Here is an 84240-nt window from a genome sequence, read left to right on the forward strand (position 1 = left end):
CCGGCGATGGCGTCAGTTCAGTCACTGATAGGTCGCTTCAGAAAAAGCATCGCCGGCAAGCCGCCTCCCACCGTCCGTGGTCGCAGCAAGACACGGGTATAACGCCTGAGCACAAGCATGGGCATGATCGGCGTGCTTGAGATCACACTGATCGTTCCCACTCGGCGCTCGGCGTTATACACAAGTCCTCCTGGAGGAATACGATGATGATCGTTCCTACGCTCTGCGTGGGAATGCCGCTCAGGACGCTCCGCGTCCGCTCTCGAATGTGGCGCAGATGTGTGCCCAGGCTCCAGCGTTATCCACGTCATGCGCTCGGCTTACTGAATCCCCAGTCTGTGCCATTTGTGACGCGGAGCGTCACGGGAGGCATGCCCACGCGGAGCGATGGGCACGATCAGTGNACGGACGTGTGTATAACGATGAGCGCCCTGCGTGGTAACGATCCGCCAAGACCTTACAACCTCGCCAGCTCCGGCAAATCCCCCGACAACCCCAGCGCCTCGCGGACGAACAGTGCCTTGGCTTCCGGCAGCTTGTTGACCACTTTGAGCCCGGTGTTGCGCAGCCAGCGCAGCGGCAGCGGGTCAGCCTGAAACAGACGCTCAAAGCCTTCCATCGCGGCCATCAGCGCCAGGTTGTGCGGCATGCGGCGGCGCTCGTAGCGACCCAGCACGCGCACGTCCGACAGCAACTCGCCACGTGCTGCTGCATGAGTCAGCACTTCGGCCAGCACGGCGGCGTCGAGAAACCCGAGGTTCACGCCCTGCCCGGCCAGCGGGTGAATGGTGTGCGCTGCGTCGCCGATCAGGGCAAGGCCTTTGGCGACGTAGCGTTTGGCGTGGCGCTGACGCAGCGGGACGCACAAACGTGCATCGACTGCCAGCACCTGCCCCAAGCGCCCTTCAAATGCCTGTTCAAGCTCCTTGCAGAACACTTCATCGGTCACTGCCATCAGCCGCTCGGACTCGGCCGGCGTCACCGACCAGACAATCGAACTCCAATGCTCGCCTTCACGATCAAGCGGCAGAAACGCCAGCGGCCCTTCGTCGGTGAAACGTTGCCAGGCGGTCTTTCTGTTCGGTTCGGCCGTGCGCACGCTGGTCACGATTGCGTTGTGCAGGTAATCCCATTCGCGGGTCGGCGTGCCGGTCAAACGGCGCACGGCGGAGTTCGCGCCATCGGCAGCCACGACCAGCGGAGCGCGCAGCTTGTGGCCGTCAGACAGGGTCAGCAGCCAGTCATCGCCGGAATAGCGCATCTGCTCCAGCCGCGCGTTGGCCAACAGACCGATATCGCTGTCATGCAGGCGGTCGAGCAATGCGTCCTGAACCACACGGTTTTCGACGATGTGACCGAGCACATCGGCGTGCACGCTGGAGGCGGAGAAGTGGATCTGCCCGGTGCCGCTGCCGTCCCACACATGCATGTGGCTGTAGGGGCTGACGCGCCGTCCGGCGATGCCTTCCCACACGTCGAGGCGCTGCAGAATCCGCTGGCTGGCCGCCGACAGGGCACTGACCCGCGGCTCGAACGTGGAGTCCGCGTCAAACGGCTTGACGCTCAACGCACCGCCATCGACCACGATGACGTCCAGGCCACTGCCTTGCAGGGCCAGCGCAAGGGCGCTGCCGACCATGCCGGCACCGACGATCAGCACATCTGCACGCGTTTCCATGTTCACACCGTTCCCGCTTGCGGCCGCAGCCGTGTTGAAAGTGCCTGGCTCAGACATCGGTTCGTGTCCCCAGACCCATCGCCTGACGGGCAAACCAGCGCTTGGCGGTGGGCAGCAGATCCAGCCCCAGCAGACCAAGGTTGCGACCTGTGGTCACCGCCGACTGCGTGCTGCCGAACAGGCGCGTCACTTTGTCACTGAAACCCACGGTCAATTGCTGATCGGCACGTTGACGCTCACGATAGATCTGCAGCGTTGCCAGATCACCCAGCGCCGCGTCGCTGTCGAGAAGCGTCTCAGCGAGCGCATCGGCATCGCGCAACGACAGGTTGAAACCCTGCCCGGCAATCGGGTGCAGGCTGTGCGCAGCGTTGCCGAGAATCACCAGATGCGAGCGCACCTGCTCTTCGGCTTCCACCAGCGCGAGCGGATACACATGCCGCGCGCCGACCTGACGCAAGGTGCCGAGGCGGTAGCCGAACACGCCCTGCAGCTCTTCCAGAAAACTGCGGTCATCCAGCTCGGCAAGGCGCTGGGTGTCATTGCCACGACGCGTCCAGACCAATGCGCAACGATTGTCCGGCAATGGCAGCAGGGCCATCGGGCCGTCATCGGTAAAGCGTTCGAACGCCTGACCGCAGTGAGCTTCACTTGGCGTGATGTTGGCGATCAATGCGCTCTGATCGTAGGGCGTCTGCCTTACACCGATGCCCAACTGCTCGCGCAGACTGGAGCGGCCGCCGTCAGCCAGCACAGCAAGATCGCATTCCAGTTCGGTTTCGTCGGCCAGCGTCAGGCGATACCCATCCGCCAACGGCTGCATGCTGCGCACCTCGGCGGGCACGCGCCAGCTGACGACGTCACGGTCCAGTCCGGCCCACAGGCACTGCCCCAGCCAGGCGTTTTCAACCACGTAACCGAGTGCAGGCACGCCTTCCTCGATTGCCGACAGACGCGTCGCACCGAAGCGGCCACGGTCGGACACCTGAATCTGCAGAATCGGCTCGGCCCGGCGCGATATCTGCTGCCAGACGCCAAGACGCTCATAAATACGACGCGCCCCAAACGACAGCGCCGAGGAGCGGGCGTCATAGCTGGGCTGATACGTTTCGCCTGGCGCGAACGGTTCGATCAGAACGATTTTCCAGCCACGTGCCTTGGCGCCTGCCTGCAAGGCAAGCGCAAGGCTCGCGCCGACCAGTCCGCCACCGACGATGGCTATGTTGAAACGGCTCATGCTGCCTGAACCCGTGAGGCGGCCATCAGTGCTTCGATCTCGGCCACTGTCTTGGGTACGTCGCCGGAAAGCACTTCACAGCCTTTCTTGGTTACCACCACGTCGTCCTCGATACGCACGCCGATACCTCGCCATTTCTTTGCGACATTCAGATTGTCTGGAGACACGTAAATGCCGGGTTCCACGGTCAGCGCCATGCCGACTTCCAGCACGCGCCATTCTCCGCCGACCTTGTATTCGCCCACATCGTGCACGTCCATGCCCAGCCAGTGCCCGGCCCGGTGCATGTAGAACGCCTTGTAGGCTTCGTCTTCAATCAACTGGTTCACGTCGCCCTGCAACAGACCCAGCTCGACAAGCCCGGCGGTAATTACCTGGACCGTCGCTTCATGCGCCTGGTTCCAGTGCTTGCCCGGACCGATGGCCTCGAAGGCCGCGTATTGGGATTTGAGCACCAGTTCGTAGATGGCCTTCTGTTCTGGCGAGAACGTGCCACTGACAGGAAAAGTGCGCGTGATATCGCTGGCGTAACAGTCGATTTCGCAACCGGCGTCGATCAGCACCAGATCGCCGTCCTTGAGGGCCGCATCGTTCTGCTGGTAATGCAGGATGCAGGCATTGCGGCCCGAGGCGACAATGGAGCCGTAGGCTGGCATCTTCGCGCCGCCTTTGCGGAATTCATAATCCAGCTCGGCTTCAAGGCTGAACTCATGCAGCCCGGCCCGGCAGGCCTGCATGGCCCGCACGTGAGCACGCGCAGAAATCAGTGCGGCGCCACGCATCACCTTGATCTCGGCGGCCGACTTGTACAGGCGCATGTCATGCAGCAGATGATCCAGCGCGACAAATTCGTTGGGCGGCTGTGCGCCCAGGTGCGCCTTGGAACGGATCACGTTGATCCACTCCATCAGGTGGCGATCAAACTCAGGGTTGCTGCCCATCGCCGAGTACACCCGGTCTCGGCCTTCAATCAGGCCTGGCAGGATGTCGTCGATATCGCTGATCGGAAACGCATCGTCCGCGCCGAAATCACGAATCGCGCCTTCCTGCCCGGCACGCAGACCTTCCCACAGCTCGCGCTCGGCATTGCGTTCACGGCAGAACAGCACGTACTCGCCATACTCACGACCCGGAATCAGCACAACCACGGCTTCCGGTTCCGGAAAACCGCTCAGGTACTGAAAATCACTGTCCTGACGATAGACGTGCTCGACATCACGATTGCGAATCGCCACAGCCGCAGCCGGCAGAATCGCAATGCTGTTGGGCTCCATCTGGGCCATCAGGGCTTTGCGTCGGCGGGCGTATTCGGCCTTGGGTATATGGATCATCGGCAACGTATGTCCTGATGGCGCGCATCGGTCGAAGCCTTGGGCATCAACCGATACGCAATGATGGGCAATCAGTGCAGGGAAGGCTTGGGTTCCGGCGTGGCGGGCTTGTTGCACTCGGTGAACAGCAACAGCGGCGCAACGCGCAGGTATTCCATGACTTCCATGTAATCGGTTTCGCCGTCCTCGGACTCTTCCAGCGCGTCCTGAACCTGGGCAATGGCGGCCAGATCCTGCAGAACTTCGGTTGCCTCGATGCTCAGCACCTTGTCACCCGCTGCCAGACCGAAGCCCGACAGGAAACCCTGGCACCACTGACCCAGCGCAGCAGCGCGGTCGGCCAGCGGCTCGTCGTCGCCCGGCAGCAACAGGACCACGGTCATGTCGTCGCTGGTGAGTTCGCCCTTGACCATTTCCTGCAGGCCGATCAGCGCCTGGCGGACGTTGTCTTCCGGCTCGGTTTCGAGCAGCACAGAGGCGTCGGCAAACCAGCCTTCGTTGTCGAAGCCTGCGCCCGCGCAGCTGCGGCCCAGCAGCAGGCCATGAAGTTCAGCGGGAGAAACCGGATGGCCACTGCCGTTGAGCAGAGTGGCGAATGCTTTGTACGGAGAATTCTGAATGGGCATGGGTAGCTAGTCGCCAAACGGCGCAATGTCTAGAATGAAGGCCTTGTATCCTAGACTATCCGCGCGCCAAGATCATCAACGCGACGGTTTGGGCCTGAGCGTGAACACGACACCCCTGCCATTCATCAGAAAGTACTCAGTGGAAAACAATGGAAGACACCGACCTGCAAGCGCTGATGAAACGAGTGGAGCTGCTGCTCAGGCACGCCGAGCAACTTAAATCCCAAAACGCACTCCTATTAGCTCAGGAAAAGTCCTGGCGCGAGGAACGCGCCCACCTCATTGAAAAGAACGAAATCGCCCGGCAGAAGGTCGAGTCAATGATTTCGCGCCTCAAAGCTTTGGAGCAAGACTCATGAGTAATGGCAACAGCGTGACCGTTCAGATCCTCGACAAGGAATATTCCATCATCTGCCCTCAGGAAGAGCGCACCAATCTGGTCAGCGCCGCCCGCTACCTGGATGGAAAGATGCGAGAAATCCGTAGCAGCGGCAAAGTCATCGGTGCCGACCGCATCGCAGTAATGGCCGCTCTGAATATCACTCACGACCTGCTGCACAAGCAGGATCTGCCTGATGTACAGGCCAGCGGCTCAACCCGTGAACAGGTTCGCGATCTGCTCGACAAGGTCGATCTGGTGCTCGCCACCGACACGCCCGGCACACCGGATTCAACACGGGGCTGATTATTTCGGGGCATTTCTGTATACTTGCGCTGCTCCCTGGAGTGCTTGCCAGTCGGTCATGTCCCTGAGCCGATACGCACAACCACGGGGGTTGCACGTTGGGGTTGGTGTGCATGTCCGCTCGACGGAAAGCCTTAAAACCTCCTGCAATCTCCACCTTGAACTTTCGGGTTCAAGGGCTACACCGACAGCGGTTCGTCGGGGAGTCCTCATTCAATCCATTGCCAGCCAACTGTCTGGCAATGTCGATCCTGCCTTGATACGCACCTCAAGGATCAATCTTCCGGATCAGCCTGCATGACCTCTCGCTCATGACCAGCGCACCTTCACTCTCACGCCCGCAATTGCGCCGCCAACTGCGCAAGGCCCGTCGATCCCTGACCCGCAGCCAGCAACGTGAAGCCGCCCGTGGCCTCTATCGGCAACTGGCGCAGCATCCCTTGTTCCGACGCGCCCGACATGTCTCGCTGTACCTGCCCATGGACGGTGAGATCGACCCCCGTTTGTTACTGCGTGCGGCACAGCGTCGCGGCAAGGCGACTTATCTACCCGTTCTCAATGCCTGGCCAAGAACCCGCATGGTGTTTCAGCGCGTGCGCCCCGGCGAGAAATTCAAACCCAACCGCTTTCGCATCCCCGAGCCGCGTATCAATCGCGCAAAGCAGCGCAGGATTTGGGCACTCGATCTGGTGCTGATGCCGCTGGTGGGGTTCGATGACGAAGGCGGACGCCTGGGAATGGGAGGCGGCTTCTATGACCGCAGCCTGGCGTACCGGGCGCGCAGAAGCACATGGCGCAAGCCGGTGCTGCTCGGTCTGGCTCATGAGTGTCAGAAGGTGGAGCGATTGGCGCAGGCCAGCTGGGATGTCCCATTGCAGGGAACGGTATCGGACAAGCGCTGGTATCTGGCTCAGGCACTCTGACCGGTCAGGCTTCGTGGCGAAGGCGTGTAGTGGTCAGAGCGAGACGGGGCGTATCGAGGGGGATAATCAGTACCGACCGGGCACTTTCTGCTGTTGCTGGGTAATCTCGACAGGCATGTCTTCCTTGCTTGTCCACAGGCTTTGCGCATAACCGGTTGTCACGACACCCAAGCCAAACAATACGACCAGAATCCAGAGTAAATCAGGCTTGCGTTTCATTGACTGCCCTCCTTAGGCAAATCAATACGGTGTCAGCAGCGGTTTTCTACGAGCCGTGCAGCAGCGTGGTGCTTAAAGGGCGGCATTCTGCGATAACGTGAACCAGTACGCAAATGCTGGCGCCAACCGACTGTCGGTTTGTCATAAAACCCACATGAACTTATTACTTGAGGAGCAACCGCAATGGCCTATTGGCTGATGAAGTCCGAGCCCGACGAGCTCTCGATCAGCGATCTGAAGCGCTTGGGCAAGGCCCGCTGGGATGGCGTACGCAACTATCAGGCGCGCAACTTCATCAGGTCCATGGCGGTTGGTGATGAATTCTTTTTCTACCATTCCAGCTGCCCCGAGCCAGGCATCGCGGGGATCGCGAAGATCACTGAAGCCGCTTACCCCGACCCTACCGCGCTGGACCCTGACAGCCATTACCACGACGCCAAAGCCACACCTGAAAAGAATCCATGGAGCGCCGTTGACGTGGAGTTCGTGGAACACTTCGGCAAAGTCCTGGGCCTCGGCTACCTGAAACAGCAAAGTCAGCTGGAGCAACTGCCTCTGGTGCAAAAGGGTAGCCGACTTTCGGTCATGCCGGTCACCGCCGAACAATGGGCGGCGATTCTGGCGTTGCGCTGATCAGGCTTACTGGACGATGAAGTTGTTGAACAGCAGGTCTTCAACGACCGGCTTGCCCTCTTCATCGTTCATGACGCGCTGGACCTGCTTGAGCGCTTCCTGACGGATGTTCTCTTTCGCTTCAGCGCTGCTCATGGTGTCCACGGTCTGCTGCGTGAACAGCGACACCAACTGATTGCGAATCAACGCATCATTGCGCTTCACAGCCGCTTCAGCGTCGGCACCGGTGACACGCAGGGCGATGTCAGCCTTGTAGACGCGCAGCTTGGGGCCGCCATCCAGCGCGTAATTGCCCACGAACGGTGGTGTCAGGGAAACATACGCCGCCTTGGGCGGACCTTCTTCCTTGGCTTCTTCCTGCGCCATGACGGGCAACGACAAGGCCAGCAACATCAGAATCCACGCTTTCACAGTCCACTCCTTCATTCGGTTTGCCGCATAGCTTATACAGCCGATATAGCTTATGTGTACTTATCAGGCCGAGTCATGCTCATTGACCCGCACACCCGCTTAACTGACTTTATCGGCCATCTCTGGAAAAGGAATAGCCCCGATGAAAGCCCTCTTGTGCAAAGCCTTCGGCCCCGCCAGCACGCTGGTGCTCGAAGATATCCCTGCGCCTGACATCAAGAAGAACGAAATCCTGCTCGACGTCCACGCCGCCGGGGTCAACTTTCCAGACACCCTCATCATAGAAGGTAAATACCAGTTCAAGCCGCCCTTCCCCTTTTCACCAGGTGGCGAAGCAGCCGGCGTGATCTCGGCGGTCGGGGAAAACGTCACCCACCTCAAACCCGGCGACCGCGTCATGGCCCTCACCGGCTGGGGCAGCTTCGCCGAGCAGGTCGCCGTGCCGAACTACAACGTGCTGCCCATTCCCGAAAGCATGGACTTCACCATAGCCGCCGCCTTCAGCATGACCTATGGCACCTCGATGCACGCCCTCAAGCAACGCGCCAACCTTCAGCCCGGCGAAACCCTGCTGGTGCTCGGTGCCTCTGGTGGCGTCGGCCTGGCTGCGGTAGAAATCGGCAAGGCGCTGGGTGCACGCGTCATCGCCGCTGCAAGCTCGGCAGAGAAACTTGAAGTCGCCAAAAACGCAGGCGCCGACGAACTCATCAACTACACCGACACCAGCCTCAAGGATGAAATCAAACGCCTCACCAACGGCAACGGCGCCGACGTGATCTACGACCCGGTCGGCGGCGACCTCTTCGACCAGGCCATCCGCGCCATCGCCTGGAACGGACGCCTGCTGGTCGTGGGCTTCGCCAGCGGCCGCATTCCCGAACTGCCGGTCAACCTGGCCTTGCTCAAAGGCGCTTCGGTCGTGGGGGTGTTCTGGGGTTCCTTTGCACAGCGCCAGCCGCAGGATAACGCCGCGAACTTCAAGCAACTGTTTGCGTGGTTTGAGGAAGGGAAGCTGAAGCCGCTGGTATCGCAGGTCTATCCGCTGGAGCGAGCTGGTGAGGCGATTGATGCGTTGGGGGGAAGGCGGGCTGTGGGGAAGGTGGTGGTTTCGATTGGCTGAGATATCTGGAACCCAGGCTCGCGGGGTCGGGCATCGTTTTTATAGCGATATATCTCACAGAATCATCAGTTTCTTCTTATAGATACAGGCTTGAAAACTCGGTCTGCTGACGCCTGATAGCAGAGAGGCGAATGTCTAAGATCGCTGCCGTTGATTCGGTAGTTCCGACTTGATGGCGCTCGAAGAAAACACGCAGGTCGACAATTTGTGGCGATATCGACCGGCTTGGTTTTATCAGCTCGCTCAAATGATGATGTGCCGACAAACCGTTGTGATGGTCAGCGATTCTCGTCTCGGCCATTCGACTCACATGCACCCGCTTGAAGCGATAGAGCTATGAAGCAGGAGCGCAGGGATATGCATTATTCCGCACCACAATCGAAATCTCTGGTGAGCGATCTGCAAGCTCTGAAGCGTGAAAAAATCGCTTTGGCAGCAAAGGCATTCGCTAAAGCCAAGGCAGAAGGCACTATAAGAGTTGTGGATCCTCAACACCGTCATTTGCCCCCCACTGCATAAGAACCTCTAATCAGGCTGCGATTACCTAATCGTTTGCTTGCACATTAAAAATGCCCGTATCGAAAGGTACGGGCATTTTCGTTCAAAGCCCTCAATAAAGTTGTGGATACCGCTTCAGCTTGGCAACAATTCGTCAGCGGACTTAGCCTTCCGTACGTGAGTGACCGTACCCATATCCTACTGCCTAGCTGAACCGTTAAACCTCCAAAGCGTTCATAAAACAACACGCCCAAGCCCCGATTTACGGGGTTTTTCAGTCAAAAGGCACTGCTTTTTTCTGTAACGAAAATGTAATATTCGCTTTCGCAAAAAAATAAGAACCCGGAGAGTCTCTATGTTTGCGTTTTTCCGCCCTGCCAGGCACAAGGCACCCCTTCCCGAAGAAAAAGTCGACAGCACCTACCGCCGCCTGCGCTGGCAGATCTTCGCGGGTATTTTCATTGGTTATGCGGGTTACTACCTGCTGCGCAAGAACTTCTCGCTGGCGATGCCTTATTTGATCGATGAGGGTTACACGCGCGGTCAGTTGGGCGTGGCGATGTCGGCGATTGCGATTGCCTACGGTCTGTCGAAGTTCTTGATGGGGATCATCTCCGACCGGTCAAATCCACGTTATTTCCTGCCCTTCGGCCTGCTGGTGTCGGCCGGGATCATGTTCATCTTTGGTTTCGCGCCGTGGGCGACGTCCAGTGTCACGATCATGTTCGTGCTGCTGTTCATCAACGGCTGGGCGCAAGGCATGGGCTGGCCGCCGAGCGGGCGGACGATGGTGCACTGGTGGTCGCAGAAAGAACGTGGCGGTGTGGTGTCGGTGTGGAACGTGGCGCACAACGTCGGTGGCGGCCTGATCGGTCCACTGTTCCTGCTGGGCATGGGCTGGACCAATGACTGGCACGCGGCATTCTACGTCCCGGCGGCCGTTGCCTTGCTGGTTGCCGTGTTTGCGTTTGCGACGATGCGCGACACGCCACAGTCGGTGGGCCTTCCGCCTATCGAGCACTACAAGAACGATTATCCGGAAGGCTACGATGCCAGCCATGAAGAAGAATTCAGCGCCAAGGAAATCTTCGTCAAATACGTGCTGCGCAACAAATTCCTCTGGTACATCGCGATGGCCAACGTGTTCGTCTATCTGCTGCGCTACGGCGTGCTGGACTGGGCACCGACCTACCTCAAGGAAGCCAAGCACTTCACGGTCGACAAGACCTCGTGGGCCTATTTCCTGTACGAGTGGGCCGGTATTCCGGGCACGCTGCTGTGCGGCTGGATGTCGGACAAGATCTTCAAGGGCAACCGCGGCCTGACCGGCATGGTGTTCATGTTCCTGGTGACCATCGCCACGCTGGTGTACTGGCTGAATCCGGAAGGCAACCCGACGGTCGACATGATCGCGCTGGTGTCCATCGGTTTCCTGATCTACGGCCCGGTGATGCTGATCGGTCTGCAGGCGCTGGAACTGGCACCCAAGAAGGCGGCAGGGACGGCGGCAGGCTTTACCGGCCTGTTCGGTTATCTGGGCGGCTCGGTCGCAGCCAGCGCGGCGATGGGCTATACCGTGGACCACTTCGGCTGGGACGGCGGCTTCGTGCTGTTGATCGGCGCGTGCATTCTGGCCATGGTGTTCCTGGCGCCGACGCTGCGTCACAAACAGGTCGCCAGCACCTCGCGTGAAGCCAAGGTCTGATTCAGGCCGTCGCTGACTGGCACCGCTTGAGCCGCGCCTCCAGATGCAAATCCGGCATGGCGTGGCTGCGCAGGGCGATGGCGGTCTGCTCGACGTAATCGCGGGTGGTTCCATACCGCCCGCTTGCGCTTGCCAGCACCTGGCTCAGCACGCTGTCCGGCAGATTGCCGGCATAGCTCGGCAAATGCCGCTCCAGCACGAACCCCAACGCCTGAACCTGCCTGCCATCTTCAAGACGGCAGCTGAGCCAGTGTGGGCGATAGGAGGGATAAGGCATCTCGCGCTGCCAGAGCGCCAGCAATGAATCTTCCAGACACTCATCCGGCAGCCGATAGGCAAAGCCGGTGCAGGAGCCGCCACGGTCCAGACCAAACACCAGTCCCGGAACCTCCGGCGTGCCGCGGTGCTCGTGGGACCACAGGTACAAACCGCGATGGTATCCATGCACGCGCCCGCGCTGACGCTCGACGGCGGTGCATTCAGGTCGCCAGATCAGTGAGCCGTAGGCGAACAGCCAGACCGGCCCACCCTTGTGACGCTTCATGGTGGCGTCCATGGATGCGAGCAACTGCTCGCGTGTCAGTTGCGGGCCAAGATCGATGACAGGTGGATACGTCAGGCCCAGACCGTCGTGTACGGCCACGGCCAGTTCGTTGATTGGGTTCTCCATTTGCCTCCCTGACAGTCTGGCTGCCAGTCTTTGCCGAGCCCCGCTGAATCGCTCACGGGCGAGCGGCCTCAGGGTGTCGTGGTACGTTCTTCGCTGCAGGCCAATAGCCTTTTTGCCAAAAAGAATCTGGCGACGATTTGACATCGCCAGACGCTATAAGCGGATCCAAGCAATTTACAATCCAGCCGGACCACCGTCAGTCAGGTATCAGGGACGCGGCGCGTAGGCAAACACGTCCGCACGCATCTGATGGGCGTCCATGCCAGCGCTGACCAGCGCGTCGAGGGTGCCGTAGATCATCGCAGGTGAGCCGCTGCCGTAAACGTGCACCGCCGAAAGATCCTTGATGTCGTCGCAGACCGCCTCGTGCAGCATGCCGCAGCGCCCTTCCCAGCCGCACAGATCACTGACAACCTTGTGCAGAAACAGGTTGGGCAGCTTCGCCCATTCGTCCCAGTGGCTGATGTCGTAGAAGTCTTCGGGGCGTCGCACCCCCCAGTACAGGTGCACCGGGTGATTGAAACCTGTGACGCGGCAATGCTCGATCAGGCTGCTCATCTGCGCCATGCCGGTGCCTGCGGCGATAAGAACCAGCGGCCCGTCAGGCAGTTCGGCCAAGTGGGTGTCGCCAAATGGCAGTTCGACCCGAGCCATCGCGTTGCGCTGCAATTGCTCGATGAGGCTGCGCGCGCTGTCTTCGCGCACCAGAACATGCAGTTCCAGATCGCGTCCTCGATGAGGAGCCGAGGCAATGGAGAACGCTGATTTCTCGCCGTTCTCACGTTCGATCATCAGGTATTGCCCCGCATGGTAGCGCGGCGCCTTGCCTGCCGGAGCGCGCAGCCCCACACGCCAGACATCGCCGCCGACCTCGACGCATTCGCTCAGTTGGCAGGCAAAACTGCGCACCGGCAACTCGCCCTTGGCCAGCACGCCGTCCCACAGCACCACGCAGTCTTCCAGCGGCTCGGCCAGACAGGTGTAGATCTCGCCGTGATCGTGCTCCTGACCCGACTGCATGACCCGGCCTTCGACCAGCAGCGCCGAGCAGACGTGGCAGTTACCATTGCGACAGCTCTGCGGGCATTCGTAGCCCAGACGCTGTGCGGCATCGAGAATCCGTTCACCCGGCAAGGCTTCCAGCACGGCCCCGGAGGGCTGCAAGGTTACGCGCATCACTTGATTCCCAACTGATCCCAGATCTCGTCGACCCGGCGTGTGGTGGCTTCATCCTTGACGATCGCCCTGCCCCATTCGCGACTGGTTTCACCCGGCCACTTGTTGGTCGCATCCAGGCCCATCTTGGAGCCCAGACCGGACACCGGCGAGGCGAAGTCCAGATAATCGATAGGCGTGTTGTCGATCATCACGGTGTCGCGCTTGGGGTCCATACGCGTGGTGATCGCCCAGATCACGTCATTCCAGTCGCGGGCGTTGATGTCGTCGTCGGTGACGATCACGAACTTGGTGTACATGAACTGCCGCAGGAACGACCAGACGCCCAGCATCACGCGCTTGGCATGGCCGGGATACTGTTTCTTGATGGTCACGACGGCCATGCGGTACGAGCAGCCTTCAGGCGGCAGGTAAAAATCGACGATTTCCGGAAACTGCTTCTGCAGGATCGGCACGAACACTTCGTTCAGGGCAACGCCCAGAATCGCGGGTTCATCCGGTGGACGGCCGGTATAGGTGCTGTGGTAGATCGGCTTGATGCGATGCGTGATGCGCTCGACGGTCAGCACCGGGAAGCTGTCCACTTCGTTGTAATAGCCGGTGTGGTCGCCGTAAGGACCTTCATCGGCCATCTCGCCGGGATGGATCACGCCTTCAAGCACGATCTCGGCGCTGGCGGGCACTTGCAGGTTGCTGCCCCGGCACTTGATCAATTCAGTGCGAGAGCCTCGCAACAGGCCGGCGAAAGCGTATTCCGAAAGGCTGTCCGGCACGGGAGTGACTGCGCCCAGAATGGTCGCCGGGTCAGCACCCAGCGCCACGGCGACCGGATAGGGTTCGCCCGGATGCTTGGCGCACCAGTCACGGAAATCCAGCGCGCCGCCGCGATGGCTGAGCCAGCGCATGATAATCTTGTTGCGGCCGATGACCTGCTGGCGATAGATGCCCAGGTTCTGGCGCTCCTTGTTCGGGCCTTTGGTAACGGTCAGGCCCCAGGTGATCAGCGGCGCGACGTCGCCCGGCCAGCAGGTCTGGACCGGCAACATGCCGAGGTCGACGTCATCACCTTCGATGACCACTTCCTGGCAGGGCGCGTCTTTAACAACCTTGGGCGCCATCGCGATGACCTTGCGGAAGATCGGCAGCTTGGACCAGGCGTCTTTCAAACCCTTGGGCGGTTCGGGCTCCTTGAGGAAGGCCAGCAGTTTGCCGATCTCACGCAATTCGCTGACGGCCTCGGCGCCCATGCCCATGGCAACGCGCTCAGGCGTGCCGAACAGGTTGCCCAGCACCGGAATATCGAAGCCGACCGGCTTTTCGAACAACAGGGCCGGGCCCTTGGCGCGCAAGGTGCGATCACAGATCTCGGTCATTTCCAGCACGGGCGAAATCGGCATCTGAATGCGTTTCAGCTCTCCGCGCTGCTCAAGCTGCTGTACGAAATCCCTTAGATCTTTGAATTTCATTAACCCGGCCACTTATCCAAATAGACGCACATCGTACCTGCTCTGAGCTTTCAAGGCAGCTAATGAGCCAAACGGCGGCCAAAAAAAATGGCACCCCGAAGGATGCCATTTCTTGAACCGACCCGTCTGTTACTTGCGTTTCATCGACAGGAAGAATTCATCGTTGGTCTTGGTCTGCTTGAGCTTGTCGATCAGGAACTCGATCGCAGCGACCTCGTCCATCGGGTGCAGCAGCTTGCGCAGGATCCACATGCGCTGCAGCTCGTCATCAGCGGTCAACAGCTCTTCGCGGCGTGTGCCGGAACGGTTGATGTTGATGGCCGGGAACACGCGCTTCTCTGCGATCTTGCGATCCAGAGGCAGCTCCATGTTGCCTGTACCCTTGAACTCTTCGTAGATGACTTCATCCATCTTCGAACCGGTTTCAACCAGCGCGGTAGCGATGATTGTCAGCGAGCCGCCTTCTTCGATGTTACGTGCAGCACCGAAGAAACGCTTTGGCTTCTCCAGAGCGTGCGCATCGACACCACCGGTCAGTACCTTGCCGGAGCTCGGGATGACGGTGTTGTAGGCACGGGCCAGACGGGTGATGGAGTCCAGCAGGATGACGACGTCTTTCTTGTGCTCGACCAGGCGCTTGGCCTTTTCGATCACCATTTCGGCAACCTGTACGTGACGGGTTGGCGGTTCGTCGAAGGTCGAGGCAACCACTTCGCCGCGCACGGTGCGCTGCATTTCGGTCACTTCTTCCGGACGCTCGTCGATCAGCAGAACGATCAGGTGCACTTCCGGATTGTTGCGTGTGATGTTCGACGCGATGTTCTGCAGCATGATGGTCTTGCCCGCCTTTGGCGGAGCAACGATCAAACCACGCTGACCTTTACCGATCGGTGCACACAGGTCGATGACACGACCGGTGAGGTCTTCAGTGGAACCGTTACCGGCTTCCATCTTCATGCGCACGTTCGGGAACAGCGGCGTCAGGTTTTCGAACAGAATCTTGTTCTTGGCATTTTCCGGACGGTCGTAGTTGATCGTGTCGACCTTGAGCAGAGCGAAATAACGCTCACCTTCTTTCGGAGGACGGATCTTGCCAACGATGGTGTCGCCGGTGCGCAGGTTGAAGCGGCGAATCTGGCTCGGGGAAACATAGATGTCGTCCGGGCCGGCCAGATAGGAAGCGTCTGCAGAGCGCAGGAAGCCGAAGCCGTCCTGGAGGATCTCCAGCACGCCATCACCTGAAATTTCCTCGCCACTTTTAGCGTGCCTTTTGAGCAGGGAGAAAATCACATCCTGCTTGCGCGAACGGGCCATATTTTCTATGCCAGCCTGTTCGGCCATTTCGAGCAGATCGGTAATCGGCTTTTGCTTGAGTTCAGTCAGATTCATATGGGAATGACGTAATCGTGTATGGAGGGGGAAATTAAGCTTTTGGCTTAATGAGGCCGCGCCGCAGAGAAGGCGACAGGATCGCGTACTAAATCGAAAGGAGAGCGTCGGCGACGGCTAGCAGGGGGCAACGGAGAAGCCGTTGCGGGGCCGAATGTACCACTCGATTTTGAAGGAGTCTAGTACGGCAGATGAAAAAAGCCCCGCTATTCGCAGGGCCTTGGGGCACTTCAGATGTTGGCGTCGAGGAAGGCAGCGAGCTGCGACTTCGACAGAGCGCCTACTTTGGTAGCCTCGACGTTGCCATTCTTGAACAGCATCAGAGTCGGGATACCACGAACGCCGTGCTTGGCCGGGGTTTCCTGATTTTCGTCGATGTTCAGTTTGGCGACGGTCAGTTTGCCTTCGTAAGTGCTGGCAATTTCGTCCAGAACCGGGGCAATCATTTTGCAAGGGCCACACCACTCAGCCCAGTAGTCGACCAGTACAGGGCCTTGAGCCTTCAGTACATCAGCTTCGAAGCTGGCGTCGGTGACGTGTTTGATCTTGTCGCTACTCATGGATGTCTCCGAGTTCGTAGGCTAAAAAACGACGCTCATCATAGCGGGCCTTATGACATTCAGGAAGCGAAGGATCATTGAGTCTGGCTATGACGGTCTATGAGTCAGGTTATAGCTCATCACTAGCTCGAAGGCGAAACGAAAACAATGCCGGTGCGCAGGGCAGCCCCTCTGATGTGTTCCTGCATGGCCTTTTGCGCAGGCCCTGAAGCATGTCGGGCCAGCGCACGAAGGATCTTGCGGTGCTCCTGCCAGGTTTCCATCACCCTTGCAGCCCTTATGAATGGCATCTTCTGGCTTTCCAGGAAGATATCGGCACCTGCGGTCACGATCCCCAGCATGGCCTGATTGCCACTGGCCACTAGGATATGTCGGTGAAACTCGAAATCCAGACGTGCGGCCGCTTCGAAATCGCCAGCGCGCAGCTCCAGACGCATGGCCTCGACGTTATCTTCCAGCACGTCCCGTTCGTCGGCGGTCAGTGTCACAGCGGCCAGACCGGCGGCAAAGCCTTCCAACGCATAGCGCAACTGAAACGTATCTGCCGGAGAAACCTGAGCATCGAAAGGCCAGGAAAATCCGCCCGTGCGCCGTTCTGGTTCAGAAAACGACTGCACGAACACACCTTTGCCGGGCTGCACACTCACCACGCCCAGCGCACTGAGCGATGACAGCGCCTCGCGCAGCGAAGCACGGCTGACACCCAGCAATGCCGCCAGATCGCGCTGCGACGGCAGGCTGTCACCGGGCTTGTAGCCCTGTTCATCAATCAGCTTGCGGATGGCCCTGAGGGCTGATTCCGGTACGGCGAGCGAATTATGCGGCATCACTGTTCAGGCCAGTCAGTCCAGTAAAAAGCCCTTTTAGCCCCATCCCGATCATTCGGCAAGCGACGCCCAGCGCTGGGGCGACGTAGCTTTCAGGCGCTCCAAAGCAGGGCGAACCCGCTACCAACTGTTCAGACCAGTAAGACCAAAAACAGGCTGGACACCTTGAGTTACGGTTCGAAACGAGTGGGTGGCATGGGCTGTGCACTGGGTGAACGGCCTACATCTTTCGTTCCGCCCGGAGAGTTCTCATGACCAAGCGTTACAGCGCCCTGCTTACTGCCTTGTTTGCCAGCCTGATGCTGAGCCAGGCGCCAGCCCACGCCAATGGCCTGGACGACGTCGTAGCGCGCGGCACCCTGAAAGTTGCCGTCCCCCAGGACTTTCCGCCTTTCGGTTCGGTCGGTCCGGACATGAAGCCACGCGGCCTGGACATCGACACCGCGCAACTGCTGGCCGACAAGTTGAAGGTCAAGCTTGAGCTGACGCCCGTCAACAGCACCAACCGCATCCCGTTCCTGACCACCGGCAAGGTCGACCTGGTGATTTCGAGCCTTGGCAAAAACCCGGACCGCGAGAAAGTCATCGACTTCTCCCGCGCCTACGCGCCGTTCTACCTGGCCGTGTTCGGTCCGCCTGATTCGCCGGTCAAGGAAATTGCCGACCTGAATGGCAAGACCATCAGCGTCACTCGCGGCGCGATCGAAGACATCGAACTGTCGGCCGTCGCTCCACAGGGCGCGACCATCAAGCGCTTTGAAGACAACAACTCCACCATCGCCGCCTACCTGGCCGGTCAGACCGACCTGATCGCCAGCGGCAACGTGGTGATGGTCGCCATCAGCGAGCGCAACCCCAAGCGCATCCCGGCGCTGAAAGTGAAACTCAAGGACTCGCCTGTCTATGTCGGCGTGAACAAGGGTCAGCCGGAACTGCTGGGCAAGGTCAACGAGATTCTGAATGCCGCCAAGGCTGACGGCACGCTGGAAAAGGCTTCCACCACATGGCTCAAGCAGCCACTGCCAGCCGATCTCTGATCACCGTTTTCTGATTCACAGGGTTTGCCAATGGCTTATCACTTCGACTTTGCACCGGTTCTGCAGAACATTGATCTGCTGTTGCGCGGGGCATTATTCACGCTGGAATTGACGGCCATTGGCACCGTGCTCGGCGTCAGCCTGGGGATCGTCGGTGCCGTCGTAAGGGCCTGGAAGATCCAGCCCTTTGCGACGATCTTTGCGGTGTATGTGGAGCTGATCCGCAACACGCCTTTTCTGGTCCAGCTGTTCTTCATCTTTTTCGGCCTGCCCTCACTGGGCATGCAGATATCGGAATGGCAGGCCGCCGTGCTGGCGATGGTGATCAATCTGGGCGCCTATTCGACGGAGATCATCCGGGCGGGCATTCAGGCGATCCCCAAAGGACAGCTTGAAGCCTCGGCCGCCCTTGCGATGAGCCGCTACGAGACCTTTCGCTATGTGGTGCTGGTTCCGGCGCTGCGCAAGGTGTGGCCGGCGCTGAGCAGCCAGATCATCATCGTGATGCTGGGCTCGGCAGTCTGCTCGCAGATCGCGACGGAGGAGCTGAGCTTTTTCGCCAACTTCATCCAGTCCCGTAATTTCCGCTCGTTCGAGACCTACATCGTCACCACGCTGATCTACCTGTGCATGGCGCTGTTGATTCGTCAGTTGCTGGCCTGGATCGGGCGTCGCTACATCTCGAGGAGCAACTGATGGACTTTACCCTCTGGGATATCCTGCGCAATCTGCTGACCGGCCTGCAATGGACGGTGGCCCTGTCGCTGGTGGCCTTCATCGGCGGCGGGCTGATCGGCCTGCTGGTGATGGGCATGCGCACCTCGGAGAAGTCCGGGCCGCGCGTGGCAGCCAGCTTATATATAGAGCTGTTTCAAGGCACACCGCTTCTGATGCAGCTGTTTCTGGTGTTCTTCGGCGTTGCGCTGATGGGAATGGACATTTCTCCCTGGGCTGCAGCCGCTCTGGCGCTGACGTTGTTCACCAGCGCCTATCTGGCCGAAATCTGGCGCGGCTGCGTCGAATCGATTTCCAAGGGCCAATGGGAAGCTTCGGCGAGTCTGGCCCTGACTCCGTTCGAGCAGATGCGTTACGTGATCCTGCCGCAGGCGCTGCGTATTGCCATCGCCCCGACGGTCGGCTTCTCGGTGCAGGTGGTCAAAGGCACGGCCGTGACCTCGATCATCGGTTTCACCGAACTGACCAAGACCGGCAGCATGCTGGCCAACGCCACCTTCGAACCTTTCATGGTCTACGGCTTCGTCGCCCTGGGCTATTTCATCCTTTGCTATCCGTTGTCGCTCTGCGCGCGTCATCTGGAAAGGAGACTGCATGCCTCTGCTTAGAATTTCCGCCCTGCACAAATACTACGGCGACCATCACGTTCTCAAAGGCATCGACCTCTCCGTTGAAGAAGGCCAGGTGGTGGCGATCATCGGTCGCAGCGGCTCGGGCAAGAGCACGCTGCTGCGCACACTCAACGGGCTGGAGTCGATCAATGACGGCGTGATCGAAGTCGATGGCGAGTACCTGGACGCTGCCCGCGCCGATCTGCGCACGTTGCGGCAGAAGGTCGGCATGGTGTTTCAGCAGTTCAACCTGTTCCCGCACCTGAGCGTGGGCGAAAACGTGATGCTCGCGCCGCAGGTCGTACAGAAAGTACCCAAGGCCGAGGCTGCGAAGCTGGCCAGGCAGATGCTGGAGCGGGTCGGGTTGAGCGAGAAGTTCGATGCGTTCCCGGACCGCCTTTCGGGTGGGCAACAGCAACGCGTAGCCATTGCCCGCGCGCTGGCCATGTCACCCAAGGTGCTGCTGTGCGACGAGATCACCTCGGCGCTGGACCCGGAACTGGTCAACGAAGTGCTCAGCGTCGTGCGCCAACTGGCCGCCGATGGAATGACCCTGATCATGGTCACCCACGAAATGCGCTTCGCCCGGGAAGTGGGCGACAAACTGGTGTTCATGCACGAGGGCAAGGTGCATGAAGTGGGCGACCCGAAAGAACTGTTCGCCCACCCGAAGACGCCGGAACTGGCCAACTTCATAGGATCGGTCGAGCAGGCTTGAGTATTGGCCAAAGGGAATAACAGGAGGAAGCGAACCGTCGCTTCCTCCTGCTAATAACACCGTTTGAAAGACACGTAACTTACCTGACGAAGACGAACCCGGTAATGAGTGATCACGTGACTGACTGAAGTTCCAAGACTTCAAGGTCCGCGACAAGCTGCTCCATTTCATGCTCAGGCTTGTCTCTGTTGTAGACACCCCATTTGGGCTCATTGGCCCCATCCATTGTCCGCCCTGCATATCGGCTCTTACCATCGAGCAATTGATCGACACCATTGTAATTAAGCGAGAACCAGCCTTCTGAATCAATGTCCGACAGGTGAAGGGTCAGGCTATAACTGTTCCATACATTGTCCTGAGTCTTTGTTGTCCATACTGTTTTCCAGACCTCGCCCCTGTCTACGAACCTCAAAATGACCTCATCTCTTACCGCCGTCATGAGCAAGGGATAGTTCTGGAGCCCACCCGGGTAAGACTTCCACTGAAAAATCACAAAATCTCCGTAGGCACTGTCGATTTTAGGAAGTTTACTTTTCCAGTTGAGCGTGTAGGTCCTGCCTTTTTGCCACTTATAAGCCTGAGCGCCGACCCGGATATTCCGACTTTCGCAGCGATAGCTTACCGAGTCGGACGGCTTAAAATAACGCCAGACATTCCTGTTTAAATCGCGATCATAGACATAGGTTATTGACCCATTAGGTTCGACTTCCAGGCTACCAAATACGCTGGGTTGTCCAACCCATAAACGCGTTGCTGAGGTGGGGAGTTCATTAGACATGATAGAATCCTTTCTACTTAAAGCATGCATGACTTACACAGTACTGATCTTTTCGAACATTTCCGGAAGGGCGTCCAGCCACCACCAACACCTGCATGCTGTTCCATGATTATCTGCGCGGCCCTCTTATTATAGGCCCGGACGAACGTTGCTGGATCGTGACGATAGAAGGTCCACCGCCGCCTGCGTCCCCCGATCATGTACACGGAGAATGATCTAGCTGCCGCCTCCCGCCCGGAGACAGCGAGGGATCGTGTCACGACGTCGGGATAACCTGATCGCCTTCCAGCGCAAACAGTCGCACGCATAGCGTCCTGAGAGGCGTCACCATGCTCCGCGCTCAGCGTTATATGCAAATCTTGCCGTAGCCCACGAACTGTGGGAGGCATTCAGTCAGACACGTCACATCGAGGCGCGCATGCGAAGTGGGTGAGTGACCACTGAGCGAAGTAATACCGGGTATTTCCGCCGCCCGGACAGCTTCGCGTTGGCGGCAGAGGTGGATCGTGGCACGATGGCGCGGTTATCGAGAGGGATTGCCAGACCATGCCGCACTCTAAACCCAAGAATCTTTCACTGATCGCCGCTATCGACCTGGGCTCCAACAGCTTCCATATGGTTGTGGCAAAAGCCAATCAGGGCGAAATTCGCATTCTTGAGCGCCTGGGCGAGAAGGTGCAGTTGGCAGCCGGAATTACCGAAGAGCGCCAGCTCACTGAAGAATCGATGCAGCGGGGCCTCGACTGCCTCAAGCGCTTCGCCCAACTGATCAACGGCCTGCCGCTCGGCGCCGTGCGCATCGTGGGCACCAACGCCCTGCGCGAAGCCCGTAACCGCAACGACTTCATCCACCGCGCCGAAGAAATCCTCGGCCACCCGGTGGAAGTCATCTCCGGCCGCGAAGAAGCACGCCTCATTTATCTGGGCGTCTCCCACACACTGGCGGACACCCCCGGCAAACGCCTCGTGGCCGATATCGGCGGCGGCAGTACCGAGTTCATCATCGGTCAACGTTTCGAGCCGCTGCTGCGCGAAAGCCTGCAGATGGGCTGCGTGAGTTTCACTCAGCGCTACTTCCGCGACGGCAAGGTGACACCGGCCCGCTACGCGCAGGCCTACACCGCCGCCCGCCTGGAAATCATGAGCATCGAGCACGCGCTGCATCGCCTGAAGTGGGATGAAGCCATCGGTTCGTCCGGCACCATTCGCGCGATCGGCGTGGCGCTCAAGGCCAATGGCTATGGCGCAGGCGAGGTCAACGCCGAAGGCCTGGCCTGGCTCAAGCGCAAACTGTTCAAACTGGGCGACGTCGAGAAGATCGACTTCGACGGCATCAAACCCGACCGCCGCGCGATTTTCCCGGCGGGTCTGGCGATTCTGGAAGCGATTTTCGACGCCCTCGAACTCAAGCGCATGGACCACTGCGAAGGTGCGCTGCGTGAAGGTGTGCTGTATGACCTGATGGGTCGCCATCATCACGAAGACGTGCGCGAACGTACGCTGACGTCGCTGATGGAGCGCTACCACGTCGATATGGAACAGGCCGCTCGCGTCGAAGCCAAGGCATTGCATGCCCTGGAACAGGTCGCCGACAGCTGGGACCTGCAACACGAGAGTTATGCCGAGCTGTTGAGCTGGGCCGCCAAGGTGCATGAAGTGGGGCTGGACATCGCCCACTATCATTACCACAAGCACGGCGCCTACCTGATCGAGCACTCCGACCTGGCCGGTTTCTCACGCGAAGACCAGCAAATGCTCGCGCTGCTGGTGCGCGGTCATCGCCGTAACATTCCCAAGGACAAGTTCGCCGAGTTCGGCGATGAAGGCATCAAGCTGATTCGCCTGTGCGTGCTGTTGCGCTTCGCGATTCTGTTCCACCACATCCGTGGCACCCAGGAGATGCCACGTGTGGTGCTACGCGCCGACGGTCCGAACCTGTATGCAGAGTTCCCGGACGGCTGGCTGGAAAACAACCAGCTGACTCAGGCCGACTTCGCGCTGGAAGCGGAGTGGCTGACCCGAGTCGGCATCGTCTTCAGCGTACGCTGAGAACCGGGTTGCTCAGGCGCTCCAGCAGGGTCGCCTGGGCGCTTCGAGCGTTCTGGTTGCCGGTCGGTGTGCTGCGCACGTAACGGCCGTCAGACTGCAACAGCCAGCTGTGGGTGTTGTCGGTCAGGTAGCTTTCCAGCTCCTTCTTCACCCGCAGGATCAATTTCTTGCCTTCCACCGGGAAGCAGGTCTCGACGCGCTTGTCGAGGTTGCGCTCCATCCAGTCGGCACTCGACAGGAACATCTGCTCGTCGCCGCCGTTGAGGAAGTAGAAGACCCGCGTGTGCTCCAGGAAGCGACCGATGATCGAGCGCACATGGATGTTGTGCGAGACCCCGGCGATGCCCGGACGCAGGCAGCACATGCCGCGCACCACCAGATCGATACGCACCCCCGACTGACTGGCCTTGTACAGCGCGCGGATGATCTTCGGATCGGTCAGCGAGTTGAACTTGGCGATGATGTGCGCAGGCTTGCCGTCGACCGCGAACTGAGTCTCGCGGGCAATCATGTCGAGCATGCCTTTCTTCAGCGTGAACGGCGCGTGCAGCAGCTTTTTCATGCGCAGCGTCTTGCCCATGCCGATCAGTTGGCTGAACAGCTTGCCGACGTCTTCGCACAGCGCATCATCGGACGTCAGCAGGCTGTAGTCGGTGTACAGGCGGGCGTTGCCAGCGTGATAGTTGCCGGTACCCAAATGCGCGTAACGCACGATCTCGCCCGCTTCGCGACGCAGGATCAGCATCATCTTGGCATGGGTCTTGAAGCCGACCACACCGTAGATCACCACCGCACCGGCGGCCTGCAGACGGCTGGCCAGTTGCAGGTTGGATTCTTCGTCGAAACGGGCACGCAATTCGATCACCGCAGTGACTTCCTTGCCGTTACGCGCCGCATCGACCAGCGCATCGACGATTTCCGAATTTGCGCCGCTGCGATACAGCGTCTGACGCACGGCGAGCACATGCGGGTCTTTCGCGGCCTGACGCAGAAGGTCGACCACCGGCGTGAAGGACTCGAAAGGGTGCAACAAGAGGATGTCCTGCTTGCTGATCACGCTGAAAATGTTTTCGCTGTTCTGCAGCAGCTTGGGAATCGCTGGCGTAAACGGCAGGTATTGCAGCTCCGGATGGCTGTCCAGACCGGTGATGCTGAACAGCCGCGTCAGGTTGACCGGGCCATTGACCTGATACAGCTCGGACTCGTTCAGGTTGAACTGCTTGAGCAGGTAGTCCGACAGATGCTTGGAACAGGTGTCCGCCACTTCCAGACGCACCGCGTCGCCATAACGGCGCGAGAACAGCTCGCCACGCAAGGCGCGCGCAAGGTCTTCCACGTCTTCCGAGTCCAGCGCCAGGTCGGCGTTACGGGTCAGGCGGAACTGATAGCAGCCCTTGACCTTCATGCCCTGGAACAGGTCATCAGCGTGAGCGTGGATCATTGACGACAGGAACACGAAATTGTCGCCCGGCCCGCATACGTCTTCGGGCACCTTGATGATGCGCGGTAGCAGACGCGGCGCCGGGATGATCGCAAGGCCCGAGTCGCGGCCGAAGGCATCGATACCTTCGAGCTCGACGATGAAGTTCAGGCTCTTGTTGACCAGCAACGGAAACGGGTGCGTCGGGTCGAGACCGATCGGGGTGATGATCGGTGCGATTTCGTCGCGGAAATAACGACGGACCCAAGCCTTGAGCTTGGCGGTCCAGTGACGGCGACGAATGAAGCGGACCTGGTGTTTCTCCAGCTCCGGCAGAAGAATATCGTTGAGGATCGCGTACTGGCGGTCGACATGACCGTGAACCAGTTCGCTGATGCGGGCCAGCGCCTGGTGCGGCTGCAAGCCGTCGGCACCGGCCTGTTCACGAGCAAAGGTAATCTGCTTCTTGAGGCCTGCGACACGAATCTCGAAGAACTCATCGAGGTTGCTGGAGAAGATCAGCAGAAACTTCAGCCGCTCCAACAATGGGTAGGACTCGTCGAGCGCCTGTTCCAGAACCCGTATGTTGAACTGCAACTGGGACAGTTCGCGATGGATGTACAGGCTGCTGTCGTCCAGGTTCGGCGCGACAACGGCAGGCACAGTGGCAGCGGGTGGCTCGATGGCCGGTACTACCTCGATGTCAGGGTCAACCATGGGTGCAGTCTCCTGAATATCGACTTCAACAGCGGCTTCGATGAGTCCTTCGGTATTCATGAATGTTCCTGTGAGGCTATTGCCCTTTCAGCAGTTGAGCAGCGCGTACGGCAAAATACGTGAGAATGCCGTCAGCTCCTGCGCGTTTGAAGGCGGTGAGGGATTCCAGAATCACCCCTTCACTCAGCCAGCCGTTCTGGATTGCAGCCATGTGCATGGCGTATTCGCCACTGACCTGATACACAAAGGTCGGCACCTTGAACTCATCCTTGACCCGATGAAGGATGTCCAGGTACGGCATACCCGGCTTGACCATCACCATGTCCGCGCCTTCAGACAGATCGGCAGCCACTTCATGCAGCGCTTCATTGCTGTTGGCCGGGTCCATCTGATAGGACGCCTTGTTGGCCTTGCCCAGATTCAGTGAAGAACCTACCGCATCGCGGAACGGACCGTAATAGGCGCTGGCGTATTTCGCCGAGTAGGCCATGATCCGCACGTTGACGTGTCCGGCCAGTTCCAGCGCTTCACGAATCGCCTGAATACGACCGTCCATCATGTCGGACGGGGCAACCACCTGCGCGCCGGCATCGGCATGGGACAGGGCCTGTTTGACCAGCGCGTCGACCGTAATGTCGTTCTGCACGTAGCCTTCTTCGTCGAGAATGCCGTCCTGCCCGTGCGTGGTGAACGGGTCCAGCGCCACGTCAGTGATGACGCCCAGCTCGGGGAAGCGGTCACGCAGGGCACGTGTCGCACGCTGCGCGATGCCTTCCGGATTCCAGGCTTCGGCGCCATCGAGGGATTTCTTTTCAGGTGGAGTGACCGGAAACAGCGCCAGCGCAGGAATGCCCAGCGCGACCCAGCTTTCGGCTTCCTTGAGCAACAGATCGACACTCAGGCGCTCGACGCCCGGCATCGAGGCCACGGTTTCACGACGGTTTTCACCATCGAGTACGAATACAGGAAGAATCAGGTCGTCGACGGTGACAACGTTTTCGCGGACCAGCCGACGGGAAAAGTCGTCGCGGCGATTACGGCGCAGACGAGTGAGAGGAAACAGGCGGTTAGCGGGGGTAAAGCTCACGGCGAGACTCCTGAGCCCGCATACGCGGGCAAGCGCGACAGTTATAAGCCGCCATTATGACCAATGTGTGACAGCCATGGTTCGACCTGCGACTGCAGGCCGCAGCGGCGCAACTGGAGAGAAAGGACCATTGTCACTGCAAGAATCTTTAACGTCGAGACACATATGGACACTTTCATCCTTGCGTTGGGCGCGTTAGGCTGCGCGTTCATTTCGCCAGCATCCAGACAATGCTCCAGAATTTCTTGAATGAGTTTGGCTACTTCGCCCTCTTCCTCGGCACCTTCTTTGAAGGCGAGACCATTCTGGTTCTTGCCGGATTTCTGGCTTTCCGTGGATACATGGACCTCAACATCGTCATACTCGTGGCCTTCTGCGGAAGCTACGCGGGCGATCAGCTGTGGTATTTCATGGGGCGCAAGCATGGCCGCAAACTGCTTGCCCGAAAACCTCGCTGGCAGCTGATGGGCGACAAGGCGTTGAGGCTTGTGCGCAAACACCCTGACATCTGGGTGCTGAGCTTCCGCTTCGTCTACGGATTGCGAACGGTCATGCCCGTGGCCATCGGTCTATCCGGGTATCCGCCAGCGCGCTACCTGCTGCTCAATGGCATCGGCGCGGCAGTCTGGGCCGCAGCGCTGGGTTCGGCGGCGTATCATTTCGGCGCCGTGCTGGAAGGCTTGCTGGGTAACGTCAAGAAATACGAACTCTGGGTGCTCGGCGCCCTGATTCTTCTGGGCCTGGGTCTGTGGCTGCGTCGCCGCATCAAGAATGCCCGCATCGCCCGCGAAGCTCGCGCAGAGAGACAATTCTGCGCATCTTCAGCAGCCTCGGATCTGGACATGCCGGTCGAAGCCCCTCTCGATCTGAAGAAAAAGTCCGACGACTGAATTCCCTTCTGACTTCTCCGGGCACAGGTCAAAACACCTCGCCCGGATACTGCGCCCTTCCCCGCCTGATCCCGCCCCGACAAGACCCGACAAGACCCGACACTTAACAGATGACGCTCAATGTGTTCCATTGGTAGATGCGTCATGACCAAGGAGTCGAAATCATGCAAAAGAAAGTGGCTGTGATCCTGTCCGGCTGCGGCGTCTATGACGGTGCCGAAATCCACGAAAGCGTCCTGACCCTGCTGCGCCTCGATCAGCGTGGCGCGCAGGTGCAGTGTTTCGCGCCGAACATCGCGCAGCACCATGTCGTCAATCACCTGACCGGCGAAGAAATGCCTGAGACCCGCAACGTGCTGGTCGAGTCGGCACGTATCGCACGCGGGGAAGTGAAAGACCTGCGTGAGGCCGACGTCAACGATTTCGACGCGCTGATCGTTCCGGGCGGCTTTGGCTCGGCGAAGAATCTGTCGGACTTTGCACAACAGGGCCAAGCCTGCCAGGTGAACGCAGAATTACTGGCCCTGGCCGAGGCCTTTGCGCTGGCAGGCAAGCCGGTCGGACTGATCTGTATCACCCCGGCCCTCGCTGCCAAGATTTATGGCCCGGGCGTGATTTGCACCATCGGCAATGACCCGGAGACGGCAGCCGCCATCACCAAAATGGGCGGTGCGCATCAAGACTGTGACGTATCAGAGATTGTGGAAGACGAAGCCCGAAAACTGGTCAGCACCCCGGCTTACATGGTCGCCAAAAGCATCAGCGAAGCGGCGTCAGGCATCAACAAACTGGTTGATCGCGTGCTGGAACTGACTCAGGAACAGGATGCTTGAGAATGCGAGGCTGAGGGCCGTGCTCTCCGCGCCCCAAGCAAGTCTGCCTCAACACTGATCGTGCCCATCGCTGCGTGGGCATGCAGCCCCGTGACGCTCTGCGTTATATCCAAGTCTTGCTGCAAACACGGACTGTGGGAGGCGGCTTGCCGGCGATGCTTTTTTCTGAAGCGACCCATCAGCAACTGAACTGACGCCATCGCCGGCAAGCCGCCTCCCACGAGTACGTGTTTTACCCTGCGGTCTCAAGCCTACGTTTCTCCGCAAGACGACTGCGGCCATACAGCACTGCAATGGCTGTCAGTGCAATGGCCTGTGCACCGAGCGAATACGCATCGGCGTGAATGCCCAGCCAGTCGAATTCGAAGAATGGCACCGGCCGGGTACCGAACACACCGGCTTCCTGCAAGGCCTTGACGCCATGACCGGCAAACACCACCGAGAGCGCGCACAACAGGGCTGCGTTGATGCCGAAGAACAGCGTCAATGGCAGTTTTGCCGAGCCGCGCAGGATGATCCACGCCAGACCAACCAGCAGCACCAGCGCTGTCGCGCCACCCGCCAGCACTGCGTTATGCCCTGCTGGCCCTGCCTGGAGCCACAGGGTCTCGTAGAACAGGATGACCTCGAACAGTTCGCGGTACACCGAGAAGAACGCCAGTACGGCAAAGCCGAAACGCCCACCGCCGCCAACCAGACTGCTCTTCACGTAATCCTGCCAGGCTGCAGCGTGACGTCGGTCGTGCATCCACACCCCGAGCCACAGCACCATCACGCTGGCGAACAAGGCGGTCGCACCTTCCAGCAGCTCACGCTGCGCGCCACTCACGTCGATCACATAGGCGGCCAGCGCCCAGGTCGCCAGGCCTGCCAGCAGCGCCAGGCCCCAGCCGACGTTGACGCTGCGCACCGCCGATTGCTGTCCGGTGTTGCGCAGAAACGCCAGAATCGCCGCCAGCACCAGAATCGCTTCCAACCCTTCGCGCAACAGAATCAGCAGGCCCGAGATGTAGCTCAAAGACAGGCTCAGACCGTCGCTGCCCAGCAAGTCAGCCGACTGTTTCAGCTTGGCCTTGGCTGCTTCCAGCTTCTGCGCCGCCTGCGGAACCGGCAGGCCGTCCTGCAAGGACTGACGATAAGCCATCAGGCTCTTTTCAGTGTCCTTGCGAACGTCGGCATCGACGTTGTCCAGCGAGCTCTCGACCAGCTCGAAACCTTCCAGGTAGGCCGCAACCGACAGGTCATACGCCTGCTCCCGATCACCTGATCGGTAGGCGGCCAGACTCTTGTCCAGGGTCGCGCTGGTGTAATCGAGCAACTGCGCAGGCCCGCGTTGGACCTGCGGGGGCTGTGAGCGCTGAGCGCGGAATGTGGCGGCCGCTTCAGGGCCTTCGGCAGCCTGAATCTCCGCAGGCGTCTGGCGCGCCAGGTCCGCAAGGTTGAATGTCTTGGTCGGAGTCGCGACAGGTTGCGCACTGAAACTGGCAATGTAGGTGGCGATGTCCCAGCGCTGGCGATCATCCAGCTGGTCGGCAAACGCCGGCATGTCAGTGCCCGCAATGCCCAGACCCGTAGCGCTGTAAAGGCTGTAGAGACTCAGGCGGTCCAGCCGTGCGGCGTCGCGCAGGTCGCCCGGCGCAGGCTCCAGGCCAATACCGGCAGGACCATCACCTGCTCCGGTGTCGCCATGGCAGACCGAACAGTGCTGCGCGTACAGCGGCGCACCGCGAGCAGGATCCGGGGTGATGGCCGGTGCCTGACTGACTTCATAGGCCAGCGCCAGCCTTGCACCCAGCTGCCTGGCCTGACGCGCCACGAGCGTACCGTCCTGTCGTTTGTCCACGACGCCCTTGAGGTCTGCTGCGCCCTTCTCCAGCTCGGCACGTTCAGTCCGCTGCGGCAGCGCAACGATCAGGCTTTGAAGCGCGTTCAACGCGTCGATCTGCTTCTGGTAACCGGCACTGTCGGTGACCTTGCCATCCGCAACCGTCGCCGGATAGTCCGCACTGAGGTAATCCAGCACATGCAGCGCCTGAGCTGCGCCCTCGATGGGATCGGCCAGCGCACCGAAGCTGCACAGCAGCATCATGGAGGCCAGAAGCCGGACGAGTGAACGAGAGTGCAGGTGCATTGGTGAATCTCAATAAGAATGCGATGCGTTGCATTGTTCACGTCAATCAGACGCTACTCAATACTCCGGACGCTTTTTTGTTACAGAGTTTTACGACAGCGCGCAGTTACTTCTTTAAAACGGCAGTCCCCCCTTGAAGTCTGCGCTGCTCAGACCCCGCTCAAGCGGTAGGAAATGTCTGTAATCCCTGTGAGATATCAAAAAGCCATTGCTCTACGCATTCGGAAGCTTATAATCCCGCGCCCGCACCGCTGGATCCAATCAGGCGAAGCGGTCTTAAGCTTCGAACAGCTCCTGTTCGGTCATCTGGATTTCGATAGCCCCACGGCTGTCACCTAAGGGAATAGAACGTCATGCCTTCTCGTGCCTTGACTGCGCTCGCGCTGATTTCCGCTGTTCAACTGGCAGGCTGCTCTGCCTTTCGCAACTACGACACCGAGCTGCAACAAACCAATCAGCAGCTGGTCAGCGGCAATGTGGACGCAGCGATCGGCACGCTGGAAAAGAACAACACCGGTGAAGACAAGGACCTTCTCTACTACTTCGAGAAGGGCGAGTTGTTGCGCGCCAAGGGTGACTTCGCTGGCAGCCAGACGGCCTGGCGTGCTGCCGATCTGGTGGTGTTCAGGTGGGAAGAATCGGTCAAGCTCGACACCGACAAATACCTCGCGCAGTTCGGCAGCTTCCTGATCAACGACAAGGTGCGCCGCTACGAAGGCTATGACTATGAAAAGGTCATGCTCACCACCCAGATGGCGCTCAACCAGCTGGCGCGCAACGATTTTGACGGTGCCCGCACCGAGATCAAGAAGACGCACGAGCGCGAAGCGGTCATCGCCGAGCTGCGCGACAAGGAATACCTCAAGAGCGAGCAGGAAGCCGAGAACCGGGGCGTGAAGACCGAATTCAAGGACCTGCGCGGCTACCCTGTCGCCTCGCTGGACGCCCCTGAAGTCGTCAGCCTGAAGAACAGCTACCAGAGCGCGTTCAGCCATTACCTGTCCGGTTTTGTCTATGAAGCGCTCGGCGAGAAAGGCCTGGCAGCACCGGGTTACCGCAAGGCCGCCGAACTGCGCCCCAACACGCCGTTGCTGGAACAGGCCCTCAAGGACCTTGATGCGGCAGCCAGCAAGGACGGCAACAGTGAAGTGCTGATTGTCGTGCAGAGCGGCTTTGCCCCGGCACGCGACTCGGTCAGTATTCCGTTGCCACTGCCCATCAGCGGCAATCTGGTCATCACACCGCTGTCGTTCCCGGTCATCAAACCGGACACCACGACTCCCGCGTTCAACCAGATCACGCTGGACGGCCAGCCGCTGAACCTGACGCTGCTCAACAGCACCACCGACATGTCTCGCCGGGCACTGCGTGACGACATGCCGGGCATTATCCTGCGCACCACCGTGCGCGCCATCACCCGCGGCGTGGCTCAAAAACAGATCAACGAGACCAACCCGCTGGCCGGTCTGGCCGTCGGTATCGCCTCGGCCATCACCGAAGGCGCCGACACCCGCACCTGGCGCACGTTGCCGGACAACACACTGGTGGCGCGCCTGCGCCTGACTCAGGGTGAGCATCAGATCATCCTGCCCAACGCACTGGGCGGCTCGCATGTCCGCGTCAAGGTCGACCAGCGCTATCAGGTGATCCCGCTGCGTGCGCTGGGCAGTCAGGTCTATGCGGGCAGTCTGGCCGCTCAGGTCATGCCGTCGAACGTTCCGCAAGCCATTGCCACCGCCAAACAACCCTGATCGGAGATTTTCCATGCGCATGAAGATTCTTGGCGCGCTGACCGTCGCACTGCTTGCGGGCTGCGCGACACCACCACCGCCCGCGCCGGGCAGCGCTGCAAGCAAAGTGGTGTCCATGGGCGATACCCAATACATCGAAGTCGGCGCCATGCGCGTCGCGCGCGAAAACGGCTTTCTGACCGTCAAGGCGCAACTGACCAACACCAGCAGCCGCAACAGGATGATGTATTACCGCTTTGCCTGGCTGGGCAATGACGGCTTCCCGGTTGCCGATGAGGAAAGCTGGAAAAGCATGACGCTGTATGGCTCGCAAAGCACTGTGCTGCCTGCCATCGCGCCGGTCCCCCGCGCGACCGATTTCCGCATCGAAATCAACACGCCTTGATCCGCACACCTATTCGCCCAGTTCTGGAGAACGTCTCAATGTTCACACGCTTCTGCTCCATCGCCGCCGTCGCCCTGCTGGTTACCGGGTGTGCCAACAACTCGCCCGGTCTGGGCAGCAAGAACATCAGCTACGGCGACACCAAGGCCGTCGAAACCGTGACCAACGAGTTCGGCTCTACCGATCTGCAGATGATCGCCGAAAGCATGACCCGCTCCCTGGCTCAGTCCGGCACCCTGCAGGGTCGCCCGGTGGTTCAGGTCTACGACGTGAAGAACAAGACCAGCGAGTACATCGATACCCGCGAGATCACCACGTCGATCAAGACCCAGTTGATGAAAAGCGGCACCGCACGCTTTGCCAGCGACGACAACCAGATGCAGAACCAGGTTGATCAGCTCAAGCTGCAGAACCAGAGCGGCCTGTACAAGAAGACCACTGTCGCCAAGACCGGCAACATGGTCGCTGCCAAATACCGTCTGGAAGGCTCGATCAGCTCCATCGTCAAGCGCAGCAGCGACTACAAGGATGTCTTCTACAAATTCAGCCTGCAGTTGATCGACGTTGAAAGCGGTCTGGCCGAATGGATGGACGAGAAAGAAATTCGTAAAACCACGGAGCGTTAATCGATGCGCGCATGGATCGGCATTATCGGCATGGCTTGCGCTTTCGCAGCGCAGGCCGCGCCAAAGATCGCGGTCACGGACCTGGCCTATCAGGAACGCGTGGAGCAGTACATCCACACTGTGTCGGCACGCAGCAACATGCAGGCCAACTATTACAGCGCCAGCGGCTCGTCCAGTTACGACGAATACGAGTCGCGCACCAGCTACATCGAGCAGACCGAACTGCGCAAATTCAGCGGCGACATCAAGGGCGAGATCATCAAGTCCGGGATGTTCCAGCTGGTGCAGGCCACGCCGTACACCGCCGGGTCCAAGGAAGACGTTTACGACGTCATCAAGCGCATCAAGAACGGCAGCTTCAAGGGCGCGGACTACGTGCTGTTCGGCACCGTCTCGGACATCGATTTCCAGCAGGATATCGGTGAGATCGCCAATACCAACTCGCATTCGGCCATTCTGGGCCTGACGCTGGTGGCGGATTTCAGCCTGATCAATACGCGCACCTATGAAGTCACCTCAGCCTTCACCGCAATGGGCGAAGGCCAGGACACCAAGCTGGTGAATGGCCGGGACATCAAGGTCTCGCTCAACCGCCCTCGGGTGGTTCGCGATGTCTCGAAATCGATAGGCGAAGACGTGGCCCGCCAGCTGCGAGAGCAACTGCGCGGCGAGGTGGAATACACCGGGCAACAGCCGCAGCACAACAACCTGCCGAGAGACGAGGCGCCTAAAATTCTGCGCTGAGGCGAGGATTAAAGGTCCTTTAAAACCGTCGCGAGCCGCTCGAGCCAAACGAGCGCGCTCGCGATGCTTCTATCACGCCGTACCGCGATGCAATGTCGCGAGGAAAGCCGCGGCCCCCACGAACAGACTGGCAAAGCTACGATTCAGACGACGCTGCTGACGCGGGGTTTTCAGTGCGCGCAGGACTTTCGAGGCAAGCCCGGTGTAGCCCGCCATCACGATCAGATCCACGACCACCATGGTGGCCGCGATGATCACGTACTGGATCAGCATCGGTGCGGCCGGATCAACGAACTGCGGCAGGATCGCCAGCATGAACACCAGTGCCTTGGGGTTACTGATGTTGACCAGAAAGCCACGCAGCACCAGCCTCCAGATACTGCCGACGGGACGAGCCGTTGGCCCGTCGGAGAGGTCCATGGGCAGCGCTCGCCATTGCTTGATGCCCAGGTAGACCAGATACGCCACGCCGAACCACTTGATCAACGTGAACGCCAGCTCCGACGCAGCAAGCACAGCGCCAAGGCCCGCCGCGACGATCGCAATCTGTGCCACCAGCGCAATCTGTAGGCCGAGTGCATTCCAGTAACCGCGCAGAAAGCCGTATTGCAGGCCGCACGACATCGAGGCGATAGCGCCTGCACCGGGAGAAAGACTGATAATCCAGCAGGCCGCAAAGAAGCCCAGCCACGTTTCAAGCGCCATCACGCACCTCAAGCAGAATCGAATGTCCGCTAAATTAGTGCGTAATGGTCTGCGTGACCAATGATTTCTAGTCCTGCTCGTCCTGCGGGGTCGGATTGGCTGACTGAGGATACAGTTCACTCCCGCGCCAGCGGCGGACCGACTTCTGGAAGAACTGGCTGTTGGGCACCTGGACAAGCGCACCGCCCGCTTCGGGTGTTTCGATCAGGGTCGTGAACATCAGGTTGATTGCAACCACACGGCCCTTCACGCCCGGCTTGTCCAGCGTGTCGACCAGCTCGACCAGATCGCCAATGCGAAACGGCCCGATGGTGAAGATCAGGATCGCGCACAGCAGGTTGGACAGCACACTCCACATGGCGAAAAACGCCACCGCAGCAACCGCCACAAACCCGGACAAGGCCGTCCACAGCACCGTGGCTGAAACGCCGAGACGCCCCAGCACAAAGACGAAGGCACTGCCCATGATCAGCCAGCGCAGGCCGCCACGTACCGGCACCAGAAGCTCGGGCGGCAACGGGTAGCGCTCGCCCAAACCGGTCAGAAAACGTCCAACGACCCGCTGCAGCACATAACCTGCCAACAGAATCAGCAGGATCTGCAAACCCAGCAGTATCGGCTCTACCCAGTAAGCGGAGACTGGCAAACCCAACATCTCCATCACGACAAGGCTTCCAGCTCGGCCTGCATCGACTCCAGCAACTCCAGCGCCTGCATCCAGGCATCCTCCAGCTCGGACTCGCGTACTTTCAGCTTGGCCTGTTCGGCCAGCAGATCGCGCAGCTTGTCCTTGTTGGCGGCATCGTAGTTGGCGCTGTCGGCCAGTGCCTCTTCAACCTTGGCGAGCTTTTCATGCAGCGTGCCCAGATCGCGCTCCAGCTTGTCGGCCTCACGCTTGTGCGGGGCCAATTGCTGACGCAAGGCAGCGGCCTGCTGACGCTGGGCCTTCTTGTCAGTCTTGTCGGCGTTCACCGGTGTATTGCTGACCGGCGCATTGCGCAATCGATAGTCAGCCAGCCAGCGTGTGTAGTCGTCCAGATCGCCATCGAACTCCTGAACGCGACCGTCAGCCACGAGCAGGAAGTCGTCGGTGGTGCTTTTGAGCAAGTGCCGATCGTGGGAGACCACCAGTACCGCGCCGCCAAACTCCTGCAGCGCCATGGTCAGCGCGAGGCGCATTTCCAGATCCAGGTGGTTGGTGGGTTCGTCGAGCAGCAACAGGTTGGGCTTTTCCCAAGCGATCAGAGCCAGCGCCAGACGCGCCTTTTCGCCACCGGAGAAATTCAGCACCGGCTCGTCCAGACGCGCGCCGCGGAAGTCGAAACCGCCGAGGAAGTCGCGCAGGGTCTGCTCGCGCTCGGTCGGGGCCAAGCGCTGCAAGTGCAGCAACGGCGTGGCCTTGGCGTCCAGCGAATCGAGTTGATGCTGGGCAAAGTAGCCCACGGTCAGGTTCTCGCCGCGCACCAGTCGGCCGCTCTGAGGGGAGAGTTCGCCTGCCAGGTTTTTGATCAGCGTCGACTTGCCCGCGCCATTCGGCCCGAGCAGACCGATACGCGCGCCCGGCGTCAGTTGCAGCTTGACCTTCTCCAGGACGGTCTTGTCGCCGTAGCCCAGACGCGCTTCGGACAGGTCCAGCAGCGGGCTGGAGATCTTGTCGGACTCACGGAAAACAAAGTTGAAGGGTGAATCCACGTGCGCAGCGGACAGCTCTTCCATGCGTTCCAGTGCCTTGATCCGGCTCTGGGCCTGACGGGCCTTGGTGGCCTGGGCCTTGAAGCGCGCGATGTATTTTTCCATGTGCGCACGCTGCACCTGCTGCTTCTCGTAGGCCTGTTGCTGCTGGGCCAGACGTTCCGCACGGGCGCGCTCGAACGCGCTGTAGCCACCACGGTAGAGCGTGATCTTGCGCTGTTCGACATGTGCGATGTGATCGACCACGGCATCGAGAAAATCCCGGTCGTGGGAAATCAGCAGCAAAGTGCCCGGATAGCTTTTCAGCCAGTCTTCGAGCCACAAAATCGCGTCGAGGTCCAAGTGGTTGGTCGGTTCATCGAGCAGCAGCAGGTCCGATGGACACATCAGGGCCTGCGCCAGGTTCAGACGCATGCGCCAGCCACCCGAGAAGCTGCCGACCTCACGTTCCATCTGCTCGTTGGTGAACCCGAGGCCCGCCAGCAGCTTGCGAGCGCGAGCGTCGGCGGTATAACCGTCGGCGCTGTCGAGTTCCGAGTGCAGACGCGCCTGAGCGGCACCGTCCTGCGCCGCTTCGGCTTCAGCCAGCAAGCGCTGAACCTCGCGCAGACGCACGTCGCCGTCGAGCACGTAATCGACGCCAAGGCGTTCGAGCGTGTCGACCTCCTGACGCATATGAGCGATGCGCCAGTCAGCGGGCAACAGACAGTCACCGGCATCGGGCGTAAGCTCGCCGCGCAGCAAGGCGAACAGGCTGGATTTACCGGCGCCGTTGGCACCGATCAGACCGGCTTTATGGCCGGCGTGCAGGGTCAGCTCGGCGTCTTCTAGCAGACGTTGCGGACCACGCTGTAAGGTAAGGCTTTGAAGTCGAATCATAATGGCGGCGGAGTCTACCAGCTTCGTCCCGGACAGGGAGATCACTATGCCTACAGACCTCTGGAGTTTCACCCTGGATTTTTACGCCCGACCGGGTGTGGAACAGGCCTGTCTGACACTGCAAAGCAGCGGGGCCAACGTGTGTGCGGTGTTATGTGGCGTGTGGCTGGGGCTGCGCGGAGTGGAATGCAACACGCAACGATTGTCCGAAATCGGACAGTTGGCGACGCCGTGGCACGATGACGTCGTGCGGCCGCTGCGGGAAATGCGCACCCAGTGGCGGGCTGCAGCTCAGGATGACGCCGTTCTGGGCGAGCTGCGAAACAGGGTCAAGGCATTGGAACTGGAGGCCGAACACACGCTGCTGACCCGACTTGAGGCATTGACCCGCGACTGGCCAGATGCGAACAAAACGGATGTCGCCGGGTGGCTTGCGGGAATTGTCGAAAGCACGGCACAAAAAAGCCGCGATGCGCTGCAAGTGCTGCGCATCGCGGCTGATGTCACCGACGCTTAGGAAGCGCTGGTAGGCGTTGCGCCATTGGCCGCTGCCGGAGCAGGCGCGGCGGCTGGAGCTGCAGAAGCTGGCACTGCTGCCGGCTTGACCGCAGGCGTGGTGGACGCTGCAGGCTTGGCGGCTGCTGGTTTTGCAGCAGGCTTGGCAGCGGCTGGCTTGGCGGCGGCTTTCACCGGAGCCTTGGCAGGTGCTTTTGCCGGCGCCTTGACGGCGGCTGGCTTGGCAGCAGCGGGTGCCTTGGCAGTTGGAGCCTTGGATGCTGCTGGTTTCGCAGCTGCAGGCTTGGCCGGTGCCTTGGCGGCAGCGGGTTTGGCCGCTGTTTTCGCAGAAGCCGGTTTGGCCGCTGCTGTTTTTGCAGCAACCGGCTTGGCAGCAGCGGCGGGTTTCGCAGCAGCCTTGACCGGAGCTTTGGCAGCGACGGGCTTGGCGGCGGTTTTGGCCGCAGGCTTGGCAGCAGCTTTGGCAGGTGCCTTGGCAACAGGTGCTTTCGCTGCAGCAGCCTTGGCGGCAGGCGCTTTGGCTACCGGTGCCTTGGCAACGGTCTTGGCGGCAGGCTTGGCAGCAGCCGCTTTGGCCGGTACAGCAGGCTTGGCTTCGCGGGTGGTGAGGATCTTGCCGACGGCTTCCTTGACGCGACCAATGCCCTGGGCAAGCTTCAGGCTTTCCTGAGCATCACGCTTGAGGTGCAGAATGTAGGTACGGGTTTCAGTCTGACGGTCCTTGAGTGCATCCAGCAATTCTTCCAGTTCAGACACGGCGCTCTTGGCCTTGGTCTGCGCCTTGGCCTTACCGACCGTGGCGGCATCCTGCAACTTGGTGCGCGACTTGTGCAGTTTTTCCTGCGCTTTGCCACGTTGTTTTTCGAGCTTGGCGAGCAGTTTCTCGGCATCAGCCAAAGCTTGTGAGCAGGCGTCTTCCAGATGCTCGAGCAAGCTGCCCGATAGTTGTTGGAGCAAATGCAACGGAGTATTTACTGGCTTCTTTTTGGCCGACATGACTTACCTCCTGGCTGACGAAATTGCGGCTCATACTAGACTTCTGCTCGCACCGCCGCTAGGGCATCTTGACACCATGAACGACGCCCTGTTGCATGGTGAAAAAAATGATTGTCGGGCCTGTTTGCAGGTCTTTGCGAAATTCACCTTGCAAGACACGTCACCACAGGCGCTTGCACTGGCATAATCGCTGACTTCCCAGGCCGGAGAGCATCCATGTCGCGCTACCTGTTAACGTCGTTGTTTCTCTTGCTACCGCTGGCTCAGGCCACCGAAACCCCTCCGACCACAGATTCTCACGACCTTGCCTACAGCCTGGGCGCAAGCCTGGGTGAACGCTTGCATCAGGAGGTCCCGGACCTTGATCTGAAAGCGCTGGTCGATGGCTTGAAGCAGGCCTATCAGGGCAAGCCACTGGCACTCAAGCAGGAGCGTATCGACCAGATTCTGCGTGAGCACGATGCTGCCATGGCCCAGGCCGAGACCACGGGAACAGACGCGCCGACCGAAGCCGCGCTGGGTGCCGAAAAGCGTTTCATGGAGAGCGAGAAGGCCAAGCCGGGCGTCAAGGTGCTGGCTGACGGTATCCTGATGACGGAACTCACACCCGGCACAGGGCCGAAGCCGGACGTGAATGGCAGGGTGGAAGTGCGCTATGTGGGTCGCCTGCCGGACGGCACGATCTTCGACCAGAGCACACAGCCGCAGTGGTTCAGGCTCGACAGTGTAATCAGCGGCTGGACCAGCGCACTGCAAGGCATGCCGACCGGAGCAAAATGGCGGCTGGTGATTCCATCGGATCAGGCGTACGGCGCAGAAGGCGCAGGCGACCTGATCGACCCGTTCACGCCACTGGTGTTCGAGATCGAGCTGATCGCCGTTTCACAGTAATCCGCACCCGCAGAAACGCGAAAGGGTGCAAAAGCACCCTTGGCAACCCCATGGACATCAGGAAACGATCAGGCCTGAACGGCGGCCTCTTCCTTGTGTGAGGTGTGCAACACTTCGATCAGGCAGTCTTCAAGCTCGAAGCGCTCATGCAACAGACCGCCCAGCTTGTTGAATTCCTTTGCCACGACCGAGCAGTCCGAGCAGTCACCCTTGTCACAGCGGTCATTGAACGCCAGCGCCAGCTCAGTAATGACATTCAGACGCGGGTAGAGGGTATCCGCCAGCTCAAGCCCGCGCTCGTCATTGAAAGCCTTGGCTTCATTGCCCAGCTGTTCGTAGACCTCGAAATGACCGGCCGAAACGTAGTCGACCAGAATTCCGCAAAAGTTCTGCAATGCCGCGCGATCAGCTGCGAGCGCTTCGGGCGTATCGCCCAACGCATCGTAGGCATTGATCAGTTCACGGCGGCACTCCAACCAGCGGTCAATCAACAGATTGACACCACCCCAGCGTTCCTGAGCATTCTGACAACTTTCCAGCATGATGTTCTCTCTTCCCTTCAGGGGCATGCGGTCCTGTGCCGGCCTTAGTCATTTAAGGGCCTGGCCTGATGAAAGCGTCAGGACAGCATACTTCCAATGACGCGTGCGGCTCAGATTATGCCCGCTCGACGAGGCCATCAAGGTACGCAGGAGATAAAGTTCATACAAGCGTTTAATAGTCGGTCCGACTTCCGGCAGATATCCAGCGGCTCAATTCGCTGAAAAGCGGATACAACGGCAGCAGCGCCAGACCGACAAATGCCAGCAGACTCCATTCGGGAAGACTCAGGCCGAACAGCGACCAGGTGATTTGCGCGCAAACCGCAGCATTGACGTGGAAGCTGTCGTTCCACCGGCCCGGGGAGAGGCTGTCGAGCGCGGCGAACACCGGTATCAGCTCATCTGCCGATGCCGTTTGCAGCCAGACCTGAAAACCCGCCATGGCCGCACCGACCAGTGCGACCACCAGCAACGTCACACAGTAGCGGTGCCAGCCGGTCGCGCCGGGTGAATGACAGGCTGCTACCAGCGTGAGCACACCGCAACTGACCATCGCCGCCCGCTGCGAGAGGCAGAGCAGACAAGGTTCAAGGCCGAAGGCGTGTTGCAGGTAAAGCACGGCGGCAATGATCAGCGCACAGGTCAGAAATGCCAGAAAGAACAACGAACGCGTGCGAGCCAGGTGCATGGCGAATCCGTAACAAAAGACGAGGCGTTAACGGTAGAGGAAAGGGCCCGGCGCTTTCAAGGCGACGTCGTACAGATACGTCGCCGCAAAATGTGGAAACAACACACGTGAAGATAGGGCTTCTTAACGAGTTGGCGTAGGAATGTTCGTACTTTGCACGGACGGGTTTTGAACGTTGGCATTGGCATGCATGAGCCCTGCTTTCTGCCAGGGCTCATGCATGTGAAACATCAGACGCCGCTGAGCGCGGGTAACGGCCTTGTCAGAAGTCGCTCGTCGAGCAGGCCCAGCCCTTCCTGAAAGAGCTGGTTGCTGCGATCCGTTTCACCCAGTTGAGCAAGCAACCGCGCCAGCTCGGCGCAGGTTTCCGGGTTACGCTCCAGACGCAGGCTGCTTTCCAGATAGTCGCGAGCCTTGCCCCAAAGCCGGCTTTGCAGGCAGATACGACCCAGGCTCAACAGCAGGCTCGGATCGCTCGGATGGTGCTTGAGCCAACCTTCTGCTGTCTGCAGCTGCTTAGCCGGATCACCGCCACGTACTAGCCCGTACAACCGGGCCAGATGGCTGCTGTAGTCGCGCTTGAGAGCAGAGCGCAGCACTTCTTCAGCCTGCGCCTCGGCGCCGAGACGACGCAACTGATCGGCATACGCCAGTATCAGTTGCGGCTCCTGACGTTGTGCGGAGGACAGCCCTTGCCAGGCTTTTTCAAGCGAAGGCAGACCGGTCAACGCGCCTTCACCTTCTTCACGGTAGGCCGCCAGCGTAAGGTTTTCACCCCAGGCACGACGTTCCAGTTCAGCGAGCTCACGAGGCGGCAATACCTTGTCCTTGCGAAGCTCCGGCATCAGACGAATCAACGCCGACCAGTCACCGCGCTGCTGGTACAGCCGCTGCAACTGGCGTAGCACCTGAGGATTATGCGGGTGACGCTCGTGCATGGCCTGCAGCGTGGTCAATGCACCATCGGTGTCCCCACGATCCTGTTGCAACTGCGCGTGGTTCAGGGCAATCGCCAGTTCCGCCTGCGGCTGGCGAGTCAGTGCGCGCTCAAGCAGATTGTCACAATCTTCATAACGACCCTGCTCGTTGGCCGCTCGCGCAGCGCCGATGTAGTACAACAGTGGATGAGCGTCGGCCTCGGCGGCACGGTGCAGATGACGTTGTGCACTGGACCAGCGACCCTCGGCAAGGTCCATCTGGCCCTGCTCGATTGCGATCTGGACACGGCGGCGGCGATTGCGACGCGACCATGGGTTGACCAGACCGCCCGATGTGGTCAGCAGGTTGATGACCAGACGGATGAGCAGGATCACCAGCAGGAAGGCGACCAGCAGCGCCAGCGTCGCCCACAGGCTCGATTCATAACGGAAGTTCTGGTACGCGATCAGGACGTACCCGGAATGCTCGGCGATGGCGACACCGATCAGCGCCGCAGCAGCGATGGCGATGAACAGCAGTACATAGAATCGCTTCATGGGCTGGTCCCTCGCATCGCCTCGGCAGGCTGGCCTGACGCGTGACGACGCTCGAGGTACGCCTGAACGGCACTCAGGCTCTGCGCCAGATCAGGCGTCTTCACAGCTACAGGCTGCGCAGCGACGGCATCCAGACGCGCGCCCAGCAGTTTGCCTTGCGGGTCGTCCTGATTGAAGTTGGATTGCAGCACGCTCTTGGCCTCGGCCAGCGCACGGGAATACACCTCGGGCTCGCCATTGAGCGCCGCCCACTGCGCCTGCTCGAGAGCCAGACTCAGGGCCAGACGGACTTGGGCAAGGCTCTGCCCCGCCAGAACCGGGCGAATGTCCTTGTCAGCGTTGAAATCGATACGGAAGTAATGGGAAAGCTGCGCCCACCAGCGCGACCATGTGCTGTCTTCACTGGCATCGGTCAGGCCCGGCAGGGTATCGCCCTTGTCTTCATATTCCGGCGCCAGCTTGTTGAGCTGTACCGCCTGATCACGCAGTGCGGCCAGTTGCAGGAACAGCCCGGTACGGTCCGGCTGATCGAGACTGCGTAGGGCACCCAGGCTTTTGGCGAGTTGTTCGCGTGCGGCAAACGAGCCCGGATCGTCCTGCTCGCGCAGGATTTCGTCGGCACCCTGCACCAGGGCCTCGGCGCTGTTGATGTCCTGCAAAGCGGAAAGACGCAGGCTGGCCAGACGCAGCAAGTGCTCGGCCTCGGCCAGACGCCAGTCCTTGCGGCTGGCACCAAGGACTGTTTCCAGACGCTGGCTCAGACGCTGCTGGTCGCCCTGCAACTGCGCCACCAGACGGCGGCTGTCTTCAAGCTGATCGGCCGGCGGAAACTGCGCAAGACGAGCTGTCAGCTGCTGGTCACTCTGGGCCAGCGCCAGCGTCTGCTCGGCAATGTCCTGGACCTCGCCGCGCTGCTGCTGATGCCCGGCCTGCAACATGCGCAGTTGCCAAACGCCCCAGCCTGCAACGGCCACGCCTGCAATACCCAGCAAGAGGGCCAGGATCACCAGGCCGCTGCTGCGATTGCCCGAACGCTCGGGGCGCACAGGTTCAGGGGTGGAGGCCGGTGTTTTGACTACCGATTCATCGTCTTTAGGCAAGGCAGTTTCGCTCACGTATCCCATCCTTTGCATGTTGGCGTAATAGCGTAAACGACAAAGAGTCGATCAATACGCCTCGACGGCAGGCTGAGGTCGATCCCGCAACGCTGCCAGCAGTGCCCCGGCGCTCGCGCCATGGCAATCAATCACATTCAGAGCCCCGGCAGCACGAGCCATCTCGGCCACTCGGGGACTGGGTACAAACAACGGCAGACCTGCCAGATCCGGCCAGCGCTCACCTGCCAGCGCGAGCAGATGCTCAAAACCCTGCCCACTGCTGACCACCAGCCCGTTCAAGCGTTCCAACTCGACACGTTGCGGCAGTGCCGAGGCAGGGTACTGTGGCAGATAACGACGGTACAGCGGCAGGTAATCGACTGTCACACCCTGTTCGCGCAAACGCTCGGCCAACAGCTCGCGTCCCTCGTCACCCCGCATGATCAGCACACGACTGCCCGGAACGGCAATCGCCGCCTGCAATCGCGGCAGATCCAGCAGGGCTTCGCTGTCATCGCCCAGCTCGGGCCAACTGACATCCAGACCATAGTCGATCAGTATCTGCCCGGTCGCGGCGCCGACACTGAACCAGGGCTGAATCGGCGGCTGGGGCCAGACTTCGTCGATCAGTTCGATGGCCAGACGGGCAGCCGGCTTGCTGACCACAATGACGGCACAGTAATTGAGCAGCTCGAAAATGATCGAGTGCTGGGCAGGCGTCAACGGCAGCGGTTCGGTTTCAAGCAGAGGCAGGCTGCTGCTGAAGATACCGGCGTCGGCCAACGTACTGGCCAGCGCCGCCGATTCCTCGGCAGGGCGGGTCAGCAGCAGACGCCAGTTGCTCATTCGTCTGCAGCCTCGCCGTAGACGGCCTTGAGGATTTTTGCCGCCCCCTGGGCCAGAAGCGCTTCGGCAACCTCCACACCCAACGCCTGCGCCGCAGTCTGTGGGGCACGGGCTTCTGCGCGCAGCAGCAACCTACCGGAAGGATCTCCGACCATGCCACGCAACCAGACCTGATCGTCTTCAAGCACGGCGTAGCAGGCAATCGGCACCTGGCAGCCACCATTGAGGTGCTTGTTCAGCGCACGCTCGGCAATCACGCGCACGGCAGTGTCTTCGTGATGCAAGGGCGCAAGCAGCGCATGAATCTGCGCATCGACACTGCGGCATTCGATGCCTACCGCGCCCTGGCCGCCGGCAGGAAGACTGTCTTCAACGCTGATCGCCGAGGTGATGCGGTCCTCGAACCCGAGGCGGATCAGACCGGCCGCGGCCAGAATGATCGCGTCGTATTCGCCCGAGTCCAGCTTGGCCAGACGCGTATTGACGTTGCCGCGCAGGAAGTGAATCGTCAGGTCGGGACGACGCGCCAGCAACTGGGACTGGCGACGCAGACTGGACGTCCCGACGATGCTGCCGGCAGGCAGATCTTCCAGGCTGGCAAAGGTGTTGGACACGAATGCATCGCGGGCGTCTTCGCGCTCGCAGATGCAGAACAGCCCGAGGCCGTCCGGGAAGTCCATCGGCACGTCTTTCATCGAGTGCACGGCGATGTCCGCCTCATTTTCGAGAAGCGCCGTTTCGAGCTCCTTGACGAACAGCCCCTTGCCGCCGATTTTCGACAACGGCGAGTCCAGCAGCTTGTCGCCGCGACTGACCATTGGTACCAGCGTCACGACCAGGCCGGGATGGGCTTTCTCCAGACGTGCTTTGACATATTCGGCCTGCCAGAGGGCCAACGCGCTCTTGCGGGTAGCGATGCGGATTTCGCGAGAAGACATTGAACGATCCGTACTGGGTAGATGCGACGGATAATAACAGCTCAGCCGGACAGCTTCAGCGTTGACCGAAAACGATTGCCAGCCCGCCTGCAGGTATCAGAACCACAGACTGGGCTCAATGAAAATGGGAGGTGGATTGTTCGCGGAGAACCGGAAAACCCAGGGTCTGGAATCCAACGCCAGGACCATGGCTCGGTTTTCGCGAGCAAACCCGTGCAACGGAGTTTCTACAGCGTTTGCATCATTTTGCGTACACCCGCCACATGACGACGGCTGACGATCAGGGCATCACCACCCAGCCCTCTGAGGAACAGCTGAAAGTGCCCCAGCGGCGTGCGTTGCAGGCGTTCGATCCGCTCCCGCGCCACCAGTGCATTGCGATGGATACGCACGAACCGATCACCGAATTCGTCTTCCAGCGCCTTGAGTGGCTCGTCCAGAAGAACTTCGCCGCCCTCGTGACGCAGGGTCACGTATTTATGGTCAGCGATGAAATAGATCACCTGGTCCAACGGGATCAGTTCGATACCTTTGCGGGTACGCGCACTGATATGAGTCCGCGGGCCATTTCCGCTTTCGGCTGCGGGTCGGGTCATGGCGGCCAGTTGCACGCGATTGGGCCGCTCGGCCTTCCTCAACGCCTCGATAAGATGCTCGGGACGCACAGGCTTTACCAGGTAACCGACAGCGCTGACCTGGAAAGCATCCAGCGCGAACTCGTCGTGTGCGGTGCAGAAAACCACGGCGGGAGGTGCTTCGCGCTCGCACAGCCTGGCGGCGACCTGCAAGCCGTCCATACCCGGCATACGGATGTCCAGCAGCACGACATCCGGCTTGAGATTATCGATCAGCGCCAATGCTTCATCACCATTTGTGGCGCTGGGTTCTAGTACCCGGTAACCCTCGAGTTCGCCGACCAATCGGCTCAGTCGCTCGCGGGCCAGGGGTTCGTCATCAACGATCAGGACATTCATATAGCTCTGGCTTCCTGCGTGAGTCTCGCACAAGGATAGCGTAGACAGGTGTAGTGACGACCGTCACGGCGCTCCACGCTCAGACTGGCGTACGGGCCAAAAAGTGCCGTAATGCGCGCACCGATATTCGTCAGGGCCTGTTGAGTACCGTTGGAAGTCTGCCGAGTGGCAACTTCTTCATAGGGATTGCTGACACGCAATATGAACTCTCCCTCTCTATAGTCTGCTTCGACTGTTACTACACCCCCTTCGACTCGCGGGGCAATGCCATAGATCAAAGCGTTTTCAAGTAATGGCTGCAAGGTTAGCTGGGGAATCGGCAAGTCATCAGGAATTGCGCTCACCCTCCAGTCCAACTGTAGACGCTCGCCGAGACGATATTGCTCAATCGATAAATATCGTTTTGCCAAAGCCAGCTCCTCGCTCCACGTAACAAGGCTGCCGGGCTTGGCCAGACTGGCGCGAAAAAGGTCGGAAAGATCCAGCACCGCCTGCTCGGCCTTGACTGGATTGCTGGCCACCAGGCTCGCGATGCTGTTGAGCGTATTGAACAGAAAGTGCGGCCGGATACGCGCCTGCAACGACTCGATCCTGGCCTGGAGCTCGCCCTGCTGCTGCTTGCGCCACTGACTCTGCAGATAAAAGTAGCGCAACATCAGGGCCGACATGATCAGCGCAATCATCGAATAGCGAATGTACCGATCCACCATGCCGCCCACCGTGATACTGCCGGTGAGCTGACACACGTCGGTGACCGCCGTGCACAGCAGCGTCAGACCGACCACCAACAGACACCCGAGCAGACCCGCAAGTCCCGGCGAAAGACGGGCCAGCCAGGGCCGCAGGCCGCACAGCAAGGCGGCGGACAGCAGCACGATCCATTGCACGAACAGCGACATCAGTGCCAGCCGCACCCAATCGAACCCCGTGCGCATCGGCTCGACCAGCACCAGAACCAGTACCAACAGTTCGGCCAGCACCACGAGCACGAGCAGCGCCTGCGGCAGGCACAGTTCGGGGAGGAAGAATTCTTTGCCGGGAGCACGCCCGGTGTCACGCTTTACAGGATGATCTCGCATCGACTCAGTCTCAGCTCTGGCAGGGCCAGCGGCAAGCCATCCGGAAATAAAAAAGTGTCAACCCTGTTATCATCGCAACCGCCTTTGTGCCACGTATCGGGCACGCCACTTTCCGTAGAGCAACGAGCGAATCCATGAGCACCGACAAGACCAATCAGTCCTGGGGCGGCCGCTTCAGTGAACCCGTCGACGCGTTCGTCGCGCGCTTCACTGCCTCCGTCACCTTCGACCAGCGCCTGTATCGCCACGACATCATGGGCTCTATCGCCCACGCCACGATGCTGGCCAAGGTAGGCGTTCTGACTGACGCCGAGCGCGACACGATCATCGATGGCCTGAAGACCATTCAGACCGAGATCGAGGCAGGGACTTTCGACTGGCGCGTCGACCTGGAAGACGTGCACATGAACATCGAAGCGCGCCTGACCGACCGCATCGGCATCACCGGCAAGAAACTGCACACCGGTCGCAGCCGCAACGATCAGGTGGCTACGGACATTCGCCTGTGGCTGCGTGACGAAATCGACCTGATCCTGATCGAGATCACTCGCCTGCAGCAGGGCCTGCTGGGTCAGGCCGAGCGTGAAGCCGACACCATCATGCCGGGCTTTACCCATTTGCAGACCGCACAGCCGGTCACGTTCGGTCACCATATGCTGGCCTGGTTCGAAATGCTCAGCCGTGACTACGAACGTCTGGTTGATTGCCGCAAGCGTCTGAACCGCATGCCGCTGGGCAGCGCTGCGCTGGCAGGCACCACCTACCCGATCGACCGCGAGCTGACCTGCAAGCTGCTGGGTTTCGATGCTGTGGGCGGCAACTCGCTGGACGGCGTGTCGGATCGCGACTTCGCTATCGAATTCTGTGCAGCAGCCTCCGTGGCGATGATGCACCTGTCGCGTTTCTCCGAAGAACTGGTGCTGTGGACCAGCGCGCAATTCCAGTTCATCGACTTGCCGGATCGTTTCTGCACCGGCAGCTCGATCATGCCGCAGAAGAAGAATCCGGATGTTCCAGAACTGGTACGCGGCAAGAGCGGCCGCGTATTTGGCGCCCTGATGGGCCTGCTGACCCTGATGAAAGGCCAGCCGCTGGCTTACAACAAGGACAATCAGGAAGACAAGGAGCCGCTGTTCGACGCAGCCGATACCTTGCGCGACTCACTGCGTGCGTTCGCCGACATGATCCCCGCCATCAAGCCGAAACACGCCATCATGCGCGAAGCGGCTCTGCGCGGCTTCTCGACCGCAACCGACCTGGCCGACTACCTGGTGCGCCGTGGCCTGCCGTTCCGTGATTGCCACGAGATCGTTGGCCACGCCGTGAAGTATGGCGTCGAAACCGGCAAGGACCTGGCTGAGATGAGCCTGGACGAGCTGCGTCAGTTCAGCGATCAGATCGAACAGGACGTGTTCGCCGTACTGACCCTGGAAGGCTCGGTGAATGCACGCGACCACATCGGCGGCACCGCTCCCGGACAGGTCCGCGCGGCGGTGGTTCGCGGACAGGAGCTGCTGGCGGGTCGTTGATAGCTGATCAAGGCCATGTTCTGCGCTCATCGTTATACACAAGTCCGCAGACGCGCAAAACGGGGGCAAAAACGAAAGTGACTGACTGAATGCATACCCCGTGGGAGGCGGCTTGCCGGCGATGGCGTCAGTTCAGTCANATAACGCTGAGCGCAAGCATGGGCATGATCGGCGTGCTTGAGGTCACGCTGATCGTTCCTACGCTCCGCGTGGGAATGCCGCTCAGGACGCTCCGCGTCCGCACCTGAATGTGGCGCAGATGCGTGGCCAAGCTCCAGCGTTACCCACGTCATGCGCTCGGCTCACTGAGTCCGCAATCTGTGCCATTTGTGACGCGGAGCGTCACGGGAGGCATGCCCACGCGGAGCGATGGGCACGATCAGNATGTATAACGCTGAGCGCAGGAGCATGGGAACGATAAGGTTCTTACCCTGCCTACAGCCCCGCTGGCCTCACCCGCGCCATGAACGTTGGCCAGTCCGCTTCTTTGTCTGCCGCCACTCTCTGCACATTCGGATTCAATGCCAGGCGCTCCAGCAAGGCTTGCGCTTTCGGCATGTCGCCCAGAAAGTCCAGATCGAACAATCGCTCGCCTACCTGCTGGGCCAGGTCGATGCTGTACAGAAAATACACATCCGCAACGCTGAACTGCTCGCCCGCTACGTAAGGCGCAAAGCGCGCACGCTGGGCCAGTGCGGCAATGCCCTTGATCAGGTCACGACGCGCCTTGGCCTTCAGATCCGGCGGTGTGGGCCTGCCACCGAAGATCACTTCGGCGTAGCAGACCCGCGCAGGCAACTCGATGTAGAGCTCGATTTCCTTGGCGATGGTCCAGACCTGGGCCCGCGCGAAGGGGTCGGCAGGCAGTAACGGTCGGTCCGGACAGGTCTCTTCGATGTAACGCAGGATGACGTCCGTCTCGCTGATGAAGCCATCCGGCGCTCCCAGCACCGGGACCTTGCCGCGCGCACTGACGGCGAGCACATCGGGGTTCTGGCAGCCAAACAGCGGCACTTCCTGAAACGGCAACTGCTTCTCCAGCAGCGCCAGCTTGACCATATTAAAATAATTGCTTGAGGCAAATCCGTAAAGTTTCAGCATCTCCGGTCTCCTTGACCTGACTGTCGACTGCCCATTGCAGATGCGTGAAACCCTATAGATTTACCTTTATGAATCAATGATTTATATCAAATACGGATAGTTACAAGACGCTTCCTACGCCTATCTTCCTCTGGTCTTACGAATGCCCCCTCGGAAGAATCCGGTTAGACTGCGCGCCTTACCCGAGGAATGACCATGACCGACGCCATCGACAATGATGAAGAAGAATTCGCTGCTTCGACCTTGATCGAAGCCATCGAAAACCAGATCGAGGCCGACAATCCGCCTGCGGCCAAAGCCACGCTCAACAAGCTGACGCTGGTGGGCTATGAACGCGACGACATTCTCGAAATGATGGCCCACGTACTGGCCATCGAGATCGACGCCTTGCTGGAGCAGGACCGCCCGTTCGATACCGAATGGTACGAAGCCGCCCTGCGTGCGCTGCCGGAATTGCCGCCAGAAAAATAACCGGCCGACCGGATAAAAACCCCTCAGATATATGCTGCAAAGTTTCCAGACGCTGGACTACACTGCAAAAGCCCCGCTGCCGCTAAATCCTCCGGGGCTCTCACGCCAAGCCGGCTTTAGCGGTCATCCAGAACCGACAGCGCAGCACGGACATGTCGATTCCAGAGCACACCCGCAGCCTGCGAGGTCGTACTACTACAAAAAGTCTGGAGCACCTATGTCGTATACCCCTGAGTTGGTTGCCGAACTGGAAATCCTTGCACTGTTCAACCTGGGCAATACCCAGGAAGGCCTCAAAGTCCACCACGTGGCGGCCCCGACAGCCATTGCAGCTGCTAAAAGACTCTTTGAAAAAGGACTGACGACCCAGGTCGATGGCGGCTATCTCACGAGCCTGGGCCTTGAAGCTGCCGAGCACGCCCAATCGTTGCTGACCATTCTGAACGTATCCCGAGAAGCGGCCTGAGTGCCCTGAGGGCTTGCGCGCAAAAACTGCGCGACAAGCCCTTTATTTATTGCGGTCACGGTCGATATAGAAAATTGGCGCCAGAATAACAACCCGACCGAACCTGCATTCTTTCGGCTGCAAACCTTCTTCGCCATCTTGCTCAGTTAATCCACGCCTGCCACAGGCCAGATGCCTTGAGTTGCGATGACGCGTAATCTTGAAATCCGCCCCGACCTGGATGAGGGGATCGACCGCAAGGTCCTCAGCCAGCTGCGTAACCGCTTCCTGACTCTCAATGACGGGCGGTATGCCCGTGCCATGGAAGGAATGTCGACCCGCCAGCAGACCGTGCTGACCCTGCTGCCGCTGTTCTTTCATGTGAACCATCCGTTGTTGCCGGGATACGTCTCCAGCAGCACGCCTGCCGGTGTGTCTCATTACGAGCCCGATGCACTGGCGCTGGCCGAAGCGCAGCGGCTCACACGTTCGTTCTCTTACAAAGTCCGTCACGGCAATCCGCCGCAGCCCATTCACGGCCTGTTTCTGATGGGCAGTCTCGGCACGCTGGCTCAGGCCGAACAGAGCGACATGGATGTGTGGGTCTGTCATGACAGCGCGCTTGAAGAAGAAGCCATCGCCGAGCTGCGCAAGAAATGTCAGGCACTCGAAGCCTGGGCCGCGACCATGGGCGCGGAAGCCCACTTCTTTTTGATTGATCCGCAGCGTTTCAAGGTTGGGGATCGCGACACGCAACTCAGCTCCGACGATTGCGGCACGACCCAGCACTACCTGTTGCTGGACGAGTTCTATCGCACCGCCATCTGGCTCGCCGGGCGCACACCGATGTGGTGGCTGGTGCCTGTCTATGAAGAGCAGGGTTACGAGGACTACACCCACACGCTGCTGTCCAAGCGCTTCATCCGCGCAGACGAGGTCATCGACCTTGGCCCGATGGCGCAGATCCCGCCTGCGGAGTTCGTCGGTGCGGGCCTGTGGCAGTTGTTCAAAGGCATCGAATCACCCTACAAGTCAGTGCTCAAGCTGCTGCTGATCGAGGTGTACTCCAGCGAGCATCCTGCCGTTCAGTGCCTGAGCCTGCGTTTCAAGCAGGCGGTGTTTGCCAATCAACTGGACCTGGACGAACTTGACCCCTACATGGTCGTGTATCGCCGCATTGAAGAGCACCTGCTGGCCCGCAAGGAAACCGAGCGCCTGGAGCTGGTCCGGCGCAGTCTGTACCTGAAGGTCAACAAGAAACTGACAGGTCCCGCCCGCCAGCGCAGCAACAGCTGGCAGCGTCAATTGATGGAGCGCCTGACCCGCGAATGGGGCTGGGATGACCGTCAACTGGCGCTGCTCGACAGCCGCAGCCAGTGGAAGGTACGTCAGGTGGCGCATGAACGCCGCGCGCTGGTCAACGAGCTGAATTACAGCTACCGCTTCCAGACTCAGTTCGCCCGCCTGCAAAGCACCGCAGAGGCCCTCGATGCACGTGACCTGACGATTCTGGGCCGCCGCCTGTACGCCGCTTTCGAGCGCAAGGCCGGCAAGGTCGAGTTCATCAATCCGGGGATTGCGCCGGACCTGGCCGAGGACACGCTGACGCTGGTGCACTCGCCCGACAAACGCGAACCTGGCAAACATCAATGGGCGCTGTACAACGGCAATCTCGGCATCCATGAACTGGCCAACTTCTCGCCGATCAAGCGCAGCCGCGAGCTGCTTGAGCTGCTGGCGTGGTGTCACCGCAATAACGTGATCGACACCTCCACCCGCCTGGCGCTGCACCCCGGCACCAGTGATCTGAGCGAATTCGAGCTGTTCAACCTGCTCGGCGCCCTGCAGCAGACCATCGAGCTGCCACTGTCCGACGTCAGCGACGAAGCGCTTCTTCAGCCCAGCGAACCCAGAGAAATACTGCTGCTGGTCAATGTTGGTGTCGATCCGCTCAGGCATCACCGCGACCTGAACATTCTCATGACGACCGAGCGCACTGACTCGCTCAGTTACGCAGGCGTACGTGAAAACCTGGTACTGACCCTGGATCAGATCACGCTCAATACCTGGAATGAAACGCTGGTCAGCCGTTACGACGGTCCGCACGCGTTGCTCGATTGTCTGAGCGAGTTGCTGGGCAGCCTGCCCCAAGGCGCGAGTCAGCCGAAGATTCATGTGCGCTGCTTCTGCCACAACCGCGCCCCGGCCATTGCGCAGCGCGTCGAGGAACTGGTCAGCACTGCGCGCCTGCTGCTCGCCCGGCAGCTCAATCACCGCTACCTGATTCAGGTGCAGCAGCAGTATCACGTACTGGAAATGGTGCCGGGCCGGGTTGGCCATGTGGTGGTCAACAGTCTGCCAGGACTGTTCAAGTACCTGGGCGAAGAACTGCCGCGTTACAGCCCGCTGCATCTGGACCCGCACGCGCTGGACGAGCACGATCTGGCGCTGATTCTGCCGTTCGGGCAGCCGGAATGCATTCAGGTGTTCTACCGTGTCAACGAGGCAGAAGCGGACCTGTATGTGCTGGACGAGCACAATTCACTCTGGCACCAGCGCCTGCCTTATCACGATGAACAAAGCCTGCTGATGCCGCTGCAGCGTTTCTTCCACTCGCTGGTTTACCGCCGGGGCGCGTCGTTGCCACTGGACGATCCCAGCGAGCCGGTCATGCTCGAAACGCTCTATTACCAAGTCATGCCGTCCGGCAACTCCCGTGCCCGCCGCATTGAACCGCGTCCAGCCCCGACTGCGGCGGACAAGCCGTTTTACGACGTGCAGGCGATCATCGAAGAAACCTCGCCGGGGCAGATCAACGTCACGCTGTATTGCGACAACCGCGAGTTTTCCGAACTGGAATATGGCGATCAGCTGTACGAGGCGGTGGCCATGCAGATTCTGGGCAAGCGCCTGGAACCCAAGCGCTACCGCTGCTACATCACGGACCTGGACCTGTCGGGCCTGCTGGATGACGGGCACGGCCAGAGTATCCTGTTCCTGCGCCACAAGGCTGAACTGGAAAAGCTGCTCAATGAGGCGATGGATGAAGCGTGACGGAGCGGTTTCGCGCCTCACGCTCTGCGTAAACTGACCCAATGGGACGCAGAGCGTCCCGGGCTGCATGCCAACGCAGAGCATTGGCACGATCAGATAACAGACTGTGGGAGGTGGCTTACTGATACTCGCCTGCCGCTTCCGGCTGGTACTCGACCGCGAGCAGGGTAAGTTTCAGGGTCTTGCCGCCCGGCGCGGGCCAGTCGATGTGCTGGCCGACCTGGAGGCCGAGCAATGCAGAACCCATCGGGGCCAGCACTGAAACCGTGCCTTCGACGCCTGCATCCTTCGGATAGACCAGCGTGAGGTGATAGTCCTTGCCGCTGCTCTCTTCGCGGCAGTGCACGCGGGAATTCATGGTCACCACGCCTTCCGGCACTTCATCGTGACCGACCACCTGCTCGGCTCGGTCCAGCTCGGCCTGTAGCGCCTGGATACCTGGCGTGGAGTCGTCCTGACTGTCGATCAGGTTTTCAAGACGCTGTACGTCGAGCCGGGTGAGGATGAGTGAAGGGGCAGTGTTCATGATCTGGGCAGACTCCTTTTTCCACGCGTTATAAAAGCAAAACCCCGCCGGGCTGGGCGGGGTTTTGGTGGGCCTCTCTTCAAGAGAAGCAGGTTCTGACACTAACACAGCCTAATAAATACACAACCCGACGAGGCGTCAGCCCGCACTCTGGCCTGACTCGGCGTGTGCCCGACGCTGATCGGCCTGATGACGGATCTGGCGGCGGCGATCGTCATCGGCCGAGCGCCATTCGCGGATGTCTTCGACATGGCGAAAGCATCCCAGACAGACCTTCTGCTCATCCAGCCGACAGGTACTGATGCAGGGCGATGGCACGGCCGGGCTGACATTGCTGAACAATGGCTTGGGCGGCCTGACGGCGGCAGGCTGAGGATTCTGGCTCACGATCAGATCTCGTCGAAGTCCAGCTCGGTGCCGGCCTGTTCAAGCGTCATACGAGCCAGCATCTCGCTCAGCAGCTCATCGCTGGTGTCGCAGACCCAGCGACTTTCGACTTCGTCGTAATCGAAGTGGAAACCGCCGGAGCGAGCCGCCAGCCACAGCTGACGCAGCGGCTCCTGGCGACTGAAGATCAGCTGGGAGCCGTTTTCGAACTTGACGGTCAACACGCCGGCCGAGTTTTCAAGGTCCACGTCCAGGCCACTCTCATCGAACACATCTTCCAGATTTTGCTGGGTGGCATCGACCAGATCATGGAAGCGGGCTTCGGTCAAACTCATTGCGGGAACCTCGGAAAATGTCTACTGAAAGCGCAGTGAAGGCACGATACGGACGCCACCTGCCAAATGCAAAGCATACCCGTCATTGACACCGGGCTGACGCAATAATCCGGCGTAACCGGCCATTGCCCGCACAATCGCGTCCAAACCCCGCCGGACGGGAGGCGCATCACATAGGCAAGCCGCCGGGTGGTGGGTATACTCGGGCGCAATTAATGCTTTTACAAAGGATTTCGCCATGAAGCGCCTGATCTCTTCGCTTGCTGCGCTCGTCGCGGTGGCTTGTCTTGTTACGGCCTGCGGTCAAAAAGGCCCGCTGTACCTGCCGGACGACACCAAGTCTCCCGATGAACAAGCCAAATCGCACTCGTCGCACAAGCATCTTTAAGGGAATCCCATGGACGCCTTCAACTACCGCGACGGTGAGCTGTTCGCGGAAGGTGTAGCTTTGTCTGCCATTGCCGAACGCTTCGGCACGCCGACCTATGTCTACTCCCGCGCTCACATCGAAGCGCAGTATCGCGCCTATACCGACGCTCTGGACGGCATGCCGCATCTGGTCTGCTTTGCGGTCAAGGCCAACTCCAACCTGGGCGTGCTCAATGTGCTGGCCCGTCTCGGCGCAGGCTTCGACATCGTCTCGCGTGGCGAACTGGAGCGTGTTCTGGCGGCAGGCGGCAAGGCCGAGAAGATCGTGTTTTCGGGCGTCGGCAAGACCCGTGAAGACATGCGTCGCGCGCTGGAAGTCGGTGTCCACTGTTTCAACGTCGAGTCCACCGACGAGCTGGAGCGTCTGCAGAGCGTTGCGGCCGAGCTCAATGTCCGTGCGCCGATTTCCCTGCGCGTGAACCCGGATGTCGATGCGGGCACTCACCCGTACATTTCCACCGGCCTCAAGGAAAACAAGTTCGGCATCGCCATTGCAGACGCTGAAGACGTTTACGTGCGCGCCTCGCAGTTGCCGAACCTTGAAGTGATCGGCGTCGATTGCCACATCGGCTCACAGCTGACCACGCTCGAGCCTTTCATCGACGCACTGGATCGCCTGCTGGATCTGGTTGATCGCCTGGGCGACTGCGGCATTCATTTGCACCACATCGACCTGGGTGGCGGCCTGGGTGTTCGCTATCGCGATGAAGAGCCACCGCTGGTGGCGGATTACATCAAGGCCGTGCGCGAACGTCTGGCCGGTCGTGATCTGGGCCTGATGTTCGAGCCGGGGCGCTTCATTGTTGCCAACGCAGGCGTGCTGCTGACCCGCGTCGAATACCTCAAGCACACCGAGCAAAAGGACTTCGCCATCGTCGATGCAGCCATGAACGACCTGATTCGTCCGGCGCTGTATCAGGCCTGGATGGACGTCACGGCTGTGCGCCCGCGCGACGGCGTTGCACGCCCGTATGACATCGTCGGACCGATCTGCGAAACCGGTGATTTTCTGGCCAAGGGCCGCGAGCTGGTGCTGGCCGAAGCTGATCTGCTGGCCGTACATTCGGCAGGCGCGTATGGTTTCGTCATGAGTTCGAACTACAACACGCGCGGTCGTGCTGCCGAAGTACTGGTGGACGATACGCAGGCCTTTGAAGTGCGTCGTCGCGAAACTGTGGCTGAGCTGTTCGCTGGCGAAAGCCTGCTGCCGGAGTAACCCCATGCTGCTGCGTTTTACCAAAATGCACGGGCTGGGTAACGACTTTATGGTCCTGGACCTTGTGAGTCAGCACGCGCATATTCTGCCCAAGCACGCCAAACAGTGGGGCGACAGGCACACCGGTGTCGGTTTCGATCAGTTGCTGCTGGTCGAAGCGCCGAATAACCCGGATGTGGACTTTCGCTACCGCATTTTCAATTCCGACGGGTCGGAAGTCGAGCAGTGCGGCAACGGTGCGCGCTGCTTCGCCCGTTTCGTGCTCGACAAGCGTCTGACGGCCAAAAAGCAGATCCGTGTCGAGACGAAAAGCGGCATCATCGAACTGGATATCCGCAGCGACGGCCAGATCAGCGTCAACATGGGTCCGCCACGCCTGATCCCGGATGAAATTCCGTTTCAGGCGCCAGCCCAGGCCACGAGCTATACCCTCGATGTAGATGGACAGAGCGTTGAGCTCGCCGCCGTTTCGATGGGCAATCCGCATGCGGTACTGCGGGTGGATGACATCAACAACGCCCCGGTTCACGAACTGGGCCCGAAGATCGAGCATCACCCGCGCTTTCCGGCACGGGTCAATGTCGGGTTCCTGCACATTGTGGATCGTCAGCGCGCGCAGTTGCGTGTCTGGGAGCGCGGTGCCGGGGAAACACAGGCGTGCGGTACCGGCGCTTGCGCAGCGGCAGTGGCCGCCATCACCCAGGGCTGGATGATGTCGCCATTGCTGATCGACTTGCCCGGCGGGCGGCTGTCCATTGAATGGGCAGGCCCGGGGCATCCTGTGATGATGACTGGCCCGGCCGTCAGGGTTTACGAAGGCCAGGTTCGTCTTTGAGTGAGCATATGTGATGACCGATAAGCCTCCGGCTTCAACCGGCACCCCCAGCGAATCGCCTGCCGATAGCGCAGCGCCAAACCTTGAAGCAGAGGCGGTCATCGCCTTTCTGCTGCAGCATCCGGACTTCTTCGCCGAGCACGACGAGCTATTGGTGTCGATGCGCATTCCGCACCAGCGTGGCGACACGGTTTCGCTGGTCGAGCGCCAACTCAAGCTGCTGCGCGAGCGCAACATCGAGATGCGCCATCGCCTTTCGCAACTGATGGATGTGGCCCGGGACAACGACCGGCTGTTCGAGAAAACCCGTCGCCTGAATCTGGCGTTGATGGATGCCACCAGCCTGGATGAGATCGTCATCGCCGTGGAAGACAGCCTGCGTCAGGACTTTCAGGTCCCCTACGTCAGCCTGATCCTGTTCAGCGACACCCCCATGCAGGTCGGACGCTGGGTCAGCAGCGCAGAAGCGCAGAAGACCATCGGTGGACTGATCGGCGAAAAGGTCGTGTGTGGTGCTCTGCGTGAGCATGAGCTGGCGTTTCTGTTCGGAGCAGAGCAAGGCAAGGAAGTCGGTTCGACCGCCATTGCCAGCCTGAATCACCTCGGCCTGCATGGCGTGCTGGCCATCGGCAGCCGCGACCCGCAGCATTACAAAAGCTCGGTCGGCACCCTGTTCCTCAGCTACATCGCCGACGTGCTGAGCCGCCTGCTGCCACGCTTCGCACACTCGCTGCGTTCGGTCCGCTAGCCATGGAACAGCATCTGGACGCCTACTGCATGCACCTGCGCAGTGAGCGGCAGGTGTCGCCCCACACGCTGGAAGCCTATCGACGCGATCTGGACAAGGTGCTGGCGTTCTGCAAGAAAAACCAGCTGCCCAGCTGGACCGCACTGGACATTCAGCACCTGCGCAGCTTCACGGCCCGCCAGCACCAGCAGGGGCAGTCCTCGCGCAGCCTCGCACGCATGCTTTCCGCCGTGCGTGGTTTCTACAAGTACTTGAACCGCGAAGGCGTGTGCCAGCACGATCCGGCAAACGGCCTGTCGCCACCCAAGGGCGAGCGCCGCCTGCCCAAGACGCTGGACACCGACCGAACCTCGCAGCTGCTGGACGGCGCGGTCGAAGATGACTTTCTGGCCCGTCGCGATCAGGCCATTCTGGAACTGCTGTATTCCTCGGGCCTGCGCCTGTCGGAACTGACGGGACTGAATCTGGATCAGCTGGACCTTCGCGACGGTCTGGTGCAGGTGCTGGGCAAGGGCAGCAAGACTCGCGTGCTGCCTGTAGGCAGCAAGGCCCGTCAGGCGCTGGAAGCCTGGCTTCCGTTGCGTGCACTGGCCAATCCGCAGGACGACGCCGTGTTCATCAGCCACAGAGGCACGCGTCTGGGGCCTCGTGCCGTGCAAAGCCGGGTCAAGGCCTTCGGCGAACGTGAGCTGGGACAGAACCTGCATCCGCACATGCTGCGCCACTCCTTCGCCAGCCACCTGCTTGAGTCTTCACAGGACCTGCGTGCCGTGCAAGAGCTGCTGGGCCACGCAGACATCAAGACCACGCAGATATATACCCACCTGGACTTCCAGCACTTGGCTACTGTTTATGACAGCGCTCACCCTCGCGCCAAACGCAAAGGATCTGTAGATGATTAAGCTGGTGACGTTCGACCTCGACGACACACTCTGGGACTGCGCGCCTGCCATTGCTGGCGCCGAAGTGTTATTGCGCGACTGGCTGGCCGAACACGCGCCCAGGCTTGGCTCTGTGCCGGTGGAGCATCTGTGGGAAATCCGCTCGCGACTCGTCGAGGCCGATCCGTCGTTCAAGCACAGGATCAGCGCCCTGCGTCGCCGGGTGCTTTTCCATGCACTGGAAGACGCCGGTTATGAAGAGGACGAGGCACAGGATCTGGCCGACCAGAGCTTCGAGGTTTTCCTGAAAGGGCGTCATCAGGTACAGATCTTCCCGGACGTGCAGCCGACCCTGGAAATCCTCGCCAAAACCTTCACCCTCGGCGTGATCACCAACGGCAATGCCGATGTGCGCCGACTGGGCCTGGCCGATTACTTTTCCTTTGCGCTGTGCGCAGAAGACCTGGGCATCGGCAAACCGGATCCGGCGCCATTCCTGGAGGCTCTGAGGCGTGGCAATGTGGACGCCAGTGCCGCCGTGCATGTCGGCGATCATCCGAGTGACGACATCGCAGGTGCTCAGCGCGCAGGCATGCGGGCGATCTGGTACAACCCGCAAGGCAAGGTCTGGGATGCCGATCGGCTGCCGGACGCGGAAATTCACAACCTGTCGCAATTGCCCGAAGTGCTGGCCCGCTGGGCATGAAGTCAGGCGCCTCTCAAAACGCAGCCAAGAAAAAGCCCGCAGCGACGGCGGGCTTGTTCTCATACGACGTCTGCTGCCTTAGATAGGGCGGCTGCCGTATTTATTGTCAGGCTTCTTGGGCGGATCGGCGACCACGTTGGCCTCCACTTCCTGCACCTTGCCACCACGCGCCAGGAATTCTTCCATGGCACGGGCAAGAGCATCACGCTCCTTGTTCTTGGCTTCTACGCTGGGCAGCTCGTCGACCGAAACTGCAGCCTTGGCCTTGCCTTTGGCAGCCGGTGCCGAAGGCTCGGCATCATCCACCTCGGCAACGTCGTCTTCGGGAGCAGCGGCAAGCTCCTCGCCGTCGTCCTCGCCTTCCAGGTCGTCTACCAGATCGTCGTTGTCGTTGTCGTCGTCGCTCATGTTGTACCTCATGACTTGCGAAAGCAGATTAGTTATAGCCCAGCAGCCCCAAGAGTCTAAGGCTGTCGGAAAAAATTCAATAACCACTGACCCCAGCGGTTATATCCATTCACCCTGAAGAGTGGCCAGGACGTTACGAGAACCACCAGCATCTCGATGTTCGCCCAGGTAAACGCCTTGCCAGGTGCCCAGCGCCAGTCGCCCCGCCGTAACCGGCAACAGCAACTGGCAGCCCAGCAGACTGGACTTGAAGTGCGCGGGCAAGTCATCAGGCCCTTCATCGTTATGTTCATGTCCGGCCACGCCCTGGGGCACCAGCCGGTTGAAAAAACGTTGGAAGTCACGACGTACTGCCGGATCGGCATTCTCGTTGACGGTCAACGAGGCCGAGGTATGTTGCAGCCACAAGTGCAGCAGACCGACTCGACAATCCCGCAGCTGAGGCAAGCCTGCCAGTATCTCGTCGGTGACCAGATGGAACCCGCGAGGCCTGGCCCGCAAGGTAATTCCGGATTGATGCCACATACCGTTCTCCGCACCTTCGGCGCGCATTCTAACTCGCCTGAGAAAAAAGCAAAGCGCGCAATAAACCGGCTTCCCTGCAAGTTAACGAAGACTGTCGTGACAACGTTACAAGCGCTGCGTCATGTTGCCGAAATCATTGACGCGGGCACATCAGTGACAGCAGAAATCCGCGGTTTATCCGCAAACGTCAGACAAAAAAATGCCCGGCAAAACCGGGCATTCCTTTTTCAGCGCAGCGGCTTTTACAAGTTGTAGCCACGCTCGTTGTGTTGCGCAAGGTCCAGACCGACGGACTCTTCTTCTTCGGTGACACGCAGGCCCATGACCGCGTCCAGCACCTTGAGGATGATGAAGGTCACGATGGCTGTGTAAACGACCGTGAACGCGACGCCTTTGAACTGAATCCAGACCTGAGCGCCGATGTCGGTCACCGTGCCGAAGCCGCCCAGCGCAGGCGCTGCGAAGACGCCGGTCAGGATCGCGCCGACGATACCGCCGATACCGTGCACGCCGAATGCGTCCAGGGAGTCGTCGTAGCCCAGCTTGCGTTTCAGGCTGGTGGCGCAGAAGAAGCAGATCACGCCTGCCGCCAGACCGATGATCAATGCGCCCATCGGGCCGACGGTACCGGCTGCTGGCGTAATAGCCACCAGACCTGCAACCACACCCGAGGCGATGCCCAGAGCGCTTGGCTTGCCGTGGGTCAGCCACTCGGCGAACATCCAGCCCAGTGCAGCAGCGGCGGTCGCGATCTGAGTGACCAGCATGGCCATGCCAGCAGTGCCGTTGGCGGCTGCAGCAGAACCTGCGTTGAAGCCGAACCAGCCTACCCACAGCATCGCGGCACCGATCAGGGTGTAACCCAGGTTGTGCGGAGCCATCGGGGTGGTCGGGAAGCCTTTACGCTTGCCCAGTACCAGACAGGCGACCAGACCGGCTACACCGGCGTTGATGTGCACGACGGTGCCGCCAGCGAAGTCCAGAACGCCCCAGTCCCACATCAGGCCACCGACGCCGCCCCAGACCATGTGGGCGATTGGCGCGTAGACCAGCGTGAACCAGATACCCATGAAGATCAGCATCGCGGAGAACTTCATGCGTTCTGCGAAGGCGCCGACGATCAGGGCAGGCGTGATGATTGCAAAGGTCATCTGGAAGGTGACGAACACCGCCTCAGGGAACAATGCCGCAGCGCCGGTAATGCTCGATGGCGTGATACCCGCCAGGAACGCTTTACCCATGCCGCCGAAGAAGGAATTGAAGTTGACGACGCCAGCTTCCATACCAGTGGTGTCAAACGCGATGCTGTAGCCGTAAACGACCCACAGGATGCTGATCAGGCCGGTGATGGCAAAACACTGCATCATCACGGACAGGATGTTTTTCGAGCGAACCATGCCGCCGTAGAACAGGGCGAGGCCGGGAATGGTCATGAACAGGACCAGAGCGGTGGCCGTCAACATCCAGGCTGTGTCGCCGGAATTGAGCACGGGCTCGGCCACTGGATCAGCCGCCAGGGCCAGGCCAGGTACTGCAAGGGACAACAGGGCTCCTAGCCCTGCGAATTGACGCAGAGTCATATTGTTTTCTCCTGGGGCGTTGGGGTTTGGCGGCTTAAATTGCGTCGGTATCGGTTTCGCCGGTACGGATGCGAATGGCCTGTTCCAGATTGACCACGAAAATCTTGCCGTCACCGATCTTGCCGGTGTTGGCGGCCTTGGTTATGGCCTCAATGACGCGATCCAGATCCTTGTCATCGATGGCAACATCGATCTTCACTTTTGGAAGGAAGTCGACAACGTATTCAGCACCGCGGTACAGCTCAGTGTGACCCTTCTGACGCCCGAAGCCTTTGACTTCAGTGACGGTGATGCCCTGCACGCCGATTTCCGACAACGACTCGCGGACGTCATCCAGTTTGAACGGCTTGATGATGGCAGTGACTAGCTTCATGAAAACTTTCTCCCGAATTGGTGGACTTGCCCCAGGAAAACAAACCCGACTCAAGTCTAAGCGCAGTGTCTGGCTTTGTAACGCGTCGGTCGCCTGATCGGGCCAGACCAACGCCAGAAAACCGCTTCTGACGAAACACTTCCCCGCTCCGCCTGCCGCACTGCATTCGTCACAGCGACTGCATCAGTGCATGGGTCACAAGCCACTAAGCAGAAAGCTTGCCATCTCGTGAATATTCATCAAATACAGGTCGTTGGGCCGCATTAAGGCCGCCAAGGCCCGGCACAGCCAATAAGAACGCACAACCGTGGTGCATACGTGCACGCGCGTCTGCTCCATAAGCGCGCACTCCCACCCTTGGGAAATGACTATAGACACTGCGTGCTACACTGCCGTGCATCTGATTCAGGAAAACCATCATGCTCGCGCCCAAAGCTTTCCTCGACGCCCTCAGCGGCCACGCCTCGCGCCTTTTCAACGGCGAAACCCCCGTGCCCCGCAGCGAATTCGAAACCCAGTTCAAGACCCTGCTGCAAAGCGGCTTCAGCAAACTGGATCTGGTCAGCCGCGAAGAGTTCGACAGCCAGATGGCCGTCCTCGCCCGCACCCGCGCCCGCCTGGAAGCGCTGGAGGCCAAGATGGCCGAGCTTGAAGAGAAGATGGGGCCGGTTGAGAAGGCTGAGTGACTCATCAGCCTCAGACAGGTGCTGGCTGATCGCCAAACTGCCGCGCCTGCCTTATATCGCGTGAGGGCGGCGCCCCGAAACGCCGGGCGTACTCGCGACTGAACTGCGAAACACTTTCATAGCCGACCCGCAATCCTGCCGTATTCGCGTCCAGCCGCTCGGTGAGCATCAGACTGCGGGCGGCATGCAGGCGCAGCGTCTTCTGATACTGCAACGGGCTGGTACCGGTGAGTTGCCGAAAATTGTGGTGCAGGGTCGAACTGGCCATACCTGCCATCCCGGCAAGCTCGGCAATTCGCAAAGGCTCGGCGTAGTTTCGCTTGAGCCAGTCGATGGCTCGCACAATACCTCGCGAGCGATACCCTTCCCTGACGATCCAACGAAGCCAGTAGCCCGCATCGCTGAGCAGCAGCCGAAGACAGACTTCTCGCTTGACCAGATCCGCCATGAGCGCAATTTCCTGCGGCCTATCCAGCAAGGCGACAAGGCGGCCGAACACATCGATCAGCTCGTCCGTTGCTTCTCCCGCAGCGTAACAACGGGTCGGAATAGTGCTGTCGACTTCCGGAACGCTTTGAACGATGTCGTGGAGCAACGCCATGTCGAGCTTCAAGACGATCGATAGATAGGGACGCTCGACGCTGGCGCGTATCACCTTGGCCGTGGTGGGAATATCAATGGATGTCACGAAAAAGCTGCCCGGCTCGGACACCACTTCCTCGGTCCCGAAAACCGTGTGCTTGGTGCCCTGAACGATCAACGCCACACAGGGTTCGTAGACGCAATAATCCGGCAGCCCCGGCGCGTCCATTCGGTAAAAAGTCAGTCCCTTGATCACGCTGGGACAGACTTCTTTACCCCTGGTTATCGCAGTCAGCCGCTCAGTGAGTCGCCTCAGCCCCTCGCCTTTCCGATCGAGACCGGATGCAGAAAACGTCAAGGATGGATTCATGAAGACGACTCTGCGAAGAGGAAAGTCGCAGTGTGCGCAGAACACGCCATCCGCTCAAGTGCCCCGGCAGGATTGTGCAAAAAGACAGTCGGATTGTGATCACGCCGCCCAAAAGCTCTCGTCTATCTTGAGGGTCCTGGTTGTTCCCAAAGACCCTCAAGCAAGGAGCCTGCAATGGATCGACGCGACTTTCTCAGGCTTTCGGCGAGCAGTGCGCTGGCAGCGACAATCCTGCCGATGACTGCCAATGCTCAGACATTGAGCAGTGCACCACCATCCGGCGAACGCGGCAGCGTAATGCCGACCAAGGGGAAAGTGACGCGTTCTACCCTTCCAATAAACCCGTCTCAGCATAACCTTCGCTACATGACACCTTACCGCCTCGGCATGGGCGGCACGCAGATCGGCAATATCTTCGCCCCCATCAGCGATGAACAGGCCGCAGCCGTTTTGCAGTCCGCCTGGGATTCGGGAGTGCGCCTGTTTGATACATCACCTTTCTACGGCTTCGGTCTTAGCGAATATCGCCTTGGACGTTTCCTGCACAACCGAAACCCCGACGATTACGTGATCTCCACCAAAGTCGGGCGGGTGCTCAAGGCAGCAGGGAAGCCGGTTGGCGATAGTTCGATCTGGACCTCTCCGGCGCCTTTTGAGTACCGCTATGACTACACCGCCGAAGGCGCAAGACGCTCGGTAGAGGACAGCCTGCAACGGCTCGGACTCGCACGGCTGGATGTGGTTTACATTCATGACCTGTCGCCAGACAACACCGAACTGCAAGGCGGCTGGGAAGCGGCCTACGAGATTGCTCGCACCGGAGCCATGCGCGAACTGGAGAAGATGCGCGACGAGGGCCTGATCAAAGCGTGGGGCTTTGGCATCAACCGCCCCGATGCCGTCGTCCGCGCTGTGGAAAGCGACGATCCGACGCCGGACATCGTCCTGCTGGCGTGCCAGTACTCAATCATCGATCACGATCAGGCGCTCGAACGAACGCTGCCCGCCCTGGCAAAAAAAAGCACCAGCGTAGTGGTTGGCACACCGCTCAATGACGGTTTCCTCGGCGGCGGCAAGCGCTTCAACTTCTCACCTGATTTGCCACGCTTTGCCGTCGAACGCCGCGCCAAACTCGCAGCCATCGCTGCACGTCATGGTATCGACATGCGCACCGCCGCCCTGCAGTTTGCTGCCGCCCACCCACTGGTTTCAGCCATTATTCCCGGCTCCCGCGTACCGGGACAAATCGCCAGCAATGCCCAGTCCATGAAAGTGGCTATCCCAGGCGACTTTTGGGCAGAGGCCAAGCGTGAACGGCTGATCGCTGAACACGCCCCGGTTCCGGCCTGACGGGCTGGAACTGTCGGGACACATCAGAAAAGAGCACCCGGGCATCAACTGCCGAGGTGCGCTTTTTCATCAATCTCACGAGAAAACCGTTTCGGTGCTCAGAAAATTCGCATCGTGACTTGGGATGAGCTGTTTCATCTGCCATACGAGGGATTACACTCGCCTGTCTTTCAAGGGCTGGTCTCGGGCTTTGGACTGTTTAACAAGTCTCGACACCCAGGACGCCTTTGAAGTCGAGATTCGATGAGCCTCCAAATCCATCGAAGGAACGGAATCCCCCTCACTGGCACCGGAAGTAAATATGACACCTCGACTTTTCACCTGCCGATGGCTGATCGCGGGAGCGCTCTCGCTCTGCATTGGCACACCCGCTCTCGCCGAAGGCCTGACGCTGCGCTCCGGCAAGTACGAGCAACTGTTGCTCGCTGTCACGCCCGAAGGACAGATCGAGGGGTTTTATGCCGAAGAACGCGGTACAGGCACTACGTTCAGTTGCGCGTTCTACCTGCAAGGCAAGGTCGAGTCAGGGAAAACCAGCCCGGTATCTTCCTGGCTCGATGGGGTTTATCCGGGAACCGTAGAGCCGTCCATCGATGGGGTGGTTCTGACCGTCGAACAAGGCCAGCAACATCCTGGCTGCATGAACGTGCTGATGCCGGACATTTCGACAGGACTGGACCTGAGCCGAACCGCGAGCAAAAAATGGATCGGACTGGTGACCGTTACGGCCGACAAGGCCTGGCTGCAGAAAACCCCGGACGCCAGGTCCACTCGTGGCGCTTACATCGTGAAGGGTGATGTGGTTGGGGTGCTGGCGTTCAAGGATGGCGCGGCGAAGGTTGAGTTTGTCGATGGCGACAACCGTTCGTTTATGGGGTGGATTGGTCCGGATCAGTATGCTCGGGTGAAGATGCCTGGAGGTTGAAATGCTCTGGCTACGTACGTCCGCCCTAAGTGTTCTTTCAGTGCTTTGGCGCTGCATAACACAGCGGTAAGTGACATCTCATGAACTCGGCATACCTTAAAGACTTTACCTACGGCCTTGCCGGACTCCTCCTTAAAGAGGCCGTATTCGATCCTGACAGCACTTTACCAACCAAGCATTTAACCTCTCCACCAGCTGAACATTCAGCCAGCGGATTTGGCGATCCGGTCATGGACCTATAGCATTGCTCCTTCAAGCCTCGGCAGACCAAGCCGAGGCTTTATGGTAGCTGTGTGCGGGAGACCTTCGGGTCTGCCGGGTATCCATACCGGTTCGCCAACCTGCACACAGCCGCCACCTATTCGTTTGGCGACGGAAAGGTTGCGGAATCGATTTTCATAATGGATTTCTGCCTCATGGATAAAAACCTCAGCCCGCCCCATATCCCCACCCTCTTCACCCGCCACAAGGCCCACCTGCACGCCATACGCCTGCAAGATCAGACCTGGTTCTGCGCTCGCGATCTGGGCATTCTCATGGGGATGTTTCTCGACGAATTCCGGGCACGCAAGCTCGCTCCTGATCAGCGCAAGACCTTGTGGCTGGAACGCTACGGCGAAGCGCAGGAGACGTTGATGGTGAGCGAGTCGGGGGCTTATGCACTGCTGGTCTACCATCACGCGCCGCACAACGGCCCGTTGCGCGAGTGGCTGGAGCATCACGTTGTGTCGACCTTGCGCGACATGCAGCAGCCACCTGAATCGCAGCGTCCTACGCTGGGCTTGCTGCAGTGGCCGGGTGTGTCGTTGAGCTTGCTGAACTGGCAGGACGAGTCGTGGATTCGCGTGCGGGACATGCCGGAGACTCTGTTGGAGCAATCGCGTCAGGGCGGCGGAAAGACGGCTTCTTGGTGGCGACGGTTACGCGCTCTCTGAGTTGAAAAGCATGAAGTGATCGCGGTGCTGGGCTCGACGAAAACCACGCATGTTGAGCTCAGCGGATAGATTGCAGTTGAAGCCTTTCAGTCATTCTCGTTCACACCCTGTATCCATTCCCCACCTGCCCTCGCTCCTCGAATGACGCACGATAACGCCCCGTCGCTCATATCAAGGAATGATCCATGTCGCTGGCCATTGTTCATAGTCGTGCCCAGGTCGGGGTTGAAGCCCCGGCGGTTACTGTCGAAGCGCATCTGGCCAACGGCCTGCCGACCCTGACACTGGTCGGGTTGCCCGAAGGGGCGGTCAAGGAGAGTAAAGACCGGGTGCGCAGTGCCATTCTCAATTCCGGGCTGGATTTTCCGGCGCGGCGTATCACCCTTAATCTTGCGCCTGCTGATCTGCCCAAGGATGGCGGCCGGTTTGATCTGGCCATTGCGTTGGGTCTGCTGGCGGCCAGCGGGCAGGTGCCGTTGACGGCGTTGCAGGATGTCGAGTGCCTGGGGGAGCTGGCGCTGTCAGGTGGCATTCGGCCGATCCAGGGTGTGCTGCCCGCAGCGTTGGCAGCGCGTGCGGCGGAGCGAACGTTGATCGTGCCAGCGGTGAATGCCGAAGAGGCGTGTCTGGCGTCGGGTTTGCGGGTCATTGCAGCGAATCATCTGCTGGAGCTGGTGGCGCACTTCAACGGGCGCACACCGATTGCGCCGTATCAGTCCAGCGGGTTGCTGCATCAATCCAAGCCTTACCCCGACCTCAGCGAAGTGCAGGGGCAGACGGCTGCCAAGCGTGCATTGGTGGTGGCTGCGGCCGGCGCGCATAACCTGCTGTTCAGTGGCCCGCCCGGTACAGGGAAGACGCTGCTTGCAAGCCGATTGCCCGGTTTGTTGCCGCCGCTGGATGAGTACGAAGCGCTGGAAGTGGCGGCGATTCAATCGGTCGCCAGTCAGGTTCCGCTGACCAGTTGGCCGCAACGTCCTTTTCGACAACCGCATCACTCCGCGTCGGGGCCGGCGCTGGTGGGCGGTGGCAGTCGTCCACAGCCGGGAGAGATCACGCTGGCTCACCACGGCGTTTTGTTTCTGGATGAGTTGCCGGAGTTCGACCGGCGCGTGCTGGAGGTTTTGCGCGAGCCTCTGGAGTCCGGCCATATCGTGATTTCCCGAGCGCGGGATCGGGTGCGGTTTCCAGCGCGCTTTCAGTTGGTCGCAGCGATGAACCCTTGCCCGTGTGGCTATCTGGGTGAGCCGACAGGCCGCTGCCGCTGCTCAACCGAACAGGTACAACGCTACCGCAACAAACTGTCCGGCCCGCTGCTGGATCGCATTGATCTGCACCTGACGGTTGCGCGCGAAACCACCTCGCTCAATCCCGGCCCGCAGACTGGCGATACTACTGCCAGTGCAGCCGCCATCGTTGCACAGGCTCGCGACCGACAGAATCGGCGTCAGGGCTGCGCCAATGCATTCCTCGACCTTCCGGCTCTGCGCAAGCATTGCGCGCTGTCGAGTGTCGATGAGACATGGCTGGAAACCGCCTGCGAGCGTTTGACCCTGTCACTGCGCTCGGCGCATCGGCTGCTGAAAGTGGCACGGACCCTGGCGGACCTGGAGCACGTAGAAGCAATCAATCGCGGTCATCTGGCGGAGGCGCTGCAGTATCGGCCTGTGAATAACTAGTACAGACAAAATTGAAAGCAGGCCAGTCTCCTGCGCTTGTCAGTATGTGAGGAATCGGCCGACAGCCAAAACGGATATCTCGGCGATTACGACGCACCGTCGGCCGACAGCCTTCATTTCGATGACAAGCTATGCTTTACCTGATACTGCTTGATACCGTTTACAGCCGCTTTATGCCAGTGAAAAATCTGCAAGCTGCTCTGATACTGGAATGAGACGACGGCCCGTCTCGTAATGACTGATGGCACCCTGGCTACCGTGCCTATAGAATATGGGCGCAATTCTTCATCTTGAGGCACAGGCCTTGTGATGAATCCAATCGTACAGTGCTGCATGTGAACTCAAAAAATCGTCTATGAAGGATCATACGATGCCGTTGAATAATTTTTTAAGGGCGCTATTCCCCTCCCTTGTCACAATCCCCACCAAAACGTCAAAGGCTGCCGCTACGAAAGTGGCCCACGATCTTGTTCGCTCCTACGCGTGCGGTAATGTAAATCTTCAACGCGGTCGTTATATGACCTCGGAACAACTTGAAGCCCGCAAGCGCAGGCTTGCTCAACACTCGTTCTGAGACCGCCATTCCGTGACCCATCTATCCTTTCCTGATAAGCAGGGACTGGAGAAGCACTCGCGTACCGACGAATTGGTCCGCTTGTTCCAGTTGGCTGAAGAAAAAATCAAGCTCGTTGAAAATCTCAATCAGGAGCTGTCAATTCCTGCCATCAACGAGCTGCGCTATGCCGGCTATCATATGACCCAGTACCTTTCTGGTCAGGTGGAGGCGGACGCTCAGTTGAGCAAGGCTGAAAACCATTGCAAGCGAGCCATCTACGATGCGGTTGAAGCAGGCATTACCCACCAACTTGAACTCATCAAGCTTTTCCAGCATGACTTTCGCAATCTGATCATCACAGAAACGATCAGCCGTTATGCGGAAATCAAAAAGGAGGTTAAGGCCGCTCGAGATCTTATCCTCACGCCGAGAGATAACTCTAAAGACCGCTCGGAGTACTACGCAGAATGCTCCTCCCACCTCGAGAACCTGCGCAGAGCGCATGATGAACTCGAGTTCTATCGTGACGATCTACTCAAAAGGCTTCAAAAGACAAATCGGGACGTCTGGATGTATCGAGCAACCCTTGCCATGCTGCTGATCTGTTCAGGAGCGTTCATTTACAGCGCCCTGCAATATCACCATCCACAAACCCCGACGGTGGCGTCCGCCATTTCACCTACTGTGCAACTCGAGTCTGCAGATTAGATCCTGCGTTCAGCGGTCGAACGAGTACCTAAAAAGAACATGCCAGTGCAGAGCACTGGCAAGATCACTTCTGACTAACGCCCACCCACCTCACCGAAACCGATCAACCTCTTTACGCAACTCACCCGCCAGCGAATTCAGCTCTTCAGCGGTAATGGCCAGATTGGAGACCACTTCGCGTTGTTCACTGTTGGCCATGGCGATGCTTTGCAGGTTGCTGCTGAGCATGGTGGCGGTGCTGCTTTGCTCTTGAGTGGCTGTGGTGATCGCGGCGAACTGATGACCGGCGGAGCGGCTCTGTTCGTCGATCTGCGCCAGGGCCGAGGCGACTTTGGCGTTGAGCGACAGGCCTTCCTGCATCAGCACGTTGCCTTGTTGCATGGTGCTGATGGCGTTTCCGGTTTCCTGCTGGATGCTGGCGATCATGCCGGAGATTTCGTCGGTGGCCTTGCGGGTGCGCGAGGCCAGGCTGCGGACTTCGTCGGCAACTACGGCGAAACCGCGACCCTGTTCACCGGCGCGTGCAGCCTCGATGGCGGCGTTGAGGGCCAGCAGGTTGGTCTGGTCGGCAATCGAGGTGATCACGCCGACGATGCTGCCGATTTCCTGCGAGCGCTGGCCCAGGGTGTCGATCACGGTCGCGGTGCTGCTCAGCGACGTGGCGATCTGTTGCAGCGACGAGGAGGCTTCATCCATCGAGGTACGACCGATGCGGGTCTGTTGCGCGTTTTCCTGCGCCAGTCGCTCGGTGTTGCCCATGTTGTCGGCAATGTTCATCGACGTTGCGCTGAACTCTTCAACCGCGCCCGCCATGCTGGTGATCTCGCCGGACTGCTGCTCCATGCCTTCGTAAGCACCACCGGACATACCGGACAGTGCGTGGGCACGGGTGCTGACTTCCTGCGCGGCGGTGCGGATGTGCGACACCATCGAGGAAAGCGCTTCGCTCATCTTGTTGAAGCTGCCCGACAACTGACCGATTTCGTCGTTGCTGGTGATGTTCAGGCGCACGCTCAAATTACCGGCGCCCAGCTCATCGGCCTGACGGACCAGTTCGGAAAGCGGACGCAGTTTGCTGCGCAGCAGCCAGATGGCGCTGATGACGGCAATGAGCATGGCCAGCAGACTGCCGATGGCCAGTTGCGTGCCGACGTCCCAGGTCACGGCGCTGATTTCGCTGCGGGGCATGCTGGCAATGACGGTCCAGGGGCCGCCTGCGAATGGCTGGCCGACGCTGTAGAAATCTTGAGTGCCGTCATTCCAGAATTGGGCCTTGCCCGGCTTGCTGGCCAGATCGGCAACCGCTTTGGCAGCGCTTTCAGGCGACTGGATGCCGGCAGGCGGGACGAGCCAGGTGCCTTTGTCGTCCAGCAGGGCCAACGAACCCGTGGTACCGATGCGGAAGTTTTTCAGGTCATCGAACTGGGTTTTCTGAGCGTCGGTGTAATCGAAACCTACGAACAGCGCGGCGATGATCTTGCCGCTGCTGTCACGAACCGGGCTGTACTGGGTCATGTAATAGCGATCAAACAACACCGCCTTGCCCACGTAGCCCTGGCCGGACATCAGACGCTCGTAGGCAGGTGCCTTGCGATCCAGCAGCGTGCCGATGGCGCGCGTGCCGTCCTGTTTGCTCAGCGAGGTGCTGATACGAATGAAGTCATCGCCGCTGCGCACGAAGATTGTTGCCACACCGGCCGTCAGCCGACGGAACTCGTCCACTTCGGTGAAGTCATTATTCAGCGCCGTGTCGCGCAGGAACAGGCCGGGCGTTTGAGTGCCTGCCACGGTGACCGGTTTGTCGGCCTGCAGGGTCAGGCCGACTGCGAAGCGTTTTTCAAACAAGCCGCTTAGACGCTGGGTACTGTCACGCAGGGTGCTGTGGAAGGTGTTGAGCTGATCGGCGAGCAGTCTTGCTTCACTGGACATGTGCTCTTCACGGATGACCAGATTGGAGGCATCCAGGGATCTCAACGCAAAAAGCGTGCTACCACTGATGACAACTGCCAGGATCACTGCCAGGGCGATACCGAGTTGCGTGGCAATCCGGGTGCGGGGCTTGGACATAAAGGCTCCAGACCGAATGATTATCGCCAGATCCTTGGCTCATCGTTCAGCAAACGTTAGTTAGGTGTTGTACCGTTTTGAACAAACGGTTCTTAGGCAATGCTTCGGCCAACAAGATCGATACTTGAGTCTCTTGCGCGGGCATTAGTAAAGATGGCATTTTCGCACTATGCGAGGCGCATTAGTGCAAAATTTCAACTAAGGGCAGTTTCATCGCCTGAACTTCGGCCTGCAGAAAGTCGCTCAACCGCCGCAACCGCTCTACGCCGGGCCTCGTACGCGGCCAGACCAGATAGTAATTTTCGCCACTCGCCACCGCCGTGCGCCACGGCAGACTCAATCTGGCCTGCGCAACGTCTTCCGCGACCATCAACAGATCGCCCATTGACACCCCGTAGCCGCGTGCCGCTGCAATCATCCCCAGCTCAAGCGTGTCGAACACCTGACCGCCCTTGAGCGAAACCTTGTCTGCCAGCCCCATTCGGTTAAGCCAGGTGCGCCAGTCACGCCGATCCGGCGTCGGGTGCAGCAACTCGGCGTTGGCCAGTCGCTCGACGTTCCACGGCGGGTCCTGCAACAAGGTCGGCGCGCCGACCGGGATCAGCCATTCCGGGAATAGTAGGGTGGCCTCCCAGTCCGCCGGAAAGTGACCATGGCTGAGCAGGATCGCGCAGTCGAACGGCTCCTGCGCAAAGTCCACGGCATCGATGTCCATCCAGGCGCTGGTCAACTGCACCTCATTGCCAGCCTGCAGATGACGAAAGCGACTGAGCCGCGCCAACAGCCAACGCATGGTCAGGGTCGACGGCGCCTTCATGCGCAGAATGCCCTCTTCCGTCTGCAGGGTGCTGCATGCCCGTTCCAGAGCCAGAAAGCCGTCCCGCACGCCCGGCAACAGCGCCCTCGCCGACTCGGTCAGTTGCAGGTTGCGCCCGTTGCGCTGAAACAATCGGCAGGCAAAGTGCTCTTCCAGCGTGCGGATGTGCCGGCTGACGGCACTCTGGGTAATGGACAATTCTTCCGCAGCACGGGTGAACGAGGTGTGCCGGGCCGCAGCTTCGAATGCACGCAGCGCATAAAGAGGAGGGAGACGACGAGACATGCAGGCTTTCCTTATCGACCAGGCAGCCACTGTACTGTAAATACGCTCGCATGAGTTTTAGTCATGCTGAGCATCGGATTTATCGCTTTGTGCTTTTGACCTCGAATGCCGACAATAAGCGGGTCATCAGTCCTTCCGCCGTAGAGCATCGTTACCATGCAACAGCCCGCCCTCAAAGAACTCTGGATCATCCTGCGCCTGGCCGGGCCGCTGATCGCCTCGCAGATGGCGCACATGCTGATGGTGTTCACCGACACGGTGATGATGGGCAAGATCGGTCCTGAAGCCTTGGCTGGCGGCGGTCTCGGCGCGGCCACTTATAACTTCATCTCGTTTTTCTGTGTGGGTGTGATGGCGGCTGTCGGCACGCTGGTTTCCATTCGCCACGGCGCAGGTGACAGCGAAGGCGCGGCCCGATTGACGCAGGCCGGACTTTGGCTGGCCTGGGGCATGGCGTTGGTAGCGGCGCTGATTCTGTGGAATCTGGAACCCATCCTGCTGCAATTCGGCCAGGCTGAAGCCAACGTGCACATGGCCGCTCAATTCTTGATCACCCTGCCGCTGGCCCTGCCCGGACTGCTCAGCTTCATGGCCCTGCGCGGCTTCACCAGCGCGCTCGGTCGGGTGCGGCCGGTGATGACCATCAGCCTGATCGGGGCCGTCGCCAATTACCTGCTCAACTACGTGCTGATCCATCAATGGTTCGGCCTGCCCAATCTGGGCCTGATGGGCATCGGACTGGTCACGGCCATCGTGACCAACTGCATGGCGCTTGCGCTGGCGTTGCACATCGGTCGGCATCCGGCCTACGCGGCGTATCCGATTCGCAAAGGGCTATCGAAGCTCTCACGCAGCCATCTGGCCGAGTTGTGGCGTCTGGGCCTGCCGATTGGCGGCACCTACGCCGTTGAAGTCGGGCTGTTCACCTTTGCTGCGTTCTGCATGGGCGCGATGGGCAGCACCCAGATGGCGGCGCACCAGATCGCGCTGCAGACGGTGTCCATGGCCTTCATGGTGCCGGTCGGCATTTCCTACGCTGTGACCATGCGCATCGGCCAGCATTACGGCGCGGGCAACATGCTCATGGCCCGAACCGCAGGGCGTCTCGGGATCGGTTTCGGCGGCACGGTGATGCTCTTGTTCGGCCTGCTGTTCTGGCTGGCACCGCATCAGATCATCGGGCTGTTTCTGGACATCGACGACCCGGCGTTCGCTGACATTGTGGTCATGGCCGTGCATTTGCTCGCCATCGCGGCCTGGTTCGAATTCTTTGACGGTACCCAGACCATTGCGATGGGCGCGATTCGCGGGCTCAAGGATGCACGCACGACCTTCCTGGTCGGCCTGCTCTGCTATTGGCTGATTGCGGCGCCTGCCGCGTGGCTCTTGGGTTTTTCCGCCAACGGCGGGGCTCCGGGCGTGTGGTGGGGGCTGGCGCTGGGCCTGCTCTGCTCGGCCGTGGCACTCACCGGCGCGTTCGAATGGAAAACCGCAAGACTGCTGCGCAAGCACCCGGTCGGCGAGACCGTGATGGGCTGACGCTCAGGAAGACGCCGGGCTGCGGGACGCTTCACGGCGACTCGCGTCCGATCTCAGCCATTCGACCAGTTGCGGCATCGGCAGCGGTCTGCTGATCAGATAGCCCTGCAACTGATCGCAGGCAAAACCGCGCAACAGCGCCAGTTGCCCAGGCGTTTCGACCCCTTCGGCAACCACTTCCAGACTCAGGTTGTGCGCCAGATTGATCATCGCATGCACCAGCTTGCGGTTTTCCTCACGGGTTTCCATTTCGCCGACAAAGCTCTTATCGATCTTGAGCAGCGTGATCGGCAGGCTGTTGAGGTGCATGAAGGACGAGTAGCCCGTACCAAAGTCATCCAGCGAAAAACGCACGCCCAGACGTCCGAGCGCGTCCATGGTCTGTCTGACCTGATCGCTGCGGCGCATGACGGCGGTTTCGGTCAGTTCGAATTCCAGCCAGTGCGCGTCAATGTTGTGCTGAGCGATAAGGCGGCTCAGGGTTGCCAGCAGCTGGCTGTCCTGAAACTGCCGGAACGAGAGGTTGATGGCCATGTGCAATGACGCGAAACCCTGTTCGCGGAGCGCTTGCATGTCGCTCAACGCGCGGAAGATAACCCAGTAACCCAGCGGCACGATCAGCCCGCTTTGCTCGGCCAACGGCACGAACTCGTCGGGCGACAGCAGCCCCCGCTCGGGGTGCCGCCAGCGCACCAGCGCTTCCAGGCCGACAATCCGGCCAGTGCCCAGACACAGCCGCGGCTGGTAATGCAGCTCCAGCTCGTCGCGGCGCAGCCCACGGCGCAATTCGCCTTCAAGGTCCGACAGGCTGCGGGCGTTGCGATTGATGCTTTCGTCGAACAGGTGAAACGTGCAGCCATTGAGACTCTTGGCCTGGCGCATGGCGATGTGCGCGTGCCACATCAGCGAGTCCGCGCATGCCTCGGCCTGTGAATGAGCGATGCCCAGACTGCAGCCCAGCAACAGGCTTTCGCCGCCGATCCAGTAGGGCTCGGCCAAGGCATCGGTGATGCGCTCGGCCACTTGCGTCGCCCGTTTGGCGTCTTGACGGGTGTCGATCAGCAGAGCGAATTCGTCGCCTCCCAGCCGGGCGATTTGGTCACCGGCCTGAAGCTGGTTCTTCACCCGCGCCACGACCTGCAGAATCAGCCGGTCACCGGCCTGATAACCCAGGGCGTCGTTGGCGCGGCGAAAGTCGTCCAGGTCCAGATGCCCGAGCGCCAATTGGCCGCCACCGGCAAGTCGCGCAGCCAGCATGACCTGAAACCCCTGCCGATTGGCGATCCCGGTCAGCACGTCCTGCCCGGCCAGTCGTTGCAGATTCTCTTCAAGACGGCTGCGCTCACGAACATGCCGCAGGCAGCGACGAAGGGTGTCATCCGTCAGCGCATCGCGCACCAGCCAGTCATTGACGCCGGTCGGCCCCACCAGCGGCTCTTCGTCGAGCAGCACTACCATCGGCAAGGTGCAACTGCCGGTAGGCGGCTGCAGGCCGGGGGTGGTGAACAACACCGTGTTGCGCTCGTTGCCGTAACGGGTAGAGAACGTCTGCCAGTCGGCAGCGTGCAACAGCGTGACCGCATGGCCCGGATCGGTCAGACAACCGCTCAACAGCGTCTGCCAGGATGGCTCTTGTGTCAGCAAAAGCAACCGCAGGGGTTCGACAGGCGTAGGCAATCTAACTTCCTAAGTTCAAAGGAAAAAACGATGGTCGCGCTCTCTCGGGAACGCGACGAATACACTTCTCTTCGCGCCGCGGCGCAAATGTAACAAAAAAGCAGAAATTAGATAGCCGTTACCACCTTTCTGCGATGAGCGCCGCATGAAACCTGCGGGCCTGCTAAAATGCCCGACCTTTTCGCAAGCGACTTTTCAGACCGTCATGTCCCGACTCAATCCCCGGCAACAGGAAGCGGTGAACTACGTCGGCGGCCCTCTTTTGGTGCTCGCCGGTGCAGGCTCCGGCAAAACCAGCGTGATCACGCGCAAGATCGCGCACCTGATCCAGAACTGCGGCATCAAGGCCCAGTACATCGTCGCCATGACCTTTACCAACAAGGCTGCGCGCGAGATGAAGGAGCGGGTCGGCACGCTGCTCAGGGCGGGTGAAGGACGCGGCCTGACGGTGTCGACGTTCCACAACCTGGGCCTCAACGTCATCCGCAAGGAGCACACGCGGCTGGGTTACAAGCCGGGCTTCTCGATCTTTGACGAGACCGACGTCAAGGCATTGATGACCGACATCATGCAGAAAGAGTATTCGGGCGACGACGGCGTCGACGAAATCAAAAACATGATCGGCGCCTGGAAAAACGACCTGATCCTGCCTGCCGAAGCGCTGGAAAACTCGCGCAACCCCAAGGAACAGACCGCCGCCATCGTCTACACCCACTATCAGCGCACGCTCAAGGCTTACAACGCGGTGGACTTCGACGACCTGATCCTGCTGCCGGTGAAGCTGTTCCAGGAACACGCCGACATTCTGGAAAAATGGCAGAACAAGGTCCGCTACCTGCTGGTGGACGAATACCAGGACACCAACGCCAGCCAATACCTGCTGGTCAAATTGCTGATCGGCACCCGCCACCAGTTCACCGTGGTAGGCGACGACGACCAGTCGATCTATGCCTGGCGCGGCGCACGGCCGGAAAACCTGATGCTGCTCAAGGACGACTACCCGTCGTTGAAAGTGGTGATGCTGGAGCAGAACTACCGCTCCACCAGCCGCATCCTGCGCTGCGCCAACGTGCTGATTTCCAACAACCCGCACGAATTCGAGAAACAGCTCTGGTCCGAAATGGGCCACGGCGACGAGATCCGCGTCATCCGCTGCCGCAACGAAGACGCCGAAGCCGAGCGCGTCGCCGTGGAAATTCTCACCCTGCACCTGCGCACCGACCGGCCTTACAGCGACTTTGCGATCCTGTACCGCGGTAACTATCAGGCCAAGCTGATCGAACTGAAACTTCAGCACCATCAGATTCCGTATCGGCTTTCGGGCGGCAACAGTTTCTTCGGCCGTCAGGAAGTGAAAGACCTGATGGCCTATTTCCGCCTGCTCGTGAACCCGGACGACGACAACGCCTTTCTGCGGGTCATCAACGTACCGCGTCGGGAAATCGGCTCGACCACGCTGGAGAAACTCGGCAACTACGCCACCGAGCGCAAGATTTCGATGTACGCCGCCACCGACGAAATCGGTCTGGGCGAGCATCTGGACAGCCGTTTCACCGACCGCCTGCAACGCTTCAAGCGCTGGATGGATGGGGTGCGCCAGCAATGCGCGCAGAACGACCCCATCGCCGCGCTGCGCAGCATGGTCATGGATATCGACTACGAGAACTGGCTGCGCCAGAACAGCTCCAGCGAGAAAGCCGCCGACTACCGCATGAGCAACGTCTGGTTTCTGATCGAAGCGTTGAAGAACACGCTGGAGAAGGACGAAGAAGGCGGCATGACCATCGAGGAAGCCATCGGCAAGCTGGTCCTGCGCGACATGCTCGAACGTCAGCAGGAAGAGGAAGACGGCGCCGAAGGCGTGCAGATGATGACCCTGCATGCGTCCAAGGGTCTGGAGTTTCCCTACGTGTTCATCATGGGCATGGAAGAGGAAATCCTTCCTCACCGTTCCAGCATCGAAGCCGACACCATCGAAGAAGAGCGTCGTCTGGCCTACGTGGGCATCACCCGTGCGCGCCAGACCCTGGCCTTTACCTTCGCCGCCAAGCGCAAGCAGTACGGCGAGATCATCGACTGCGCGCCCAGCCGTTTTCTGGACGAGCTGCCGCCCGACGATCTGGCCTGGGAAGGCAACGACGACACCCCGACTGAGGTCAAGGCGGTACGCGGCAACACGGCCCTGGCGGATATCCGCGCCATGCTGAAACGCTGACCGGCAAAGAATCGATCATTTATTGCGCAATGGCGCACCCAAGGAACCGAAGTGGAAGCACTGCACAAGAAGATTCGCGAAGAAGGCATCGTACTGTCCGACCAGGTCCTGAAGGTCGACGCGTTCCTCAATCATCAGATCGACCCGGCCCTGATGAAAGCCATTGGCGACGAGTTCGCCCGGCTGTTCGCCGACTCGGGCGTCACCAAGATCGTCACTATCGAAGCCTCGGGCATCGCGCCAGCAGTCATGGCAGGCCTCAACATGGGCGTGCCGGTGATCTTCGCGCGCAAGCATCAGTCGCTGACCCTGACCGAAAACCTGCTGTCGGCCACGGTGTACTCGTTCACCAAACAGGTCGAAAGCACTGTCGCGATCTCGCCGCGCCACCTGAGCAGCGACGACCATGTGTTGATCATCGATGACTTCCTGGCCAACGGCAAAGCCTCGCAGGCGCTGATTTCGATCATCAAGCAGGCGGGCGCCACCGTTGCCGGACTGGGTATCGTGATCGAGAAGTCGTTCCAGGGCGGCCGCGCCGAGCTGGACGCGCAGGGCTATCGCGTCGAGTCACTGGCCCGGGTCGAATCGCTGGCTGACGGCGTGGTCACCTTCAAATAACAGCGTTCAGTTCAGCACGCCGAGCGCGCGCAGCCGTCGATACAGGGTGCGCTCGCTCAACCCCAGCTCTTTTGCCAGCTCGCTGCGTGAGCCCTGAAATACGCTGAGCGCGTGGGCGAGCTTCTCCAGTCCGTCGTCCTGACGGCGATGCAGCACACGTCCCGCCTCGTTATGCCCACGGACCTCGTCGGGCAGATCCTGCACACGAATCACCCCGTCGTCGGTGAACAACCGGGCACGGTCGAGAATATTGCGCAGCTCACGGATATTGCCGGGGTAGCTGTACAGCCGCAGCAGCTTCATGGCTTCGGTATCGATACGCGGTACCGCCCCCGGCGAGCTGCGCTGCAACAGACTGTCGATCAGCAGCGCCAGGTCATCAGTGCGCTCGCGCAACGCGGGCAGGCGGATCGGGAAAGCACTGATGCGATAGAACAGGTCCTGCCGGAAACTGCCCTCGGCCACCATGTCCTTGAGCGGCTTGTGGGTTGCGGTCACCAGCCGGAAGTCAGAATGCACCGTTCTCAGACTGCCCACGGGCCGGAAGCTGCCCGACTCGATCAGCCGCAGCAGTTTGACCTGCATGGCCAACGGCACCTCACCGATCTCGTCGAGAAACAGCGTGCCACCATGGGCCGCTTCGGCCAGGCCGGTCTTGCGTTGCAGGGCTCCAGTGAATGCGCCCTTCTCATAGCCGAACAGCTCGCTCTCCAGCAGTGTTTCGGTCAGCCCGGTGCAGTCCACGACCACCAGTGGTCCGGCGGAACGCGAGCTGCTAGCGTGCAGAGCGCGAGCGAACAGCTCCTTGCCGGTGCCGGATTCCCCCTGCAGCAGTACCGGAATCTGCGCGGGCGCGGCGCGTTGCAGCGCAGCCAAGACCTCCTTGAACGCGGCCGACCGACCGACCAGCCCATGCCGCTGAGGCTGAACCGAGGCCACGGCCACCGAACTCAGGCGCTCGACGTAGGCAATCACTTCGCCCCGATCGCCCAGGATCGGACGCAGTTCGACATCCACATGCTCCGGACCACGCGGGGTGTGGTGAATATGCAGAAGGCGCTCCGGCAGCTTCGTTTCGTGCGCCTTGCGCATGGGGCAGTGCTCGCCGGCCTGATCGCAGGGCACCGCGTATTGATGCGACACCCGATAACACTTCTCGCCCACATGCGGCACGCCCTCGACCCCGAACTGACGCTGGTAGGCAGTGTTCGCAGCAATGATGTTGTAGTCGGTGTCGAGCACGATGGTAGGACGCGCATCGTGTTCAAGGTAGGACACCAGTGATTGCATGCGGCTGCCAGACGAGTCGGTGGCGATGAGAGTCATGAAGGTTCCTGTTCCGGGCGCAGGGTAAGCGTGGTGAAGCTTAACCGATCGAGCTGCCAGATACTGCCAATGACTGCCACTTTACTGCCAGAAAGTGGCAGTAAGGTCGAAAACCAGACACGCACAGCGCTCTGCATCAACCCGATGAAAGCACTTCAAACAAGGGATCCAAGGCTGCTCTCGCTCCGGTTGGCATGCTACTTGTAATACCTGATGAAACTGCCAACCGCCTTGCCTGCCACTGCGGGTATGAGCGATTTACAGTCAGGGAGATTCGAAGATGATCATCGGTGAAACGCTATACGTCGAAGCGCTGTTCGACAGCCACACCTGGACCGTCAGTTATCTGGTGATGGACCTGCCCAGCAAACAGTGCGCAATCATCGACAGCGTGCTCGATTACGACCCCAAATCCGGACGTACCCACACCGAGTCGGCTGACCGGATGATCGGCCGCGTGCGGGCCTTGCAGGCCTCGGTGCAGTGGATTCTGGAAACCCACGTGCACGCCGATCACCTGTCCGCTGCGGCCTATCTGAAAGAACACCTTACCGGGCAGATCGCAATCGGCCGGCACATTACCCAGGTTCAGGAAACCTTCGGCGCGCTGTTCAATGCACCGGGCGACTTTGCCCGCGATGGCAGCCAGTTCGATGTGCTGCTGGACGACGGCGCGACATTCTCCATTGGTTCGCTGCAAGCCCGCGCGCTGCACACACCGGGGCATACGCCTGCGTGCATGAGCTACCTGGTCGAGATCGGCGTTCAGACCGTGGCGTTCGTCGGCGATACGCTGTTCATGCCCGACTACGGCACTGCGCGCTGCGACTTCCCCGGCGCCAGCGCACGCACGCTGTACCGATCGATCCGCAGGCTTCTGGACCTGCCGCCGCAGACCCTGCTGTTCATGTGCCACGACTACCTGCCCAACGGTCGGGCGCTCAAGTACATGACCACCGTGGCCGAACAGCGCGCCAGCAATATTCATGTGCGGGACGGCATCGACGAAAACGCCTTCGTCAGCATGCGCGAAGCCCGCGATGCGACGCTGGAAATGCCGGTGCTTATGCTGCCCTCAGTGCAGATCAACATGCGCTGCGGGCACCTTCCCGAGCCTGAAGACAACGGCGTGCGCTACCTGAAAATCCCGCTCAATTCCCTCTGAATCCAGCCAGCTTCCGGACTTCTGCAATGACTGCCTCAAACACTTCCTGCCAGATCCTGATCGTCGGGGCCGGCGCTGCCGGTATCTCGACCGCCGCAAGCCTGCTCGCCCGCGACAAGACACTGAACATCACACTCATCGACCCGGCCGACACGCACTATTACCAGCCGGGCTGGACCATGGTCGGCGCGGGCATCTTCTCGCCCGAAGCCACCGCACGCAGCATGGCGTCGCTGATTCCCGAAGGCGTGCAATGGATCAAAGCCGCCGTGGCGAGTTTTGAACCGCAACTCAACAGCCTGACGCTGCAGGACGGCCGCACGGTCGGTTATCAGCAACTGGTGGTCTGCCCTGGGATCAAGCTGGACTGGGCCGCCATCGACGGGCTGGTCGAAACGCTGGGCAGCAACGGCGTGACCTCCAACTACCGATACGATCTGGCGCCCTACACCTGGAAGCTGGTTCAAAACCTGAAGCAAGGGCGGGCGCTGTTCACCCAGCCGCCGATGCCGATCAAGTGCGCGGGTGCGCCGCAAAAAGCCATGTACCTGTCCTGCGATCACTGGCGCAAGGCGGGTCGGCAGGACCAGATCAAGACGCAATTCTTCAATGCCGGAGCCGTGCTGTTCGGCGTGGCGGATTATGTTCCGGCCCTCATGGAGTATGTCGATCGCTATGCCATCGACCTGCAATTCAGCCACAAACTGGTGGCGGTCGATGGGCCAGGCAAACTCGCGACCTTTGTCCGCACCGGGCCTGATGGCGTCAGTGAAACCGTCGAGCAGGGCTTCGAGATGCTGCATGTCGTGCCGCCTCAGACCGCGCCGGACTTCATTCGTAACAGCCCGCTTGCTGACGCCGCAGGTTGGGTGGACGTGGATCCGGCCACGCTCCGTCATAAGCAGTTTGCCAATGTGCATGGCCTGGGTGATGCCACCAATACCAGCAACGCCAAGACTGCGGCCGCCGCCCGAAAGCAGGCGCCCGTGGTTGCCCACAACGTGCTGTTGGCGATGGGGCGTCTGTCTGATCCGGTTGCCTACGATGGCTATGGCTCGTGCCCGCTGACGGTCGAAAAAGGCAGGATTGTGCTCGCCGAATTTCTGTATGGCGGGAAAGTCGCGCCGAGTTTTCCACAATGGCTGCTCAACGGACGCCAGCCAACGCGTCTGGCCTGGTGGCTGAAAGAACGGGTGCTGCCGCCGCTCTACTGGCACGGCATGCTCAAGGGCCGCGAGTGGTTGGCCAAACCGAAAAAGGCCGCTGCCAGACATGGATGAACATCAACTGCTGGGAGCGGGTCTGGGCGCGATCATTGGCGCGGTGCTGGCGCTGACTGGCGCGGGCGGCGGCATTCTCGCCGTGCCGTTGCTGGTGTTCGGGCTCGGGTTGTCGATTGTCGAGGCGGCACCCGTCGGTTTGCTGGCCGTGGGTATGGCTGCTGGCGTGGGCGCGGTATTGGGTTTGCGGCAAGGCATTGTGCGTTATCGCGCTGCGGCTTATATCGCCGGGATCGGCATCGTGATGGCGCCGATAGGGCTATGGCTGGCCCACCGTCTACCCAATGAACCGCTGGCACTGATCTTCTCCGCCGTGTTGCTGTATGCATGCGTGCGGATGCTGCTCAGGGCGCAGCGTGAATTGCGCGACGGCAAACCCGCTCAGCGTGCCGACGTGCTGCCCTGTGTACTCAATCCGCTGCAGGGCCGATTGCGCTGGACCATGCCATGCCTGCGCGCGCTGACGATGACCGGCATCGGCTCGGGACTGCTGTCCGGCCTGCTCGGCGTCGGCGGCGGCTTCGTGATCGTGCCTGCGCTGACGCGCTACACCGATCTGGACATGAAAAGCGTCATGGCGACATCGTTGGCGGTGATTGCGCTCGTGTCGACCGGTAGTGTTGTCAGCGCTTCCTTGAGCGGCGTCATGCACTGGACCATAGGCCTGCCGTTTGCACTGGGTGCGATGCTCGGCCTGTTGGCGGGCAGGCAGATCTCGCGCTATCTGGCCGGGCCTCGGTTGCAGCAGTTGTTTGCCGGATGCGGGATTGTTGCGGCAGGCATGCTGGCCGTCTCAGCGCTGTCGACCTGATGATCCTGCCCATGCTCTGCGCTCATCGTTGTACACAAGTCAGCAAGACGCGCAAAACGGGGGCCTAAACGAAAGTGACTGACTGAATGCATACCCCGTGGGAGGCGGCTTGC

General features: G+C 60.1%; 83 protein-coding genes and 1 other RNA gene. 43 read left to right on the plus strand and 41 right to left on the minus strand.

Annotated features, from left to right (window positions below):
• Positions 1-457 precede the first annotated feature (457 nt).
• From AO065_RS08040 to AO065_RS08055, 4 genes are all read right to left on the minus strand, one after another.
• Positions 458-1678, minus strand: a complete 1221-nt coding sequence (locus AO065_RS08040; protein ID WP_004886775.1) for a 2-octaprenyl-3-methyl-6-methoxy-1,4-benzoquinol hydroxylase — start codon at positions 1676-1678, stop codon at positions 458-460.
• Between the two features lie 49 nt (positions 1679-1727).
• Positions 1728-2915: a 2-octaprenyl-6-methoxyphenyl hydroxylase gene (ubiH, locus tag AO065_RS08045; RefSeq protein WP_004886778.1), complete on the minus strand. Its 1188-nt coding sequence runs from the start codon at positions 2913-2915 to the stop codon at positions 1728-1730.
• On the minus strand, positions 2912-4246 hold the full coding sequence (gene pepP / locus AO065_RS08050) for a Xaa-Pro aminopeptidase (protein WP_004886780.1): 1335 nt from the start codon (positions 4244-4246) through the stop codon (positions 2912-2914). The genes ubiH and pepP overlap by 4 nt, the downstream gene beginning before the upstream one ends.
• 71 nt (positions 4247-4317) lie before the next feature.
• Positions 4318-4872 carry a YecA/YgfB family protein gene (locus AO065_RS08055; RefSeq protein ID WP_004886783.1) on the minus strand — a complete coding sequence of 185 codons (555 nt, stop codon included), beginning with the start codon at positions 4870-4872 and terminating at the stop codon, positions 4318-4320.
• 149 nt (positions 4873-5021) lie between these two features.
• Here AO065_RS08055 and AO065_RS08060 point away from each other — a divergent pair, with 149 nt between their 5' ends.
• The 4 genes from AO065_RS08060 to AO065_RS08075 all read left to right on the plus strand — a co-directional run bounded on the left by AO065_RS08060 (position 5022) and on the right by AO065_RS08075 (position 6480).
• Positions 5022-5231, plus strand: a complete 210-nt coding sequence (locus AO065_RS08060) for a TIGR02449 family protein (RefSeq protein WP_004886787.1) — start codon at positions 5022-5024, stop codon at positions 5229-5231.
• Entirely contained in the window at positions 5228-5557 is a 330-nt protein-coding gene (locus AO065_RS08065) for a cell division protein ZapA (protein WP_004886792.1), read from the plus strand. The genes AO065_RS08060 and AO065_RS08065 overlap by 4 nt, the downstream gene beginning before the upstream one ends.
• Positions 5558-5587: 30 nt before the next feature.
• A non-coding RNA gene (gene ssrS, locus AO065_RS08070) (6S RNA) lies at positions 5588-5766 on the plus strand.
• Between the two features lie 102 nt (positions 5767-5868).
• Positions 5869-6480: a 5-formyltetrahydrofolate cyclo-ligase gene (locus AO065_RS08075; RefSeq protein ID WP_004886795.1), complete on the plus strand. Its 612-nt coding sequence runs from the start codon at positions 5869-5871 to the stop codon at positions 6478-6480.
• Between the two features lie 66 nt (positions 6481-6546).
• Here AO065_RS08075 and AO065_RS27265 read toward each other — a convergent pair whose 3' ends face one another.
• Complete coding sequence (locus tag AO065_RS27265) at positions 6547-6699, minus strand: hypothetical protein (RefSeq protein ID WP_004886798.1); 153 nt, start codon at positions 6697-6699, stop codon at positions 6547-6549.
• Between the two features lie 183 nt (positions 6700-6882).
• Between AO065_RS27265 and AO065_RS08085 the strand changes: the two genes are divergently transcribed.
• Entirely contained in the window at positions 6883-7332 is a 450-nt protein-coding gene (locus AO065_RS08085) for an EVE domain-containing protein (RefSeq protein ID WP_004886800.1), read from the plus strand.
• Positions 7333-7338: 6 nt separating this feature from the next.
• On the opposite strand, the gene AO065_RS08090 is transcribed toward AO065_RS08085, so the two are convergent.
• Positions 7339-7743 (minus strand): flagellar basal body-associated protein FliL, encoded by a 405-nt coding sequence (locus tag AO065_RS08090; RefSeq protein ID WP_004886802.1) that lies wholly within the window; start codon positions 7741-7743, stop codon positions 7339-7341.
• A 142-nt stretch (positions 7744-7885) separates the two neighbouring features.
• On the opposite strand from AO065_RS08090, the gene AO065_RS08095 reads away from it, so the two are divergent.
• From AO065_RS08095 to glpT, 3 genes are all read left to right on the plus strand, one after another.
• Positions 7886-8863, plus strand: a complete 978-nt coding sequence (locus AO065_RS08095) for an NADPH:quinone oxidoreductase family protein (RefSeq protein ID WP_004886805.1) — start codon at positions 7886-7888, stop codon at positions 8861-8863.
• 357 nt (positions 8864-9220) lie between these two features.
• On the plus strand, positions 9221-9382 hold the full coding sequence (locus AO065_RS27025; RefSeq protein WP_155500407.1) for a hypothetical protein: 162 nt from the start codon (positions 9221-9223) through the stop codon (positions 9380-9382).
• 334 nt (positions 9383-9716) lie between these two features.
• The gene (glpT, locus tag AO065_RS08100; RefSeq protein ID WP_004886809.1) at positions 9717-11066 is read left to right on the plus strand and encodes a glycerol-3-phosphate transporter; all 1350 of its coding nucleotides are present in this window, start codon (positions 9717-9719) and stop codon (positions 11064-11066) included.
• Between the two features lies 1 nt (position 11067).
• On the opposite strand, the gene AO065_RS08105 is transcribed toward glpT, so the two are convergent.
• The 6 genes from AO065_RS08105 to AO065_RS08130 form a co-directional block, all read right to left on the minus strand.
• A complete protein-coding gene (locus tag AO065_RS08105) occupies positions 11068-11736 on the minus strand; it encodes a gamma-glutamylcyclotransferase (protein ID WP_004886814.1) in 669 nt (222 codons plus the stop codon).
• 207 nt (positions 11737-11943) lie between these two features.
• Positions 11944-12912 carry a CDP-6-deoxy-delta-3,4-glucoseen reductase gene (locus AO065_RS08110; protein WP_004886816.1) on the minus strand — a complete coding sequence of 323 codons (969 nt, stop codon included), beginning with the start codon at positions 12910-12912 and terminating at the stop codon, positions 11944-11946.
• Entirely contained in the window at positions 12912-14378 is a 1467-nt protein-coding gene (gene ubiD, locus AO065_RS08115) for a 4-hydroxy-3-polyprenylbenzoate decarboxylase (RefSeq protein WP_004886819.1), read from the minus strand. Before ubiD ends, AO065_RS08110 begins: the two co-directional genes overlap by 1 nt.
• 129 nt (positions 14379-14507) lie before the next feature.
• Complete coding sequence (gene rho / locus AO065_RS08120) at positions 14508-15767, minus strand: transcription termination factor Rho (protein WP_004886821.1); 1260 nt, start codon at positions 15765-15767, stop codon at positions 14508-14510.
• A 230-nt stretch (positions 15768-15997) separates the two neighbouring features.
• The gene (gene trxA, locus AO065_RS08125) at positions 15998-16327 is read right to left on the minus strand and encodes a thioredoxin TrxA (RefSeq protein ID WP_004886824.1); all 330 of its coding nucleotides are present in this window, start codon (positions 16325-16327) and stop codon (positions 15998-16000) included.
• A gap of 122 nt (positions 16328-16449) precedes the next feature.
• Positions 16450-17154: a FadR/GntR family transcriptional regulator gene (locus tag AO065_RS08130; RefSeq protein WP_004886827.1), complete on the minus strand. Its 705-nt coding sequence runs from the start codon at positions 17152-17154 to the stop codon at positions 16450-16452.
• Positions 17155-17405: 251 nt separating this feature from the next.
• On the opposite strand from AO065_RS08130, the gene AO065_RS08135 reads away from it, so the two are divergent.
• The 4 genes from AO065_RS08135 to AO065_RS08150 are packed head-to-tail and all read left to right on the plus strand — an operon-like array spanning position 17406 to position 20255.
• Complete coding sequence (locus tag AO065_RS08135; protein ID WP_004886829.1) at positions 17406-18191, plus strand: transporter substrate-binding domain-containing protein; 786 nt, start codon at positions 17406-17408, stop codon at positions 18189-18191.
• A 30-nt stretch (positions 18192-18221) separates the two neighbouring features.
• On the plus strand, positions 18222-18887 hold the full coding sequence (locus AO065_RS08140; protein ID WP_004886832.1) for an amino acid ABC transporter permease: 666 nt from the start codon (positions 18222-18224) through the stop codon (positions 18885-18887).
• The gene (locus tag AO065_RS08145) at positions 18884-19534 is read left to right on the plus strand and encodes an amino acid ABC transporter permease (RefSeq protein WP_032633167.1); all 651 of its coding nucleotides are present in this window, start codon (positions 18884-18886) and stop codon (positions 19532-19534) included. Before AO065_RS08140 ends, AO065_RS08145 begins: the two co-directional genes overlap by 4 nt.
• Positions 19521-20255, plus strand: coding sequence for an amino acid ABC transporter ATP-binding protein (locus AO065_RS08150; RefSeq protein WP_004886837.1), 735 nt, complete (start codon positions 19521-19523; stop codon positions 20253-20255). The genes AO065_RS08145 and AO065_RS08150 overlap by 14 nt, the downstream gene beginning before the upstream one ends.
• Positions 20256-20367: 112 nt before the next feature.
• Here the strand turns inward: AO065_RS08150 and AO065_RS08155 are convergent, their stop codons facing one another.
• Positions 20368-21033, minus strand: coding sequence for a hypothetical protein (locus tag AO065_RS08155; protein ID WP_004886840.1), 666 nt, complete (start codon positions 21031-21033; stop codon positions 20368-20370).
• 546 nt (positions 21034-21579) lie between these two features.
• On the opposite strand from AO065_RS08155, the gene ppx reads away from it, so the two are divergent.
• Positions 21580-23082: an exopolyphosphatase gene (gene ppx, locus AO065_RS08160; RefSeq protein ID WP_004886845.1), complete on the plus strand. Its 1503-nt coding sequence runs from the start codon at positions 21580-21582 to the stop codon at positions 23080-23082.
• On the opposite strand, the gene ppk1 is transcribed toward ppx, so the two are convergent.
• Entirely contained in the window at positions 23069-25219 is a 2151-nt protein-coding gene (gene ppk1 / locus AO065_RS08165) for a polyphosphate kinase 1 (protein WP_235811614.1), read from the minus strand. The genes ppx and ppk1 overlap by 14 nt on opposite strands.
• A 76-nt stretch (positions 25220-25295) precedes the next feature.
• Positions 25296-26306, minus strand: coding sequence for a porphobilinogen synthase (gene hemB, locus AO065_RS08170; RefSeq protein ID WP_004886850.1), 1011 nt, complete (start codon positions 26304-26306; stop codon positions 25296-25298).
• Between the two features lie 230 nt (positions 26307-26536).
• Here hemB and AO065_RS08175 point away from each other — a divergent pair, with 230 nt between their 5' ends.
• Positions 26537-27196: a DedA family protein gene (locus AO065_RS08175; protein WP_004886851.1), complete on the plus strand. Its 660-nt coding sequence runs from the start codon at positions 26537-26539 to the stop codon at positions 27194-27196.
• A gap of 164 nt (positions 27197-27360) precedes the next feature.
• Positions 27361-28029, plus strand: coding sequence for an isoprenoid biosynthesis glyoxalase ElbB (elbB, locus tag AO065_RS08180; RefSeq protein ID WP_004886853.1), 669 nt, complete (start codon positions 27361-27363; stop codon positions 28027-28029).
• Between the two features lie 232 nt (positions 28030-28261).
• On the opposite strand, the gene AO065_RS08185 is transcribed toward elbB, so the two are convergent.
• Positions 28262-30160 carry a cytochrome c/FTR1 family iron permease gene (locus tag AO065_RS08185; protein WP_004886856.1) on the minus strand — a complete coding sequence of 633 codons (1899 nt, stop codon included), beginning with the start codon at positions 30158-30160 and terminating at the stop codon, positions 28262-28264.
• 353 nt (positions 30161-30513) lie between these two features.
• Here AO065_RS08185 and AO065_RS08190 point away from each other — a divergent pair, with 353 nt between their 5' ends.
• From AO065_RS08190 to AO065_RS08205, 4 genes are read left to right on the plus strand one after another with little or no spacing between them, the layout of a single operon-like run.
• Entirely contained in the window at positions 30514-31911 is a 1398-nt protein-coding gene (locus AO065_RS08190; protein ID WP_004886859.1) for a COG3014 family protein, read from the plus strand.
• Between the two features lie 13 nt (positions 31912-31924).
• Entirely contained in the window at positions 31925-32296 is a 372-nt protein-coding gene (locus tag AO065_RS08195) for a YcfL family putative periplasmic lipoprotein (RefSeq protein ID WP_004886863.1), read from the plus strand.
• Positions 32297-32334: 38 nt separating this feature from the next.
• A complete protein-coding gene (gene lpoB, locus AO065_RS08200) occupies positions 32335-32922 on the plus strand; it encodes a penicillin-binding protein activator LpoB (RefSeq protein ID WP_004886866.1) in 588 nt (195 codons plus the stop codon).
• A 3-nt stretch (positions 32923-32925) separates the two neighbouring features.
• Entirely contained in the window at positions 32926-33666 is a 741-nt protein-coding gene (locus AO065_RS08205; protein ID WP_004886867.1) for a hypothetical protein, read from the plus strand.
• A 72-nt stretch (positions 33667-33738) separates the two neighbouring features.
• Here AO065_RS08205 and AO065_RS08210 read toward each other — a convergent pair whose 3' ends face one another.
• The 3 genes from AO065_RS08210 to AO065_RS08220 form a co-directional block, all read right to left on the minus strand.
• Positions 33739-34371: a LysE family transporter gene (locus AO065_RS08210; RefSeq protein WP_004886868.1), complete on the minus strand. Its 633-nt coding sequence runs from the start codon at positions 34369-34371 to the stop codon at positions 33739-33741.
• 67 nt (positions 34372-34438) lie between these two features.
• Entirely contained in the window at positions 34439-35032 is a 594-nt protein-coding gene (locus AO065_RS08215) for a mechanosensitive ion channel family protein (protein ID WP_004886871.1), read from the minus strand.
• On the minus strand, positions 35032-36942 hold the full coding sequence (locus AO065_RS08220) for an ATP-binding cassette domain-containing protein (protein ID WP_004886874.1): 1911 nt from the start codon (positions 36940-36942) through the stop codon (positions 35032-35034). Before AO065_RS08220 ends, AO065_RS08215 begins: the two co-directional genes overlap by 1 nt.
• Before the next feature lie 46 nt (positions 36943-36988).
• Here AO065_RS08220 and AO065_RS08225 point away from each other — a divergent pair, with 46 nt between their 5' ends.
• Positions 36989-37459 carry a TIGR02444 family protein gene (locus tag AO065_RS08225; RefSeq protein WP_004886876.1) on the plus strand — a complete coding sequence of 157 codons (471 nt, stop codon included), beginning with the start codon at positions 36989-36991 and terminating at the stop codon, positions 37457-37459.
• Here AO065_RS08225 and AO065_RS08230 read toward each other — a convergent pair.
• Positions 37456-38454, minus strand: a complete 999-nt coding sequence (locus AO065_RS08230; protein ID WP_004886878.1) for an AlgP family protein — start codon at positions 38452-38454, stop codon at positions 37456-37458. The genes AO065_RS08225 and AO065_RS08230 overlap by 4 nt on opposite strands.
• Before the next feature lie 216 nt (positions 38455-38670).
• Between AO065_RS08230 and AO065_RS08240 the strand changes: the two genes are divergently transcribed.
• A complete protein-coding gene (locus tag AO065_RS08240) occupies positions 38671-39345 on the plus strand; it encodes an FKBP-type peptidyl-prolyl cis-trans isomerase (protein WP_004886880.1) in 675 nt (224 codons plus the stop codon).
• Between the two features lie 68 nt (positions 39346-39413).
• Here the strand turns inward: AO065_RS08240 and AO065_RS08245 are convergent, their stop codons facing one another.
• From AO065_RS08245 to AO065_RS08280, 8 genes are all read right to left on the minus strand, one after another.
• Positions 39414-39887 (minus strand): Rsd/AlgQ family anti-sigma factor, encoded by a 474-nt coding sequence (locus AO065_RS08245; RefSeq protein WP_004886882.1) that lies wholly within the window; start codon positions 39885-39887, stop codon positions 39414-39416.
• A 172-nt stretch (positions 39888-40059) separates the two neighbouring features.
• The gene (locus AO065_RS08250) at positions 40060-40575 is read right to left on the minus strand and encodes a disulfide bond formation protein B (RefSeq protein ID WP_004886884.1); all 516 of its coding nucleotides are present in this window, start codon (positions 40573-40575) and stop codon (positions 40060-40062) included.
• Between the two features lie 230 nt (positions 40576-40805).
• On the minus strand, positions 40806-42050 hold the full coding sequence (locus AO065_RS08255) for a heme biosynthesis protein HemY (protein ID WP_004886886.1): 1245 nt from the start codon (positions 42048-42050) through the stop codon (positions 40806-40808).
• Positions 42047-43165, minus strand: coding sequence for a uroporphyrinogen-III C-methyltransferase (locus AO065_RS27270; protein ID WP_004886887.1), 1119 nt, complete (start codon positions 43163-43165; stop codon positions 42047-42049). The genes AO065_RS08255 and AO065_RS27270 overlap by 4 nt, the downstream gene beginning before the upstream one ends.
• Before the next feature lie 51 nt (positions 43166-43216).
• A complete protein-coding gene (locus AO065_RS27275) occupies positions 43217-43993 on the minus strand; it encodes a uroporphyrinogen-III synthase (RefSeq protein WP_004886890.1) in 777 nt (258 codons plus the stop codon).
• Positions 43990-44931, minus strand: coding sequence for a hydroxymethylbilane synthase (gene hemC, locus AO065_RS08270; RefSeq protein WP_004886892.1), 942 nt, complete (start codon positions 44929-44931; stop codon positions 43990-43992). Before hemC ends, AO065_RS27275 begins: the two co-directional genes overlap by 4 nt.
• Before the next feature lie 227 nt (positions 44932-45158).
• The gene (locus AO065_RS08275) at positions 45159-45905 is read right to left on the minus strand and encodes a LytR/AlgR family response regulator transcription factor (RefSeq protein WP_004886893.1); all 747 of its coding nucleotides are present in this window, start codon (positions 45903-45905) and stop codon (positions 45159-45161) included.
• The gene (locus AO065_RS08280; RefSeq protein ID WP_004886895.1) at positions 45902-46984 is read right to left on the minus strand and encodes a sensor histidine kinase; all 1083 of its coding nucleotides are present in this window, start codon (positions 46982-46984) and stop codon (positions 45902-45904) included. Before AO065_RS08280 ends, AO065_RS08275 begins: the two co-directional genes overlap by 4 nt.
• Before the next feature lie 134 nt (positions 46985-47118).
• Between AO065_RS08280 and argH the strand changes: the two genes are divergently transcribed.
• Positions 47119-48513: an argininosuccinate lyase gene (gene argH, locus AO065_RS08285; protein WP_004886897.1), complete on the plus strand. Its 1395-nt coding sequence runs from the start codon at positions 47119-47121 to the stop codon at positions 48511-48513.
• A 435-nt stretch (positions 48514-48948) separates the two neighbouring features.
• Here the strand turns inward: argH and AO065_RS08290 are convergent, their stop codons facing one another.
• The gene (locus AO065_RS08290) at positions 48949-49614 is read right to left on the minus strand and encodes a glutathione S-transferase family protein (RefSeq protein WP_004887378.1); all 666 of its coding nucleotides are present in this window, start codon (positions 49612-49614) and stop codon (positions 48949-48951) included.
• Between the two features lie 195 nt (positions 49615-49809).
• Here AO065_RS08290 and AO065_RS08295 point away from each other — a divergent pair, with 195 nt between their 5' ends.
• The 3 genes from AO065_RS08295 to AO065_RS08305 all read left to right on the plus strand — a co-directional run bounded on the left by AO065_RS08295 (position 49810) and on the right by AO065_RS08305 (position 53584).
• Positions 49810-50085, plus strand: coding sequence for a hypothetical protein (locus AO065_RS08295; protein ID WP_004887379.1), 276 nt, complete (start codon positions 49810-49812; stop codon positions 50083-50085).
• A 217-nt stretch (positions 50086-50302) separates the two neighbouring features.
• Complete coding sequence (locus AO065_RS08300) at positions 50303-50551, plus strand: TIGR02647 family protein (RefSeq protein ID WP_004887382.1); 249 nt, start codon at positions 50303-50305, stop codon at positions 50549-50551.
• A 186-nt stretch (positions 50552-50737) separates the two neighbouring features.
• Entirely contained in the window at positions 50738-53584 is a 2847-nt protein-coding gene (locus AO065_RS08305) for a class I adenylate cyclase (RefSeq protein WP_004887383.1), read from the plus strand.
• 118 nt (positions 53585-53702) lie between these two features.
• Here the strand turns inward: AO065_RS08305 and rnk are convergent, their stop codons facing one another.
• The 3 genes from rnk to cyaY form a co-directional block, all read right to left on the minus strand.
• The gene (rnk, locus tag AO065_RS08310; RefSeq protein WP_004887385.1) at positions 53703-54110 is read right to left on the minus strand and encodes a nucleoside diphosphate kinase regulator; all 408 of its coding nucleotides are present in this window, start codon (positions 54108-54110) and stop codon (positions 53703-53705) included.
• 138 nt (positions 54111-54248) lie between these two features.
• On the minus strand, positions 54249-54500 hold the full coding sequence (locus AO065_RS08315) for a DUF1289 domain-containing protein (protein ID WP_370454397.1): 252 nt from the start codon (positions 54498-54500) through the stop codon (positions 54249-54251).
• Entirely contained in the window at positions 54500-54832 is a 333-nt protein-coding gene (cyaY, locus tag AO065_RS08320) for an iron donor protein CyaY (protein ID WP_004887389.1), read from the minus strand. The genes AO065_RS08315 and cyaY overlap by 1 nt, the downstream gene beginning before the upstream one ends.
• Before the next feature lie 238 nt (positions 54833-55070).
• On the opposite strand from cyaY, the gene lptM reads away from it, so the two are divergent.
• The 6 genes from lptM to AO065_RS08350 are packed head-to-tail and all read left to right on the plus strand — an operon-like array spanning position 55071 to position 59647.
• A complete protein-coding gene (gene lptM, locus AO065_RS08325; RefSeq protein ID WP_004887391.1) occupies positions 55071-55220 on the plus strand; it encodes an LPS translocon maturation chaperone LptM in 150 nt (49 codons plus the stop codon).
• A 9-nt stretch (positions 55221-55229) separates the two neighbouring features.
• On the plus strand, positions 55230-56477 hold the full coding sequence (gene lysA, locus AO065_RS08330) for a diaminopimelate decarboxylase (RefSeq protein ID WP_004887392.1): 1248 nt from the start codon (positions 55230-55232) through the stop codon (positions 56475-56477).
• Between the two features lie 4 nt (positions 56478-56481).
• The gene (gene dapF, locus AO065_RS08335; protein WP_004887393.1) at positions 56482-57312 is read left to right on the plus strand and encodes a diaminopimelate epimerase; all 831 of its coding nucleotides are present in this window, start codon (positions 56482-56484) and stop codon (positions 57310-57312) included.
• 13 nt (positions 57313-57325) lie between these two features.
• Positions 57326-58060 carry a DUF484 family protein gene (locus AO065_RS08340; protein WP_004887395.1) on the plus strand — a complete coding sequence of 245 codons (735 nt, stop codon included), beginning with the start codon at positions 57326-57328 and terminating at the stop codon, positions 58058-58060.
• Positions 58061-58062: 2 nt separating this feature from the next.
• Positions 58063-58962, plus strand: a complete 900-nt coding sequence (gene xerC / locus AO065_RS08345; RefSeq protein WP_032652342.1) for a tyrosine recombinase XerC — start codon at positions 58063-58065, stop codon at positions 58960-58962.
• The gene (locus AO065_RS08350; protein WP_004887399.1) at positions 58955-59647 is read left to right on the plus strand and encodes an HAD family hydrolase; all 693 of its coding nucleotides are present in this window, start codon (positions 58955-58957) and stop codon (positions 59645-59647) included. The genes xerC and AO065_RS08350 overlap by 8 nt, the downstream gene beginning before the upstream one ends.
• Positions 59648-59725: 78 nt before the next feature.
• On the opposite strand, the gene sutA is transcribed toward AO065_RS08350, so the two are convergent.
• From sutA to glnK, 4 genes are all read right to left on the minus strand, one after another.
• Entirely contained in the window at positions 59726-60055 is a 330-nt protein-coding gene (gene sutA, locus AO065_RS08355; RefSeq protein WP_004887402.1) for a transcriptional regulator SutA, read from the minus strand.
• 99 nt (positions 60056-60154) lie between these two features.
• Entirely contained in the window at positions 60155-60580 is a 426-nt protein-coding gene (locus AO065_RS08360; RefSeq protein WP_004887403.1) for a secondary thiamine-phosphate synthase enzyme YjbQ, read from the minus strand.
• Positions 60581-60822: 242 nt separating this feature from the next.
• The gene (locus AO065_RS08365) at positions 60823-62160 is read right to left on the minus strand and encodes an ammonium transporter (protein ID WP_004887406.1); all 1338 of its coding nucleotides are present in this window, start codon (positions 62158-62160) and stop codon (positions 60823-60825) included.
• Between the two features lie 34 nt (positions 62161-62194).
• Positions 62195-62533, minus strand: coding sequence for a P-II family nitrogen regulator (gene glnK, locus AO065_RS08370; protein ID WP_002555808.1), 339 nt, complete (start codon positions 62531-62533; stop codon positions 62195-62197).
• Between the two features lie 419 nt (positions 62534-62952).
• Between glnK and AO065_RS08375 the strand changes: the two genes are divergently transcribed.
• On the plus strand, positions 62953-63219 hold the full coding sequence (locus AO065_RS08375) for an accessory factor UbiK family protein (RefSeq protein WP_004887407.1): 267 nt from the start codon (positions 62953-62955) through the stop codon (positions 63217-63219).
• 10 nt (positions 63220-63229) lie between these two features.
• Here AO065_RS08375 and AO065_RS08380 read toward each other — a convergent pair whose 3' ends face one another.
• Positions 63230-64171 carry an AraC family transcriptional regulator gene (locus AO065_RS08380; RefSeq protein ID WP_032652353.1) on the minus strand — a complete coding sequence of 314 codons (942 nt, stop codon included), beginning with the start codon at positions 64169-64171 and terminating at the stop codon, positions 63230-63232.
• Between the two features lie 366 nt (positions 64172-64537).
• On the opposite strand from AO065_RS08380, the gene AO065_RS08385 reads away from it, so the two are divergent.
• The 5 genes from AO065_RS08385 (at position 64538) to AO065_RS08405 (ending at position 70324) form a co-directional block, all read left to right on the plus strand.
• Positions 64538-65521, plus strand: coding sequence for an aldo/keto reductase (locus AO065_RS08385; RefSeq protein ID WP_080597996.1), 984 nt, complete (start codon positions 64538-64540; stop codon positions 65519-65521).
• Between the two features lie 301 nt (positions 65522-65822).
• On the plus strand, positions 65823-66446 hold the full coding sequence (locus tag AO065_RS08390; RefSeq protein ID WP_004887413.1) for a hypothetical protein: 624 nt from the start codon (positions 65823-65825) through the stop codon (positions 66444-66446).
• A gap of 416 nt (positions 66447-66862) precedes the next feature.
• Positions 66863-67381 carry a BRO-N domain-containing protein gene (locus AO065_RS08395; RefSeq protein WP_004887414.1) on the plus strand — a complete coding sequence of 173 codons (519 nt, stop codon included), beginning with the start codon at positions 66863-66865 and terminating at the stop codon, positions 67379-67381.
• A gap of 185 nt (positions 67382-67566) precedes the next feature.
• Complete coding sequence (locus AO065_RS08400) at positions 67567-69060, plus strand: YifB family Mg chelatase-like AAA ATPase (protein WP_004887417.1); 1494 nt, start codon at positions 67567-67569, stop codon at positions 69058-69060.
• A 586-nt stretch (positions 69061-69646) separates the two neighbouring features.
• Entirely contained in the window at positions 69647-70324 is a 678-nt protein-coding gene (locus tag AO065_RS08405) for a hypothetical protein (protein ID WP_004887419.1), read from the plus strand.
• A gap of 90 nt (positions 70325-70414) precedes the next feature.
• On the opposite strand, the gene AO065_RS08410 is transcribed toward AO065_RS08405, so the two are convergent.
• Together AO065_RS08410 and AO065_RS08415 are read right to left on the minus strand one after the other, a co-directional pair.
• A complete protein-coding gene (locus tag AO065_RS08410; RefSeq protein ID WP_004887421.1) occupies positions 70415-72391 on the minus strand; it encodes a methyl-accepting chemotaxis protein in 1977 nt (658 codons plus the stop codon).
• Between the two features lie 181 nt (positions 72392-72572).
• Positions 72573-73493, minus strand: a complete 921-nt coding sequence (locus AO065_RS08415; RefSeq protein WP_004887422.1) for a LysR substrate-binding domain-containing protein — start codon at positions 73491-73493, stop codon at positions 72573-72575.
• Positions 73494-73649: 156 nt separating this feature from the next.
• Between AO065_RS08415 and AO065_RS08420 the strand changes: the two genes are divergently transcribed.
• Complete coding sequence (locus AO065_RS08420) at positions 73650-75032, plus strand: NorM family multidrug efflux MATE transporter (protein WP_004887423.1); 1383 nt, start codon at positions 73650-73652, stop codon at positions 75030-75032.
• Positions 75033-75035: 3 nt separating this feature from the next.
• On the opposite strand, the gene AO065_RS08425 is transcribed toward AO065_RS08420, so the two are convergent.
• Positions 75036-76709: a putative bifunctional diguanylate cyclase/phosphodiesterase gene (locus AO065_RS08425; RefSeq protein WP_004887425.1), complete on the minus strand. Its 1674-nt coding sequence runs from the start codon at positions 76707-76709 to the stop codon at positions 75036-75038.
• A gap of 205 nt (positions 76710-76914) precedes the next feature.
• Between AO065_RS08425 and rep the strand changes: the two genes are divergently transcribed.
• Together rep and AO065_RS08435 are read left to right on the plus strand one after the other, a co-directional pair.
• On the plus strand, positions 76915-78924 hold the full coding sequence (gene rep / locus AO065_RS08430; RefSeq protein ID WP_004887427.1) for a DNA helicase Rep: 2010 nt from the start codon (positions 76915-76917) through the stop codon (positions 78922-78924).
• A gap of 51 nt (positions 78925-78975) precedes the next feature.
• Complete coding sequence (locus AO065_RS08435; RefSeq protein WP_004887429.1) at positions 78976-79545, plus strand: xanthine phosphoribosyltransferase; 570 nt, start codon at positions 78976-78978, stop codon at positions 79543-79545.
• 6 nt (positions 79546-79551) lie between these two features.
• Here AO065_RS08435 and AO065_RS08440 read toward each other — a convergent pair whose 3' ends face one another.
• Positions 79552-80871, minus strand: a complete 1320-nt coding sequence (locus tag AO065_RS08440; protein ID WP_004887431.1) for a sigma-54 interaction domain-containing protein — start codon at positions 80869-80871, stop codon at positions 79552-79554.
• Positions 80872-81151: 280 nt separating this feature from the next.
• Here AO065_RS08440 and AO065_RS08445 point away from each other — a divergent pair, with 280 nt between their 5' ends.
• From AO065_RS08445 to AO065_RS08455, 3 genes are read left to right on the plus strand one after another with little or no spacing between them, the layout of a single operon-like run.
• The gene (locus tag AO065_RS08445) at positions 81152-82036 is read left to right on the plus strand and encodes an MBL fold metallo-hydrolase (protein ID WP_004887433.1); all 885 of its coding nucleotides are present in this window, start codon (positions 81152-81154) and stop codon (positions 82034-82036) included.
• A gap of 26 nt (positions 82037-82062) precedes the next feature.
• Positions 82063-83316: an NAD(P)/FAD-dependent oxidoreductase gene (locus AO065_RS08450; RefSeq protein ID WP_004887434.1), complete on the plus strand. Its 1254-nt coding sequence runs from the start codon at positions 82063-82065 to the stop codon at positions 83314-83316.
• Complete coding sequence (locus AO065_RS08455) at positions 83309-84127, plus strand: sulfite exporter TauE/SafE family protein (protein ID WP_004887436.1); 819 nt, start codon at positions 83309-83311, stop codon at positions 84125-84127. Before AO065_RS08450 ends, AO065_RS08455 begins: the two co-directional genes overlap by 8 nt.
• Positions 84128-84240: the final 113 nt, after the last annotated feature.

Source organism: Pseudomonas viridiflava (assembly GCF_001642795.1).
Lineage (GTDB): Bacteria > Pseudomonadota > Gammaproteobacteria > Pseudomonadales > Pseudomonadaceae > Aquipseudomonas > Aquipseudomonas viridiflava.

What these genes read in the sequence shown, in the direction of transcription:
- AO065_RS08440 (WP_004887431.1), bottom strand. Translation starts at nt 80,871, where the DNA reads ATGACTCTCATCGCCACCGACTCGTCTGGCAGCCGCATGCAATCACTG.
- lysA (WP_004887392.1), top strand. Translation starts at nt 55,230, where the DNA reads ATGGACGCCTTCAACTACCGCGACGGTGAGCTGTTCGCGGAAGGTGTA.
- AO065_RS08445 (WP_004887433.1), top strand. Translation starts at nt 81,152, where the DNA reads ATGATCATCGGTGAAACGCTATACGTCGAAGCGCTGTTCGACAGCCAC.
- elbB (WP_004886853.1), top strand. Translation starts at nt 27,361, where the DNA reads ATGCAAAAGAAAGTGGCTGTGATCCTGTCCGGCTGCGGCGTCTATGAC.
- AO065_RS08350 (WP_004887399.1), top strand. Translation starts at nt 58,955, where the DNA reads ATGATTAAGCTGGTGACGTTCGACCTCGACGACACACTCTGGGACTGC.
- lptM (WP_004887391.1), top strand. Translation starts at nt 55,071, where the DNA reads ATGAAGCGCCTGATCTCTTCGCTTGCTGCGCTCGTCGCGGTGGCTTGT.
- AO065_RS08375 (WP_004887407.1), top strand. Translation starts at nt 62,953, where the DNA reads ATGCTCGCGCCCAAAGCTTTCCTCGACGCCCTCAGCGGCCACGCCTCG.
- AO065_RS27275 (WP_004886890.1), bottom strand. Translation starts at nt 43,993, where the DNA reads ATGAGCAACTGGCGTCTGCTGCTGACCCGCCCTGCCGAGGAATCGGCG.
- AO065_RS08075 (WP_004886795.1), top strand. Translation starts at nt 5,869, where the DNA reads ATGACCAGCGCACCTTCACTCTCACGCCCGCAATTGCGCCGCCAACTG.
- AO065_RS08280 (WP_004886895.1), bottom strand. Translation starts at nt 46,984, where the DNA reads ATGCGAGATCATCCTGTAAAGCGTGACACCGGGCGTGCTCCCGGCAAA.
- rep (WP_004887427.1), top strand. Translation starts at nt 76,915, where the DNA reads ATGTCCCGACTCAATCCCCGGCAACAGGAAGCGGTGAACTACGTCGGC.
- ubiD (WP_004886819.1), bottom strand. Translation starts at nt 14,378, where the DNA reads ATGAAATTCAAAGATCTAAGGGATTTCGTACAGCAGCTTGAGCAGCGC.
- AO065_RS08450 (WP_004887434.1), top strand. Translation starts at nt 82,063, where the DNA reads ATGACTGCCTCAAACACTTCCTGCCAGATCCTGATCGTCGGGGCCGGC.
- AO065_RS08340 (WP_004887395.1), top strand. Translation starts at nt 57,326, where the DNA reads ATGACCGATAAGCCTCCGGCTTCAACCGGCACCCCCAGCGAATCGCCT.
- AO065_RS08275 (WP_004886893.1), bottom strand. Translation starts at nt 45,905, where the DNA reads ATGAATGTCCTGATCGTTGATGACGAACCCCTGGCCCGCGAGCGACTG.
- rho (WP_004886821.1), bottom strand. Translation starts at nt 15,767, where the DNA reads ATGAATCTGACTGAACTCAAGCAAAAGCCGATTACCGATCTGCTCGAA.
- AO065_RS08155 (WP_004886840.1), bottom strand. Translation starts at nt 21,033, where the DNA reads ATGTCTAATGAACTCCCCACCTCAGCAACGCGTTTATGGGTTGGACAA.
- AO065_RS08060 (WP_004886787.1), top strand. Translation starts at nt 5,022, where the DNA reads ATGGAAGACACCGACCTGCAAGCGCTGATGAAACGAGTGGAGCTGCTG.
- AO065_RS08065 (WP_004886792.1), top strand. Translation starts at nt 5,228, where the DNA reads ATGAGTAATGGCAACAGCGTGACCGTTCAGATCCTCGACAAGGAATAT.
- cyaY (WP_004887389.1), bottom strand. Translation starts at nt 54,832, where the DNA reads ATGAGTTTGACCGAAGCCCGCTTCCATGATCTGGTCGATGCCACCCAG.
- trxA (WP_004886824.1), bottom strand. Translation starts at nt 16,327, where the DNA reads ATGAGTAGCGACAAGATCAAACACGTCACCGACGCCAGCTTCGAAGCT.
- dapF (WP_004887393.1), top strand. Translation starts at nt 56,482, where the DNA reads ATGCTGCTGCGTTTTACCAAAATGCACGGGCTGGGTAACGACTTTATG.
- AO065_RS08380 (WP_032652353.1), bottom strand. Translation starts at nt 64,171, where the DNA reads ATGAATCCATCCTTGACGTTTTCTGCATCCGGTCTCGATCGGAAAGGC.
- AO065_RS08365 (WP_004887406.1), bottom strand. Translation starts at nt 62,160, where the DNA reads ATGACTCTGCGTCAATTCGCAGGGCTAGGAGCCCTGTTGTCCCTTGCA.
- AO065_RS08415 (WP_004887422.1), bottom strand. Translation starts at nt 73,493, where the DNA reads ATGTCTCGTCGTCTCCCTCCTCTTTATGCGCTGCGTGCATTCGAAGCT.
- AO065_RS08175 (WP_004886851.1), top strand. Translation starts at nt 26,537, where the DNA reads ATGCTCCAGAATTTCTTGAATGAGTTTGGCTACTTCGCCCTCTTCCTC.
- AO065_RS08140 (WP_004886832.1), top strand. Translation starts at nt 18,222, where the DNA reads ATGGCTTATCACTTCGACTTTGCACCGGTTCTGCAGAACATTGATCTG.
- AO065_RS08040 (WP_004886775.1), bottom strand. Translation starts at nt 1,678, where the DNA reads ATGGAAACGCGTGCAGATGTGCTGATCGTCGGTGCCGGCATGGTCGGC.
- AO065_RS08085 (WP_004886800.1), top strand. Translation starts at nt 6,883, where the DNA reads ATGGCCTATTGGCTGATGAAGTCCGAGCCCGACGAGCTCTCGATCAGC.
- AO065_RS08215 (WP_004886871.1), bottom strand. Translation starts at nt 35,032, where the DNA reads ATGGAGATGTTGGGTTTGCCAGTCTCCGCTTACTGGGTAGAGCCGATA.
- ubiH (WP_004886778.1), bottom strand. Translation starts at nt 2,915, where the DNA reads ATGAGCCGTTTCAACATAGCCATCGTCGGTGGCGGACTGGTCGGCGCG.
- sutA (WP_004887402.1), bottom strand. Translation starts at nt 60,055, where the DNA reads ATGAGCGACGACGACAACGACAACGACGATCTGGTAGACGACCTGGAA.
- AO065_RS08150 (WP_004886837.1), top strand. Translation starts at nt 19,521, where the DNA reads ATGCCTCTGCTTAGAATTTCCGCCCTGCACAAATACTACGGCGACCAT.
- AO065_RS08305 (WP_004887383.1), top strand. Translation starts at nt 50,738, where the DNA reads ATGACGCGTAATCTTGAAATCCGCCCCGACCTGGATGAGGGGATCGAC.
- ppx (WP_004886845.1), top strand. Translation starts at nt 21,580, where the DNA reads ATGCCGCACTCTAAACCCAAGAATCTTTCACTGATCGCCGCTATCGAC.
- lpoB (WP_004886866.1), top strand. Translation starts at nt 32,335, where the DNA reads ATGTTCACACGCTTCTGCTCCATCGCCGCCGTCGCCCTGCTGGTTACC.
- xerC (WP_032652342.1), top strand. Translation starts at nt 58,063, where the DNA reads ATGGAACAGCATCTGGACGCCTACTGCATGCACCTGCGCAGTGAGCGG.
- AO065_RS08190 (WP_004886859.1), top strand. Translation starts at nt 30,514, where the DNA reads ATGCCTTCTCGTGCCTTGACTGCGCTCGCGCTGATTTCCGCTGTTCAA.
- AO065_RS08205 (WP_004886867.1), top strand. Translation starts at nt 32,926, where the DNA reads ATGCGCGCATGGATCGGCATTATCGGCATGGCTTGCGCTTTCGCAGCG.
- AO065_RS08420 (WP_004887423.1), top strand. Translation starts at nt 73,650, where the DNA reads ATGCAACAGCCCGCCCTCAAAGAACTCTGGATCATCCTGCGCCTGGCC.
- AO065_RS08250 (WP_004886884.1), bottom strand. Translation starts at nt 40,575, where the DNA reads ATGCACCTGGCTCGCACGCGTTCGTTGTTCTTTCTGGCATTTCTGACC.
- AO065_RS08110 (WP_004886816.1), bottom strand. Translation starts at nt 12,912, where the DNA reads ATGCGCGTAACCTTGCAGCCCTCCGGGGCCGTGCTGGAAGCCTTGCCG.
- AO065_RS08095 (WP_004886805.1), top strand. Translation starts at nt 7,886, where the DNA reads ATGAAAGCCCTCTTGTGCAAAGCCTTCGGCCCCGCCAGCACGCTGGTG.
- AO065_RS08105 (WP_004886814.1), bottom strand. Translation starts at nt 11,736, where the DNA reads ATGGAGAACCCAATCAACGAACTGGCCGTGGCCGTACACGACGGTCTG.
- AO065_RS08130 (WP_004886827.1), bottom strand. Translation starts at nt 17,154, where the DNA reads ATGCCGCATAATTCGCTCGCCGTACCGGAATCAGCCCTCAGGGCCATC.
- AO065_RS08135 (WP_004886829.1), top strand. Translation starts at nt 17,406, where the DNA reads ATGACCAAGCGTTACAGCGCCCTGCTTACTGCCTTGTTTGCCAGCCTG.
- glpT (WP_004886809.1), top strand. Translation starts at nt 9,717, where the DNA reads ATGTTTGCGTTTTTCCGCCCTGCCAGGCACAAGGCACCCCTTCCCGAA.
- rnk (WP_004887385.1), bottom strand. Translation starts at nt 54,110, where the DNA reads ATGAACACTGCCCCTTCACTCATCCTCACCCGGCTCGACGTACAGCGT.
- AO065_RS08240 (WP_004886880.1), top strand. Translation starts at nt 38,671, where the DNA reads ATGTCGCGCTACCTGTTAACGTCGTTGTTTCTCTTGCTACCGCTGGCT.
- AO065_RS08055 (WP_004886783.1), bottom strand. Translation starts at nt 4,872, where the DNA reads ATGCCCATTCAGAATTCTCCGTACAAAGCATTCGCCACTCTGCTCAAC.
- AO065_RS08385 (WP_080597996.1), top strand. Translation starts at nt 64,538, where the DNA reads ATGACACCTTACCGCCTCGGCATGGGCGGCACGCAGATCGGCAATATC.
- AO065_RS08230 (WP_004886878.1), bottom strand. Translation starts at nt 38,454, where the DNA reads ATGTCGGCCAAAAAGAAGCCAGTAAATACTCCGTTGCATTTGCTCCAA.
- ppk1 (WP_235811614.1), bottom strand. Translation starts at nt 25,219, where the DNA reads ATGGTTGACCCTGACATCGAGGTAGTACCGGCCATCGAGCCACCCGCT.
- argH (WP_004886897.1), top strand. Translation starts at nt 47,119, where the DNA reads ATGAGCACCGACAAGACCAATCAGTCCTGGGGCGGCCGCTTCAGTGAA.
- AO065_RS08395 (WP_004887414.1), top strand. Translation starts at nt 66,863, where the DNA reads ATGGATAAAAACCTCAGCCCGCCCCATATCCCCACCCTCTTCACCCGC.
- AO065_RS08185 (WP_004886856.1), bottom strand. Translation starts at nt 30,160, where the DNA reads ATGCACCTGCACTCTCGTTCACTCGTCCGGCTTCTGGCCTCCATGATG.
- AO065_RS08220 (WP_004886874.1), bottom strand. Translation starts at nt 36,942, where the DNA reads ATGATTCGACTTCAAAGCCTTACCTTACAGCGTGGTCCGCAACGTCTG.
- AO065_RS08455 (WP_004887436.1), top strand. Translation starts at nt 83,309, where the DNA reads ATGGATGAACATCAACTGCTGGGAGCGGGTCTGGGCGCGATCATTGGC.
- AO065_RS08400 (WP_004887417.1), top strand. Translation starts at nt 67,567, where the DNA reads ATGTCGCTGGCCATTGTTCATAGTCGTGCCCAGGTCGGGGTTGAAGCC.
- glnK (WP_002555808.1), bottom strand. Translation starts at nt 62,533, where the DNA reads ATGAAGCTAGTCACTGCCATCATCAAGCCGTTCAAACTGGATGACGTC.
- AO065_RS08295 (WP_004887379.1), top strand. Translation starts at nt 49,810, where the DNA reads ATGACCGACGCCATCGACAATGATGAAGAAGAATTCGCTGCTTCGACC.
- AO065_RS27265 (WP_004886798.1), bottom strand. Translation starts at nt 6,699, where the DNA reads ATGAAACGCAAGCCTGATTTACTCTGGATTCTGGTCGTATTGTTTGGC.
- AO065_RS08210 (WP_004886868.1), bottom strand. Translation starts at nt 34,371, where the DNA reads ATGGCGCTTGAAACGTGGCTGGGCTTCTTTGCGGCCTGCTGGATTATC.
- AO065_RS08410 (WP_004887421.1), bottom strand. Translation starts at nt 72,391, where the DNA reads ATGTCCAAGCCCCGCACCCGGATTGCCACGCAACTCGGTATCGCCCTG.
- AO065_RS08255 (WP_004886886.1), bottom strand. Translation starts at nt 42,050, where the DNA reads ATGAAGCGATTCTATGTACTGCTGTTCATCGCCATCGCTGCTGCGGCG.
- AO065_RS08195 (WP_004886863.1), top strand. Translation starts at nt 31,925, where the DNA reads ATGCGCATGAAGATTCTTGGCGCGCTGACCGTCGCACTGCTTGCGGGC.
- AO065_RS08300 (WP_004887382.1), top strand. Translation starts at nt 50,303, where the DNA reads ATGTCGTATACCCCTGAGTTGGTTGCCGAACTGGAAATCCTTGCACTG.
- AO065_RS08290 (WP_004887378.1), bottom strand. Translation starts at nt 49,614, where the DNA reads ATGCTGAAACTTTACGGATTTGCCTCAAGCAATTATTTTAATATGGTC.
- AO065_RS08390 (WP_004887413.1), top strand. Translation starts at nt 65,823, where the DNA reads ATGACACCTCGACTTTTCACCTGCCGATGGCTGATCGCGGGAGCGCTC.
- pepP (WP_004886780.1), bottom strand. Translation starts at nt 4,246, where the DNA reads ATGATCCATATACCCAAGGCCGAATACGCCCGCCGACGCAAAGCCCTG.
- AO065_RS08245 (WP_004886882.1), bottom strand. Translation starts at nt 39,887, where the DNA reads ATGCTGGAAAGTTGTCAGAATGCTCAGGAACGCTGGGGTGGTGTCAAT.
- AO065_RS27025 (WP_155500407.1), top strand. Translation starts at nt 9,221, where the DNA reads ATGCATTATTCCGCACCACAATCGAAATCTCTGGTGAGCGATCTGCAA.
- AO065_RS08225 (WP_004886876.1), top strand. Translation starts at nt 36,989, where the DNA reads ATGCCTACAGACCTCTGGAGTTTCACCCTGGATTTTTACGCCCGACCG.
- hemC (WP_004886892.1), bottom strand. Translation starts at nt 44,931, where the DNA reads ATGTCTTCTCGCGAAATCCGCATCGCTACCCGCAAGAGCGCGTTGGCC.
- AO065_RS08360 (WP_004887403.1), bottom strand. Translation starts at nt 60,580, where the DNA reads ATGTGGCATCAATCCGGAATTACCTTGCGGGCCAGGCCTCGCGGGTTC.